69 protein-coding genes and 3 tRNA genes are annotated in these 82,235 nt (G+C 72.1%); 31 read left to right on the top strand and 41 right to left on the bottom strand.

Going from position 1 to position 82,235, the window contains the following annotated elements; translation table 11 throughout:
• The first annotated feature begins 17 nt into the window (after window positions 1–17).
• Complete coding sequence (locus ACFC1R_RS02390) at window positions 18–542, top strand: NUDIX domain-containing protein (RefSeq protein WP_375931654.1); 525 nt, start codon at window positions 18–20, stop codon at window positions 540–542.
• Between the two features lie 90 nt (window positions 543–632).
• Here the strand turns inward: ACFC1R_RS02390 and ACFC1R_RS02385 are convergent, their stop codons facing one another.
• From ACFC1R_RS02385 to pdhA, 4 genes are all read right to left on the bottom strand, one after another.
• Entirely contained in the window at window positions 633–2,099 is a 1,467-nt protein-coding gene (locus ACFC1R_RS02385; RefSeq protein WP_375931310.1) for a globin domain-containing protein, read from the bottom strand.
• A 564-nt stretch (window positions 2,100–2,663) separates the two neighbouring features.
• On the bottom strand, window positions 2,664–3,989 hold the full coding sequence (locus ACFC1R_RS02380) for a dihydrolipoamide acetyltransferase family protein (protein WP_375931307.1): 1,326 nt from the start codon (window positions 3,987–3,989) through the stop codon (window positions 2,664–2,666).
• Window positions 3,990–3,994: 5 nt separating this feature from the next.
• Window positions 3,995–4,957, bottom strand: a complete 963-nt coding sequence (locus tag ACFC1R_RS02375) for an alpha-ketoacid dehydrogenase subunit beta (protein ID WP_375931651.1) — start codon at window positions 4,955–4,957, stop codon at window positions 3,995–3,997.
• A gap of 86 nt (window positions 4,958–5,043) precedes the next feature.
• Window positions 5,044–6,216, bottom strand: a complete 1,173-nt coding sequence (gene pdhA, locus ACFC1R_RS02370) for a pyruvate dehydrogenase (acetyl-transferring) E1 component subunit alpha (protein WP_375931304.1) — start codon at window positions 6,214–6,216, stop codon at window positions 5,044–5,046.
• 189 nt (window positions 6,217–6,405) lie between these two features.
• Between pdhA and ACFC1R_RS02365 the strand changes: the two genes are divergently transcribed.
• Window positions 6,406–6,894 (top strand): Lrp/AsnC family transcriptional regulator, encoded by a 489-nt coding sequence (locus ACFC1R_RS02365; RefSeq protein WP_082119931.1) that lies wholly within the window; start codon window positions 6,406–6,408, stop codon window positions 6,892–6,894.
• A gap of 129 nt (window positions 6,895–7,023) precedes the next feature.
• Here ACFC1R_RS02365 and ACFC1R_RS02360 read toward each other — a convergent pair whose 3' ends face one another.
• Window positions 7,024–7,614: a TetR/AcrR family transcriptional regulator gene (locus ACFC1R_RS02360; RefSeq protein WP_375931301.1), complete on the bottom strand. Its 591-nt coding sequence runs from the start codon at window positions 7,612–7,614 to the stop codon at window positions 7,024–7,026.
• A 275-nt stretch (window positions 7,615–7,889) separates the two neighbouring features.
• Between ACFC1R_RS02360 and ACFC1R_RS02355 the strand changes: the two genes are divergently transcribed.
• Window positions 7,890–9,176, top strand: coding sequence for a hypothetical protein (locus tag ACFC1R_RS02355; protein ID WP_375931298.1), 1,287 nt, complete (start codon window positions 7,890–7,892; stop codon window positions 9,174–9,176).
• A gap of 262 nt (window positions 9,177–9,438) precedes the next feature.
• The gene (gene paaN, locus ACFC1R_RS02350) at window positions 9,439–11,139 is read left to right on the top strand and encodes a phenylacetic acid degradation protein PaaN (RefSeq protein WP_375931295.1); all 1,701 of its coding nucleotides are present in this window, start codon (window positions 9,439–9,441) and stop codon (window positions 11,137–11,139) included.
• A 135-nt stretch (window positions 11,140–11,274) separates the two neighbouring features.
• On the opposite strand, the gene ACFC1R_RS02345 is transcribed toward paaN, so the two are convergent.
• Window positions 11,275–12,510 (bottom strand): glycosyltransferase, encoded by a 1,236-nt coding sequence (locus ACFC1R_RS02345; RefSeq protein ID WP_375931292.1) that lies wholly within the window; start codon window positions 12,508–12,510, stop codon window positions 11,275–11,277.
• Between the two features lie 106 nt (window positions 12,511–12,616).
• On the opposite strand from ACFC1R_RS02345, the gene ACFC1R_RS02340 reads away from it, so the two are divergent.
• Window positions 12,617–14,098, top strand: coding sequence for an FAD-dependent oxidoreductase (locus ACFC1R_RS02340; protein WP_375931289.1), 1,482 nt, complete (start codon window positions 12,617–12,619; stop codon window positions 14,096–14,098).
• A gap of 43 nt (window positions 14,099–14,141) precedes the next feature.
• Here ACFC1R_RS02340 and ACFC1R_RS02335 read toward each other — a convergent pair whose 3' ends face one another.
• Window positions 14,142–14,690: a CGNR zinc finger domain-containing protein gene (locus ACFC1R_RS02335; protein WP_375931286.1), complete on the bottom strand. Its 549-nt coding sequence runs from the start codon at window positions 14,688–14,690 to the stop codon at window positions 14,142–14,144.
• Between the two features lie 198 nt (window positions 14,691–14,888).
• Between ACFC1R_RS02335 and ACFC1R_RS02330 the strand changes: the two genes are divergently transcribed.
• From ACFC1R_RS02330 to ACFC1R_RS02310, 5 genes are all read left to right on the top strand, one after another.
• Window positions 14,889–17,063 carry a protease pro-enzyme activation domain-containing protein gene (locus ACFC1R_RS02330; protein WP_375931283.1) on the top strand — a complete coding sequence of 725 codons (2,175 nt, stop codon included), beginning with the start codon at window positions 14,889–14,891 and terminating at the stop codon, window positions 17,061–17,063.
• A 190-nt stretch (window positions 17,064–17,253) separates the two neighbouring features.
• A complete protein-coding gene (locus tag ACFC1R_RS02325) occupies window positions 17,254–18,267 on the top strand; it encodes a hypothetical protein (protein ID WP_375931280.1) in 1,014 nt (337 codons plus the stop codon).
• Between the two features lie 116 nt (window positions 18,268–18,383).
• Entirely contained in the window at window positions 18,384–18,848 is a 465-nt protein-coding gene (locus ACFC1R_RS02320) for a VOC family protein (RefSeq protein WP_375931277.1), read from the top strand.
• A 98-nt stretch (window positions 18,849–18,946) separates the two neighbouring features.
• Complete coding sequence (locus ACFC1R_RS02315; protein WP_375931274.1) at window positions 18,947–19,882, top strand: pyridoxamine 5'-phosphate oxidase family protein; 936 nt, start codon at window positions 18,947–18,949, stop codon at window positions 19,880–19,882.
• 217 nt (window positions 19,883–20,099) lie between these two features.
• Complete coding sequence (locus ACFC1R_RS02310; RefSeq protein ID WP_375931271.1) at window positions 20,100–21,128, top strand: peptidoglycan-binding protein; 1,029 nt, start codon at window positions 20,100–20,102, stop codon at window positions 21,126–21,128.
• Window positions 21,129–21,203: 75 nt separating this feature from the next.
• On the opposite strand, the gene ACFC1R_RS02305 is transcribed toward ACFC1R_RS02310, so the two are convergent.
• Window positions 21,204–21,668 (bottom strand): helix-turn-helix transcriptional regulator, encoded by a 465-nt coding sequence (locus ACFC1R_RS02305; protein WP_375931268.1) that lies wholly within the window; start codon window positions 21,666–21,668, stop codon window positions 21,204–21,206.
• 91 nt (window positions 21,669–21,759) lie between these two features.
• Entirely contained in the window at window positions 21,760–21,963 is a 204-nt protein-coding gene (locus tag ACFC1R_RS02300) for a hypothetical protein (RefSeq protein ID WP_375931265.1), read from the bottom strand.
• A 406-nt stretch (window positions 21,964–22,369) separates the two neighbouring features.
• Between ACFC1R_RS02300 and ACFC1R_RS02295 the strand changes: the two genes are divergently transcribed.
• Window positions 22,370–22,894 (top strand): hypothetical protein, encoded by a 525-nt coding sequence (locus ACFC1R_RS02295; RefSeq protein ID WP_375931262.1) that lies wholly within the window; start codon window positions 22,370–22,372, stop codon window positions 22,892–22,894.
• A gap of 114 nt (window positions 22,895–23,008) precedes the next feature.
• On the opposite strand, the gene ACFC1R_RS02290 is transcribed toward ACFC1R_RS02295, so the two are convergent.
• The 5 genes from ACFC1R_RS02290 to ACFC1R_RS02270 form a co-directional block, all read right to left on the bottom strand.
• Window positions 23,009–23,698, bottom strand: coding sequence for a TrmH family RNA methyltransferase (locus tag ACFC1R_RS02290; protein WP_375931259.1), 690 nt, complete (start codon window positions 23,696–23,698; stop codon window positions 23,009–23,011).
• Entirely contained in the window at window positions 23,695–25,809 is a 2,115-nt protein-coding gene (locus ACFC1R_RS02285) for an FUSC family protein (protein ID WP_375931256.1), read from the bottom strand. Before ACFC1R_RS02285 ends, ACFC1R_RS02290 begins: the two co-directional genes overlap by 4 nt.
• A gap of 9 nt (window positions 25,810–25,818) precedes the next feature.
• Window positions 25,819–26,922 (bottom strand): HTTM domain-containing protein, encoded by a 1,104-nt coding sequence (locus ACFC1R_RS02280; RefSeq protein ID WP_375931648.1) that lies wholly within the window; start codon window positions 26,920–26,922, stop codon window positions 25,819–25,821.
• Between the two features lie 188 nt (window positions 26,923–27,110).
• Window positions 27,111–27,743, bottom strand: a complete 633-nt coding sequence (locus ACFC1R_RS02275) for a DUF5819 family protein (protein WP_375931253.1) — start codon at window positions 27,741–27,743, stop codon at window positions 27,111–27,113.
• Between the two features lie 305 nt (window positions 27,744–28,048).
• Window positions 28,049–29,203, bottom strand: coding sequence for a rhodanese-like domain-containing protein (locus tag ACFC1R_RS02270; RefSeq protein ID WP_375931250.1), 1,155 nt, complete (start codon window positions 29,201–29,203; stop codon window positions 28,049–28,051).
• A 317-nt stretch (window positions 29,204–29,520) separates the two neighbouring features.
• On the opposite strand from ACFC1R_RS02270, the gene ACFC1R_RS02265 reads away from it, so the two are divergent.
• Window positions 29,521–32,331: a SpoIIE family protein phosphatase gene (locus tag ACFC1R_RS02265; protein ID WP_375931247.1), complete on the top strand. Its 2,811-nt coding sequence runs from the start codon at window positions 29,521–29,523 to the stop codon at window positions 32,329–32,331.
• 108 nt (window positions 32,332–32,439) lie between these two features.
• Here the strand turns inward: ACFC1R_RS02265 and ACFC1R_RS02260 are convergent, their stop codons facing one another.
• Together ACFC1R_RS02260 and ACFC1R_RS02255 are read right to left on the bottom strand one after the other, a co-directional pair.
• Window positions 32,440–33,210: a hypothetical protein gene (locus tag ACFC1R_RS02260; protein ID WP_375931645.1), complete on the bottom strand. Its 771-nt coding sequence runs from the start codon at window positions 33,208–33,210 to the stop codon at window positions 32,440–32,442.
• Between the two features lie 330 nt (window positions 33,211–33,540).
• Window positions 33,541–35,259, bottom strand: a complete 1,719-nt coding sequence (locus ACFC1R_RS02255) for a phosphatidylglycerol lysyltransferase domain-containing protein (RefSeq protein WP_375931642.1) — start codon at window positions 35,257–35,259, stop codon at window positions 33,541–33,543.
• 393 nt (window positions 35,260–35,652) lie between these two features.
• On the opposite strand from ACFC1R_RS02255, the gene ACFC1R_RS02250 reads away from it, so the two are divergent.
• The gene (locus tag ACFC1R_RS02250; RefSeq protein ID WP_375931244.1) at window positions 35,653–36,324 is read left to right on the top strand and encodes a response regulator; all 672 of its coding nucleotides are present in this window, start codon (window positions 35,653–35,655) and stop codon (window positions 36,322–36,324) included.
• Window positions 36,321–37,511, top strand: a complete 1,191-nt coding sequence (locus ACFC1R_RS02245) for a sensor histidine kinase (protein WP_375931241.1) — start codon at window positions 36,321–36,323, stop codon at window positions 37,509–37,511. The genes ACFC1R_RS02250 and ACFC1R_RS02245 overlap by 4 nt, the downstream gene beginning before the upstream one ends.
• A 107-nt stretch (window positions 37,512–37,618) precedes the next feature.
• Here ACFC1R_RS02245 and ACFC1R_RS02240 read toward each other — a convergent pair.
• Window positions 37,619–37,702 (bottom strand) — tRNA-Leu (locus ACFC1R_RS02240).
• A 435-nt stretch (window positions 37,703–38,137) separates the two neighbouring features.
• On the opposite strand from ACFC1R_RS02240, the gene ACFC1R_RS02235 reads away from it, so the two are divergent.
• The 6 genes from ACFC1R_RS02235 to pknB all read left to right on the top strand — a co-directional run bounded on the left by ACFC1R_RS02235 (window position 38,138) and on the right by pknB (window position 46,692).
• A complete protein-coding gene (locus ACFC1R_RS02235; protein WP_375931238.1) occupies window positions 38,138–39,025 on the top strand; it encodes an FhaA domain-containing protein in 888 nt (295 codons plus the stop codon).
• Window positions 39,026–39,037: 12 nt separating this feature from the next.
• Window positions 39,038–39,556, top strand: a complete 519-nt coding sequence (locus ACFC1R_RS02230) for an FHA domain-containing protein (RefSeq protein ID WP_375931235.1) — start codon at window positions 39,038–39,040, stop codon at window positions 39,554–39,556.
• Window positions 39,557–39,722: 166 nt separating this feature from the next.
• Window positions 39,723–41,303 (top strand): protein phosphatase 2C domain-containing protein, encoded by a 1,581-nt coding sequence (locus ACFC1R_RS02225; RefSeq protein ID WP_375931232.1) that lies wholly within the window; start codon window positions 39,723–39,725, stop codon window positions 41,301–41,303.
• Between the two features lie 123 nt (window positions 41,304–41,426).
• Window positions 41,427–42,815, top strand: a complete 1,389-nt coding sequence (locus tag ACFC1R_RS02220) for an FtsW/RodA/SpoVE family cell cycle protein (RefSeq protein WP_375931639.1) — start codon at window positions 41,427–41,429, stop codon at window positions 42,813–42,815.
• 55 nt (window positions 42,816–42,870) lie between these two features.
• Window positions 42,871–44,334, top strand: a complete 1,464-nt coding sequence (locus ACFC1R_RS02215) for a peptidoglycan D,D-transpeptidase FtsI family protein (RefSeq protein ID WP_375931229.1) — start codon at window positions 42,871–42,873, stop codon at window positions 44,332–44,334.
• A gap of 273 nt (window positions 44,335–44,607) precedes the next feature.
• Window positions 44,608–46,692 (top strand): Stk1 family PASTA domain-containing Ser/Thr kinase, encoded by a 2,085-nt coding sequence (gene pknB / locus ACFC1R_RS02210; RefSeq protein ID WP_375931226.1) that lies wholly within the window; start codon window positions 44,608–44,610, stop codon window positions 46,690–46,692.
• A gap of 88 nt (window positions 46,693–46,780) precedes the next feature.
• Here the strand turns inward: pknB and ACFC1R_RS02205 are convergent, their stop codons facing one another.
• The 6 genes from ACFC1R_RS02205 to ACFC1R_RS02180 form a co-directional block, all read right to left on the bottom strand.
• Window positions 46,781–47,443: a hypothetical protein gene (locus tag ACFC1R_RS02205; protein WP_375931223.1), complete on the bottom strand. Its 663-nt coding sequence runs from the start codon at window positions 47,441–47,443 to the stop codon at window positions 46,781–46,783.
• Between the two features lie 129 nt (window positions 47,444–47,572).
• Window positions 47,573–48,325, bottom strand: coding sequence for a class E sortase (locus tag ACFC1R_RS02200; RefSeq protein WP_375931636.1), 753 nt, complete (start codon window positions 48,323–48,325; stop codon window positions 47,573–47,575).
• A gap of 36 nt (window positions 48,326–48,361) precedes the next feature.
• Window positions 48,362–49,039 (bottom strand): class E sortase, encoded by a 678-nt coding sequence (locus tag ACFC1R_RS02195; protein WP_375931220.1) that lies wholly within the window; start codon window positions 49,037–49,039, stop codon window positions 48,362–48,364.
• Window positions 49,040–49,352: 313 nt separating this feature from the next.
• Entirely contained in the window at window positions 49,353–50,015 is a 663-nt protein-coding gene (locus ACFC1R_RS02190; RefSeq protein WP_375931217.1) for an aminodeoxychorismate/anthranilate synthase component II, read from the bottom strand.
• Window positions 50,016–50,081: 66 nt separating this feature from the next.
• Complete coding sequence (locus ACFC1R_RS02185) at window positions 50,082–50,252, bottom strand: hypothetical protein (RefSeq protein WP_375931214.1); 171 nt, start codon at window positions 50,250–50,252, stop codon at window positions 50,082–50,084.
• Window positions 50,253–50,375: 123 nt separating this feature from the next.
• Window positions 50,376–51,125 (bottom strand): DUF881 domain-containing protein, encoded by a 750-nt coding sequence (locus tag ACFC1R_RS02180; RefSeq protein WP_375931633.1) that lies wholly within the window; start codon window positions 51,123–51,125, stop codon window positions 50,376–50,378.
• A gap of 215 nt (window positions 51,126–51,340) precedes the next feature.
• On the opposite strand from ACFC1R_RS02180, the gene crgA reads away from it, so the two are divergent.
• Window positions 51,341–51,589, top strand: coding sequence for a cell division protein CrgA (crgA, locus tag ACFC1R_RS02175; RefSeq protein ID WP_375931211.1), 249 nt, complete (start codon window positions 51,341–51,343; stop codon window positions 51,587–51,589).
• A gap of 309 nt (window positions 51,590–51,898) precedes the next feature.
• On the opposite strand, the gene ACFC1R_RS02170 is transcribed toward crgA, so the two are convergent.
• Window positions 51,899–52,792 carry a rhomboid family intramembrane serine protease gene (locus ACFC1R_RS02170; RefSeq protein WP_375931208.1) on the bottom strand — a complete coding sequence of 298 codons (894 nt, stop codon included), beginning with the start codon at window positions 52,790–52,792 and terminating at the stop codon, window positions 51,899–51,901.
• Window positions 52,793–52,906: 114 nt separating this feature from the next.
• Window positions 52,907–53,431, bottom strand: coding sequence for a peptidylprolyl isomerase (locus ACFC1R_RS02165; RefSeq protein WP_375931205.1), 525 nt, complete (start codon window positions 53,429–53,431; stop codon window positions 52,907–52,909).
• Window positions 53,432–53,644: 213 nt separating this feature from the next.
• On the opposite strand from ACFC1R_RS02165, the gene ACFC1R_RS02160 reads away from it, so the two are divergent.
• Window positions 53,645–54,541, top strand: a complete 897-nt coding sequence (locus tag ACFC1R_RS02160) for a DUF5324 family protein (protein WP_375931202.1) — start codon at window positions 53,645–53,647, stop codon at window positions 54,539–54,541.
• A gap of 59 nt (window positions 54,542–54,600) precedes the next feature.
• On the opposite strand, the gene ACFC1R_RS02155 is transcribed toward ACFC1R_RS02160, so the two are convergent.
• From ACFC1R_RS02155 to dnaA, 12 genes are all read right to left on the bottom strand, one after another.
• Window positions 54,601–54,673: transfer RNA gene (locus ACFC1R_RS02155), tRNA-Ala, on the bottom strand.
• 154 nt (window positions 54,674–54,827) lie between these two features.
• Window positions 54,828–54,959, bottom strand: coding sequence for a DLW-39 family protein (locus ACFC1R_RS02150; RefSeq protein WP_211785814.1), 132 nt, complete (start codon window positions 54,957–54,959; stop codon window positions 54,828–54,830).
• A gap of 1,285 nt (window positions 54,960–56,244) precedes the next feature.
• Window positions 56,245–56,318 (bottom strand) — tRNA-Ile (locus ACFC1R_RS02145).
• A gap of 16 nt (window positions 56,319–56,334) precedes the next feature.
• Window positions 56,335–57,681, bottom strand: coding sequence for a class I SAM-dependent methyltransferase (locus tag ACFC1R_RS02140; protein ID WP_375931198.1), 1,347 nt, complete (start codon window positions 57,679–57,681; stop codon window positions 56,335–56,337).
• Window positions 57,682–57,904: 223 nt separating this feature from the next.
• A complete protein-coding gene (locus ACFC1R_RS02135; RefSeq protein ID WP_375931195.1) occupies window positions 57,905–58,573 on the bottom strand; it encodes a DUF3566 domain-containing protein in 669 nt (222 codons plus the stop codon).
• A 136-nt stretch (window positions 58,574–58,709) separates the two neighbouring features.
• Complete coding sequence (gyrA, locus tag ACFC1R_RS02130; protein WP_375931192.1) at window positions 58,710–61,304, bottom strand: DNA gyrase subunit A; 2,595 nt, start codon at window positions 61,302–61,304, stop codon at window positions 58,710–58,712.
• Between the two features lie 53 nt (window positions 61,305–61,357).
• The gene (gyrB, locus tag ACFC1R_RS02125) at window positions 61,358–63,358 is read right to left on the bottom strand and encodes a DNA topoisomerase (ATP-hydrolyzing) subunit B (protein ID WP_375931189.1); all 2,001 of its coding nucleotides are present in this window, start codon (window positions 63,356–63,358) and stop codon (window positions 61,358–61,360) included.
• A gap of 460 nt (window positions 63,359–63,818) precedes the next feature.
• Window positions 63,819–64,343 carry a DUF721 domain-containing protein gene (locus ACFC1R_RS02120; protein WP_045303230.1) on the bottom strand — a complete coding sequence of 175 codons (525 nt, stop codon included), beginning with the start codon at window positions 64,341–64,343 and terminating at the stop codon, window positions 63,819–63,821.
• Window positions 64,344–64,615: 272 nt separating this feature from the next.
• Window positions 64,616–65,746, bottom strand: coding sequence for a DNA replication/repair protein RecF (recF, locus tag ACFC1R_RS02115; RefSeq protein ID WP_375931186.1), 1,131 nt, complete (start codon window positions 65,744–65,746; stop codon window positions 64,616–64,618).
• Between the two features lie 43 nt (window positions 65,747–65,789).
• Complete coding sequence (gene gnd, locus ACFC1R_RS02110) at window positions 65,790–66,665, bottom strand: phosphogluconate dehydrogenase (NAD(+)-dependent, decarboxylating) (protein WP_375931183.1); 876 nt, start codon at window positions 66,663–66,665, stop codon at window positions 65,790–65,792.
• A gap of 252 nt (window positions 66,666–66,917) precedes the next feature.
• Window positions 66,918–68,048 carry a DNA polymerase III subunit beta gene (gene dnaN / locus ACFC1R_RS02105; RefSeq protein WP_375931180.1) on the bottom strand — a complete coding sequence of 377 codons (1,131 nt, stop codon included), beginning with the start codon at window positions 68,046–68,048 and terminating at the stop codon, window positions 66,918–66,920.
• Window positions 68,049–69,095: 1,047 nt separating this feature from the next.
• The gene (gene dnaA, locus ACFC1R_RS02100) at window positions 69,096–71,075 is read right to left on the bottom strand and encodes a chromosomal replication initiator protein DnaA (protein WP_375931177.1); all 1,980 of its coding nucleotides are present in this window, start codon (window positions 71,073–71,075) and stop codon (window positions 69,096–69,098) included.
• 570 nt (window positions 71,076–71,645) lie between these two features.
• On the opposite strand from dnaA, the gene rpmH reads away from it, so the two are divergent.
• The 9 genes from rpmH to ACFC1R_RS02055 all read left to right on the top strand — a co-directional run bounded on the left by rpmH (window position 71,646) and on the right by ACFC1R_RS02055 (window position 78,519).
• Complete coding sequence (gene rpmH / locus ACFC1R_RS02095; RefSeq protein ID WP_030059672.1) at window positions 71,646–71,783, top strand: 50S ribosomal protein L34; 138 nt, start codon at window positions 71,646–71,648, stop codon at window positions 71,781–71,783.
• Window positions 71,784–71,802: 19 nt separating this feature from the next.
• Window positions 71,803–72,231 carry a ribonuclease P protein component gene (gene rnpA, locus ACFC1R_RS02090; RefSeq protein WP_082119594.1) on the top strand — a complete coding sequence of 143 codons (429 nt, stop codon included), beginning with the start codon at window positions 71,803–71,805 and terminating at the stop codon, window positions 72,229–72,231.
• Complete coding sequence (yidD, locus tag ACFC1R_RS02085; protein ID WP_045303235.1) at window positions 72,228–72,542, top strand: membrane protein insertion efficiency factor YidD; 315 nt, start codon at window positions 72,228–72,230, stop codon at window positions 72,540–72,542. Before rnpA ends, yidD begins: the two co-directional genes overlap by 4 nt.
• A 3-nt stretch (window positions 72,543–72,545) precedes the next feature.
• Complete coding sequence (yidC, locus tag ACFC1R_RS02080) at window positions 72,546–73,742, top strand: membrane protein insertase YidC (protein ID WP_375931173.1); 1,197 nt, start codon at window positions 72,546–72,548, stop codon at window positions 73,740–73,742.
• Between the two features lie 81 nt (window positions 73,743–73,823).
• On the top strand, window positions 73,824–74,360 hold the full coding sequence (locus tag ACFC1R_RS02075) for a protein jag (protein ID WP_375931170.1): 537 nt from the start codon (window positions 73,824–73,826) through the stop codon (window positions 74,358–74,360).
• Between the two features lie 202 nt (window positions 74,361–74,562).
• Entirely contained in the window at window positions 74,563–75,366 is an 804-nt protein-coding gene (gene rsmG, locus ACFC1R_RS02070; RefSeq protein ID WP_375931630.1) for a 16S rRNA (guanine(527)-N(7))-methyltransferase RsmG, read from the top strand.
• A 148-nt stretch (window positions 75,367–75,514) separates the two neighbouring features.
• Window positions 75,515–76,621: a ParA family protein gene (locus ACFC1R_RS02065; protein ID WP_375931167.1), complete on the top strand. Its 1,107-nt coding sequence runs from the start codon at window positions 75,515–75,517 to the stop codon at window positions 76,619–76,621.
• Window positions 76,618–77,787 (top strand): ParB/RepB/Spo0J family partition protein, encoded by a 1,170-nt coding sequence (locus tag ACFC1R_RS02060; RefSeq protein ID WP_375931164.1) that lies wholly within the window; start codon window positions 76,618–76,620, stop codon window positions 77,785–77,787. Before ACFC1R_RS02065 ends, ACFC1R_RS02060 begins: the two co-directional genes overlap by 4 nt.
• 114 nt (window positions 77,788–77,901) lie before the next feature.
• On the top strand, window positions 77,902–78,519 hold the full coding sequence (locus ACFC1R_RS02055; protein WP_375931161.1) for a GNAT family N-acetyltransferase: 618 nt from the start codon (window positions 77,902–77,904) through the stop codon (window positions 78,517–78,519).
• Window positions 78,520–78,646: 127 nt separating this feature from the next.
• Here ACFC1R_RS02055 and trxA read toward each other — a convergent pair whose 3' ends face one another.
• The 4 genes from trxA to sigM form a co-directional block, all read right to left on the bottom strand.
• On the bottom strand, window positions 78,647–78,973 hold the full coding sequence (trxA, locus tag ACFC1R_RS02050) for a thioredoxin (protein ID WP_045305505.1): 327 nt from the start codon (window positions 78,971–78,973) through the stop codon (window positions 78,647–78,649).
• A 223-nt stretch (window positions 78,974–79,196) separates the two neighbouring features.
• A complete protein-coding gene (gene trxB, locus ACFC1R_RS02045; protein ID WP_375931158.1) occupies window positions 79,197–80,165 on the bottom strand; it encodes a thioredoxin-disulfide reductase in 969 nt (322 codons plus the stop codon).
• A gap of 185 nt (window positions 80,166–80,350) precedes the next feature.
• The gene (locus tag ACFC1R_RS02040) at window positions 80,351–81,484 is read right to left on the bottom strand and encodes a hypothetical protein (protein ID WP_375931155.1); all 1,134 of its coding nucleotides are present in this window, start codon (window positions 81,482–81,484) and stop codon (window positions 80,351–80,353) included.
• Window positions 81,481–82,194: an RNA polymerase sigma factor SigM gene (sigM, locus tag ACFC1R_RS02035; RefSeq protein WP_375931152.1), complete on the bottom strand. Its 714-nt coding sequence runs from the start codon at window positions 82,192–82,194 to the stop codon at window positions 81,481–81,483. Before sigM ends, ACFC1R_RS02040 begins: the two co-directional genes overlap by 4 nt.
• Window positions 82,195–82,235: the final 41 nt, after the last annotated feature.

The raw sequence follows: 82,235 nt of genomic DNA, 5'->3' as shown, positions 1-82,235 counted from the left end.
GCGCCCCGGAGGTGGCCATGCCAGGCCCCGTCCGCCCGGTCGTCAAACGCACGGCTCGGGCCATCCTGCTGGAGCTGGACCCGGACGACCCGCACGCCCCGGCCTCGATCGTGCTGATCAAGCGCACCAGGCCCGGCAGCAATCCGTACTGGATCACGCCCGGCGGCGGCGTCGAGAGCACCGACCGCACCGTGGTGGACGCCCTGCACCGCGAGGTCGACGAGGAGCTCGGCGGCAAGGTCGTGGACGTGGTGCCCGCCTTCGTCGACACCGTCTCCCACGCGCACCACGACGACGGCACCCTCGCCCATCCGCACGGCGTCAAGGTCCAGCACTTCTTCGCCTGCCGGCTGGCCGGGATGGACCCGGCCCGACGGCACGGCCCCGAGGTGGACGAGCCGCACGGCGAGTACGAGATCGTCCGGCTGCCCTTCACCCGGGAGGGCGTGACCTCGGTGAACGTCGTACCGCCCAGCCTGCGCGCCTACCTGGCCGCCAACATCGAGGGCGTCCGGGCGCTGCTCGCCCACGACCTGGGCTGAACCCTCCCGCCGAGCCCCGACGCGTGCCCCCGGAGGCGCGCGGAGCGGCCGGACGGTGCCGCCTCTGTGCGGCGGCCGGACAGTACCGCCTCACCGGACCGTCGGCTCCCCCTCCAGGTCGTGGTGGACGCTCGCCTGCGGCACGCCGCAGCGCAGCAGCGCCGCCGCGGTCCGCCGCACCATGGTCGGCGGCCCGCTGACGAACGCCGCGCGGCCCGTCCAGGGCCCCCGGCGGACGACCGCCTCGGGGAGCTCCCCGCACTCGGCGCCGTCCACGCCGCCCGCCTCCGGCGGGAGGACCGGGTGGACGGTGAGCCAGGGGTTCCCCTGCGCCAGCCGCCGCAGCGCGTCCAGCCCGTACAGCCCGGTGTGCTGCCGGGCGCCGTAGAAGACGTCGACCGAACGGCCCCGGGAGCCGTACGCGGCCACCTCCTCGACCAGTGCGGTGATCGGCGCGATGCCGGTGCCGCCGCCCACGCAGAGCAGGTCGGCGCCGTCCGCGCGGTCCAGCACCATGCCGCCCGCCGCCGGTCCGAGCCGCAGCACGTCCCCGGGCGCGGCCCGGTGCACCAGTGCGTTGCTCACCCAGCCCGCCTGGACGGCCTTGACGTGGAAGGTCAGCAGCCCGTCGGAACGGGGTGCGGTGGCGAACGAGAAGTGCCGCCACACCCGGGGCCACCAGGGCGTCTCCAGGGTCGTGTACTGCCCGGCGCGGTAGGGGTACGCCTGGTCGGGACGCACCGTCAGCACCGCGACGTCCGGAGTGCCGAGCCGGTGCGCGACCACCTCCGCCTGCCACCAGGGCGGCGAGGTCTTCGCCGCCTGCTCGGCGGCGTCGATCATGACCTTCGCGACCAGCCCGTACGCCCGGCGCCAGGCCAGTTCGGCGTCGGCGTCCCAGCGGCTGCCGCAGTACCGCGCCAGTGCCGCGACCAGGCACTCGCCCACCGCGCCGTAATGGCCGGTCAGCGTCCCGTACTTGCGGTGTCCCCGGCCGAGCCCGGTCAGGTACTCGGTCAGCCCGGCGGGGTGGTCGGCGTTGCGGGCGGCCATCAGCAGGGACCGGAACAGCCGGTCGCGCTGCACGTCCATGGCGGCCGGGAAGAGCGCCCGGATCTCGGGGTGGTGGAGGAAGAGCAGGGCGTAGAAGTGTGCGGTGGCCCGGTCGGCGACCGGTTCCACGACCGCCAGGCAGGACCTGATCAGCTCGATGTCCCGTGCCGTGGGCAGCTGTTCGACCGCCTGCCCGGCCGGGGCGGCGGCCACCGGCTGCGGCAGCGCGGGGGAGCCCGGGAGGGCCGGGAGGGCGGCGAGGGCCGGAAGAGCGGGGAACGCCGAACCGCCGGGCAGCTCCGGCCGGGCCGGCGCGGCCGGGAGCGCCGACGGGCCCGGATCCCGGGGCGCGTCCACCGCCCATGCCCTGGTCCAACGATCGCCAGGTCCGGCCCAGTTGAGCCCTGGCGCCCGGGTGAACATCGGCTCGATCGGCGGCGCGAGCGGCAGTACGGGCAGTGCCGCGGCCGAGTTGGTCGCCGCCGCGCCGGGGGGCTCCGCCACGGGGGCCGGCAGCCCGGCCCACATCGGGACGGCGGGAACCGCGACTGCGGGCGCCGGGACGGCAGGGGCCGCGACGACGGGCAGTGGGAGTACGGGACTTGGGACCGCGGAGGCCAAGACCGCGGAGGCCGGGACCGCGGGCGCCGGGACCGCGGGCGCCGGGACCGCGGGCGCCGGGACCGCGGGCGCCGGGACCGCGGGCGGGCGGGTCGGCCGGGGCGGGATCACCAACCCGCTGCCGACCACCCGCCCGTACGGTTCCGCCGCCCCAGGATCCCGGACCGGAATCGGGTCCGGAGCCGCCTCCGGGACCCCGGGAGCGGTGTCCACCGCAGCCGATCCATGGCCCGCTCTCACGAGTAACGACGTCGAATCCACCGCAACTTGACGAGTGCCCAAGAGAATCGTTCCACTCCGGTCGTCCCTGCAACCACACCTGGCTCTGCTCCGCTGAAGCCTTCGGTAGCCTGGCACGCCTGGACAGCTCATCCGACAAATCAGGTAAAGCCTGGACACCCGGGCCGGACACCCGTTACCCTCACCGGCCCGACCCGGGACGGCCCGCTACAGCTGCCGCAGCAGCGTCCCCGGCTGCTCGACGCAGTCGGCCACGAAGCGCAGGAACCCGCCCGCGGTCCCGCCGTCGCAGACCCGGTGGTCGAACGTGAACGACAGCTGGGTGACCTGCCGGACGGCCAACTCGCCCTCGTGGACCCAGGGTTTGGGCACGATCCGGCCGACTCCGAGCATCGCCGCCTCGGGGTGGTTGAGGATCGGCGTGGAACCGTCCACCCCGAAGACGCCGTAGTTGTTGAGCGTGAACGTGCCGCCGGTGAGCTCGGCGGGGGTGAGCGACCCCGCGCGCGCCGACTCCGTCAACCTGGCCAGCTCGGCGCCGAGTTGCTCGGTGTTCAGCAGGTGTGCGTCCCGGACCACCGGGACCACCAGCCCCCGTTCGCTCTGCGCCGCGAAGCCCAGATGCACGGCGGCGTGCCGACGGATTCCCGAACCATCGCTCTCCACACTGGAGTTGAGCTCGGGGAAGCGGGCCAGCCCGGCCGTGCAGATCCGTGCCAGCAGGGCCAGCACGCTCACCTTGGGACCGGTCGCCCGGTTCAACTGGGCTCGCATCGCCATGAGTTCGGTGGCGTCGGCGTCCACCCAGCAGGTCGCGGCGGGGATCTCCCGATGGCTGCGGGTGAGCTTCTCGGCGATCGTCCGCCGCAGCCCGCGCAGCGGGACGACGTCCGCGGCCGGTTCGGCCGGCACCTCGGCCCGGGAGGCCTCCGACACCGCTCGCTGCACATCGGCCCGCATGATCAGCCCGTCCGGGCCGCTCCCGGTGACCCGGGCCAGGTCGAGACCGTGGTCCCGGGCCATCCGCCGCACCAGGGGCGAGATCACCGCGACCACGGCGGACGCCACGACCGGCGGTGCGGCGGCAACCGGGCCGACAGGTACCGCGTCGGCAACCGGGCCGGCGGGCACGGCGGCCGCAACAGGGCGTTCGGGTACGGACGTTGCGGACACCGCCCGCACCCGGGCCCGGCGTCCGCCCTTGTCACTCGCCATGACCCCGTAGCCGACCAGCGGACGCTCGTCGGCCACCGGCGCCGCAGGCATCTCGTCCGCACCGGACCCCGACGGCGCCACCGCGACCGTCACCAGCGGCGAGCCGACCGGGATCTCCTCGCCGACCTCGCCGAACCGTGCGGTGACCACCCCGCCGTAGGGGCAGGGGACCTCGACCACCGCCTTGGCCGTCTCGACCTCCACCACCGGCTGGTCGACCGCGATCACGTCGCCGACCTCGACCATCCAGCGGACCACCTCGGCACCGGTGAGTCCCTCACCGAGGTCCGGCAGGGGGAACTCTCGCACCACGGGCATCATCGTCACTCCTCCCACTGCAGCCGGGCGACCGCGTCCAGGATCCGGTCCACCCCGGGGAGGTGGTGGTGCTCCAACATCGGCGGCGGGTAGGGGATGTCGAAGCCGGTGACCCGCAGCACGGGCGCGGCCAGGTGGTGGAAGCAGCGTTCGGTCACCCGGGCGGCGATCTCCGCGCCGACCCCGCCGAAGCCGGTCGACTCGTGGACCACCACGGCCCGGCCGACCGAACGGACCACCTCGGCCACGGTCCGGTCGTCGAAGGGCACCAGGCTGCGCAGGTCCAGCACCGCCAGGTCCCAGCCCTCGGCCCGCGCCGCCTCGGCCGCCTCCAGGCAGACCGGCAGCGAGGGACCGTAGGTGATCAGCACCGCCGAGCGGCCGGTCCGCCGCAGCACGGCCCGGCCGATCGGCTCGACCGGTGCGGACGGGTCCCACTCCTGCTTGCCCCAGTAGAGCCGCTTGGGCTCCAGGAAGACCACCGGGTCGTCCGAGGCGATCGAGGCCCGCAGCAGGCCGTACGCGTCGGCGACGGTGGCGGGGGTGACCACGTGCAGGCCGGGGGTGGCGGTGTAGTACGCCTCGGACGCGTCGCTGTGGTGCTCGACGCCGCCGATGCCGCCGCCGTACGGGATGCGGACGGTGATCGGCAGCGGGAGCTTCCCGGCCGTGCGGTTGCGCATCTTGGCGACGTGCGAGAAGAGCTGTTCCAGCGCGGGGTACGCGAAGGCGTCGAACTGCATCTCCACCACGGGCCGCAGGCCGTACATCGCCATGCCGATGGCGGTGCCCAGGATGCCGGCCTCGGCGAGCGGGGTGTCCAGGCAGCGGTCGGGACCGAACTCGGCGGTGAGACCGTCGGTGATCCGGAAGACGCCGCCGAGGGTGCCGACGTCCTCGCCCATCACGTGGACGGTCGGATCGGCCTGCATGGCGTCCCGCAGCGCGGAGTTGAGCGCCTGGGCCATGCTGCCGGTCCGCACCGAGGCGGCAGTCTGCGGCACGGCGCCGCGACCGGGGACGGGCGTGGGGGTGGGCGACGGCTGGACCGTACTCATCGGGTGTGCACCTCGGCCTCCGCAGCCAGTTCGGCTGCCAACTGGGCCGACTGCTCGCGCAGTTGCGGCGTGGGTTCGGCGTAGACGTGGTCGAAGAGGGACATCGGGTCGAGCTCGGCGTCGGCGTGGAACTCGGCGCGCATCCGGGCCGCGAGTTCCTCGGCCTCGTCGGCGGCCTCCTGCACCAGGGTGTCCTCCAGCAGGCCCGCGGCCCGCAGGTGGAGCTCCATCCGCAGGATCGGGTCGTGCTCGCGCCAGGCGGCGACCTCCTCCTCCTGCCGGTAGCGGGTGGCGTCGTCGGCGTTGGTGTGCGCCTCGATCCGGTAGGTGAGCGCCTCGACCAGGGTCGGTCCGCCACCCGCACGGGCCCGCTCCATCGCCTCGGTGAGGACGGCGTGCACGGCGGGGGCGTCGTTGCCGTCCACCAGGCGGCCGGGTATGCCGTACCCGACCGCCTTGTGGGCCAGGGTCGGCGCGGCCGACTGCTGGGTGAGCGGGACGGAGATGGCGTACCCGTTGTTCTGCACCAGGAAGACCACCGGGGCGTGCAGCACGGCGGCGAAGTTCAGCGCCTCGTGGAAGTCGCCCTCACTGGTGCCGCCGTCGCCGAGCATGGCCAGCGCGACCACCGGCTCACCGCGCAGCCGGGCCGCGTGGGCCAGCCCGACGGCGTGCGGCGCCTGGGTGGCCAGCGGGGTGCAGAGCGGCGCGGTGCGGGTGGCGCGCGGGTCGTAGCCGGTGTGGGCGGAACCGCGCAGCAGGGTGAGCGCCTCCAGCGGGTCCACCCCCCGGGCGACCACGGCGAGGGTGTCGCGGTAGCTGGGGAAGAGCCAGTCCTGCTCGTGCAGCGCGAGCGCGGCGGCGACCTGGCACGCCTCCTGGCCGGTGGAGGCCGGGTAGACGGCGAGCCGCCCCTGCTTGGTCAGGGTGGTGGCCTGCTGGTTGTAGCGGCGGCCGACCACCAGCCGGCGGTACAGCTCGCGCAGCAGCGCCGGGTCGGTCTTCTCCAGCAGCGGAGTGCCGAGCACCCGGACCGGGGACGGGTCGGGCAGCAGCGGGGCGGGATCGCTGCGGGGGCCGGTCGCGCCCGGCAGCCACCCCGGGACGGAGGCTGCGGCTGGGTGGGGGTCCCCCCGGAGGAAGTCGGGGGAAGGGTCGAGAACGGTCATCTCGGGCACCTCCGAAGGGTGGGGAGGGGGTGCGACAGGGGCAGTGGTGATGCCGTGGTGAGCGAGTGGCGGCGGAGCGGCCGCCGGGCCTCTTTCTCCCTACCGATTGTTCGGTTGTCTGTTCATTCTGGCCACAGCTGCGCCAAGGTGGTGGACAATCGGCCCGACCAGCGGTCTGCTGGTGGCAGCATGTCCATTCCGGGAGGGCGGGGGACTGTGTCCGCTGAACAGATGTCCAGGCTCGATCGAGTCGATCGTTCGATCCTCCGCCTGCTCCAGCAGGACGGACGGGCCTCGATACGTTCGGTCGCCGAACGGGTGCACGTGTCCCGGGCCAACGCCTACGCCCGGATATCCAGGATGGTCGAGGACGGGGTGATCCGCGGCTTCACCGCCCGGGTGGACCACGAGAAGGCCGGGCAGGGGGCCTCGGCCTACATCACGCTGAAGATCGTGCAGAACTCCTGGCGGACCGTCCGCGAGCAGCTGCTGGAACTGCCGGGGGTGGCGCACATCGCGCTGGTCGGCGGCGAGTTCGACGTCCTGCTGCTGGTGCACACCGCCGACAACCGCGCCCTGCGCGAGCTGGTGCTGACCAGGATCCAGGGCATCCCCCAGGTCCTCGCCACCCAGACCCTGCTGGTCTTCGAGGAGACCGACCAGGTCCCCCCGGACTAGGGCCCGTCCGAGGGCCCGCCTTCGGACTCCCGCCTGCCGGGCCGGGCGGGTCGAATCGGGGCGAACCGACCGGGCCGGGTCGGGGCGGGCCGGGTCCGGGCGAGCGGGTCAGGCCGGGGACGGCCCGGTTCACGCCGTCGGTGCGCGCAGCCCGTCGAAGGCCAGGTGCACGATCGCCTCGGCGACGCCGTCGGCGCTCCTGGTACCGGGGCGGTACCACTCCACAATCGAGTTGATCATGCCGAAGAGCAGTCGGGTGGCCAGTCGCGGCTCCACGTCCGACCGGAGCTCACCCTCGGCGACGGCCGCCCGGAGCAGCTCCGCCACCCGGTGGTCGAACTCCCGACGCCGCTCCAGCGCCCACTGCTCGGTGGGCGTGTTGCCGCGCACCCGCAGCAGCAGCGTCACGTACGGCAGCTCGTCGAGCAGCACCTCGGCCGTGCGGCGGACGACGTGTTCGAGCCGGTCGACCGAGCGGCCGGCCTGGGCGGCGGGCTCGTCGAGGATCGCGAAGAGGCCGTCCAGGGCCCGGCCGACGGCGAGTCTGAGCAGCTCCTCCTTGCCCCGCACATGGTGGTAGATCGAGGACTTGGAGATCCCGGCCGCCTTCGAGAGGTCCTCCATGGAGGTCCCGTCGTACCCGCGCTCGTTGAAGACCTCGACGGTCACGGCCAGCAGTGACTCGACGGTGTACGTGGTGCGGGTGGTGTTCTCGGCCATGGGATCGAGTATCCTCGCCGCCCCGACCGCGCGTCAGCCTGGGGTCGGAAACCGCCGCCGCCCGCAGACCGTCCGCCGCCGAATTCCGCCCCTTTCCCGCCGAATACGGGATTCCGGTGCCTGAACTCGGCCAAAACTCCGCGAAAGCGAATTCCGCCGTCGCCCCCCACCCGGGCCGCGAGCCCCGGGGGTTTCCAAGGGGGCCGGATAGACTCCCCGTCCACCGCTGGATGTCCCGGCGGAGTGGTGACGGCGACCGGTGGAGGGGCCCCACAGTGAGCGCGATACAGGAGACGGTGGCATCGGACCGCCGTCCGCTCCCCGGCGAGTCCCCGGCGCCACCGTCCGCGCCACCGTCCTTCCCCGAGTCCGACGCGTTCCGCCACCGCCTCCGCCGGCGGGCCGCCGAGTTCGGCCCCGCCCTGGCACTGTTCGGGGCGGTGAAGCTGATCGGCTTCTCGGTCTTCATGCTGCTGCTGGATTCCTCCGGCCGCTTCCACGACCTGGATCCGCGATTCGGCGGCGGTGCCCACCCGTGGGATGTCCTGGGCAGCTGGGACGGCTGGTGGTACCAGCAGGTCGCGCAATTCGGCTACCACCCCCAGCTGATAGCCGACCACGGCGGATTCTTCACCGTCCAGCAGAATTCCTCGGCGTTCTTCCCGCTCTATCCGGGCCTGATACGCCTGGTCTCGGACTGCACCGGCATCGGCCTCTACGGCGCCGGAATGCTGGTCTCGGTCACCGCCTCGTTCGCCGCCGCCGCCGGGATCTACGCGGTCACCGCGCAGCTGGCCGGCGCGCGGGCGGGCGTGATCGCGGCAGCGGTCTGGGGCGCCTTCCCGGGTGCGGGCGTCGAGTGGGCGGTCTACACCGAGTCGCTGTTCGTCGCGCTGACCGTCTGGTCCTGCTACTTCGTGATCACCCGGCAGTGGGTGAACGCGGCGCTGATCACCTTCATCGCCGGCCTGAGCCGCCCCACCTCGATGACCCTGATCGCGGGCGTCGCGCTCTCCGCCGCCGTCGCCCTGTTCCGCCGCAGGGACGGCGTGCTCGGCCCGCTGTCCGCGATCCTGCTGCCGCCGCTGAGCTTCTTCGGCTACATCGGCTGGGTCGGCTACCGGATGGGCCACTGGGACGGCTACCTCACCCTCCAGCGCGGCGCCTGGCTGCACTTCTTCGACTTCGGGAAGTACACCTCCGACGCCGTCGCGCACATCCTCACCGGCGACAACAACTACCTCTTCGCGTACCCGACCGAGGACCTGGTCGCCGTCCTGGTGCTGTTCGCACTGCCCTGCCTGCTGGTCCCGCTGCTAAGGCTGCGTCCGCCGCTGGTGATCACCGTCTACACCCTGGGCACCCTGGTGCTGGCCCTCGGCAGCCAGCAGATGTTCGGCACGCTGTCCCGCTTCGTGCTGCCGGTCTTCCCGCTCACCATCCCGGTCGCCATCGCGCTGCGCCGCCTCTCGCTGCCCTCGCTGGCCACCGTCCTGGGCATGGGCGCCATCGCCTCCGGCTGGTTCGCCGGCTACGTCGTCTTCGAGCTCGGCATCCCGTAACGAGCGCGCGCGGCAACGGACACCGGCGCCGCACCGGCCTCCGCCGGCGGGGTGCACCTCCCGATCCCCATCGGGCGGTGCACCCCGCCGATCGCGGGTCGGTGCGGCGCCGCCGTCTTCCGTCCGGAGCGGTCGTGCACACCCCCCGGCGGGCGACCGGTTCGGTACCCGCCCGGCGATTGCCCTCCTGCACCCTCTTGCCCCGACCGATCGTTCGGTTACTCTGAGGGGTGTCCCGTCCGCCCCTTTGGAGGAGCGCACCATGGCCGCTGCGACCCCTGCCCCCTCGGTCGCCGAACTGATCGAACGCCACCAGGACACGCTCGACCGCGCGATCGCGGCGATCCGTAGCCGCGACTACTGGTCGCCCTACCCCGAGTTCCCGAAGGCGTACGGCGAGAACGGGGCGGAGGCCGGCAAGGCGGCCTTCGACGCGCTACTCGGCGGCGTCTTCGCGCTCGACGGCCAGCCGACCGACGGCGAGCTGGTCGGCGGCGAGACCTCGCCGTACGGCATCGAACTGGGCGTCAGCTACCCGCACGCCACGCCCGACGCGCTGATCGGCGCGCTGCAGGCGGCCCGCCCGGCCTGGGCGGCGGCGAGCCCGGCCGCCCGTGCGGCGGTCTGCCTGGAGATCCTGGCCCGGATCAACGCCCGCTCGCACGAGTTCGGGCACGCGGTGATGCACACCACCGGCCAGGCGTACGGGATGGCCTTCCAGGCCGGCGGCCCGCACGCCCAGGACCGCGGGCTGGAGGCGGTGGCGTACGCCTTCGCCGAGCAGACCCGGCTGCCCGAGCGCGCTGACTGGACCAAGCCGCAGGGCAAGCGCGACCCGCTGACCATGGTCAAGGAGTTCACCGTGGTGCCGCGCGGGCTCGCGCTGCTGATCGGCTGCAACACCTTCCCGACCTGGAACGGCTACCCGGGGCTGTTCGCCTCGCTGGCCACCGGCAACCCGGTCCTGGTCAAGCCGCACCCGCGCGCCACCCTGCCGCTCGCGCTCACCGTCCGGGTGGCCCGCGAGGTGCTCACCGAGGCCGGGTTCGACCCCAACGTGGTCTGTCTGGCCGCCGAGCACGAGGGCTCCACCATCGCCCAGGTGCTGGCCGTCCGGCCCGAGGTGAAGGTCATCGACTACACCGGCTCGACCGCCTTCGGCGAGTGGCTGGAGGCCAACGCCCGGCAGGCCCAGGTCTACACCGAGAAGGCCGGCGTCAACACGGCGGTGGTCGAGTCCACCGACAACTACCGCGGCATGCTGGCCAACCTCGCCTTCGCGCTCTCGCTCTACAGCGGCCAGATGTGCACCACCCCGCAGAACATCCTGATCCCGCGCGCCGGCATCACCACCGACGAGGGCGGCAAGTCCTACGACGAGGTGGTCACCGACCTGGCCGACGCGATCACCGGCCTGCTGCGCGACGACGCCCGCGCCGCCGCGATCCTCGGCGCCGTGGTCAACCCGGGCGTGCTCCAGCGCACGGTGCAGGCGGCCGGCGGCGAGTTCGGCGAACTCGCGCTCACCCCGCGGGTGGTGACCTCGGACGAGTTCCCGGGCGCGACCATCAGGACGCCCGCACTGGTCAAGGTGGACGCCGACAAGCCGGACGACCGGGCCACCTTCCTCGGCGAGTGCTTCGGCCCGGTCTCCTTCGCGGTGGCCGTGGAGTCCGCCGAGGCGGCGGTCGAGATGCTCCGCCGCACCACCGTCGAGCAGGGTGCGATGACCGCCACCGGCTGGACGGTCGACGACCAGGTCGAGGCCGCCCTGGTCGAGGCCGCCCTGGACTCCGGCGTCTCGCTCTCCCTCAACCTCACCGGCGGCGTGTACCCGAACCAGACCGCCGCCTTCTCCGACCTGCACGGCACCGGCGCCAACCCGGCCGCCAACTCCGCCTACTGCGACGCCGCCTTCGTCGCCAACCGGTTCCGCGTCGTCGAGGTCCGCCGCCACAGCTGACCCCGCCGCGGTCGGTACGCCCTCAGGGGCGCGGGGACCGCCCGGGACGGAAGGCACCGGAGCTCGTCGGCCTCCCGTCCCGCGCGGTTCCCCGCGCCCCTGTACCGCTCTCCGCCGCTCCTCGACGACCCGGCGTCAGCGGGTCCGCCTCGGGCTGAACACCCACACCCGCATCAGCAGGAACCGCACCACCGTCGCCAGCGCGTTGGCGCCCACCAGCACCGCCAGCTCCCCGCCGTGCCTGGCGGTCGGCCACACCAGCCCCAGCAACCCGATCGCCGCGCTGCTCAGCACCAGGCCGATCACGAACGCGATCCCGCCCTCCGCCTGGGCCCGGAACGCACCCCGCCGCCCCGTCACCCCGAAGGTGAACCGCCGGTTGGCCGCCGTGTTGAACACCGCCGTGACCACCTGCGCCACCGCGTTGGCCAGCAGCGCGGGCGCCACCTGCCGCAGCAGCAGGTACAGCAGCACGTACGCGGCCGTACTGACCGTCCCGACCACCGCGAAGCTCGCCAACTGCCAGGACAGGCCCGGCGGCAGCTGCGCCTCGCGGACCCGGGTCGGCAGGTGGTCGAGCCGCCCGGCACCGGTCAGCGAGCGCCGGGTGACCCGGGCCATGCCCTTGAGGTCGTCGATCACCGTGCGGACGATGTCCACCCGGCTGTCCGGATCGTCCACCCAGTCCACCGGCACCTCGTGGATCCGCAGTCCGGACCGCTCGGCCAGCAGCAGCAACTCGGTGTCGAAGAACCAGGCGTTGTCCTCGACCTCCGCCAGCAGCTGCTTGACCACCTCGGTCCGCGCCGCCTTGAACCCGCACTGCGCGTCCGAGAACTTGGCCGCCATGGTGGCCCGCAGCAGCACGTTGTAGGTGCGCGAGATGAACTCCCGCTTGGGACCGCGCACCACCGCCGAACCCCGGTGCAGCCGGCTGCCGATCGCCAGGTCGCTGTGGCCCGAGAGCAGCGGCGCGACCAGCGGCAGGAAGGCCTCCAGCCCGGTGGAGAGGTCCACGTCCATGTAGGCGACCACGTCGGCCTCGCTGGCGCCCCAGACCTGCCGCAGCGCCCGGCCGCGCCCCTTGAGGTCCAGGTGCACCGCCTCGACCTGCGCAATCTCCTCCGCCAGCGCGGTCGCCAGCTGCCAGGTGCCGTCGGTGCTGGCGTTGTCCGCGATGGTGATCCGATACGGGTAGGGGAAGGTCTCACCGAGGTAGGCGTGCAGTCGGCGGACGCATCGCTCGACCGTGTGCTCCTCGTTGTAGACCGGGACGACCACCTCGACCAGACGGGTACGGGTCCGCATGCTCGCACCGCCGGCGGGCAGCGGATCGACGGTGGTGGTTCCGCGGCGCACGGGCTCTGTCATGTCTGCGAGATTCACAGCCCCGGATGGGGCCGCGATGATGGAAGGCTGAGAGCGAGCTGAGAACCGGCTCGCCGGCAACGCCGGTCCGACCACCAGGAGATGGCAGATGTCCGACAAGCAGCAGACCTCGGATGTCGTGATCGTCGGCGCGGGGCCCACCGGGCTCCTGCTCGCCGGGGATCTGGCGACCGCGGGACTGCGGGTGACCGTGCTGGAGAAGCGCGAGGCGGAGTCCAACCTCACCCGCGCCTTCGCCGTGCACGCCCGCACCCTGGAGCAGTTCGACGACCGCGGGCTGGCCGACGAACTGATCTCCACCGGCCGGGTGATCAGTTCGCTGCGTCTGTTCGGCAACCTCGCGGTGGACCTGCGCCGGCTGCCGACCCGCTTCCCGTTCGTCCTGATCACCCCGCAGTCCAACACCGAACGCCTGCTCAGGGAACGGGCGTTGAAGGCGGGAGCGACCGTCGTCCGGGGCGCCGAACTGCTCGCCCTGCACCAGGACGGCCGCGGCGTCGGCCTGGACGTCCGCGTCGGAGGCGAGAGCGCCACCCACACCGCGACGTACGCGGTCGGCGCGGACGGCGTCCGCAGCACCGTCCGCGACCTGCTCGGCATCCCGTTCCCGGGGGAGTCGGTGATCAGCTCGGTGCTGCTGGCCGACGTCCGGCTGAAGCGGGAGCCCGAAGAGGTGATCACGGTGGGCGCGAACGCCCAGGGCTTCGCCTTCATGGTCCCGTTCGGCGACGGCTGGTACCGGGTGATCGCCTGGGACCGCAGCCGCCAGTGCCCGGAGAGCGAACCGGTCTCGCTCGCGGAGATCGTGGACGTCACCCGCACCGTCCTCGGCGTGGACCACGGCCTGCACGACCCGCGCTGGATGTCCCGCTTCCACAGCGACGAGCGCCAGGTGCCCAACTACCGCTCCGGACGGTTCTTCCTGGCCGGTGACGCGGCGCACTGTCACACCCCGGCCGGCGGCCAGGGCATGAACACCGGCCTGCAGGACGCCGCCAACCTGAGCTGGAAGCTGGTCGCGGCCGTCCGGGGCTGGTCGCCCGACGCCCTGTTGGACACCTACCAGACCGAGCGCCATCCGGTCGGCCGCACGGTGCTGCGCAGCTCCGGAGCGCTGATCCGGCTCGCGCTGGCGCACTCCGCCCCGACCCGGGTCCTGCGCTCCGCCCTGGCCGCGGCCGCCGGGCACCTCGGCCCGCTGGCCGAGCGCGGCGCACGGCAGGTCTCCGGGATCGGGTTCAGCTACCCGGCGCCCACGGGCTCCCACCACCTGGTGGGCCGCCGGATCCCCGACCTGCGCCTCGCGGTGGAGCGGCCGGACGGCCCGTCCCGGCTCCACGAGGCGCTGCGCGCCGGCCGGGCCGTACTGATCAGCAACGACGAGCTGTCGGTGGCCGATCCGTGGGCGGACCGGGTGGTGACGGCCGCACCGGCCGATCCGCACGGCAAGCTGCGGGACACCGTCCTGCTGGTCCGCCCGGACGGCTACGCGGCCTGGGCCGGTGTCGACCCGAGCCGGGGCGAGCTGCGCGCGGTGCTCACCCGGTGGCTCGGCACCCCGGCCGACTGACCTCGGGTCCCGGGTCGCGGGCGCTCGGCCAACACGCCCGCAGTCAGCCGCCGTTGACCTTCACGTAGTGCCGGGCCGCCTTGGCCCGGTTCCCGCAGACGGCCATCGAACACCAGCGGCGGCGGCCGTTCTGCGAGACGTCGTGGAAGTGCAGCACGCAGGACGGATGGGCGCAGCGCTTGATGCGCTGCGCCCCTTGGTTCAGCAGGGCGAGATAGTCGTCGGCGGCCAGCCAGCCGGCCAGCCACTCGGGACCGTCCACCTCGACGGTCTCCTCGGGGCCGGCCTGGGTGAGCCGGCGGATCAGCCTGCCGTGCCCCAACACCTCGTTGAGCGGCGCGAGTTCGGCCTCGCGCTGCTCCTCGGCGGCCAGCACGGCCTCGGCCAGGGCGGAGCGGGCGGCCAGGGTCGCCCCGAGCCCGGCCGCGTCGGCGGTGCAGCGATCGGCGAGGCCGACGGAGGAGAGCCAGATCCGGTACCCGGCCAGGGTGTCGAGCAGGTCCTCGGCGACGGGGCTGCGCCAGCGGGTGTTGAGCAGATCGAGCGAGAGCGGTTCACCGGTCAGCGGGCGCGGGTCGCGGGGGTCTGCCATGGCCCGAGTCTAACTCCGGGCTTCTCCGCGGCTATTCACTGTATGGAGATTTCGTTGTTCTGTTGATGAGGGGATGTTCCACACTTGACTGTTTTTTAGCTACCAATTGCCAGTCCATGGGTCCAATGCTGAGAGTTTTCTGGGAAGTTCTGACCAGCGTTTTCGAACCGGAACGCCCCCCACCTTCCGGAGGAGCCCGTGCGACCCCGCTCGCTCGCCCTTGCCTCGGCACTCGCCGTACTGCCACTGACCGTGGCCTCCCTGGGCGCCACGGCCGCGTACGCCGCGCCGACGTCCAACGCCTCGGCGGCCCGTGTGGCCCTGCCCAACACCGTGACCCCGGCGGTGGCACATTCCCAGAAGTCGGGTGACGTTCCCGCCGCCCAGCAGATATCCGTGGCCGTCAGCCTCAAGCTGCGCAACACCGCGGAACTGGACCGTCTGCTGTCCGCCCTGAGCACCAAGGGCTCGCCGGAGTACGGGCACTACCTGACGCCGGCCCAGTTCACCGAGCGCTTCGGCCCGACCCAGGCCGACGTCGACCAGGTCCGCTCGTACCTGGCGGACCAGGGCCTGAAGGTCACCTCGGTCAGCGCCAACCGCCAGGTGGTCAACGCCACCGGCAGCAACGCGCAGATCGCCAAGGCCTTCGGCACCCACGAGAGCCGCTACGTCGACCAGCAGGAGAACAAGACGTTCTTCGCCAACGACGCCGCCGCCTCGGTGCCGGCCTCGCTGGCCCAGGTGGTCCAGGGCGTCACCGGTCTGAACAACAAGACCGTGCGCACCACCCGCCTCGCCAAGCCGAACGGGTCGACCCCGCACGCGACCCCCAACGGCTTCGGTCCGGCCCAGTACGACGGCGCGTACAACCTGAACAAGATCAGCGCCGACGGCACCGGCTCCACGGTCGCCCTCTGGGAGTTCGACGGCTACTCCTCCGGCAACCTGAAGACGTACGACAGCCAGTTCGGCCTCTCCGGCCCGGCCGTCAGCACCGTCTCGGTGGACGGCGCCAACTACGACAGCAAGCCCGGCGAGGGTCAGGGCGAGGTCGAGCTGGACTCCGAGATCGTGCGCGGTGTCGCCCCCAAGGCCCAGCAGCTGGTCTACGAGGCCCCCAACACCGACCAGGGCGAGCTGGACATGGCCGCCCAGATCGTGTCGGAGAACAAGGTCTCGGTCATCTCCATCTCGTGGGGCTCCTGCGAGCCGGACACCACGGCCGCCTCGATGACCGCGGTGGACAACTCCTTCAAGCAGGCCGCCGCCCAGGGCATCAGCATCTTCTCCGCCTCCGGTGACGACGGCTCGCGCGACTGCACCCGCTCCACCAGCGGCTCCTCGGTCAAGGCGGTCGACTTCCCCGCCTCCAGCCCGCACAACACCGGTGTCGGCGGCACCAACCTGAGCGTGACCGGCAGCAACGGCTACTCCTCGGAGAGCGCCTGGAGCACCGCCGGCGGCGGCGTCTCCACCCAGTTCGCCCAGCCGAGCTGGCAGACCGGCACCGGCATCAGCGGCAGCATGCGCACCGTGCCGGACGTCTCCTCCAACGCCGACCCGAACAGCGGCTTCGCCATCTACACCCAGGGCACCAGCTCCCCCGGCTGGCAGGTCTACGGCGGCACCTCCGCCGCGGCCCCGCTCTGGTCCGGCTACGCCGCGCTGTTCAACCAGAAGGCCAAGGCGGCCGGCCAGTCGGCGCTCGGCGAGGCCAACCCCAAGCTGTACTCGATCGCCAACGGCAGCGGCTACGGCTCGGCCTTCCACGACGTCACCTCCGGCAAGAACCAGGACTACTCCACCAAGTCCGGCTACGACCAGGTCACCGGCTGGGGCTCCCCGGCCGCCGACGGCCTGTCCACCGCCCTGCTCGGTGGCGGTAGCGGTGGCGGCACCACCCCGCCGCCGTCCGGTGGCTGCACCTCGGCGCAGCTGCTCGGCAACGCGGGCTTCGAGAGCGGTTCCTCGACCTGGACCTCGTCCAGCGGCGTGATCACCAACGACTCCGGTGAGGCCGCCCACTCCGGCTCGTACAAGGCGTGGCTGGACGGCTACGGCTCGGCCCACACCGACACCCTCTCGCAGACCGTGAGCATCCCGGCGGGCTGCAAGGCCAGCTTCAGCTTCTGGCTGCACATCGACACCGCCGAGACCGGCAGCACCGCCTACGACAAGCTCACCGTCCAGGCGAACTCCACCACGGTGGCGACCTACTCCAACGCCAACGCGGCCGCGGGCTACGTCCAGAAGACCATCGACCTGTCGGCCTTCGCCGGCAAGACGGTGACCCTCAAGTTCACCGGTGTCGAGGACTCCTCGCAGCAGACCAGCTTCGTCATCGACGACACCGCGCTCAGCATTTCCTGAACCTAATTCAGGAGAGGTTGCCGGTACGGGGTACGCCCCCGTACCGGCAACTGTGTTTCCGCAATGTTTCGGTATTCGAAAACTCCAGGATTCTTTTGCGTGACCACTGTCATACGCGTGAGTGGATGACGTAGTCTCTCGACCGTGCGTAGGGTTCCCACCGAACTCGCCGGGTGGGGAAGGTGTCCGCATGGCCTCACAGCAACCGCAGTACGCCGGACGGCTCAGGCTGGTCGGCGAGCACCGGGCCGCCCCGGACAGCGGGTTCGCGCCCGCGCCCGTCCAACCCGCGGGCAGGGCACGACCGGTGGCGTCCGCCAACTTCGCCGAGGCACTGCACACCGCCATCGAGGGCAGCGGCCTCAGCCTGGACCGGATCCGCACCGCACTCGGCCAACAGGGCGTCAGAATCAGTGTCACGACGCTCAGTTACTGGCGTCGCGGACGCAGCCAGCCCGAGCGCGCCACCTCACTGCGCGCCGTGCACCTCCTGGAGGAGCTGCTCGGCCTGCCGCACGCCGCCCTCTCCACCCTGCTCGGCCCGCCCCGCCCGCGTGGGCGCTGGGTCACCCCGGCCGCCACCGACAGCCTCCGGGTCGAGGACGTCTGGCCCGGCCAGCAGGAGATCTCCGGCGTCTTCGCCGAGCTGGACGCCCCGCCGGTCGGCGAGCTGGAGCGGCTCAGCATCCACGACGCCTACTACGTCGACGAACACCGGCGCGGCTCGATGCTCCGGCTGCGCCAGGTGGTCCGGGCCACGGTCAGCGGGGTGTCCCGCTGCCTGGTGGTGCACATGGCGGACGAGGGGGCCACCGGCTGCCCGGAGATCACCTCGGTCCGGCACGCCAGACTCGGCCGGGTCCGCCGCCGGCCCCAGAGCGGCCTGCTGGTGGCCGAGTTGATGCTGGACCGGCCGCTCGGCGTCGGCGACAGCACGGTCATCGAGTACGAGGTCGAGATCCCGCCCGGCAGTCCGACCACCACCTACGCGCGGCGCTTCGCGGTCCCGGTGCGCGAGTACGTCCTCCAGGTGCACTTCGACCCGGCGGCGATACCGGCGCACTGCGAACGCTTCGACCGCGACCCCGGCGAGGACTCCGACCGGGAGCGCAGACAGCTGTGGATCGGCGCCTCGGCCAGCGTCCACGTCCTCGCACCGGACCAGGCACCGGGCCAGCTCGGCATCCGCTGGGAGTGGGAGTAGGCGACTAACCTCTTCAGCCTTCCGTACTGGTTGACGCCCCATCAGACTAACCCTTACTGTCACTTGTAACGGTTAGCCCATTCGGGCCGACCACCCGGCAGAGGAGTTGACCCGGCATGTCCAGCGCCACCGCCCCGACCTCGCTCCGGACCGGCCACGTCGGCCTCAACGTCACCGACCTGGACCGCTCCACCGCCTTCTACCGCACCCTGCTCGGCCTCGACCTGGCCGCCGAGGGCACGGAGACCGGGCGCCGCTACGCCTTCCTGGCCCGCGACGGCAGGCTGGTCCTGACCCTCTGGCAGCAGAGCACCGGCGCCTTCGCCACCGCCGCGCCCGGCCTGCACCACCTCTCCTTCCAGGTCGACTCCCTCGACGAGGTCCGCGCCGCCGAGGCCGTCCTGCGCGACCTGGGCGCCGAGTTCACGCACGAGGGCGTGGTCCCGCACGGCGAGGGCACCGCCTCCGGCGGCATCTTCTTCACCGACCCGGACGGCATCCGCCTGGAGATCTACACCCCCGCCGGCCTCACCGGCACCGCCGCCCCCGACGCCACCGCGCCCACCTGCGGCTTCTTCTAGCGCACGGTCCGCCGACCCTGCCGGGCACGCACCGCCGGGCCCGCGCGCCGCCTCGCGCGCCGCCCGCGCCCGGTGTCCGCGAGAACAGGAGCACCCTCGTGCAGGCCACCCCGTACCACCCCGGCGAACGCGCCGTACAGCTCCGCGCGGGCGCCCTCGACCGGGCCGACCACTCCGGCCGCGCCATCGGCGCCACCATCCCCCCGGTGGCCGCCCGCTTCCTGACCGAGCGCCACACCCTGGTAATCGCCGCCGCCGACCCGCGGGGGCGCCTGTGGGCCACCCAGCTGAGCGGCCCGCAGGGCTTCCTGCGCGCAGCCGACAACCACACCCTCGCCGTGGCCGCCCGCCCCGCCCCCGACGACCCGCTCGCCGCGGTCCTCGACGCTCCCGCCGAGGTCGGCACCATCGCCCTGGACCCGGCCGGCCGGCGGCGGATGCGGCTCAACGGCCGGGCCACCCCCGACGGCCGCGGCGGGCTGACGATCGCGGCCGCCCAGGTGTACGCCAACTGTCCCAAGTACATCCAGCGGCGCAGCCCCCGTGACGCGCCGGGCCCGCCCGGCACCGCCGCCCAGGCACGGCCGGCCGCCCGGGGCACCGGGCTGACCGCCCTCCAGCAGCTCACCGCCGCGACCGCCGACACCTTCTTCGTCGCCACCAGGGGCCCCGACGGCCGGGTGGACGCCTCCCACCGGGGCGGCAACCCCGGCTTCCTCGCCGTCCTCGGCCCGGACCGCCTGCGCTGGCCGGACTACCCGGGCAACAGCATGTTCATGACCCTGGGCAATCTGGAGCTCGACCCCTCGGCCGGCCTGCTCCTCCCGGACTGGGAGACCGGCGCCGCCCTCCTGCTGACCGGCCGGGCCCGGACCGACTGGACCGGCACCACCCGCACCGTCGACTTCACCGTCACCGAGACGGTCGAGCTCTTCCCCGCCGCTCCGCTGACCTGGACCGCCCCGGAGTACTCCGCCGCCAACCCCCCGGTCACGCTCCCGGTCCCGGTCCCGGCCGACCGCCCATCGGACTGACCGCCCGGCCCGGGGAGCCGGCCCGGCGCGGGCGGCCCGCAGCCGGTCGGCGAGGTCCCCGACCGGGCCACCTCCTCCGTGCGGCGGCGCCGCCGGCCCCTCACCCAGCGCTCCACCTTCCGTCTGATTCGTAACCTTCATACCGATATTTCACCCTCCGGCGGGGAACGTATGGCGCTTTCCGCACCCTGCTGGAGAGGCTGGAACGACCGTGCTGATGGAGTTCACCGAGATAGCACCCGCCGCCGACTGCGCCTGCCCGGGCTGCGCCGCCCGCCGCCGGACCGACGGGCCCCCGGGCCACCCGGGCCACCCGGAACGAGGTCGCCACCGCCGCCGGACCGCCCGGGCGGCCCGCCGGGCCGCCGCCCTGCTCGCCGCGGCCGGCACGGTGATCGGCGGCGCGTCGAGCGCCCTGGCCGAGTCGGCCCCGTGGCCCGGCGGCGGCACCAGCGCCTCCGACAGCCCCGACGCACCCGAAGCCGCGGCCGCGCCCGACACCCCGCAGGGTGAGGCGGCCGGACTCTTCGGTGCCGCGCTCCTCGGGCCGCACCCGCGCTCCACACCCGCCACCAGCCGCTCCGCGATCCTCGACCGCGCCCAGAGCTGGGTGGACCAGCAGGTGCCGTACAGCATGAGCGGCTTCTGGTCGGACGGCTACCGCCAGGACTGCTCCGGGTTCGTCTCGATGGCCTGGGGCCTGGGCAGCAGCCAGACCACCTGGACCCTGCCCGACTTCGCCGACCGAATAGCCAAGAACGACCTCCAACCCGGCGACGCCCTGATCTTCAACGACCCGGACCACCCGCAGGGCGGCTCCCACATCGCCCTCTTCGCCGGCTGGGCGGACTCCTCCCGCACCACGTACCTCGCCTTCGAGCAGACCAGACCGAACACCCGCAAGCGGTCCACCCCGTACGCGTACTGGAGCCACGCCGACGGCTACCTGCCCTACCGCTACCGGGGGTTGTCGGGCAGCTCCGACTCCTTCCCCGGCGCCGACAAGTTCGGGCCCGGCGCCCGCAACGAGTACGTCGGACGGCTCGGCCAGCTGCTGGTCGGACGCGGCGGCGGACGCTTCTACGCCGAAGGACCGGACGACAGCTGGGACGACGCCGACCACCGGGCCACCGAAGCCTTCCAACTCGCCCAGGGCTGGACCGGCACCGAGGCCGACGGCTACCCGGGCAAGGACACCTGGGACTACCTCACCCACCACAGGGGCAGCGACATCCCACCCGCCTGAACTCCTGCGGCCTGCGGGCGGGCCGGTCCCGGCGGGCCGGGATCCGTCCCCAGGGCGGGCGTTCAGGACCGGCGTTCAGGACGGGCGCGGTGCGGTCCTCGCGGTGCCGTACCCGCCCGCCACCGGAATCCGGTTCACCTCGGCGCCCTGGGTCCGCGGCCCCCGGTCGAGGGCCCTGCCCTGATGCCCGGCGCCACGGCACCCGCCGCCCGCCTCGATGCGCGACTTCCCTGCGGCGAGCCGCAGTTGGGAGCCCAGCGCCACGCCGAGCTGGAACCGGTTGTCGACCCCGAGCCGGTCCATCAGCGACCGCAGGATGTTGGTCACGGTCCGCGGGCTGACGCCCAGCCGGTTGGCCGCGCTGGAGTCGGTGTGGCCGGCCATGAGCAGCGAGATGAGCTTGCGCTGCCGCTCGTCCAGGGCCACCGGACCGGGGGGCGTGGCCGAGCGGTCCGGCTCACCGGCCGACGCCTGCCGCGTCCCGCTCACCGTGCTGACGCCGTGCCGCAGCGACGGCCGTAGGTTGGTCGAAGCGTCCATCGCGCTCTCCCTCTGGTCGTTGTGGTGCATGGGCGCCCCCTGGGGCGAACGGGCGCCGCGGCTGCGGTACGAGGCGGTCGGACGCTCGCGCTCAGCCGCCCCACGAGGTGTCGCGGCACCGGCCGATGGGCGGGCAGAAGTGCTTGCCGTGCTGGCTGCCGGCCGCCGGCGAGGAGGTCTGCGGCGAGCCGGGAGCGGCTGCGACGGCGTTGGCGGCCGGAGCGGCCCCGACGAGCAGTACGGCGGTCACCGCCATGACGTCGACGAGCCGCTTGAGCGAGGTGGGCCGCTTCATGAGATCTCCCGGGTCGGTGCGCGAACCCCCGGCTCCACGGGGGTTCTTCGGTCACGGGAGAAGCGTTGCCCGCCGCCCGTCCCGGCTGCCATGGGCAGGACGTCTCACCAAAGTGCCAATCACCAAAGTGACAGGTGGGCAGAAGTGGACGAAGCGGATGTCAAGGGCGCTTTCTCCCCCGCCGCACGCCTGCGGGAGGCGGATCCGGTCGTCTACCGTCGGCCCCGGTGGTCGGCGGTCGGCCCCGGACGGGCGAGCCCGACCCGGTACCGTGAACACGTGACTACCGACCGTGTTGCACGGTGTGCCATGGTTCCCGTACCGCCCAAACCCGTTCGACAGTTCCGGGTGTGTCGGCCATCTTGGGTGCGGCCGGAAACGGGAACGACACGGGGAGAAGCTCAGCATGCCGGAGAAACAGGGTGCGGCCGCCGAGGCGGCGGAACTCCACCACCGGGAGCTGGCCCTCTTCCTGGACGTGCACCACGACCGCTCGCCGGGCGTCTTCTGGCCCGACCACGAGCACCCCGCCTACCGACCCGCAGCCGGGGCAGCCGAGTTGGAACTGCTGGCGGACCGTCTCGGAGTCCTCACCGGCTACGCCGTCCGCACCGTGCGCGGCGTCGGCAGGGACGGTCAGGTGCGCTACGAGGCCGTCGACTCCCACGTGATGGTCCATCAGATCGCCGGCGCCGGTGAGTGGTACGTCGCCGGATCCGTGAACGCCGCCCCGGTCACCCTCCGCTGCCGGCTGCGGGCCGGTGAGATCCTCTACATCCCGCCGCGGTGCACCTGGCGCGCCGATCTCTCCCCGACCTCACAGCACCTCCTCTCCTACCTGGGCCCCACCGCCTCACCCGGCACGACGGCCGAAACCCCCGGGGGCTCTCCGGATCCGGGCGGCCCCGACCGCCCGGCCCGCCGCCGGTAGCCCCTCCTTCGCAGATCCGCCCGGGCCGGGAGCGGCGACCTGCCGGTCGGGTCGGTCACAAGCGGAGCCCACGGTCCCGGGACGGACCGCTCCGGGCCGGCGGCCGGCCCGGCCCTAGGTCGCGGCCCGCCCGACCTCACCGTGCGCGCGCACCCACGCGTGCATGGCGACCGCCGCGGCCGCCCCGGCGTTGATCGACCGCGTCGAGCCGAACTGCGCGATCGAGCAGACCGCCGTCGAGTGCGCCCACGCCTCCTCGGTGAGCCCGGGACCCTCCTGCCCGAACAGCAGTACGCACCGCTCGGGCAGTTCGTAGGTCTCCAGCGGCACCGCGCCCGGCAGGTTGTCGATCCCGATGATCGGCAGGCCCCGCTCGGCGGCGAAGGCGGCCAGCGTCGCGACGCTGTCGTGGTGCCGCACGTGCTGGTACCGGTCGGTGACCATGGCACCGCGCCGGTTCCACCGCCGCCGCCCGACGATGTGCACCTCGCCCGCCAGGAAGGCGTTGGCGGTGCGCACCACCGAGCCGATGTTGAAGTCGTGCTGCCAGTTCTCCACCGCGACGTGGAAGCCGTGCCGCCGGGTGTCCAGGTCCGCGACGATCGCCTCCCTGGTCCAGTAGCGGTACCGGTCCACGACGTTGCGCCGGTCGCCGCCAGCGAGCAGCTCGGGGTCGTACTGCGGGCCGAGGGGCCAGGGTTCGGGGTGTGGCCCGAGGCCGACCTCGCGGTCCTCGGGGACGAAGGCGTCGTCGTACTGCTCGCCCTCGTGGGGCACACCGGTGCTGCTGTTGCCGCTGCTCACGCCCCCGAGGGTACGGGGCGCCGGGTCCTGACCGCCCGGTCGAGGTCCGCGACGGCGGCCATCACCAGCCGGGCGCCCGCTCTGGCCACCTCGGTGCGGTCCTCCCCGGGCAGCCCGGCCAGCCTGCCGTCCCAGCGCTCGTGGGCCGACCGCAGCCCGCCGAAGTCCACCTGCTCCCCGACCAGCAGGGCCGCCGCCGCGATGGAGGTCGCGTAGCGCAGCTCCTCGGCGAACTCGGCCGCGCCGGGCACCGGCGCAGCGTCGGGGCCGGGCAGGTGCGCCTCCATCAGCACGGTCGAGCGGCCGAGCAGCCCGACCGCGGCCCGCGCCCGGTCGAGCTGTCTGCGCGAGAGGTCCGGCAGCTTGGCGGCGTGCGAGACCGGCTCGGCGTCCGCCCGTTCCATCGCCAGCAGCAGCTCGGAACGCGCCTCCCGGAAGTCCAGCAGCGCGGCACGGACCCGGCCGCTGCCCTGGGCCGGGTCCCCGTACACGGTCAGGACGGCCGCCGAGTAGCGCCCGGCGGCGGCCAGCCACTCGGCCAGGCGCTCGGCGAGCCTGGCGGTCTGCCAGGTGGGGAAGAGCGCGTACGCGAGCAGCGCGATCGCCCCGCCGAGCAGGGTCAGGGCGACCCGTACCAGCGCGGTGTGCACGGGATCGCCGGGTTGCAGCCCGAGCAGGAAGACGACGTAGGAGGAGACGCAGGCGGTCATCACCGCGTACCCGGTGCGCAGGGTGAGGTAGGCGCCGCCGATACACCCGACGGCGAGCCCGGCGGACAGCCACGGCCCGGGGTGCAGCAGTTGCACGACCGTGGTGGAGACGGCCACCCCGGCCACCGTGCCGGCCAGCCGGGCGACACCCCGGCTGTAGGTCTGGGCGAAGTCCGGCCGCATCACCATCGCGGCGGTGAGCGGCGCCCAGTAGCCGTGCTCCAGGCCGAGCAGCCGCGCCGCCAGGTAGGCGACGGTGACCACCCCGGAGAGCCGGACGGCGTGCTGGAAGACCGCCGAGCGCGGCTGGAGCTGGCGGCGGACGGCCTGCAGGGCGACCGGAAGCAGCCGGACCATCGAGGGCCGGTGCAGGCCGGTGCCGATCGCGGGGCTGCTGATGGTGTCCTGGTCGTGCCTGTCGAGGGTGTCGGCGGCGGTGCGCAGCAGCGAGGCGAGCCGGCGGGCCGAGCGGCGGGCGGCGCCGATGAGCCGGGGTCCCTCCGGGTCGGACCCGGCCAGCGTCAGGGCGGGGGTGGTCCGGGGCGAGCGCAGGGGTTCGCCGGTGCGGATCGCGCGGGCCACGGCGTCCATGGACTCGGCGGCGGCGGCCAGCACCTCGCGGGCCCGGTCGCGTTCCGGGCCTTCGGCGGGTGCGCCGACCTTGGGGTCGGCGAGGGCGGCCAGGGCGGGGCGGATCCGTTCGGCGATGCCGCGCAGGCCGCGCAGTTCGGGCGGGCGGCGCCTGGCCTGCCAGGGGGTCAGCGTGGCGGCCTCCCGGGCGAGGACGAAGGGGGCCGGGTCGACCCGGGCGACCGGGTCCTGGCGCAGCCGTCGGGCGTAGTCGGCGAGCGAGGCGTAGGTGTCGGCGAGGGCGTCGCGCTGGGCCCGCCAGCTCTCGATCGGCCACAGGGCGACGGCCAGCGCCTGGGCCGCGCCGCCCAGGGCGCAGATCAGTCCGTGTCCCAGCGCGGCGGGCACGCTGACGGGCAGTTGGACCACGACCAGCATCACCGAGACGGTGGTGGAGGCGACCACGCCCCCGCTCGGCCCGACCGACCAGGCCATCCCGGCGGCGAAGGACCAGAGCGCGAGCAGCACCGGGAAGGCGCCGGGTACGCCGGCGGCCAGGTACCCGAGGAAGGTGCTGACACCCAGTCCGACGCCCGCGGCGACGGCGAGCGAGACCCGTGGGCGGAAGCTGCGCTGGAAGGTGGCGGTGCCCGCGATGAAGGCGCCCATCGCCCCTGAGGTGGCGAGTCGGGGCCCGCCGAGCGCGAGCGTCGGGAAGACCACCAGAGCGGCGCCCAGGGCTCCACGCACCGCCCGCCGCGGGTTGCTGAGCGTACGGTCCACGGTCAGCCCGGTGCGTACGGTGTCGCGCAACGCCGCAAACCAGGACATAACCGAAGTCTAGGGCAGGGCCCTACGCCGCCACCGGCGCCGGAGGACGCGGCCGGCCCGCCCCACCCGCAGCAGCGCGGAGGTCGGCAGGAAGACCGCGTCCGCCGCGATCATCGTCAGCGAGAAGAACGGCAGTCCGAGGGTGACCGCGATCCCCGCGTGCTCGACCATCATCAGCGCCAGCAGCACGTTCTTCACCCGCCGGTTGGCCAGCGTGAAGGGGAAGGCGACCTGCACGATCACCGTCCCGTACGAGAGCAGGAAGACCGCCGGCAGGCCGGCGTCGAGCACCCCGGACAGCCAGGGCCAGGGCGTGAAGTAGTCCAGGTGCAGCGGGTAGTGCAGCGCGGTGCCGTCCTGCCAGCGCGAGCCCTGCACCTTGTACCAGCCGGCGGTGGAGTAGATCAGCACCACCTGACCGGCGATCACCAGCATCGCGCAGTTGTGCAGCATGTTCGCCAGCGCGTCCAGCACGTCGCGCCACTCACTGTGCGGGTACCGGCGGTTGACGGCCCACCAGACGGCGGCGACCGCCCACGGCACCCACAGCAGGCCCGGCGGCCCCGTCAGCAGCGCGAGCCCCAGCAGTGCCCAGAGCCAGACCCCGCCGCCGGATCCCCGCCGGCGGGAGTCCAGCGACCAGACCTGGGCGCAGCGGGTGAACACCAGGTACACGGCCATCAGGTGGATCACGTTGTCGCCGCCGTCGCCGACGAGGACGTTGCGGTTCTGCAGCGACAGCACGGTGACCAGGAAGAGCACCCCGCTCGCCCTGGTCCGCCAGCCCAGCGTGAACAGTACCGCGGCGACGATCGCCAGGTGGTAGACCAGCTCGAACCAGAGCCGGCCGTGGTGCCAGGAGAGCACCGTGAAGGCGTGGTTCTCGGCCAGCAGCCGGGCCGCCAGCCCGTCCGACCAGGGCGAGCGGTCGCCGTACAGCACCCGCCGGTTGGGCCACTCCCGCAGCAGGAACCCGGTCCAGGCCAGGCCGAAGCCGATCCGCACCACCGCCGCCTGGTACGGACCGGCGGCCCGGCCGGTGAAGAGCTCGAAGGCCCGCGCGAAACGGCCCGGCGGGGGAGCGGCGGGCGGTGTCCCGGGCTGCCGGGGGATACCGGACAGCAACGGCGCTCCGCTCCGCGGGCCGGCCGTCCTACGGGTGTCCGCCGGACGGAGCTCCGACCCGTCGTCCCGCGCCCGGCCGTCCTGCGCCCGATCCTCCTGTGCCCGGCCGTCCTGCGCCCAGCCGCCCTGCGCCCGATCCTCCTGCGCCCGGCCGTCCTGCGCCCGGTGGGCCTCGGTCACAGCAGACCCCGGTAGTCGTCCTCGTCGACCGGCCACCAGGCCAGCTCCCGGTAGCTGGTCCCGGTGGGGGCCTGCTCCCGGCTCCAGGCCGGCGGCGCGATGGTCGCCGTCCCCTCCCGGAACTGGATCTGCAGAATCCGCTCGCCCCCGGCGGTCCGCCCGAACCGCTGCAGCGCGACCCGCTTGAGGTACTCCTCCGCCTCCTTGCCGCGCTCGCCGACCGCGACGCCGTCCTGGGCGGGGTGGGTGGAGTCGTAGAAGTCCCAGGCCCGGCGCAGCAGGTTCTGGTCCACATGGCTGGGGGCCGGGTTGTGCCGGATCACCGCGATGTCCTGCGCGGTCAGGCCGACCCAGTCGCGGGTGTGCACCCGGCCGCCGTCGGAGATGGTCTGCACCCGGGCGTCCACGCTGATGTTCTGCTGCAGCGGGTTCGGCGCGAACAGCTTCCAGTTCTGCTCGAACTCCGGGTACACGATGTCGTTCAGCTGCGCCTGGTACCGCTGGGAGAGCACGTTGGACGGCGCGGACTGCAGAAAGAGCGCCGCCAGGAAGACCCCGCTGCCGCCGAGCAGCAGCGCCGCCGCCGCACAGAGCACGGCCAGCGCCGGAAGCGACCAGGTGCGCACCACGCTGCGCTCTCCTCCAACTGCCTCGGGGCGACGGGTGACCGATCAGGGGCACGGGGGCAGGGGAAGCGACCCCGCACCTCCACGGAGCGTTCTCGGCCTCCACCGCCCGGGGCGCCGGTCCCGTGCTCCCCGGGGGTGCCCGGTCGGGGGGACGGCTCCGCCCGGGCAGGGCCCGACCGTCCCGCGGCCCCCGCGGCCCCGAGGACGTACCCGGGTGCCCGCTGTGGCAGGACGGGCCGACGGGCTGCCGGGGCCGACTCCGGACTCCCGCCCGCCGGTCGACGCCGGGAGCCCGGGGACGGACCCTAGAGCACGAACGGATCCCGGTCGCCGCCGCCCACCATCGGACGGCCCGCCGCCGCCCAGGCGAACATCCCGCCGTCCACGTTGACCGCGTCCCGGCCCTGGGCCACCAGGTACTGCACGACCTGCGCCGACCGCCCGCCGACCCGGCAGAGCACGTACAGCCTGCGGTCCGGCTCGGGCAACTCGCCGATCCGGGCGATCACCTCACCGATCGGGATGTGCAGCGCGCCGTCCACGTGGCCGGCGTCCCACTCGTCCTGCTCGCGGACATCGAGCAGCAGCGCGTCGGCGGGTACCGAGGCGGCGTCCGTGGTGGGGAGCTGGGTGAACATCGTCGGGTTCTCCTGGGGTTCGCGGTGGTCTCCACCATTGTCCGGCACGGGGGCGAGCAACCGGTCCAGCTCGGCCTGCCGCTCGGCGGCCTTGGCCAGCAGCTGCTCGGCGAGTTCCGTGAGCAGCCCGTCCGGGTCCTGCGGGGCCAGCAGCAGCAGCTCGCCCATCGCGCTGCGCTCCAGCCTGACCTGCTCGGCGGCGAGCTGGCCGATCTTGGCCTTCAGCCAGTCGAGGCGCTGGCGCAGCCAGTCCAGCCGGTCCGGGGCGTCGGGCGCGGGTGCGGCCTCCGGCGCGGTGGACCACTCCTCGGCCAGCTCCTCCAGCGCTCCGGCGTCGCCGTGCGCGTACGCCTCGTTGACCCGGGCGATGAAGGCCGACCGGCGCTGCTGCTCGGCCGGATCGGTGCTCAGGTCGGGGTGCGCACGGCGGGCCAGGTCGCGGTAGATCCGCTGCGCCTCCTTGCCGGGGCGGACCCGGCGCGGCGGCTCCGGCTCGGCCAGCTCGGGCGGCAGGTCGGCGAGCAGCGCGTCCAGGTCGGGCAGTTCGTCGACCCGGCTGCGCGCGTCGGCGGCCCGGCGGATGTCCTCGGGGTGCCCGGTGCGGGCCGCCACGGTCTCCGCGACCAGGGCGTCCAGCTCGTCCAGCCGGGCGTACAGCGGGCCGAGCAGCTGATGGTGGATCAGCGCGAAGTTGTCGATCTCGACCCGCAGGGTCTCGACGTCGACCTCCAGGGTCAGCCAGGCCAGCTCGGTGGCGGCCACCAGCTCCTCCAGCCGCTGCCGCTCGGGATCGGTCCACTGGACGGGGCTCTCTGCGGTCACCTGCTCGCCTTCATCCGCTCCGGAGGTACGGCCTGCCACCCTACCCGGGCGCCGACACCCGAAACCGCTGGTCCGATCGGATGAACCGGAAGTACGGGCCCGGCGCACGCCACGAGACACGCAACTGATACTGACGAATCTCCCCGATTCGCTATCAGCGGCGGGCCTCCCCGTGCTTCGCTGGAAGGCGCACAACCGGCAGCACCGGCACGCACACCGCGGGTGCGCAGCGCGACGCCGGCCACGACAGCACAGGCACACAGGAGCTCACAACGGCCGCCCTCCGCACGACGGCCAGGCGGGAGCAGACCGAATCCATGGTGGACGAGCCCAACTCCACACCGAGCCCGGCCGACACCCCCGGCGACCAGCACCCCGGGGTGGTCGCCTTACTGCGCCTCGCCTCCGTGCTGATCGATCCGGACGGCCGGATCGCCCAGTGGAACCGGGCGGCGGAGGAGCTCTTCGGGCACCGGGCGGAAGTGGCCTGCGGCCGGACGGCCTCCGGCCTGCTCCCCGCCGTCGAGCCGCGCGCCGAGACCGCCGCCCCCCGCCCGCCCGGGACGGCCCGGCGCTGCGACGCCTTCGACACCCTGGACGACCTCACCCAGCTCGACCGCACCGCCTGGGCCGGGTCGATGACGGTGACCGACCGCGAGGACCGGCTCCGCGACATCCTCTGGTGGGCCTACCCGCTGACCGAACCGGCCGGCCGCAGCCTGCTCGCGCTGGCCGCCGACGCCCGTCCGCTGCGGGCCGCCGGCCCCAGGATCGCCCTCGGCACCCGGCTGCTGCCGTACGCGGCCGCCCAGGGCACCACGGGCGGCTTCCACCGGGTCTCCGCCACCCTGGCCCCCGCCCCGGTCTCCCCCGCCGGGACGGGCGGGGCCGGCGCGCTGGCCGCCCTGCTCCCGGGCGGCTCGCCCGAGCGGCGGCACCGGCTGCTCACCCAGCTCGCCGCCGCCGGACTGCCCGCGCTCTGGGTGGACGCGACCACCCGGCTGCCGGTCCTCCCGTACGAACCGGTCGGCTCCGGGGTGGCGCACATCGCCGCCGGGCTCGGCCGCCGCTACCCGACCGCACAGCAGCGGGCGGTGCAGCCCAGGGCCACCCGGCGCCCGCCGGAGGCCGGCCGCCCCGGCACCGGGCCGGTGGCGATCGGCCTGCAGCTGCTGCCGGCCGACGGCGCCGAGGGCTCCCGCACGCCCGGCGGTGCCGTCCCCGGCCCGCGCGAGGCCGCCGCCGCGCTCAGATCCGGTGCGAACGGCAACCAGAGCAGCGCTGCACCCACCGATACGGACGGTCCCCGGCTCGACCGGCCGAACGGCACGTCCCCCGGCCCGTCCGGCCCGATCCCGAAAGGCCCCGCCATCGAGTCCGCCGCCAACGGCCGCACCCCCCTGCGCGATGCCGATCTCCCCGTCCAGCCGGCCTCCCCCTCCTCCGTGGAGGTGCTGACCAGCAGCCAGGCCGGCGAGCAGCTGGCCCTGCTGAGCGACGTCGGCAGCAGCGTCGGCACCACGCTCGACCTGGACACCACCGCCCGCGAGCTCTGCCAGGTCCTGGTTCCGCGAGTCGCCGACTTCGCCTGCGTGGACCTGCTGGATGGGCTGATCTCCGACTCCGAACTGCCCGAGAACCGGCCGGACGACCGGACCATGCTGCGCCGGGTGGCCCGCGCCTTCAACGCCTCCTCGGGCCGCTGGGAGCACGTGCTGGACGAGGGCTCGCTGCTGGCCATGCCCCGCTCCACACCGCCGGGGCTGGCCCTGCAGGAGAACCAGCCGGTCCTGGTCCCGGTGATCAATCCGGATGTCGCGGTGGACTACGCCGCCTCGCTCGGCGGCCCCGACCTGGTCCCGGTGGTGGTCGGCCGCTCCATGCTGGTGCTGCCGCTGTCCGCCCGGGGCACCGTGCTGGGCATCCTCAAGCTGCTGCGGCTGCCCGACCGGGCCGCCTTCGACAAGAGCGACGCCGCGACGCTGCGCGAGCTGGCCGCCCGGGCCGCCCTCTCGCTGGACAACGCCCGGCTGCACCGGGCCGAGGCCAAGGTCGCCACCACGCTCCAGCGCTCGATGATCCCGACCCGGCCGCCGAAGATCCCCGGGGTGCAGATCGCCCACCGCTACATGCCGGGCGACCGTCGGGCCGAGGTCGGCGGCGACTGGTTCGACGCGATCCAGCTGCCGGGCAGCCGGGTCGCCCTGGTGGTCGGCGACGTGATGGGCCACGGCCTGCACTCGGCCGCCGCGATGGGCCGCTTCCGCACCGCCATGCAGACCCTGGCCGCGCTCGACCTGCCGCCGGGGCAGCTGCTGCGGCACCTGGACAACCTGGCCCAGAAGCTCGGTGACGACCACCTGGCGACCTGCCTGTACGCGGTCTACGACCCGATCAACCGCACCTGCGAGCTGGCCAGTGCCGGCCACGTCCCGCCGGTGCTGGTGCACCCGGACGGCCGGGGCGAGCTGCTGGAGATCCCCGCGGGCGCGCCGATCGGCGTGGGCGGGGTGCCGTTCGTGGCGAAGAAGATCGACGTGAGCGACGGCTCGATGCTCGTGCTCTGCACCGACGGGCTGGTCGAGGTGCGGGGCGGGGACATAGGAGCAGGTCTCGCCGCCCTCTGCGGAAATCTGATCGACCCGAAGCAGACCCCGGAGGAGGCCTGCGACGTCGTCCTGGACCGGTTGCACTCGGAGGACAGGCAGGACGACATCGCCCTGCTGGTGGCCCGTTTCGACGGGGTGGCCCCGACCGAGGTGGCCACCTGGGAGCTGTCGGTGGGCGACGCGGAGGTCCACCGGGCCCGCACCCTGGTCCGCGAGCAGCTGGCCGCCTGGCGGTTGACGGCCCTCGCCGACACGGTCGAACTGCTGGTCAGCGAACTGGTCACCAACGCGGTCCGGGTGGCCAGGGACCACGTCCAGCTCCAGCTGATCCGGGTCGACAAACTGCTGGTCGAGGTCAGCGACGACAACCACAACCTGCCCTCGCTGGAGCCGGCCGAATCGATGGACGAGTGCGGCCGGGGGCTGCACCTGGTGAGCAAGCTGTCCGAGCGCTGGGGCACCGCCCGCAAGGCCGTCGGCAAGGTCGTCTGGTTCGAACTCGCCCTGCCCCGCCGCTGAACGCCGGGCACCGGTGGGCCGGGTGCCGCCTCGGGGCGGTGCCCTGCCCCGCCGGATGCCCCGGTCCCGCCCGGCCCGGGACGCCCCGGGCCGCCCCCGAGCGGCGCCTCAGGGAGTGAGCGCGCCGGCCGCCGGCCGACGGGTGGCCTCGGTGGCGACCGAGGCCGCCGCGCCGACACCGCCGAGGACGCGCGGCCAGAAGTCCCCGAAGACCTCCGCCGAGACGGCGATCAGCATCGCCGTCACCAGCGCCACCAGGTGCTCGAGCCCCGCCAGGTTGGGCAGCAGGACCGCCTCCACGACCATCACCAGCGCCACCGTGCCACCTGTCCACCAGGCCCGGCAGCGGAACGCGACACAGACCGCGAGCGCCACCACGGCCGCCGAGGGCCCGGTGTCCCGGACGTAGGCGTCCAGGTGGTGCAGGCCCAGGAGGTGGCCGGGGCCGAGCGCCACCCCGATCCGGGCGAACAGCGTGCCCGCCAGGGTGCAGGTGTACGCGACGACCAGCGTCATCCGGCGGCCGAGCACGATCTCGGCGATCCCGAACACGAAGAAGACCTGCGCCAGTGCGCCCCAGACCGGCAGGTCCAGCGCGGGCACGTAGAGCGAGAGCGGGGTGCGCAGTAGCGAGGTGTCCAGCGGGAGGGCCGCCTTGACCACCCCGATGTGGGTGACGAAGCGCTCCCCGCCGGGCAGGTGCTGGACGATGCTGAACAGCATCACCAGTGCCGTTGCCGTGCAGGCCAGCGGAACGGCCGCGAGGCGCTTGGCCACCACCGTCTCCCGCACGGCGGTGAACAGCACGCCCCACTCGGCGGCAGCGGCGCGCCTGGCATGCGCCAGTGCCCCGGTCTGCCCGCCGCCCGCCCGGGTCATCTGCTTCACGGCTGCGCTCCCCATTGCTCCCTGAGAAAAGGACCTCGGCTGTGTGCTCACGATTCCGTGAGCCACTACATCCACAGTAGGCAGCGGATAAACGCTCTGCCTCAGCTTCCAAGGGGAATCGCGGGTCATCCTGTAGGGGGAGACAAACTGCCCGACTACCGCCGCTCGACCGGTAGCTTGTACCCGACCCTGAGTATTCGACCGTTCTCTGTCAGGTATTCGAGCAGGTCAGCGAGGTATGACCGGGGACTGTCCGGCTGGGTGCCCTCCGCCCCCCGGCGGAGGGACTCCCTCTTCCCACTCCGCTCCGCCGCCGACGGGTCAGGAGCCGTCCGCCGGAGCGGCCGCCCTCACGTGTCGGCGACGGAACAGAGCGGGGAGGCTCGGTACGGTGATGAAGCCCTCGGCGCGGGCGCTGGCGATGCCGATCCGGGGGATCTCGCTGCTCTTCTCGAACAGCAGATAACGCGGTTCCCAGATCGGGCGGTACTTCGCATTGGCCCGGTAGAGGGATTCGATCTGCCACCAACGGGAGAAGAAACCGAGGACCGAACGCCAGAGTCGGAGTACCGGCCCGGCACCCAGCTTGGAACCTCGTTCGAAAACGGATCGGAACATCGCGAAGTTCAGCGAGACCCGTTCGAGGTCGACCTCCTTCGCGCGCTGCAGGAGTTCGATCACCATGAATTCCATCAGACCGTTCTCGGTCTCCCGGTCCCGGCGCATCAGGTCCAGCGAAAGGCCCTTCTCGCCCCACGGCACAAAGCTCAGCAACGCGCTCAGATCGCCGTTCGCGTCATGGCATTCCAGCATCACGCAGCGGCCGTCGTCCGGGTCGCCGAGGCGGCCCAGCGCCATCGAGAAACCGCGCTCGGTGGCGCCGTCCCGCCAGTGGTCCGCCTTCCCGACCAGCTCCGCCATCTCGCTCTCGGGGATGTCCTCGTGCCGGCGGATCCGCACGGTGTACCCGGCCCGCTTCACCCGGTTGTACGCCTGCCTGACCACCCGCATCGCCCGGCCGTCCAGCGAGAACTCGTCCAGCTCGACGATCGCCTCGTCACCCAGCTCCAGCGCGTCCAGACCGTGCCGGGCGTAGATCACCCCGGCCTCCTCCGAGGCACCCATCACGGCCGGCGCCCAGGCGTGCTCCCTGGCCTCGGCCAGCCAGGCGTCGATCGCCCCCGGCCAGGCCTCCGGGTCGCCGATCGGGTCGCCCGAGGCCAGCGACACACCGCCGACCACCCGGTAGGCCACGGCCGCCTTGCCGCTCGGCGAGAAGATCACCGCCTTGTCCCGGCGCAGCGCGAAGTACCCCAGCGAGTCCCGCTCGCCCTGCTTGTCCAGCAGCACCCGCAGCTTCTGCTCGTCCTCGTGGGTGAGCAGCTCCTGCCCGCGCGGGCTGCGGAAGGCCAGGTAGACCACCAGCAGGAAGAGCAGCGCGCTCATCGCGTTGATGAAGGCGTTCACCCAGGTCGGCACGTTGATCACGTCGACCACGTGGGACGAGGGCTCGATGGTGACCATCCGGGCGATCGAGTAGCCGAAGCGGTCCCAGAAGGTGGCGCCCGAGATGGTGTTGGTGAGCTGGACCAGCACCGAGCCGACCGAACCGCCCACGACCAGGCCGCCGACCACCGCGGCCAGCCCGGTCTTCGGGTTGGAGCGGTCCCCCTTGGAGGTGAACTCCCGGCGCCCGACCAGCAGCGCCACCAGGAACAGCCCGGTGATGATCATGGAGAACCAGTTGAACCCGTGCCGGACGTAGTCCTCGCCCTGGTCGGACAGGGTCATCAGCAGCACGAAGACCAGGAAGGTCAGCCCGCCCACGACGACGTTGAAGATCCAGGCGGCCCGCTTGCGCCGCCGCATCGCCACCGCCAGGAACAGCGACAGCACCGCGGAGGTCAGACCGGCGGTCACCAGGTACGGGGTGAAGAACTCACCCTCGTTGTGCGACTCCACCTGGTTGCGGAACGGCACGGCCAGCACCGCCACCAGGTTCAGCACCGCCACCAGCCGCAGGTACCAGACGGTTGCCATGGCGGCCCTCGGCCGCCAGCGGGCCAGCAGGCTCGCCGATGCGCCGGAGCGCTCGGTGGGAACGGCAGACGGCTCCGGCTTCACTGTGGAGGACACGGCTCAATTCCAAACGATCAGTTGTGGGGGCGCATCCGCACCGCGCCCACGGCACCGATCCGGGCCGGTGGGGCCGGGTTCCGATCGGCTCGGTCCAGCAGGGGGCGCCGCAATCCATGGTTGCTCACCGAAGATGAGAATGACGTGAACCAGGTAGCCGATTCGGGCCCCCGCCGATCGGCGGGGGTCGCCTCCCTCCGATCAGGGCGCCACCCGCTCCCACCTGCCCCTAGGCTCGAACCCGGCAGAACTTCGGCCGCCACCCGCGCACCCGCCCAACCCGAGGAGAAGAAGACCATGACGCCGATCCGCGTACTCATCGTGGACGACGAGATCCTGGTCCGCTCCGGCCTCGGCCTGATCGTCGGATCCGCCCCCGACCTGGAAGTCGTCGGCGACTGCTCCGGGAGCCAGGCCGAGGACCGGGTCACCGCACTGCGCCCGCACGTCGTGCTGCTGGACATCCGGATGCCCGACCTGGACGGCATCTCGGTGCTCCGCCGGCTGCGCACCCTGCCCAGCCCCCCGGCCGTGGCCATGCTCACCACCTTCGACACCGACGAGTACATCGGCACCGCGCTGCGCGGCGGAGCCGCCGGGTTCCTGCTCAAGGACACCGCCCCCGACCAGCTGGTGCACGCCGTACGGGTGCTCGCGGCCGGCGGCAGCGTGCTCTCCCCGACCGTCACCCGCACCGTGATCAGCGGCTACGTCGAGGGCGGCGGCCCGGACGCCGAGGCGGCCGCCCTCACCCGCGGGCTCACCGGCCGCGAGCTGGACGTCCTCGCCCTGCTCGGCGAGGGCCTGTCCAACGCCGAGATCGCCGACCGGCTCTTCCTGGGCACCGGCACCGTCAAGGACCACATCAGCGCCATCCTCGGCAAGCTGGGCGCCGCCAACCGGGTCCAGGCCGCCGTGGTCGCCAACCGGGCCGGCCTGGTCCGCGCTCCCGAGCAAAACGGCGAATGACCACCACCGCACCCACCGGTCCCGACGGCGGACCCGCCGCCACCCGCCCGGCACCGGCGCCGCGCCGCACCCGTCCCGGGTGGCTCACCGCCCCCTGGCTGATGCTGCTGGTGCCGGTGCTGGCCTCCGCGGTGGACTCCGTCCTGGTCACCCTGGACAACCCGTGGTGGCAGCGCCTCCTGGCCGCGCTGGCCACCCTGGCGCTGCTGCTGCGCCGCCGCTACCCGGTCCTGGTGCTGCTGCTCACGCTGCCCGCCGCCTTCGTCACCTACATCTGGATCGCCCCGATAACCGCCGTCTACTCGGTGGCCTCCCGGCGGCCCCGGCCGTGGGTCGCGGTGCTCTGCGCCTCCGTCTTCGCCCTGGTCGAGTTCTTCCACTGGCCGTTCGCCGACCACCCGCTCGCGTTCGACCGCGACAACGCGCTGTACGCCATCCAGTGCGCGATGCTCGGGGCCGGGCCCACCGCGCTCGGCCTGCTCTCCCGCACCCGGCGCGAGCTGGCCGTCCGGCTGGACGAACTGACCAAGGGCCAGCGCCGCGAGAGCCGGCTGCTCGCCGAGCGGGTGCTCTCCACCGAGCGGGCCCGGCTGGCCCGTGAGATGCACGACGTGGTCTCGCACCAGGTCAGCCTGATCAGCATCCAGGCCGGCGCGCTCCAGGTGAGCACCGGCGACCCGGCGGCCAAGGCCACCGCCGTCACCATCAGGGAGCTCTCCGTCCGCACCCTGGTGGAGCTGCGGCAGATGGTGGGCGTCCTGCGCGCCGCCGGCGTACCGCCGCACGAACCGCTCGCCCCGCAGCCCAGGCTGGCCGACCTGCCCCGGCTGATCGAGGGCAGCGGGCTGAGCGTGAGCAGCGAACTCAGCCCCGGCGACCGGCCCTGGCCGGAAGCGGTCGAGCGGGCCGCCTACCGCACCGTCCAGGAGGCCCTGACCAACATCACCAAGCACGCCCCCGGCGCCCCCGTCGAGGTCCGCCTCGCCGCCCGGGGCGCCCGGCTGCTGGTCGAGGTCCACAACGAGCGCCCGCCCCGGCGGCCGGGGCCGATGCCGCTGCCCGGCGGCGGCCACGGCCTGGTCGGCCTGCGCGAGCGCGCCCAGCTCCTCGGCGGCTCCTTCAGCGCCACCGCCACCGCCGACGGCGGCTTCACCGTCCACGCCGAACTCCCCGCCGCGGGCGAGTAGCCGAGGCGGCCCCCGGGACGCCCGGCACCGGCCTGCGGAGGCGGAGGGGGTTCCGCTTCGGACGACAAAAAAACCCCGCAGATCCGAAGATCTGCGGGGTTTCGCTGTGCGCGAGGGGGGAGTTGAACCCCCACGCCCTTTCGGGCACTGGAACCTGAATCCAGCGCGTCTGCCTATTCCGCCACCCGCGCATGGGTGTTGTCGTTGGATGCTTACCGCTCTTCCGACCTGCCGAGAAGCTTACCGCATCTCCGCTGGTCTTCCGTCCGGCTCCCTTGCGGGCGCCCCTTCCGACATGGAAAACATTAGCACGGCTGGCGGGCTGCCTACGAATCCGTTCCCGCAGGCCCCGCAACCGGAGCCGGCGGAGTGCCCCCGAGTACCTCCGGACGGCGTGCGGGGAAAGCGGGCCAGGGGTGAGGCGGCCCGTCTCCGGGTAGCCCTGGCTTGCCACTCCCGAACACCGTCCCGAAACCGCCCGCCGACCGCTGTGCGAGGGCTCACGACGGGGAGCCACATCCCCGGGGAACCGTACGGATGGGCCGGGCGTGGATACGATCAGTACGGAAGTACCGCAAGTAGGCCGAGCACCTGGCCCGACCGAAGCCCTTGGAAGGGGGTGCCCCGTGGGAGTCCTGAAGAAGTTCGAACAGCGGCTCGAGGGTCTTGTGAACGGCACCTTCGCCAAGGTGTTCAAGTCCGAGGTCCAGCCGGTGGAGATCGCCGGAGCGCTGCAGCGGGAGTGCGACAACAACGCCACCATCTGGAACCGGGACCGCACCGTGGTCCCGAACGACTTCATCGTCGAGCTCAGCCCGCACGACCACGAGCGCCTCAGCCCCTACTCGGGACAGCTGGGCAGCGAGCTGGCCGGCATGGTGCGCGAGTACGCCGAGGCCCAGCGCTACAGCTTCATGGGCCCGCTCCAGGTCGCCCTGGAGAAGGCGGACGACCTCGACACCGGCCTGTACCGGGTGCGCAGCCGCACCCTGGCCTCCGAGGAGCCGCCGCAGCCCACCCAGCCGCCGGCCCAGGCCGGGTACGGGCGCCAGCCCACCCCGCCCGCGCCCGGCGCGCCCTGGCAGCAGCAGAGCGCGGCCACCTACGGTGCGCCGCCCCCGCCGGCCGCACCTCCGGTGGTGCCCCCGGCACCTTCGACACCCCCGGCCGCACCGCCCGCAGCGGGCGGCGGCAACGTGCGCCCGTTCCCGGGCTCGGGCGGCGGCGGCGCGGCCACCCGCCGCTGGATCGAGGTCAACGGAGCCCGCCACCAGGTGACCGGGAACGGCGTCGTGCTCGGCCGGTCCACCGAGGCGGACATCCGCATCGACGACCCCGGGGTCTCCCGCAAGCACGCCGAGATCCGCCCCGGAACACCCGCGATGGTGCTCGACCTGGGGTCCACCAACGGCATCGTGGTGGACGGACAGCACTGCCAGCGCGCTACGCTCCGCGACGGCTCCAGGATCGTCCTGGGGAGCACCACCATCGTCTACCGACAGGTCGAAGGGTAGAGCGGGTCACCTATGTCAGATCTGACCCTGACGGTCATGCGGCTTGGATTCCTCGCCGTGCTGTGGCTGTTCGTCATCGTCGCGGTGCAGGTGATCCGCAGCGACCTGTTCGGCACCAAGGTGAACCCGCGGTCCTCGCGGCGGGCCGCCGGCACCCCCGTCCAGACCGCCGCCGGCACCGGCCGGGCGGCCCAGCCGACGCAGACCGCGCCGGCCCAGCCGCGGCAGCGCCGCGGTGCGCCCACCCAGCTGGTGGTGGTGCAGGGCTCACTGGCCGGCACCACGGTGGCCCTGCAGGGCCAGACCATCACGCTCGGCCGGGCGCACGACTCGACCATCGTGCTGGACGACGACTACGCCTCCTCCAGGCATGCCAGGATCTACCCGGATCAGACTGGGCAGTGGACGGTCGAGGATCTAGGCTCCACCAACGGCACCTATCTCGACCGGCAACGGCTCACCGTGCCCACCCCGCTCCAGCCGGGCATGCCGATCCGTATCGGCAGGACCGTCATCGAACTGCGGAAGTAGTAGCGCATGAGGGACAGCATCCCGTTCACGCCCGGCCGGGCAGGCGGCTGCAACGCTGCCGCCCTGGTGCGCACCGACGCCCTGAAGGGGGTTCGTTCCGCATGACCGAGCGAATCGTCAGCTCCGCGCCCGGCGAAGCCGCCCTGAGGCGAATCGAGGCAGAGGCATGAGTCTGGTGCTGCGCTTCGCCGCCGGTTCCCACAAGGGGCTGATCCGGGAGGGCAACGAGGACTCCGGCTACGCCGGGCCGCGGCTGCTCGCGGTGGCCGACGGCATGGGCGGCGCGGCGGCCGGCGAGGTCGCCTCCTCCGAGGTGCTCGGCTCGATCGTCCGCCTGGACGAGGACATCCCGGGCGCCGACCTGCTCACCCTGCTGAAGGACGCGGTCCAGGGCGCCAACGACCGGCTGCGCCAGATGGTCGAGGAGGACCCGCAGCTCGAAGGCATGGGCTGCACCCTCACCGCCATGCTCTGGACCGGCCAGCGGATGGGCCTGGTCCACATCGGCGACTCCCGCGCCTACCTGCTGCGCGACGGCACCCTGAGCCAGATCACCCAGGACCACACCTGGGTGCAGCGGCTGGTGGACGAGGGCCGGATCACGCCGGAGGAGGCCGAGACCCACCCGCAGCGCTCCCTGCTGATGCGCGCCCTGGACGGCCGCGGCCAGGTCGAGCCTGACCTGTCGATCCGCGACGTCCGGGCCGGCGACCGCTACATGATCTGCTCGGACGGCCTGTCCGGACCGGTCAGCCACCAGACCCTGGAGGAGACGCTCGGGAGCTTCTACGCCCCGGAGCAGACCGTCCAGGAGCTGATCCAGCTGGCCCTGCGCGGCGGCGGCCCGGACAACATCACCTGCATCGTCGCGGACGTGATCGACGTCGGCGCGACCGACACCCTCAGCGGCCGGCTCGCCGACATCCCGGTGGTGGTCGGCGCGGTCGCCGACGCGCCGCCGTCCAGCGTGCACGACCAGGCCCTGCTGAACACCCCGGCCGGCCGCGCCGCCGGTCTCGGCCGGCCTCCGCAGGGCCCGCAGGGCGCCTTCGGCCCAGCCAGCGGCTACGAGCAGCCGGGCTTCGGCCCCGCCGAGGGCTACGGCTACGGCGACGGCGAGGCCCAGGGCGGCTACGGCGAGGCGTACGGCGCGGCCGAGCAGCAGCCGTACCAGGACGACTTCGAGGACGACGAGGACGGCCCGCGCCGCAAGGGCCGCTGGCTGAAGGTCTCGCTGGCCGTGGCGCTCGCGCTCGGCGTGCTCGGCGGCGGCGGCTGGTTCGGCTGGCAGTGGACCCAGGGGCAGTACTACGTCGGGGCCGACGGCGAGCACGTCGCGGTCTACCGCGGCGTCAACCAGAACCTGGCCGGACTCAACCTCTCCTCGGTGTACGAACAGCACGACGACATCGAACTCAAGTTCCTGCCGGCGTACCAGCGCACCCAGGTGAGCAACACCATCCAGGCCAAGAGCCTGGACGACGCCCGCGACCAGGTGAAGCGCCTCGGCGCCCAGGCGGCGGTCTGCAAGAAGGTCTCCGAGGGCGCCAAACCCGCCGCCCAGGCCCCGACCGCCTCGCCGAGCCCCAGCCCCGCCGTCGGCAGCGCCATCGGCGGCGCGCCCACCCCGGCCCAGGACGCCGCCCACCCCGCCACGACCGGCACCCCGGCCGCCGGCAGCCCCGGGGGCGCGCCGACCCTCACCGAGCAGGAACAGCAGCTGGCCAACTCCTGCGCGACCCAGTGATCCGGCCCCCGCGGGCCCACTCAGCCGTCAGGGAGCGGCCACTACGTGAGCACCTTTGACCTGAGCAGCACTCACTCCGACAGCAGTCGGCGCAGCAGCGGCAACCCCCGCGGGCGGTCCGGCATGCGCCCCCGGCGCCGCGAGAACACCACGATCACCCCGCAGGGGACGCCCAACCGGCGCAACACCGAGCTGGCCATGCTGGCCTTCGCGGTGCTGCTGCCGATCCTCGCGTACGCCAACGTCGGCCTCGCCATGGACAAGAAGCTGCCCGGCGGCATGCTGGCCTACGGCGCCGGAATGGGCACGCTCGCCCTGGTCGCGCACCTGGCGATGCGCCGCTTCGCACCGTACGCCGACCCGCTGCTGCTGCCGCTCGGCACCCTGCTCAACGGGCTCGGCCTGGTGATGATCTGGCGGCTCGACAAGGCCGGCAAGCTGCTGCGCGGCAACTTCCCGGCGGCGGCCAACCAGCTGATGTGGTCCGGACTGGGGATCGCCCTCTTCATCGGGGTGATCGTGCTGCTGAAGGACCACCGGATCCTCCAGCGCTACACCTACATCTCGATGGCCGTCGCGCTGGTGCTGCTCGCCGCACCCGCGTTCTTCCCCTCCCGCGCGGAGGACTTCGGCGCCAAGATCTGGATCCGCTTCGGCAGCTTCTCGTTCCAGCCCGGCGAGTTCGCCAAGATCATCCTGACCGTCTTCTTCTCCGGGTACCTGATGGTCAAGCGGGACGCCCTGGCGCTCGCCAGCCGCCGCTTCATGGGCCTGTACCTGCCGCGCGGGCGCGACCTCGGCCCGATCATCGTGGTCTGGCTGCTCTCCATCCTGATCCTGGTCTTCGAGACCGACCTCGGCACCTCGTTCCTGTTCTTCGGCCTCTTCGTGGTGATGCTCTACGTCGCCACCGAGCGCACCAGCTGGATCGTCTTCGGCCTGCTGATGTCCATCGGCGGCGCGGCCGTGGTCGCCACCTCCGAGCCGCACGTCAAGACCCGGATCGACGCCTGGCTGGACCCGATGGCCGCCTTCGCGCCCAAGCCGCCGCCGGGCTCCACCGAGCAGATCGGCCAGACCCTGATGGCCTTCGGCTCCGGCGGGGTCACCGGCTCCGGACTCGGCCAGGGCCGCTCCTGGCTGATCCAGTTCGCCGCGAAGAGCGACTTCATCCTCGGCTCCTTCGGCGAGGAACTCGGCCTCACCGGCATGATGGCGCTCTTCCTGCTGTACGCCCTGATCGTGCAGCGCGGTCTGCGCACCGCCGTCGCCGCCCGCGACCCGTTCGGCAAGCTGCTCGCCGTCGGCCTCTCCTCGGCCTTCGCGCTCCAGGTCTTCGTGGTGGCCGGCGGTGTCACCGGACTGATCCCGCTCACCGGTATGACCATGCCGTTCCTGGCCCAGGGCGGATCGTCCGTGGTCGCCAACTGGGCACTGATCGCCCTGCTGCTGAAGATAAGCGACAGCGCCCGGCGCCCCTCCGCGGAACCGACCCAGGCCTCACCGTCGTGAAGAGACATGCGATTGAATCTGACCCGGTGACCGTACGAAGGAGGCGAGGAGCCAAGTGAACAAGCCCATCCGCAGGGTCTCGATCTTCTGCCTGGTGCTGATCCTCGCCCTGCTGCTCCGGACCAACTGGGTGCAGGGCGTCCAGGCCGACGCCTGGGCGAGCAACAGCCACAACGAGCGCAACGAGTACGACCGCTACGCCTACCCGCGCGGCAACATCATCGTGGGCGGGAACCCCGTCACCAAGTCCGACTTCGTCAACGGGCTGCGCTACAAGTACAAGCGCGCCTGGATCGACGGGCCGATGTACGCCCCGGTCACCGGCTACTCCTCCCAGGCGTACAAGAGCAGCCAGCTGGAGAACCTGGAGGACGGCATCCTCTCCGGCACCGACTCCCGGCTGTTCTTCCGCAACACCCTCGACATGCTGACGGGCAAGCAGAAGCAGGGCGGCGACGTCGTCACCACGATCAACCCCAAGGCGCAGAAGGCGGCCTTCGACGGTCTGGGCAACAAGAAGGGCGCCGCCGTCGCCCTCGACCCGAAGACCGGCGCCATCCTGGCCCTGGTCTCCACCCCCTCGTACGACCCGTCGACCTTCGCGGGCGGCGACCCGGCCACCGACGGCAAGGCGTGGACGGCGCTGCTGAACGACCCGAACAAGCCGATGCTGAACCGGGCGCTGAAGGAAACCTATCCGCCCGGCTCCACCTTCAAGCTGGTCACGGCCACCGCCGCCTTCGAGAACGGCATGTTCCAGGGCCCGGACGACAAGACCTCCACCCCGGACCCGTACGTCCTGCCCGGCACCAAGACCGAGCTGAAGAACGACAGCGACACCGAGCCCTGCCAGGACGCCACCCTGCGGGTTGCCATGGAGTACTCCTGCAACACCGTCTACGGCAAGATCGGCGCCGACCTCGGCAAGGACAAGCTGCGGGCCGAGGCCGAGAAGTTCGGCTTCAACAACGACAAGATCGACACCCCGATCCGCGCCGTCCCCAGCTACTTCCCCAAGAACTCCACCCCCGACGGCACCGCGATGGACGCCATCGGACAGCACGACACCCGCGCCACCCCGCTGCAGATGGCCATGGTCGCCTCCGCGATCGCCAACAACGGCACCCTGATGCAGCCGTACCTGGTCGACGAGGAGCGCGCGGCCAACCTCACCACCATCTCCAAGCACACCGAGCACCAGTTCAGCCAGCCGATGAAGCCCGAGACCGCGCAGAAGCTCCAGCAGCTGATGGAGAGCGTCGTCCAGAACGGCACCGGCACGAAGGCGCAGATCGACGGCGTCACGGTCGGCGGCAAGACCGGTACCGCCCAGCACGGCCAGGACAACTCCGGACTGCCGTTCGCCTGGTTCATCTCCTACGCCAAGGGCACCAACGGCCAGCAGGTCGCGGTCGCCGTGGTGGTCGAGGACGGCGCCGCGTCGAGCAACGAGATCAGCGGCGGAAGCATCGCCGCACCGATCGCCAAGTCGGTGATGCAGGCGGTGCTCGACAAGTAGGACCCGACGAGTGGCCCCGGTACGGGTGGCAGGCTTGTCACAATGGGACCCGGCCGGTCGATACCGGTCTGGTCTCAGCTGGCTGCCTGCTCCGGCGGGCTCTGGTAGGACCGGTAGCGTATCCGCAGCAGCGGGTGTGCCCGCCGCTCGCCCGCGGCCCGTGCCGTGGGGCGGTCGTCACAGAACCACCGTGACGGCCGGCAGCGTCCAACAGAGCGTGCGGGGACACCTACGTCACATCCTCACCGGCAGGTGAGGGAGAGGGTCGGAACTATGGAAGAGCCTCGTCGCCTCGGCGGCAGGTACGAGCTCGGCGGCGTCCTCGGGCGCGGCGGCATGGCCGAGGTGTACCTCGCCCATGACACCCGGCTCGGCCGCTCCGTCGCAGTGAAGACGCTCCGGGCCGACATGGCCCGGGATCCGTCGTTCCAGGCCCGCTTCCGCCGCGAAGCCCAGTCCGCGGCCTCCCTGAACCACCCCGCCATCGTCGCCGTCTACGACACGGGCGAGGACTACATCGACGGCATCTCCATCCCGTACATCGTGATGGAGTACGTCGAGGGTTCCACCCTGCGCGAGCTGCTGCACTCCGGCCGCCGGCTGCTGCCCGAGCGCGCGCTGGAGATGACCATCGGGATCCTCCAGGCGCTGGAGTACTCCCACCGGGCCGGCATCGTCCACCGCGACATCAAGCCCGCCAACGTCATGCTCACCAAGCAGGGCAACGTCAAGGTCATGGACTTCGGCATCGCCCGCGCCATGGGTGACGCCGGCATGACGATGACCCAGACCTCCGCCGTCATCGGCACCGCCCAGTACCTCTCCCCGGAGCAGGCCAAGGGCGAGACCGTCGACGCCCGCTCCGACCTCTACTCCACCGGCTGCCTGCTCTACGAGCTGCTCACCGTGCGCCCGCCGTTCATCGGCGACTCGCCGGTCGCCGTGGCGTACCAGCACGTCCGCGAGGAGGCCATGCCGCCCTCCTCCTACGACCCCGAGGTCCGTCCCGAGATCGACGCGATCGTGCTCAAGGCCCTGGCCAAGGAGCGCGACTACCGCTACCAGAGTGCCGACGAGATGCGCGACGACATCGAGCGCTTCCTCGACGGCCTCCCGGTCGCCGCCGCCCAGCAGGCCGCCGCGTACGGCATGGGCGGCCCCGGTTACGGCTACGACCAGCACGGCTACCCCGCGCAGCACGACCCGTACGGCCAGACCAACATGCTCCCGCAGCAGGGCGGCGGCCCGACCGCCATGATGTCGCCGGTCGGCGGCCAGCAGCCCGGCTACGGCTACCAGGACGGCTCCGGCGGCGCCGACGGCGGCTACGACGACACCTACGAGCGGGGCGGCCGCCGCCAGGACCAGCCGAAGAAGAGCAACACCTCCTGGATCGTCCTGGCCATCGCGGCCGTCCTGGTGCTGGTCGGCGCCTACTTCGTGGTGGACGCCATGACCCAGACGGGCGGCGCCACCACCGGCAGCACCGGCAAGGTGGCCGTGCCCAACCTGGTCGGCAAGTCCCTGAAGGACGCCCAGGCCGCCGCGGCCGCCGTGAACGACAAGCTCCAGGTCACCGCGGCCGACCCGGTCGCCTGCCCGGACACCACCATCCAGAAGGACCAGGTCTGCACCCAGGAGCCGGGCGTCGGCATCCAGGTCGAGGTGAGCACCCCGATCAAGGTGCACCTCTCCAGCGGCCCGGCCGCCACCGCCGTGCCGGACGTCACCGGCCAGTCCTCGGACGCCGCGAAGGCCGCGCTGACCAAGGCGGGCTTCACGGTCGGCAACGTCACCTACAAGAACGACGACAACACGCCGCAGGACAAGGTCCTCTCCCAGTCGGTCACCGGCAACGCCGCCCCGGGCACCTCGGTCGACCTGGTGCTCTCCCAGGGCAAGACCAAGACGGCCGTCCCCGGGGTGATCGGCCAGCAGACCGACGCCGCCCGGCAGGCCCTCCAGCAGGCGGGCTTCGTGGTGGAGGTCAAGACCACACCGGCCACCGACCCCACCAAGGTCGACATCGTCGCCGACCAGAACCCCCCGGCCAACAGCAAGGCGGCCCAGGGCTCCACGGTCACCCTGACCGTCTACAAGACGCCGGACAAGGTGCCCGTCCCGGACGTGAAGGGCAAGACCGTCAAGGACGCCATGGGCATCCTGAAGTCGGCCGGCCTGCAGTGGACCTTCGGCGGCGCTGGCGGCGACAGCAACAACATCGTCGTCAACACCAACCCCGGCACGAACAACCTGGTGGACTCCGGTTCCAGCGTCCAGCTGATCACCATGCCGGGTGACCCGCGGGGAAACGGCGGCAACGGCGGCACCAGCCCCAACCCCCCGACCAACCACTGATCACGGACAGCTGAACACCGCAGGGACACCGGAGGGGGCCGCATCCGCGGCCCCCTCCGCGCTGCCCGCCGCACCGTCGGCCGGGACCTCACCGCCTGCCGTGGCCGGAGCGCCGCCGCCTGCCGGGCCCCGGGGCGGCGCCCAGGGTGCAGAGCATGTCCACCCGGCCGCCCAGGGTGGGCACCTCGCAGGCGGTGTCCGCGACCCGGACGCTCATCGCGGCCACCACCGCCCGCTCCACCTCCAGCTGCCGGACCAGCCGGGCGTACGCCTCCCTGAGCTCGGCCAGCTCCTCCCGCGGCCCCGCCACCGCCCGCTGGGCGATCTCGGCCGCCATCGCCTCCGGCCAGGAGACCGGCGCCTGCGCCAGGTCGAGCAGGTGCCGCCGGACCTGCCGCGCCACCTCACTGTCCCGCAGCAGCATCGCCACGTTCAGCACCGCCCGGCGGGGGAAGACCAGCAGGCCGCGGCCCGGGGATCTTCCAGGGGCCGGGTCGACCCCCGGAAGATCCCGCAGCCCGGCGCCCTTCAGCAGGGCCATACCGCTGCCCGCGAGCTCCTCGCGGTGGCGTCGGACCAAGGTCCGGACGGCCTCCTCGTCCACGTCGAAGTAGGCGGCCACCATGGACCGCGTCAGATGCGGCCCGTCCGGCAGCGGCCCGGGCGCCCTGACCCGGTCGAGGGCCTCGGTGCGGTCCACCAGGCTGCCGCGCATGGTGCGGGATTCGAGAAGTACGGCTTCGTGGTCCATCGGCGCTCGCCTCACCCGTCGTCAGACACCTGTTCCGGCGAACTTCCAACGACGGCGGTTGACGCCGCGTCACCTCTCCGGCCGAGCGCACCGCATCACGCGCCCCGCGTGCACCGGCCGCCGCACGCCTCAGCGCAGCTCGGGCGGCGGGGTCCGCTTCGCGTCCATCCGATCGACCCTCAACAGGCTCCCCCAGACCGCCATCCGGTACGTGGAGGTGTACACCGGCGTGCAGGTGGTCAGGGTGATGTACCGGCCGGGATCGGTGTAGCCGGAGCCGGTGGGGACCGGGGCGACGACGCCGGTGTCGTACTTCGAGGTCTGGGGCAGCGTGTTGTCGACCCGGTAGACGTACCAGCTGTCCCGGGTCTCGACCACGATCGCGTCGCCCCTGCCGACCCGGTCGAGGTCGTGGAACTTGGCGCCGTGGCCGTCCCGGTGCGCGGCGAGGGCGAAGTTGCCCTCGCCGTCCCAGGGCATCGCGGCCCGGTACGGCTCCTCGTAGACCCCGGCCACGCCCTCGTCGAGGACCTCGCTGCCGGTGCCCATCCTGATCAGCACCTGGTAGCCCCGGCCGAGCGCGGGGACGTGCAGGAAGCCCACGCCGTCCCCGGCCGCGTAGACGGGGGGCGGGGCCTGGGCCGCCGCACCGGACGGGCCCGGGACGGCCGGGGCGGACCAGCTGTCGCGCAGCCGGTCCGCCTGGACACCGGCGCGCCGGTCGGCGACCACGTCCGTCCACCACAGCGAGTACCCGACGAACAGGGCCAGCACCAGCCCGGCGGTGATGAGCAGCTCGCCGACCAGGCCCAGCACCGAGGCCCGTCGGCCCCGGCGGCGACGCCGCCGCTGCTCGGCTCGTGAGGGTCCGTCCAGAACGATCTCCACGCCGCCGCCTCGTCCCTCGGGTACGGGTGCCTAGCCGCCGGTCAGGGCAGGAGGCTGCCCCTGACTCCTCGGCCGTTCCTCGACCATCTTGCCAAAGACGATCAGCCTTCCCCGGGCACTGAACTCCGGCGTGCACGTCGTCATGGTGATGTAACGACCCGGTTGGCCGAACGGTGATCCCTTCGGCACCGGTTGGAGCACCGAGACGTTGGACGGCGGCGTCTCCGGGATGCCGCCCGCCACCTCGTAGGTGTAGTAGGAGGTCGCGGTCTCCACCACGATCTTGTCCCCCGGGACCAGCTGCCCGATCTTGCGGAAGGGCTGGCCGTGCGTGGTCCGGTGGGCGGCCACGGCGAAGTTGCCGGTCTTGTCGGAGGGCATCGCGGTGCCGATGTAGTGCCCGACCAGGCCCTTGTCGAGCACCTGCTGCTTCCCGGTGCCCTCGGCGATCGGGTACGTCAGACCGAGCTTGGGGATGTGGATGATGGCGAAGCCCTTGCCCGGTTCGAACGCCCCGGCGGGCTTGTCTGCGCTGCCCGGGGCCGGTGCGGGCTGCGGCTTGGCCCACTGCTGTTCCAGCTGGCTGCGGGTGCCGTCGGCGGAGGCGTCCGCCTGCACGTTGGTCCACCACAGCTGGTACGCGACGAAGAGCAGCATCACCAGGCCGAGGGTGATGAACAGTTCGCCGACCAGCCGGGCGGCGACCACCCGCTTGGACTCCTTCGGGCGCGGCCTCGGCCCGGTGGGCCGCCCGGCCGCCCGGCGTCTGCCGCTGCCGGAGCGCACCGCCGTCCCGCCGGCGGCCCGCCGCCGCCCCGACCGGCCGTTCGGCACGGCGGGACCGGCGTCCGGGTCCGCCGGGTCCGCACCGGGTATCGGTCGCAGCTGCAGCGTCTGCTCGGCCGGCGCCCCGGGGTGCCCGCCGGCCGGCTCGTGGCCGCCCCACCCTCCCGGGTCCGTACCCGGTCCCGCTCCGGAGCCGGTGTGCGCGCCCCCCTCCGGGCTCAGTGCCGTCACCCTCTCAGCCCCGGCCGATCACCGGGGCGAGCCCGGCCGAACGGCCGACCGCCTCCGGGTAGCCGCACTCCGCCAGCCAGTTGGCCAGCATCCGGTGACCGCCTTCGGTGAGCACCGACTCGGGGTGGAACTGCACGCCCTCGACCAGGAGTTCACGGTGCCGCAGCCCCATGATGACGCCGCTGTCGGTCTGCGCGGTGACCACCAGGGTGTCCGGGACGGTCGCCGGTTCGACCGCGAGCGAGTGGTACCTGGTCGCGGTCATCGGCGAGGGCAGGCCCGCGAAGACCCCGCCGTCCTCGTGCGTCACCTGCGAGACCTTGCCGTGCAGCAGCTCGGGCGCCCGGTCGACCACCGCGCCGTACGCCACCGCGATCGACTGCAGCCCGAGGCAGACGCCGAACAGCGGCAGCCCGGCTGACGCGCAGTGGTGCACCATCTCGATGCACACCCCGGCCTCCTCCGGCGCTCCCGGTCCGGGGGAGAGCAGCACGCCGTCGAAGCCGCGCTCGCCGTCGCGGCGCACCGCGTGCTCGACCGTCACCTCGTCGTTGCGCACCACCTCGCAGGTGGCGCCCAGCTGGTACAGGTACTGGACGAGGTTGAAGACGAAGCTGTCGTAGTTGTCCACCACGAGGATCCGGGGCGAACTTCCGGCGGAGGTCATACGCGCGCTACTCCTGAAGTGCGGTTCCTGCCGACCGGCAGGGGAAGAGCGGGGGAGCGGAACCGGTCAGCCGGCCCCGCCTTGGTCCACCGTGACGTTCCCGAAGGGCAGCAGCGGTTCGGCCCACGGGAAGACGTACTGGAACAGGACGTAGACCACCCCGAGCACGAGCAGCACCGCGAGGATCATCCGGACCAGGGTGTTCCCCGGCAGATGCCGCCAGATCCAGCCGTACATGCCGCTCCTCAGGGTTCAGGTCGGTGTCAAGACTAGACCGCACCGTCTGCCGGACAGGCCACATCACCGGAGTTGTCCGGTCCTGCTCCCCCGCACCCACCGGCCGTTGCCGCCGTTCGCGTTCTAACCGTTCGCCGAGTGCAGATCGACGCTGCCCGTGTACCCGGGCACGGTCAGGTTGGCGCTCTCCTGCACCTTCCAGCCGAGCCCGTACGCGGCGACGTACTGAAGGTAGTTGTTGATCGTCGGATCGCCGTTGACCGCCGCCCGCAGCGCGTCGGTGCGGCCGACCGCCTTGATGACGTACGGCGGGGAGTAGACCCGGCCCTGGAGCAGCAGGGTGTTGCCGACGCAGCGGACCGCGCTGGTGGCGATCAGCCGCTGGTCCATCACCTGGATCCCCTCGGCACCGCCGCGCCAGAGCGCGTTCACCACGGCCTGGATGTCCTGCTGGTGGATCACCAGGTCGTTGACGCCCGGGTCGGGGACGCCCGGGATGCGCGCGGTGGCGTCCGGCGGTGCGTCGTTCAGGGTGACGGTCAGACCGGGGCCCTTCAGCGGGTCGAGTCCGGCGGACCGGCGCAGCGGGTCCAGCTGGGCCGTGTCGGAGGGGGCGACCCGCTGCCTGGTGAGGGCGTCGGCGCGGTGCTGGAGATCGGTGAGCTGCGCCTGGGTCTGCTGGTTCTGGGTGCTGCGCTGGGTTATCACGTCGCTGAGCCGCAGCAGGGAGTTGTCGGTGCGCAGATCGGTGCCGCGGGCGGTCTCCGCGCTGATGTAGAAGAGCAGCCCGGCGAGGGAGAATACTGTGCAGGTAAGGGCACGTCCGACAATTCGGGCACCAGGGCGGCGGCCGTCGGCGGAACCCCGGGGAATCGTGAAATTCGGCACCGTACCCTTATCTCCTTCAGACCCGGCGAGCCACTACGCTAACGGACGCCGGTGGCATGTGCGGAGCGCCCTGTCCGGTACGTCCCCAGGTTCCCCTGGCGGAGGTCCGGACCGGTCGCTCCCCCGTACAGACCGGTCCCCACCGCCGCCCGCCCCGCTGCACCCTGCGCGGTCACAGCGCATCGACAGGAGAACCCCTCGTGCCGAAGTCTCGACTCCGCAAGAAGTCCGACTACACCCCGCCGACGACGACGGCGGTGAAGATCAGTTCCGGGCGCAGCTGGGTGGCACCGCTGATGCTGGCACTGTTCCTGATCGGCCTGGTGTGGATCGTCACCTACTACGTGACCAACGGCAGCTGGCCGGTCCAGGCCTGGGGCAACTGGAACATCCTGGCCGGCTTCGGCTTCATCGCCGCGGGTTTCGGCGTCTCCACCCAGTGGAAGTAAGCCCCGTCTGACCCGTCCTTCCGCACCGCTTCCGGCCCGGGCCGGGAGCGGTGCTTCTGCCTGTCCACAGCCGGTTCGGGTCATCGAACCGTACGTTTATCCACACGGTTATCCACACTGGGGAAAAGTCGACCCAGCCTGTGGATAACTTGTTCTCCACAGCCCTGGAAAAGGGTGTCGGAGGGCTGACAAAAGCACAGCTGGACGCGCGTAGAGAGGGTATCCCCAGCCGGTCCTCCACACGGGCTGTGCACAGCCCCGTGCACGCTGTGGACAACCGGGCGCCGCACCTCGGTGCGGCACCGCGCCTCACACCCCGATCCGGGCCGTCCCGACCAGGACCAGCGCGACGACCAGAGCGAGCATCCCGGCCAGCGTCAACCCCTGCACCAGGCTGCGGTGCGCCCGGGGGGCGTACATCAGGCCCACGCCGGTGACGGCACCGGCCACCAGGCCGCCGACGTGCGCGCGCCAGTCGATGTACGGCACCGAGAAGGTGATCACCAGGTTGAAGACCAGCAGCGCCATCAACGGCGCCAGCGGCGTCCGGGTGACCCGGAACAGCACCGCGGTGGCGCCCAGCAGGCCGAAGATCGCCCCGGAGGCCCCCATCGAGTACAACCGGTCTCCGGAGACCAGGTAGGCGAAGGCGTTGCCCGCCAGCCCCGAGACCGCGTACAGCCCCACGAAGCGGAGCCGGCCCAGCATCCGTTCGAGGTTGGGGCCGATCACCCAGAGCGAGACCATGTTCATCACCAGGTGCAGCAGACCGGTGTGCACGAACGCGGCGGTCACCAGCCGGTACCACTGGTCGGGCCCGGCGGCGACGCCGTAGGGCTGGTACCAGTACGGCGGGACCAGGCTGTGCAGGGAGAGCATCTCCTTGAGCTCCGGGCGCAGGTACTCGGTCAGCAGGAAGACCGCGACGTTGATCCCGATCAGGCCCTTGGTGACCAGCGCACCGTCCTGGGTGTGCGTACCGCCGAAGCGGGTGCGGGCCCCGGTCTGCGCGGCCTCCTGGCGGGTGCTGCGCACGCACTCGGGGCAGTGGAAGCCCACCGAGGCGTTCACCATGCACTCCGGGCAGATCGCCCGCCCGCAGCGGGTGCAGGCGATGCCGGTCTCCCGCTCGGCGTGCCGGTAGCAGCGGGAAAGACCCGAGGCCGCCTCGGGCTGTGGTCGGGCCGACTCGTCCGGGAGCATCCGGGGTTCCCTCCTCAGGGGCGGTCCCGGCGGCACCACCGCGCACGGGGTACCGCCGGGACCGTCAAGGCTACTGCCGGGGCAGGGCCCCTCCCAGCGTTTCGGCCGGTCGACTCAGCGGCGGGTGATCTCCACCGACTCGATGACGACGTCCTCGACCGGGCGGTCGCCGCGGCCGGTGCGGGTGACCGAGATCTCCGAAACCACCTTGCGGCTGAGCTCGTCCTCGACCTCGCCGAAGATGGTGTGCTTGTTGGTCAGCCAGGCGGTCGGCGTCACGGTGACGAAGAACTGCGAGCCGTTGGTCCCCGGGCCGGCGTTGGCCATGGCCAGCAGGAACGGACGGTCGAAGGCCAGGTCCGGGTGGAACTCGTCGGCGAAGCGGTAGCCGGGACCGCCGGTGCCGGTGCCCAGCGGGTCACCGCCCTGGATCATGAAGTCGCTGATCACACGGTGGAACACGGTGCCGTTGTACAGCGGGGCGTTGGACTTCACGCCGGTACGGGGGTGCGTCCACTCGCGGCTGCCCTCGGCCAGCTCCACGAAGTTCGCCACCGTCTTCGGAGCGTGGTTCGGGAAGAGCTTGATGACGATGTCGCCGCGGTTGGTCTTCAGGGTGGCGAAAAGTTCCTCGGCCACGATGTGCCTTCCTAATCTGTGCAACTGATCTTCAGATCATCCCATGTGCGGTGCGGCCGCCTCCCACGCGCCCGTCCACCACTCCGGCGCACCACTCCCCGACCACCATCGGCGACCGCCACCGAATCGCCACCGGTGACCCGCGTACGGCCCAACCCGGCGCGCCAGTGGGACAAACCAGCATGCATGATCTCCAATCAGGTGGAAACGTGCATGCAGGACGCCATCCAGGAGGAGAAGCTCGTGACCCACTCAGCTCGTGAGACAGCCGGCCGGACCAGGGACACACTGGCGCCCTATGCCACCACCGCCAAGGAAACGGCACTGCACTACGCGGACGAGGCCAAGCACCGGCTCGGCCCCGCGCTGGAGGCCCTGGGCCCCAAGGTCGGCGCGGCGGGCGTCCAGGCCAGGAGCGGCGCCGCGCACGCCTCCCAGGCCGCCCGCGTCCAGTACGTCAAGCACGTCGCCCCCCAGCTGGAACAGGCGTTCTCCGCCCTTCCACCGCAGGCCCAGCAGAACACCCTCAAGGCCGTCCACCTGGCCCAGGAGGCCGCCCTGGCCGCCCGGCACTCCGCCGGCCGGGCCGCCGACCACGCCAGGACGAACGTCGGCCCCCGGGTCTTCGACGCCGTCGACGGCGCCCGCACCGCCATCGTCCCGGTCGCCCAGGAGGCACAGACCCGCACCGCCGCCGCGCTGGCCGCGCTGCAGGGCAACGTCAGCTCCGCCGAGATCGCCGACCTCGCCGCCAGGAACGCCAAGCGCTCCGCCAGGTGCCGACGCGGCTGGGCCACCGGCCTCGCCGTCACGGGCACCCTGGCGATCGGCGCGGGCGTGCTCGCCTGGCAGTGGTGGCGCCGCCAGAGCAACCCGGAGTGGCTGGTCGAGCCCCCCGGCAGCACCCGCGGTCCCGCCTCCGGCTCCACCACCACCGGCACCGCGGCCGCCGAACCGCAGCTCAACGGCTCGGGCCCCCGGGAGCAGTCAGCCGACCAGCCGAACGGCCACCCCACCGACCAGACCCCCGACCCCAAGCCGGGACCCCCGCCCGGCAAGCCGGCCCCCGGCGACCCCCCCAAGCCGCACGACCCGCGCAAGCCGCACTGAGCGGCCGGGAAAACAGTTCGGCCGCTGACCTGATCCCAGGTCAGCGGCCGAACGCACGGTGGAGCTTAGGAGATTCGAACTCCTGACATCTGCCTTGCAAAGGCAGCGCTCTACCAACTGAGCTAAAGCCCCGTGCGGTGTGCTGCGCACTAGCGTACCCGGTCCCGCCGAGAATCTTCAGCAGGTATCCGCACTGCGGCAGCAGACCACGGGTGGGCTCCCCGGCCGTCGGACCGGGGGCCACCCAGCGGAGGACCGTGCAGGGCCTCCGAAAGATCGTCCGGTGTCAGCGGGCGCCGGCCGGGACCGGGTCGGTGGCCTCGGTCCACAGGTCCTGCTCGGCGCGGTCCGCCTGGACCTGACGGTAGACAAAGAAGCCGCCGAGGGCGACCAGGGCGACCAGGAGAAGCTTCTTCACCGCGGGACCTCGTCCTTCTTGCTTGCTTGGGGCGGGCTCAGCAGGGCTCCCCCTCACGGAGGGATCGCTCGCGAGTCCTCTGATGTACGAGCACGAACCAGCGGCTGGGGTCGCAGACCGCCTTGCGGCCGATGATACACACCGGTAACCGCTCACCGAGCGGCCCCCGTCAGGTCCAACCGCCCGGTCCGCACGCCTGATTGACGCCGTACCCCGGGCCGGAACGCCGACCTGCGACACGCCCGGCCGCAGGTGCCCCGTCCGGGGACTCGACGGGTCGCCCGCCACCCTGGCCGCGGTCTCAGAACCGTGCGGCCCCGGACGCGTACGGCCCTGGCCCGCGGTCGCGCAGCCCGGGGGTGTGCACCCGCCCAGAAGACCGGCCACGACGCCCCTGTGCGCCTCCCTGCGCCTCCGTCCGCCCGACGCCCCACCCGGGCTGCTTCCGGGCCGGATGGGCCCGGACAGGGCCTCTCAGGGACGCCGGGGGTCGGTCCCGGGCCGCCGACCGGGCCGCCGGGTGCCGAGCCGGCCCAGCCCGCTCCGCAACTCCGCCAGATCGCGCCGCAGTTCGCCGACGTCCTCGCCGACCCGGCACAGCCGCACACTCATCGCCCCCCAGCAGCTCCCGGTCCGCGAGCACCATCCCCTCGCACCCGGCCACCCGCTGCTCGACTGCGGCGACCCGCCCGGAAAAGCACTCGGCGCCCTGCTCCACGACCCGCTGCACAGCCCGTTCCACGGCCGGCTCCACGCCCCGCGAGCACCAGCAGCCACCCGACTCCGCGCACGACGCCCCCGGGCGGTCCACCGCCAGGTCCAGCAGGGACCGCCGGACCCTCCCGGCGACCTCGCCGTCCCGCAGCAGCATCGCCGCGTTCAGCACCGCCCGCCGGGCAGCAGCGCCAGCGCCTTGACCTCATCGAGGACCTCGGTACGCCCGCTCAGGTTCCTGCGCAGGGTCCTGGACTCGAGCAGGGCGGCTTCCACGGACATGGGGATGCCTCCATGGTCGGAGTGAAGTGTCGACCGCCCCTCACCGGGGCGCGGGGCCGGAGCATCCGCCAGCAGGGAGCAGAGGTCGCGCTACGTCCACGGACCGATGACCGGTTCTGACGCCCGGCAATCCCCAACTTCACAGCAGCTTCGAGTCGTCCCACCCAAGTTGCCTCTGCGCACCCGGTGCAACGAGCCCGCGGCCGACCGGTCACGCCCAGAGGACGGCCCGGCCCCGGGAACGTCAGAAGGCCCGGAGTGGATGTCCACTCCGGGCCTTCTGCGCCGGTGGGCCTAACAGGACTTGAACCTGTGGCCTCTTCCTTATCAGGGAAGCGCTCTAACCGTCTGAGCTATAGGCCCTTGCCGCACTGAAAGATTAGCGGACCGATGGCCGATCTCCCAAATCCGCGTCGGCGGGCACCCTGGCGAGCCATTCCTCGCGGGTCGCGGGCAGGTGGCTGAGGCCCCCGGGGGCGGTGCGGACGGCGAGCACCTGGTTGATCCCGATGCGGTTCTCCTCGAAGGCGAGGGCCGAGGCGGCCATGTACAGACGCCAGACCCGGGCACGGCCGCGGCCGACCAGCTGGACCGCCTCCGGCCAGTTGGCCTCCAGGTTCGCCACCCACTCGCGCAGGGTGAGCGCGTAGTGCTCGCGCAGGGACTCGACGTCCCGGACCTCGAAGCCGGCCTCCTCCAGCAGGGAGACGGTGCTGCCGACCGGAGCGAGCTCGCCGTCCGGGAAGACGTACGAGGAGATGAAGGGGCTCGGCACGTACGGCTCGCCGGGGCGGCCGGGGCGGCGGGCGATCTGGTGGTTGAGGAGGCGGCCGCCGGGGGTGAGCAGCCCGTAGAGGCCGCTCGCGTAGCGCAGGTACTGGGCGGCGCCGACGTGCTCGGCCATGCCGACGCTGGAGATGGCGTCGAAGGGGCCGTCGGGGATCTCCCGGTAGTCCTGGAGGCGCACCTCGACCCGGTCGGACAGACCGGCCGCCGCGACCCGCTCACGCGCCAGCGCGACCTGCTCCTTGGAGATCGAGACGCCGACGGCGGTGACGCCGTACTTCCTGGCCGCGTGCAGCAGCAGCGAGCCCCAGCCGCAGCCGACGTCCAGCAGACGCATCCCGGGCCGCAGGCCCAGCTTCCGGCAGATCAGGTCGAGCTTGGCCTCCTGGGCGTCCTCCAGGCTCTTGCCGTCCGGCGTCCAGTACGCGCAGGAGTAGACCATCGAGGAGCCCAGCACCAGGCGGTAGAAGTCGTTGCCGACGTCGTAGTGGTGGCTGATCGCGGCGCGGTCCCGGCTGCGGCTGTGCACCCGGCCCTGCTGGCGGGCCTCCTCCGGCGGCGGGGCGGGCTGGAGGCCGAGCGAGCCGGTGCGGACGGCCACGCTCAGCAGGCGGCGGCCCTCGGGGCCCAGCAGGTCCCTCGGGCCCAGCGCGAGGGCGCGGATCCGCGGCTGCTCGACGAAGTGCGCGACCGCGCGCATCACGTCGTAGAGATCGGTGCCGGGGGCGAGGTCGAGATCGCCCGAGACGAACGCACGGGCCAGCCCGAGCTCACCCGGCTGCCAGATCAGCCGGCGCACCGCTCGCCGGTTGCGGAGCACCACCACGGGCGCCTCCGACGGGCCGGCCACGCTGCCGTCCCACGCCTGCACCCGGAGTGGGAGTCCGGCCCCCAGCAGCCCCTCCAGTGCCCCTACGAGTTGCGTTGCCACCTCAGCCATCGAGCGCCTCCGACCAGCCGTAACTGCCCACCCTGTCGCCTACGACACCCGCCCCCGGGACACGGCCGCCAGCTAACCCACAGCGGCTGTCACGGGTTCGGACGGCACGCCGGGGTCGCCGGGGCTGTCACTCGAACGCCAGCGGGCCCTGAAGATTGCAACAGACTTCAGGGCCCACTGATTCCGGTCGGGCTCAACCCGACGAGGTATGTCCGACGGTGCGTCAGTCCTCTTCCGCAAGCGTCAGTTCGATGCCGCCGGTGAAGCCCGCGGCGGTGTTGTAGATGAAGGCCGAGAGGGTGGCCAGCGCCGTCATCAGGACCACGTCCACCACCGCGATCAGGGTGGTGAAGATCATCACGCGGCCGAAGCCGACGTAGTCCATCAGGTTGAAGCCGCCCGAGGTGTCCGCACCGGTGGCCTCCTTCAGCGTGCTGCCCAGGGAGTCGAAGACCCCGAGGCCGTCCAGGGTCATCCACAGCACGGCGGTCGCCACGATGATGATCACGCCGACCGCGAGGGAGAGCAGGAAGCTCACCTTCATGACCGACCACGGGTCCGCCTTGGTGATCCGCAGCCGGGCCTTGCGCACCCGGCCGGCGACCGAACCGGCCGCCTGACCCGCCGGAGAGGCGGTCGGCGGAGTACCGGGCCGGCGCGGGGCGGAGGTCCCCCGGCCCGAGCTCGGCTGGCCCTTGGCGTACGTGGTCGGCGTCGAGAACCCGCTGGACCCGGCCGCGCCCTGGGCCCCGCCGACCGACGGCATCACCGAGGTGGACGAGGCCGGGGGAACGGCCGACGACTGTGGCACACCACTGAACGGCGCTCCGCCCTGTGCGGCGCCCGGCAGGCCGCTCGCGGCACCTCCCGCAGCACCTGTGGCTCCACTCACCCTGGTCCTCCCAGTCAACCGCCAGGCCGGCGGTCCGCCCTGGTCACGTCGTGTCCGGTGCCCGGCCAGGGTGGCCGGGCACCGCTCGACCGGCGCCCACCCCCGAGGGGCGGGCGCCGGTCAGCAGGGCGTGCGGTCAGGCCTGCTCGGCCGGTCCACCCGCCGTGGTCCCGTCAGCGATCTCCGTCGAGGTCTCCACAGAGTCCTCGTCCTCCGAGATCTCCTCGTCCTCGGCCTCCGCGTTGCGGGCCATGCCCACCACCGCGTCGCGCTTCCCGAGGTTGATCAGTTGGACGCCCATCGTGTCACGTCCGGTTTCACGAACCTCCGAAACCCTGGTCCGGATCACACCGCCCGAGAGGGTGATGGCCATGATCTCGTCGGTCTCCTCGACCACCAGCGCTCCGACCAGCGAGCCGCGGCCCTCGACGATCTTCGCCGCCTTGATGCCGAACCCGCCACGCCCCTGGACACGGTACTCGTCCACCGAAGTCCGCTTCGCGTAGCCGCCGTCGGTGGCTGTGAAGACGAAAGTCCCCGGACGGATGACGTTCATCGACAGCAGCTCGTCGTCCTCGCGGAAGGACATGCCCTTCACCCCGGAGGTCGCCCGGCTCATCGGCCGCAGCGCCTCGTCGGTGGCGGTGAACCGGATCGACTGCGCCTTCTTGGAGACCAGCAGCAGGTCGTCCTCGGCGGAGACCAGCTCGGCGCCGATCAGCTCGTCGTCCCGGCCCTCCTCGTCCTGCCGCAGGTTGATCGCGATCAGACCGCCGGAGCGCGGCGAGTCGTAGTCCTTCAGCGGGGTCTTCTTCGCCAGCCCGGCCCGGGTCGCCAGGACCAGGTACGGCTTGTCCTCGTAGGTGCGCACCGCCATCACCTGGGCGATGTGCTCCTCCGGCTGGAAGGCCAGCAGGTTGGCGACGTGCTGACCGCGGGCGTCCCGGCCGGCGTCGGGCAGCTCGTAGCCCTTGGCGCGGTAGACCCGGCCCTTGTTGGTGAAGAAGAGGATCCAGTTGTGGGTCGTCGTCACGAAGAAGTGGTCGACGATGTCGTCCTGCTTCAGCTGCGCGCCGCGCACGCCCTTGCCGCCGCGCTTCTGCGAGCGGTACAGGTCGCTGCGGGTGCGCTTGACGTAGCCGCCACGGGTGATGGTGACGACGATGTCCTCCTCGGCGATCAGGTCCTCGATCGAGAGGTCGCCGTCGGAGGGGATCAGGGTGGAGCGCCGCTCGTCGCCGTACTTCTCGACGATCGCGGTCAGCTCCTCGGAGATGATCTCGCGCTGGCGGGCCGGGGAGCCGAGGATCGCGTTGTACTCGTCGATCTTGCGCTGCAGCTCGTCGTGCTCGTCGGTGATCCGCTGGCGCTCCAGGGCGGCCAGGCGGCGCAGCTGCATCTCCAGGATCGCGTTGGCCTGGAGCTCGTCGATCGACAGCAGGCCCATCAGGCCGGTACGGGCGGCGTCGGCGCTCGCCGAGGCCCGGATCAGCGCGATGACCTCGTCGATCATGTCCAGCGCCCGCAGCAGGGCGCGCAGGATGTGCGCCCGCTCCTCGGCCTTGCGCAGCCGGAAGGTGGTGCGGCGGACGATGACCTCGACCTGGTGGTTGACCCAGTGCCGGATGAAGGCGTCGAGCGACAGCGTGCGCGGCACCCCGTCGACCAGGGCCAGCATGTTGGCGCCGAAGTTGGTCTGCAGGTCGGTGTGCTTGTACAGGTTGTTGAGCACGACCTTGGCGACCGCGTCGCGCTTGAGCACGATCACCAGGCGCTGGCCGGTCCGCGAGGAGGACTCGTCGCGGACGTCGGCGATGCCCGCGACCCGGCCGTCCTTGACCAGGTCGGCGATCTTCAGCGCGAGGTTGTCCGGGTTGACCTGGTACGGCAGCTCGGTGATCACCAGGCACTGGCGGCCCTGGATCTCCTCGACCTCGACCACCGCGCGCATGGTGATCGAGCCGCGCCCGGTGCGGTAGGCGTCCTCGATGCCGCGGCGGCCGACGATCAGCGCGCCGGTCGGGAAGTCCGGGCCCTTGATCCGCTCGATCAGGGCTTCCAGCAGCTCCTCGTTGGTGGCGTCCGGGTGCTCCAGTGCCCAGAGCGCGCCGGAGGCGACCTCGCGCAGGTTGTGCGGCGGGATGTTGGTGGCCATGCCGACCGCGATGCCGGTGGCACCGTTGATCAGCAGGTTGGGGATGCGCGCGGGCAGGACGGTGGGCTCCTGCGAGCGGCCGTCGTAGTTGGCGGCGAAGTCGACGGTCTCCTCGTCGATGTCGCGCATCATCTCCATGGCCAGCGGCATCATCTTGCACTCGGTGTAGCGCATGGCCGCCGCCGGGTCGTTGCCCGGGGAGCCGAAGTTGCCGTTGCCGTCGACCAGCGGCATCCGCAGCGACCACGGCTGGGCCAGCCGGACCACGGTGTCGTAGATCGAGGTGTCGCCGTGCGGGTGGTAGTTGCCCATCACGTCGCCGACGACGCGGGCGCACTTGTAGTAGCCCTTCTCGGGCCGGTACCCGCCGTCGTACATCGCGTAGAGCACGCGGCGGTGCACCGGCTTGAGGCCGTCGCGGACCTCGGGCAGCGCACGGCTCACGATCACGCTCATCGCGTAGTCGAGGTAGGAGCGCTGCATCTCCGTCTCGAGCTCGATCGGCTCGACCCGCAGGGTGCCCTGGGTGGTGTTCTCCGGCTGCTCGTCGCCGTCCGGACGGTTGTCGTCGACCACTGGTGGTCAGTTTCCTTTCACGCGTGACTGGTTCGTGGGATCCCGCTCGGGGGTCACACGTCCAGGAAGCGGACGTCCTTGGCGTTGCGCTGGATGAAGGAGCGGCGGGCCTCCACGTCCTCGCCCATCAGGACGGAGAACAGGTCATCGGCGCGGGCCGCGTCCTCCAGGGTGACCTGGAGCAGCAGACGGTGCGCGGCGTCCATGGTGGTGACCCGCAGCTCCTCGGCGTTCATCTCGCCCAGACCCTTGAAGCGCTGGATCGCGTCGTCCTTCGGCAGCCGGCGCCCGGCCTCCACGCCGGCCGCGATGACCGCGTCGCGCTCCTTGTCGGAGTAGACGTACTCGAAGTCGTCCTTGCCCCACTTGATCTTGTACAGCGGGGGCATGGCCAGGTAGACGTACCCGGACTCGACCAGCGGCCGCATGAAGCGGAACAGCAGGGTCAGCAGCAGGGTGCGGATGTGCTGTCCGTCGACGTCGGCGTCCGCCATCAGGACGATCTTGTGATAGCGGAGCTTGGACTCGTCGTAGTCCTCCTGGATGCCGCAGCCGAAGGCCGAGATCAGCGCCTGGACCTCGGTGTTCTGCAGCACCTTGTCGATCCGGGCCTTCTCGACGTTCAGGATCTTGCCGCGGATCGGGAGGATGGCCTGGGTGCGCGGGTCGCGGCCCTGCTTGGCCGAACCGCCTGCGGAGTCACCCTCGACGATGAAGATCTCGCACTCGGCCGGGTCCTTGGACTGGCAGTCGCTCAGCTTGCCGGGCAGCGAGGCGCTCTCCAGCAGGCCCTTGCGACGGGTCAGATCGCGGGCCTTGCGGGCGGCGACGCGGGCGGTGGCGGCCTGGATCGACTTGCGGATGATGTCCGCAGCGTCGGTCGGGTTGCGGTCCAGCCAGTCGTTCAGCTGCTCGTGGACCACCTTCTGGACGAAGGTCTTGGCCTCGGTGTTGCCCAGCTTGTCCTTGGTCTGGCCCTCGAACTGCGGCTCGCCCAGCTTGACCGAGATGATCGCGGTCAGACCCTCGCGGATGTCCTCGCCGGAGAGGTTGTCGTCCTTCTCGCGGAGCAGCTTCTTGTCCCGCGCGTAACGGTTGACCAGGCCGGTCAGCGCCGCGCGAAAGCCCTCCTCGTGGGTACCGCCGCCGTGGGTGTGGATGGTGTTGGCGAAGGAGTAGACGCCCTCGGTGTACGAGGCGTTCCACTGCATCGCGATCTCCACCGAGATCGACTTGTCCTTGTCCTCCGCCTCGAAGTCGATCACCGTGGGGTGGACCGGCTCGCCCTTGCGGGAGTTGAGGTGGGCGACGAAGTCGGCGATGCCGCCGTCGTACTTGTACGTGACGGAGAGCGGCTTGCCCTCCTCGTCCAGGTGCTCGGGGCGCTCGTCGGTCAGCGAGATGGTCAGGCCCTTGTTGAGGAAGGCCATCTCCTGGAAGCGGCGGGAGAGCGTCTCGAAGGAGTAGACGGTGGTCTCGAAGATGTCGCCGTCGGCCCAGAAGGTCACGCTGGTGCCGGTGCGCTCGGTGGCATCGTGCTTGACCAGCGCGGCGGTCGGGGCGCCCATCTTGTAGTCCTGCGACCAGCGGTGGCCGTCGCGGCAGATCTCGACCGCGAGGCGGGTGGAGAGCGCGTTCACCACCGAGACGCCGACGCCGTGCAGACCGCCGGAGACCGAGTACCCGCCGCCGCCGAACTTGCCGCCCGCGTGCAGCACGGTGAGCACGACCTCGACGGCCGGCTTCTCCTGGCCGGGGACGATGTCCACCGGGATACCGCGGCCGTTGTCCACGACCCGGACCGCGCCGTCGGCCAGGATGGTCACGTCGATGGTGTCGGCGAACCCGGCCAGCGCCTCGTCGACGGAGTTGTCCACGACCTCGTACACCAGGTGGTGCAGGCCGCGCTCGCCCGTCGAGCCGATGTACATGCCGGGACGCTTGCGGACGGCGTCGAGGCCTTCCAGCACCTGGATGTTGCTACCGGTGTACGAGCCCTCGGCGGCCTGGTCGATGGATTCTGGGGTCTGGCTGGAGTTGCCGGAATCGGCCACGAAGCGCCCTCTCTGGCACAGCGCGGGCCGCACCCCCACCCGGTTCCGGGCGGGCCTGCGACCACGGCGTTTCGACTCGGTTGCTACGAGCAACAGTGTTTGGCTCTTAGTCTACCGGTAGGACTGACAGAGATGGGCGTTTGGCAGCCCCTGAGGGCAGATGTGCCGCCCTGAATCCCCTCTGCACATGTCCCGATACTCGCCAGGGGGGCTCAGACGCCCTACGCGGGCCGCCAGCGGTTCCGGAATGCGGCCGTCCGATCACTGCGCCGAGCCAGCGGGCCCGCCACTGCCGAGCGGCTCGATCGACGGCTCCGCCGCCGGGCCCGGAGCGGGTCCGCAGCAGGCCCGGAGCAGATCCGGAGCAGGCCCGGAGCAGATCCGGAGCAGATCCGAGCGCCCGGCGAGTGGAGAGACGGCGGGAAGACGGCGAAGGTTGCCGAAGGCCGGGGCGGGACCGCTACCCCCAGGTGTCACCCGGCCCCCGACTGCCCGGGGCCCGCAGCCGGCCGTAGCCGCGCTTGGGTGCATCGGGACCGAGCACCTTGATCACCCGGACCGTGCCGTGCCCCAGCTCGTGATTCAGGCGGGCGACCAACTGCCTTGCCAGCAAGCGGAGTTGAGTCGCCCACGCGGTGGAGTCGCACTGCACCGTGAGCACCGCCTCGGCCTCCGCGTACTGCTTGGGCACACAGTGCGCCGCGATGTCAGGACCCACGATCTGCGGCCAACGGCCCATCACCCCGCCCACCGCGGCCGGGGCCTCCCAGCCCCGCTCGGTGATCAGCCGGTTCAGCGCCGCCCCCAGTGGCACCGGGTCGCGGCCGTCCGCGCGCGCCCCGCTGCGCAGTCCGTGCCGCTTCGCCTCCCGCTTCTCCCGCACCTGCTCACCGCGCTTGCGGGCCTGCTCCTTCGCCGCCCGCAGCGCCACCCGGGCCAGATCGACGCCCGACGGCTCCGGGGACCTCGGATCCTGATCGCTCATCGCGCGATCTCCTTTCCCCAGGCTGTGGACAACGAAGTCCTCCAGCTTACGGGGCCGCCGAGGTGACCGACGTCTCAGGAGTCGCGGGCAGTCCCGGGGCACGGCCGAACCGGGAGCGGCTCGGGTCGGAGAGTGGCCAGGGGCGGACAGCGGCTGCGGGCATCCGGGCCGCGGGCGGACGCCGCTGCCCCGGTCCTCCCGTCCCGAGCGGGGAGAACGGCGCGGTCCGGTGCCCGTTCCGCGGGCCCCGCCCCGCCTGCTCCCGCCACGGCTCAGTCGAGGCGGGTGACCGTCCCGTCGGCGACGGCGTAGCGGGCGCCGGACAGCGCCTTCGGCACGTCCTCGGGGACGGCGGCGGTCACCAGCACCTGCTCTCCCCCGGCGACCAGTTCGGCCAGCCGGTCTCGGCGGCGCGCGTCCAGCTCGGCGAAGACGTCGTCCAGGATCAGCACCGGCTCGCCGCCGTCGGCCTTGAGCAGCTCGTACGAGGCCAGCCGCAGCGCCAGCGCGTACGACCAGGACTCACCGTGGCTGGCGTAGCCCTTGGCGGGCAGCGGGCCCAGCTTCAGACCGAGCTCGTCGCGGTGCGGACCGACCAGGGTCAGCCCGCGGGCCACCTCCTGCGGGCGGGCCTCCTGCAGGGCGGCCAGCAGCTGCTGCTCGGCCTCCTCTCGGCTGGTCGGCAGGGTGCCCTCGAAGGAGCTGCGGTACTCCAGCACGGTCTCCCCGCCGCCCGGGGCCAGCTGCTCGTACGCCTGCGCCACCAGGGGCTGGAGCGCGGCCACCAGGTGGATCCGGAAGGCCGTCAGCTCGGCCCCGGCCCGCGCGAGGTGGCCGTCCCAGACCTCCAGGGTGGAGAGGTCGGCGCCCTTGCCGCCGCCGGAACGGCGGGCCGCGGCGGCGGTCTTGAGCAGGGCGTTGCGCTGCTTGAGCACCCGTTCGTAGTCCTGCCGGACCCCCGCCAGCCGGGGAGCACGGGCGGTCAGCAGCTCGTCCAGGAAGCGTCGGCGCTCACCCGGGTCACCCTTCACCAGGGCGAGGTCCTCGGGGGCGAACAGCACCGTGCGCAGCAGGCCCAGGACGTCGCGCGGGCGGACGTTGTCGGAGCGGTTGATCCGGGCCCGGTTCGCCCGGCCCGGGTTGATCTCCAGCTCCACCAGGGTGGTGCGGCCGCCCTGGACGATGCCGGTGCGGACCACCGCCCGTTCCGCGCCGAGCCTGATCAGCGGGGTGTCGGTGGCCACCCGGTGGCTGCCCAGGGTGGCGACGTACCCGATCGCCTCGACCAGGTTGGTCTTCCCCTGGCCGTTCGGCCCCACGAAGGCCGTCACGCCCGGGTCGAGGGGCACCTCGACCCGGGCGTAGGACCGGAAGTCGGCGAGCGACAGATGCGCGACATGCATGGGTGTGGACTGCGCTCGCCTTCCGGGAACGTCGAACTGCTGCTTACTTCGACTCGACCGCGTGACCACCGAACTGGTTGCGCAGCGCGGCGATCATCTTCATCTGCGGCGAGTCGTCCTGACGGGAGGCGAACCGGGCGAAGAGCGAGGCGGTGATGGCCGGCAGCGGCACCGCGTGGTCGATCGCGGCCTCGACCGTCCAGCGGCCCTCGCCGGAGTCCGCGGCCCAGCCCTTGAGCTTGGCCAGGTGCTCGTCGTCGTCCAGCGCCCGGACGGCCAGGTCGAGCAGCCAGGAGCGGATGACCGTGCCCTCCTGCCAGCTGCGGAAGACCTCGCGGACGTCGGTGACCTCGGGCGCCGCCTCCAGCAGCTCCCAGCCCTCGGCGAAGGCCTGCATCATCGCGTACTCGATGCCGTTGTGGACCATCTTCGCGAAGTGGCCGGCGCCGACCTTGCCCGCGTGCACCGAGCCGAACTCGCCCTCGGGCTTCAGCGCGTCGAAGATCGGCTGCACCTTGGCGACGTGCTCGGCGTCGCCGCCGTACATCAGCGCGTAGCCGTTCTCCAGGCCCCAGACGCCGCCGGAGACGCCGCAGTCGACGAAGCCGATGCCCTTGGCCGCCAGCGTCTCGGCGTGCTTGATGTCGTCGGTCCAGCGCGAGTTGCCGCCGTCGACCACCACGTCGCCGGGGGAGAGCAGCTCGGCGAGCTGGTCGACGGTGTCCTGGGTCGGGCCGCCGGCCGGAACCATCACCCACACCACTCGCGGGCCCGCGAGCTTGGTGACCAGCTGCTCGAGGCTGTCGACGTCGGCGAGGTCCGGGTTGCGGTCGTAGCCGATGACGGTGTGGCCGGCGCGGCGGATGCGCTCGCGCATGTTGCCGCCCATCTTGCCGAGACCGATGAGGCCGAGCTCCATGACAACTGTCCTTCACTGTGGTGTTGTGCCTGGCAGCGGCGCCGTTGCCGCACAGCCTGAGCCTACGCCGGGACGCACAGCGCCTCCCCCGGTCGGGGCTGACCAGGGGAGGCTGTGTCGGGTTCTGCCGCGGGGCGCCCACAGGCTGTGGACCGGGCAGTGGGCCGGCCGGAGTCGTCCCGACCGGATCCACAGCCGGTGTCCACAACCTGTGGGGAACGCCCCCACACCCCCGGCCGGGGGAGCCGACCGTCAGCCGGAGAGGCGCACCGGCATGATCAGGTACTGGTACGCGGCGTCCGCCTCGGCGTCCACCGCAGCCTTGCCGCTGAGCAGGGCCGGCTTGGTCGAGGTGGTGAAGCTCAGCTGGGCGTACGCGGAGTCGATGGCCTTGAGGCCCTCCTCCAGGTAGCCGGGGTTGAAGGCGATCGAGATGTCGTCGCCCTCGAGGTCGGCGTCGATCCGCTCGGTGGCCTGGGCGTCGTCGCCGGAGCCGGCCTCCAGGGTGAGCACGCCCTGCTCGAAGTTGAGCCGGACCGGCGTGTTGCGCTCGGCGACCAGCGAGACGCGCTTGAGCGCCTCCAGGAAGGGCTGGGTCTGGATCGCCGCGATCGCGTTGAACTCGGTCGGGAACAGCGTGCGGAACTTCGGGAACTCACCCTCCAGCAGGCGGGTGGTGGTCCGGCGCCCGGCGCCCTCGAAGCCGATCAGGCCCTCGCCCGCGCCACCGGACGACAGCGCGATGGAGACGTTGTCGCCGCTGCCCAGGGACTTGGCGATGTCCTGCAGGGTCTTGGCCGGGACCAGGGCGACCGCCGAGATGTCCGACTGCTCGGGCTTCCACAGCAGCTCGCGGACGGCGAAGCGGTACCGGTCGGTGGCGGCCAGGGTGATCCGGTCGCCCTCGATCTCGACCCGGACACCGGTCAGCACCGGCAGGGTGTCGTCCCGCCCGGCGGCCACGGCGGCCTGGCTGACGGCCGAGGCGAAGACGTCACCGGGGACGGTGCCGGTCGCGGTCGGCATCTGCGGCAGCGCCGGGTAGTCCTCCACGGACATGCTGGGGAGGGTGAACCGCGAGCTGCCGCAGACCACGGTGACCCGCATGCCGTCGGTGGAGATCTCCACCGGCCGGTTCGGCAGGTTGCGCGAGATGTCGTTCAGCAGGCGGCCGGAGACCAGGACGGTGCCGGCCTCCTCCACGTCAGCCTCCAGCTCGACCCGGGCCGAGACCTCGTAGTCGAACCCGGACAGCGCCAGGCTGCCCTCCTGCGCCGTCAGCAGCAGGCCGGCCAGCACCGGCACCGGCGGCCGCGCCGGGAGGCTGCGGGCAGCCCAGGCCACCGCCTCCGCGAGGACGTCACGCTCCACCCGGAACTTCACCGGTAACCGCCTCCTGGACTTCGCTGTCGCTTTGCGCTCTTGATCGTCTACTGGCACCTGACCGCCGGGCCCGAGCCCTCCGGTTTCCGGTTGCCGGAGAACAGTCTGACGTACTCCACCGACAGACGAGGCAATCGGGCCAAGTCAAGTCCGAACAGCTGTCGGGTTCGGAGTATCCACAGATTTCGGCCCACCCCACTGTTGATCAAGGCGATGGGTCTATAGGTGTAGTGGTAGTAGTAGGGCCTGTGGATACCGTGGATAACCCCGTTTCCGCAGGTCAGCACCGCTTTTTTGTCCACAGGCGGTGTGGATGGAGCCTGTGGACAACCAGGGTCCGCTGTGGACGACGGAGGGTTACCCACAGGGCACTCTGAGTATCCACAGGTTATCCCCAGCGCTGTCCCCAGATCATGGACCAGTTATCCACCGGGCGCTGTCAACTTCTCGTGACGCCTTTCACACCGGCAGATGAACAGCTGCTGCACGTTGTCGAACTGTGGACGGCCCTGTGGACAACCTGGGGATAACCGCCCCTTCCCTGGGGACAGCCGGTGGATAACCCGTCCGGCCCACTGATGGCCCGCCAACTGTCCACAGCCTGTGGATAACTGTTGTGCACAAGTCCACAGGGGTCTGACCTGCGTCGAAGAGCGTAGCGGTGACGGCCCTGTGGAAGAATTCTGGATAACTCGGGGCTCCCCAGCCTGTGGACGGGGGAAAACCACCCGGTCCTGTGGATTACTGCTCTGCGGCTCCGACCTGTTCGAATTGGTGGTCAGATGTTCGTCGCGGCAGTCCACCTGGCGAAGCGTCGACTGGTGGAATCCTGCCCCACGATCGCGGCCGTTACACCTGTCTGTGCACACCGGTCGCCCGCTTCGCCGCCCCGCCGCCGTCCCGCGTCCCCGCCCGCACCCCCGTTGCGCGGCTCTGCCCGGGCTCTGACGGCCCACCCCGCCCGTGGGCACGCGAAAGGGGAGCCAGGTGGTCCTGACTCCCCTTCAAGCCGGCCGTGGCGGGCCCGTACCGGCCCGCGCGCCGCCGCTAGCTCTTGATGCGGTTGGTCAGCTCGGTGACCTGGTTGTAGATGGAGCGCCGCTCGGCCATCAGCGAGCGGATCTTGCGGTCGGCGTGCATCACCGTGGTGTGGTCCCGGCCGCCGAACTGGGCGCCGATCTTCGGCAGTGACAGGTCGGTGAGCTCCCGGCACAGGTACATCGCGATCTGCCTGGCCGTCACCAGGACGCGGCTGCGCGAGGATCCGCAGAGGTCGTCCACGCCCAGGCCGAAGTAGGCGGCGGTCTGCTGCATGATGACCTGCGCGGTGATCTCGGGACCCGCGTCCTCGTCGCCGCCGGGGATCAGGTCCTTGAGGACGATTCCCGCCAACTCCAGGTCCACCGGCGCCCTGTTGAGGTTGGCGAAGGCGGTGACCCGGATCAGCGCACCCTCCAACTCCCGGATGTTGCGGGTGATTCGGGAGGCGATGAACTCCAACACGTCTGCGGGAGCGTTGAGTTGCTCCTGGATCGCCTTCTTGCGCAGGATCGCGATCCGGGTCTCCAGCTCCGGCGGGGTGACGTCGGTGATCAGTCCCCACTCGAAGCGGTTCCGCAGTCGGTCCTCCAGGGTGATCAGCTGCTTGGGCGGCCGGTCCGAGGAGAGCACGATCTGCTTGTTGGCGTTGTGCAGGGTGTTGAAGGTGTGGAAGAACTCCTCCTGCGTGGACTCCTTGCTCGCCAGGAACTGCACGTCGTCCACCAGCAGGATGTCCATGTCCCGGTACCGCTTGCGGAACGCGTCCGCCTTGCCGTCCCGGATCGAGTTGATGAACTCGTTGGTGAACTCCTCCGAGCTCACGTAGCGCACCCGGGTGCCCGGGAAGAGGCTGCGCGAGTAGTGCCCGATGGCGTGCAGCAGGTGGGTCTTGCCCAGCCCCGACTCGCCGTAGATGAAGAGCGGATTGTACGCCTTGGCGGGTGCCTCGGCGACCGCCACCGCCGCGGCGTGCGCGAACCGGTTGCTGGCGCCGATCACGAAGGTGTCGAAGAGGTACTTGGGGTTCAGCCGGGCCGCGGGCTCGTCCTTGCGCGAGCCGCCGGCCGGAGGCGCGCCGGGCGGCGCGGGCACACCGGGGCTCGGGGTGCGCTCGGGCACCCCGCCGCCGGTGGTGGCCGGCGGTCCCGCCTGTGGGCGGCCGTCCGGAAGCAGCAGGCCGGGATCGGTCGGGACGGCCGACGGCCGCTGGGGACCGGGCGGCACGCGCCGGGAGGCGGCGGACGGGCGCGGGCGCTCGCCGGGGCCGGTTCCGTACGCGCCGCCGAAGAGGTCGCCCTGCGCGGCGGTGCCCTGCTCCCGGGAGGGGGTCTCGCCGTGCCGTTCGGCCGGGCGGCCGCCGTAGCCGTTGTCCCAGCCGGGGCGCTGGTCGGAGCTCTCCGACCACTCGGACCGGTCGCCGCCGTAGGGGGCGGGGCGCTGGTCGTAGCCGGCGGTGTCGTACCGGCCGGTGCGCTCGTAGCCCTGCGGGGCCTCGGTGGCCGGGGAGTCGTACCGGCCGGTGTAGTCGGGGGTGGGGAAGCTCTCGGGGGTGGGCCAGCGGCCGGCCTCGGCCTCCTGGTCGCGGTACGGCTGCTGCCACTCCTGGGCCGGAGCGCCCTGGCCGGACTGGGTGCTCTGCGCCGGGTGCGCGGGCTGCTGGCCGAGGGAGGTTTCGGCGGACTGGGGCTCGGCCGGTGCGGGGGTGGCGGCCGGTGGGACGGCGTTGGCGTCGACCATCACGGCGATCCGCACGGGGCGGGCGAACTCGCGGCTGAGCTCCTCGGTGAGCGGCGGCAGCAGCCGGCCCTCCAGCACCTGCTTGGCGCGTTCGTTGGGCGCGGCCAGCAGGGCGGTGTCGTGCATCATCCACATCGGCTGGGTGCGGCGCAGCCACATCTTGTCGCTGTCCCCGACGCCGGAGTCGTTGACCAGCCGCTCGACGACTCTCGCCCAGACCACGACGAGATCGCTGTTGACATCAGCCACTGGTGCACGCTTTCTCGTTCCCCGGGTCGGGGGTGTCAAAGGACTTCGGGTGTCGGTCCGATCCGATGAACAAACCCGACAAGTCCTGCAACGGTAGTCAGCCGACAGGGCTGATTCAAGTTGTTGTCCACAGGCTGTGGGTGGACGTACTCCGGGTGCGCGGACGGCCGCTCAAAGTCGTGGCCGCCGTCGTGCCGGACGGGCGGAGCGGGCCCGCGACAGTGTGGACGGGGGGTCGGCGGGCGGCCGTCGAAGGTGTTCCGCCATCATGATCAGCAGGACTCGCGGGGCGGGTCACAGGGTGTGGACGCGGGTGGGGCCGGAGCGGCCGGTTTGACCCTCCGCCCTCGTGCCGCGTACCGTAACCAGGTCGAGTTGTCGATGGCCGCTGCCGCATGTCCGCGGGTCTTCCCGCTTCCATAAGGCGCGCAGCACGGGCGCCGTGGATTGTCGCAACCCCAGCCGACCTGGGACGTTGCGGGCAGATTTCTCATAGGAGAGATCGCGCGGACGCACGGTGACGGCCAAGCGACCTCCCGTCGCCCTACGATTCATCTCAGGAGCCCCCGAGTGAGCAAGCGCACCTTCCAGCCGAACAACCGTCGTCGCGCGAAGACCCACGGCTTCCGGCTGCGGATGCGTACCCGCGCCGGCCGCGCCATCCTGGCTGCCCGCCGTGGCAAGGGCCGCGCCAGCCTGTCCGCCTGATCCGAATCCGAGGTCTGCAGTGCTGCCCTCCGAGAATCGGCTGCGGCGGCGCCAGGACTTCGCGACCGCAGTGAAACGCGGTCGTCGGGCCGGTCGGCCCCTGTTGGTCGTCCATCTCAACAGAGATGCGGCGGTCGCGGGGCGAACCGACCGGAACAGCGACTCCCACCCGCACGTCGCCGAGGGGTTTCCTTCGGCGCGTGCGGGTTTCGTCGTGAGCAAGGCCGTCGGTCCCGCGGTCGTCCGCAATCTTGTGAAGCGGCGACTGCGTCATCTGGTCCGAGAGCGTCTGTCCCGGTTTCCCGCAGGTAGCCTGATAGTGGTACGTGCGCTGCCCCCGGCCGGGACGGCCTCGTATCTGGATCTGGAACACGACCTGGACGCGGCGTTGCGGCGGCTGCTCCGGGCTGAGCCGGCCGATGCCGTGCCGACGGGAGCAGGGCGATGAAGTACCTGCTGATGGGGCTGATCAGGCTCTACCAGTGGACGATCAGTCCACTGCTCGGCCCGGTCTGCCGGTACTACCCCTCGTGTTCGCACTACGGGTACGAAGCGGTGCGGGTGCACGGCGCGGTCAAGGGCAGTGGCCTGACCGCGTGGCGCATCCTGCGCTGCAACCCATGGTCGCCCGGTGGGGTCGACCATGTACCGCCGCGCAAGCACCCGGTCTGGCACCGTCGGTTGCGCGATCTGCTGAGCCCGAAGAGCGGGACCGCCGGGCCTGAGCCGGTGGCCAAGCCCGATGTCCAAGGAGTCTGACCGGTGACCTGGTCCTTCCTCAACCCTCTGTACACCGCGGTGTCCTGGATCATCGTCCAGTTCCACTCGCTGTACAGCCACGTCTTCGACCCCAACGGCGGGTGGGCGTGGGGCCTGTCGATCGCCTCCATGGTGGTCGTCATCCGAATCTGTCTGATTCCGCTCTTCGTGAAGCAGATCAAGGCGACTCGGGCCATGCAGGCCATCCAGCCGAAGATGAAGGCCATCCAGGAGCGCTACAAGAACGACAAGCAGCGCCAGTCCGAAGAGATGATGAAGCTCTACAAGGAGGCGGGTACCAACCCCTTCTCGAGCTGCCTTCCGATTCTGGTGCAGGCGCCGTTCTTCACCGCCCTGTACGGGGTGCTGGCCTCGGTCGCGGCGGGCAAGACGATCGGCGTCATCAACGCCGACCTGCTGGCCAGCGCCAAGCAGGCACACATCTTCGGTGCCCCGCTGTCGGCGAAGTTCGTCGGCTCCGAGACCCTGAACGTGCAGATCGTCACCGCGATCATGATCGTCCTGATGTCGCTGTCGCAGTTCATCACCCAGCGCCAGCTGATGACGAAGAACATGGACCTCACGGTCAAGACGCCGTTCATGCAGCAGCAGAAGATGCTGATGTACGTCTTCCCGATCATGTTCGCCGTGATGGGCATCAACTTCCCGGTTGGTGTGCTGGTCTACTGGCTGACCACCAACGTCTGGTCCATGGGCCAGCAGCTGATCGTCATCCGCAACAACCCGACGCCGGGCAGCAAGGCCTTCCAGGAGCGCCAGGAGCGGCTGAAGAAGGCCGGACGGCTCAACCCGGACGGCTCGGTGAAGAAGGCCGGTCTGTCCGCACTGCTCTCGGGCGGGGCCGGCAAGGGCGCCGCTTCGGCCGAGGAGGCCGTCGAGGACGCGGTGCAGGTGCGTCGGCAGCAGCCGCGCAAGCAGACCAAGGCACAGCGCCAGCAGACCGGGACGCAGCAGGCCGGTACCGCCGCGCAGACCAGCCTGACCAAGGAGCCGGAGACCGAGGACGAGGTGAGGGCCGAGTCGGCCGCCGCCTCCGAGCCCGCCGCCTCCGAGCCCGCTGCGGCCAAGTCGGTCCCGGCGAAGGCGGCTACCGGCAAGCCGGGGGCGGGCAAGCAGGGCCCGCGGCAGCAGCCGAAGCGGGGCGGACAGGGCGGCCAGCGGCCGAGGAAGAAGTCCTGACGGCCCCCTAGGGCCTCGGACACGGCTCAAGATCTTCGTTTCTCGGCCCACCCGAGGGCCCATTCCTGAAGGAGTCCATCAGTGACGGAAGGCACCACCTCTGCTGTCGAGGCCGAGGCTGCGACCGGTGCGGGCGCTGCTGACAGCCTCGTTGCCCGCCTGGAGCAGGAGGGTGACATCGCGGCCGACTACCTGGAGGGTCTGCTCGACATCGCAGACCTCGACGGCGACATCGACATGGATGTCGAGGGCGACCGTGCTCTGGTGTCCATCGTCGGCGACGGCAACGACCGCTCCCTGCAGCGTCTGGTCGGCCACGACGGCGAGGTGCTGGAGGCTCTGCAGGAGCTGACCCGGCTGGCGGTGCACCGGGAGACCGGTGAGCGCAGCCGCCTCATGCTGGACATTGCCGGGTTCCGGGCGCGCAAGCGGGCCGAGCTGGCGACGCTGGGCAGCAAGGCGGCCGAGCAGGTCAAGAGCTCGGGCGAGCAGGTGAAGCTCCGCCCGATGACCCCGTTCGAGCGCAAGGTGGTCCACGACGCGGTGGCCGCGGCGGGGCTGCGCAGCGAGTCGGAGGGCGAGGAGCCCCAGCGCTGCGTCGTCGTCCTGCCGGGCTGACGTCGCAGGCGGCCTGTCGACCGACCCCGTCCGCCTCGTGCGGGCGGGGTCGTCGTCCCTTCGGGGTCGGCACGCGCACACGAGGGCAGGTGTGCCGTGGCTGGCACAGGTCGGGTTTCACGCGCTGTGTTTCACGTGAAACGAAGCCCACATGGAACATTGGGAGTGCGGGTCGGTGGAGACGGTGAGCGGAGAAGCTGAGATGGCGACGGACGGCGTGGCGGCCGAGGGTACCCCGGTAGAGGACGGCCAGGACGGCCAGGACGGTCGGCAGGAGCTGCCCCAGGCGCCGGCCGCAGCGCAGCAGATCTTCGGCGAGCGGTTCCCGGTGGCCCTGCGCTACACCGAGCTGCTGGCGACGGCGGGGGTGCAGCGCGGGCTGATCGGCCCGCGCGAGGTGCCCCGGTTGTGGGACCGCCACGTGCTGAACTGCGCGGTGCTGGCCGAGCTGCTGCCGGCCAACGCCTCGCTCTGCGACGTCGGCTCGGGTGCCGGACTGCCGGGCATCCCGGTGGCGATGGCCCGGCCGGACGTCTCGGTGACGCTGCTGGAGCCGCTGCTGCGGCGCACCACCTTCCTGGAGGAGGTGGTCCGGGAGCTCGGTCTGGACAACGTGACGGTGCTGCGCGGCCGGGCCGAGGAGATGGTCGGCAAGCTCTCGGTGGACATCGTCACCGCGCGCGCGGTGGCCCCGATGGACCGGCTGGCCGGCTGGGGGCTCCCGCTGCTGCGTCCGTACGGGCAGATGCTGGCGCTCAAGGGCGACACGGCGGAGCAGGAGCTGGCGGACTCGCGGGCGGCGCTGACCCGGCTGGGCGCGGTCAAGTGGTCGGTGATCTCGGTCGGTGAGGGCACCCTGGAGACCTCGACCCGGGTGGTCCGGGTGGAGGCGGGGGAGAGCCCCGGCGGTGTGAAGGCGGCGACCCGCAGGGCCAAGGCGGCCCGGGCCGGACGCGCTGCCAAGCCCGGCGACGCTGCCCGCGGGGCAGGGCGTCGGCGGCGCTGACGTCGGTCGGCCCGGAGACCTTCTCCGGCGTGGTGGTACGGAGCGGGTGGCCCCGACGGGCCGCCCGCTCTGCTGCTTCCGGGTGCCCTCCGTGGCGTCACTGTCACCAATCGGAGTGTCGCACCGTCAGATTTCCGACATTGCGGGCATGGTGTTTCACGTGAAACGTCGCTCCCTGCTTTCTGGAATCCTCGGTCGCAGCCGGGCGGCGACTGTTGCCGCTCCGGTTTCACGTGAAACACTGATCCCCATGCAGGACTCGGAGACCATCGACCAGATCGATGACACGCCCATCGCGCGCGCAGCCCGGGCCGCAGTACGAGCCGCCGGGCGGGCCGGTGAGGGCCTGCCCAGACCGGCGGCGACCCGGGTGATCGTGGTGGCCAACCAGAAGGGCGGGGTGGGGAAGACCACCACCACCGTCAACCTGGCAGCGGCACTGGCGCTGCACGGCCTGCGCGTGCTGGTCGTCGATCTCGACCCGCAGGGCAACGCCTCCACGGCGCTGGGCATCGACCACCATGCCGAGGTGCCGTCGATCTACGACGTCCTGGTGGAGGGCAAGCCACTGGCCGACGTGGTGCAGCCGGTGGTGGACGTCGAGGGGCTGTTCTGCGTCCCGGCGACCATCGACCTGGCCGGCGCCGAGATCGAGCTGGTCTCGCTGGTGGCCCGGGAGAGCCGGCTGCAGCGCGCCATCGCCGCCTACGAGCAGCCGCTGGACTACATCCTGATCGACTGCCCGCCCTCGCTCGGACTGCTGACGGTCAATGCGCTGGTGGCGGGCCAGGAGGTGCTGATCCCGATCCAGTGCGAGTACTACGCACTGGAGGGTCTCGGCCAGCTGCTGCGGAACGTCGAACTGGTCCGCGCGCACCTGAACCCGACGCTGCACGTCTCCACCATCCTGCTCACCATGTACGACGCCCGCACCAGGCTGGCGGCCCAGGTGGCGGAGGAGGTCCGGACGCACTTCCAGCAGGAGGTGCTGCAGACGGCGATCCCCCGCTCGGTCCGGGTCTCCGAGGCCCCGAGCTACGGGCAGACGGTCCTCACCTACGATCCGGGCTCCACCGGGGCGCTGTCCTACCTGGAGGCGGCCCGTGAGCTCGCCCTCAGAGCGGTCGGTGCGGCGGAACCCGACGGCGTGGGGCACGGCGCGGTGGAGCACGGCGCGGTGGGACAGCAGCGGAGCGCGAGCGATCCGCCGGCTGTTCCGATGGCACAGCACGGCACGATGGAGGACAACCGGTGAGTGGTGGGCGCAGGGGGCTGGGACGAGGGCTCGGGGCACTGATCCCGGCGGCGGTACCGGCCGCGGGGCCGGCCGCGGGGCCGGCCGCCGTTCCGGCCGAGGGTTCGCCCGCGGCGGCACCGGTGGTGGCCCCGGCCCGGACGGGCGAGCCGGCTGCGGCGGCGTCCGCCGGTACGGTCTCCCCCACCGCGGTGCCGTTGCTGCCGACCGGACGGGGTACGGCCGCGGCGAAGGCCGCGGCCGGGGGCGCCCGGGAGCAGGCCGGGGCGGTGCACCGCAGCGTGCTGGAGACCGTGCTGAGCGAGGCGGTGCTCGGTCCGGTCACGGGGGCCAGGTTCGCCGAGCTCCCGTTGGACGCGATCCGTCCCAACCCGCGCCAGCCGCGCGAGATCTTCGACGAGGACAAGCTGGCCGAGCTGGTCGCCTCCATCAAGGAGGTGGGCCTGCTGCAGCCGGTGGTGGTCCGTCAGGTCGAGGACGGCCGGTATGAGCTGATCATGGGTGAGCGGCGGCTGCGGGCCTCCCGGCAGGCCGGCCTGGAGCTGATCCCGGCCATCGTCCGGGCCACCGAGGACGACAAGCTGCTGCTGGACGCGCTGCTGGAGAACCTGCACCGGGCGGAGCTCAACCCGCTGGAGGAGGCAGCCGCGTACGACCAGCTGCTGCAGGACTTCTCCTGCACCCACGACGAGCTGGCCGACCGGATCGGCCGCTCGCGTTCGCACGTCTCCAACACCCTGCGGCTGCTGAAGCTCACCCCGGCCGTCCAGGCCCGGGTGGCCGCGGGTGTGCTGACGGCCGGCCACGCCCGGGCGCTGTTGGGTGTCCCGGACGCCGAGCGGCAGGACCAGCTGGCCCGGCGGATCGTCGCCGAGGGGCTCTCGGTGCGCACCACCGAGGAGATCGTCGCGGTGATGGACCGGGAGGAGAAGCCGCAGCGCCCGCTCGGCCCCAAGGCGGGGAAGCTCTTCTCGCCCGCCTTCGAGGACCTCTCCGAGCGGCTCTCGGACCGGTTCGAGACCCGGGTGAAGGTCGAGGTCTCGCAGCGGAACGGGAAGCTCGGCAAGGGCAAGGTGGTGCTGGAGTTCGGCTCCGTCGAGGACCTCAACCGGATCCTCGACAGCCTGGCACCCGGTGAGGACGGCCTGCGGTTGTCGCAGGGCTGAGGGTTCCGGTTGTGGGTTCGGGTGCATGTTTCACGTGAAACGTGCACCCGTTCCGTTTCAGGGGGAAGCTCGTCGATGTGATGTCGGCCCGGGGTGGATGAGGAGGTGTGGGGCGTGGGACGGAGGATTGCTCCGCTGACGCTGGACAACCTTGCGGATCTCCCAACGACCTGTCGGTCCTGCGTGTTCTGGGAGCTCGACCCGGTGAGCGCCAAGGCCGCGGTGGAGGCGGGCAAGGCGGAGTCGGAGAAGGAGAGCTGGATCTCCGCGGTGCTGCTGGAGTGGGGGTCCTGCGGCCGGATCGTCTACGTGGACGAGATCCCGGTCGGGTACGTGCTGTACGCGCCGCCTGCGTACGTACCGCGCTCGCTGGCGTTCCCGACCAGCCCGGTGTCGCCGGATGCCGTACAGCTGATGATCAGTCGGGTGCTGCCCGGCTACCAGCGGCAGGGGCTCGGCCGGGTGCTGGTGCAGACGGTGGCCAAGGACCTGGTCGGCCGGGGCTTCAAGGCGATCGAGGCGTTCGGCGCGGTGGGCCGGGAGATCCCGAGCTGTGTGCTGCCGGCCGAGCACCTGCTGGCGGTGGGGTTCAAGACGGTACGGCCGCACCACCGCTACCCCCGGCTGAGGCTGGAGGCGCGGACCACGCTCTCCTGGAAGGGGGACGTGGAGGTCGCACTGGAGCGGCTGCTGGGCGGTGCCCGGAAGGAACCGGCCCTGCGGCCGTTCTGAGCGGCGCCCGTCGGCCGCTGGACGGGGTCCTACGGCCGTGGCGGGGAGAACGGCGAGGGCGGGCCACCGGAACTCCGGTGGCCCGCCCTCGGCCTGCTGTACGGCTGCGGCCCGGCCGCCGCGTCGATCAGATGAAGTCGGCCAGCTCGCGGAGCAGCGCGGCCTTCGGGCGGGCGCCGGTGATGGTCTTCACCAGCTCGCCGTTCTGGTAGACGTTCAGCGTCGGGATCGAGATCACGTTGTACGCGGTCGCGGTCTCGGTGTTGTTGTCGACGTCGAGCTTGGCGATGGTGAGCTTGTCGCCGTGCTCCTTCGCGATCTCCTCCAGGATCGGGGCGACCTGGCGGCACGGGCCGCACCAGGTGGCCCAGAAGTCGACCAGGACGGGCTTGTCGCTCTTGAGGACCTCGGCGTCGAAGGTCGCGTCGGTCACGGTGATGGTGGCGCCGGCCACGGGAACTCCTCTGGGTCACGGACGAGATGGTGCTTCGGCCCGGATGATCCGGTCGGCACCCTTGGGGTGAAGAACAGCCTGTAGGTCACAACAACCTGCGCGGCCGTTCTGTTTCGGCGGAGTCCCGCCGTCGGGCTGTCCTCGTGCCACGCTCCACAGGGGGCGTTTCACGTGAAACAACGGTACGGCCCGATGACGGGACCCTCGCCGGGCGGGGTTCGGGTCAGACCGCGACGGTGGCGGCCTGGGCCTCCAGGTCGGCCAGCGAGGCGAGGTAGCGCTCGGCGTCCAGGGCGGCGGAGCAGCCGGTGCCGGCGGCGGTGATGGCCTGGCGGTAGGTGTGGTCGACCACGTCGCCGGCACCGAAGACGCCGGGGATGTTGGTGCGGGTGGAGGGGGCCTCGACCTTGAGGTAGCCCTCGGCATCGAGGTCGAGCTGGCCCTTGAAGAGCTCGGTGCGCGGGTCGTGGCCGATCGCGATGAACAGGCCGGTGACGGGCAGCTCGCGCATCTCGCCGGTGGTGGTGTCGCGCAGCGTCAGGCCGGTCAGCTTCGGGTCGCCGTGGATCTCCTCGACCGCGCTGTCCCAGGCGAAGGTGATCTTCTCGTCGGCGAAGGCGCGCTCCTGCATGGCCTTGGAGGCACGCAGGCTGTCGCGGCGGTGGACCACCGTGACGCTGCGGGCGAAGCGGGAGAGGAAGGTCGCCTCCTCCAGCGCGGTGTCGCCGCCGCCGACCACGGCGATGTCCTGGTTGCGGAAGAAGAAGCCGTCGCAGGTGGCGCACCAGGAGACCCCTCGGCCGGACAGGGCGTCCTCGCGGGGCAGACCGAGCTTGCGGTGCTGGGAACCGGTGGTGACGATCACGGCACGGGCCCGGTGGACGTTGCCCTCGGAGTCGGTGACGGTCTTGACGTCACCCGTGAGGTCCACCGAGACGATGTCGTCCGGGATCAGCTCGGCGCCGAACTTCTCGGCCTGCGCCCGCATGTTGTCCATCAGCTCCGGGCCCATGATGCCGTCACGGAAGCCGGGGAAGTTCTCGACCTCGGTGGTGTTCATGAGCGCACCGCCGGCGGTGACGGCGCCCTCGAAGACCAGCGGCTTGAGGGAGGCTCGGGCGGTGTAGAGCGCGGCGGTGTACCCGGCGGGGCCGGAACCGATGATGATCACGTTACGGACGTCGTCGCTCACTGCATCTCCTGGTTCGCATCGCGACCCGCGCATTAGCGGGGAGGGCGGTCCTGCTCCGCCGCCCGGGACAACGACTCACCAGTGTCCCGCATTCCCGGGGCTCCGTGCAGCAGGTGCCCGAGGTGTGGGCGGGGCGCGCCCGTGTTCGGGTGCCTGCCGCTCCGGCAGCTCGGCCGGGTGGCGGTTCAGTTGGCGGGCACGACGCGGTGCAGCAGGACGGTGGCGCCGGGGCAGGAGGGTGTGACGAGGTACACGTCGAGGCGGTCGGGTCGGTCGGGGACCGGGTAGACCAGGGCGGTCACCTCGGCGGTGCCGTAGCGGCCGTGGCCGACGGCGAGCGGAGTGCCGGTGATGCCGCCGGTGGTGCCGGAGAGGCAGCTGGGGACGGCAGTGGGGAGGCCGCCGCCGAGCTGCTGGGTCTCGGCGGACTCCGGCTGTGCGGCTGCGGAGGAGGCCCCGGGCGCCCCCTGGGTGGCAATCAACTGGTGGATCTGTTCGGTGAGTTGGTCGTCCTGGAAGACCTGGGTCCGGTCCTTGGGGGCGACGGCGGGGCGTTCGGCGCCGGTGCCGTGAGTGGTGGGCCGGGTGGCGGGTCGCTGGACCGTTCCGGACGGGGCTGCCGCGGAGGCACCGTCCGCTCGGACGCTCTGGTGGTTCTGCTGCAGGACCAGTCCGCCGAGCCCGAGCACGGCGATGACGGCCGCGGCTCCCAGCAGGAGCCGGCCCCGGCGCCGGCGGCGGCCTCCCGGGGTGGCGCGGCCCGGGCCGCCGGGCCCTGTCGCGGCCGGGGCGGGGGTGCCCGGCCGGGTGCGGCCCGCAGGACGGCTGGGCGGAGCCGGGGGCGTTCCGGTGGGCTTGGCGGTGCGCTCGGCGGCCGTGACCGGTGCGGAGAGCCGATCGGACTCTGTCACTCGCGGGTGGGTCGGGAGCGGTTCGGACGGCCGGGGCCGGGCCGGGAGCGGTTCTGCGGAGCCCGGCTCGGCCGATTGCGGTTCGGCCGGTTGTGACTCGGAGGACTGCGGTCCGGCCGGGAGCGGTGGTGTCAGCGGGCGGCGGGCGGCCTCGGCGGCCAGAGCCGTGTCGATGCGCTCGGCGATGTCGGCGGGCATCGGCGGAGCCTCGACCGCACCGAGCAGGTCCCGGACCTCGGCGAGGGCGGCGAAGGTCTCCGCGCACTCCGGGCAGTCGGCGAGGTGCAGGCGCAGCGCCGGGGCCTGGCCCGGGTCGCTGAGGCCCTCGGCGAGGTCGGCGAGCAGGTCGATGTCGGGGTGCGGGTCGGTGCCGCCGGCGGCGGGCCAGGAGGGGGTGCGAGACGTCATCGCGAGGTCACATCTCCTTCCAGGACCTGCTCGGGCAGTCGAGGGCCCGCTGCTCTGACGGGGCCGGGGGCCGCCGGGTTCCCGTCCGTGCGGGGCGGTGTTTCACGTGAAACGGCTGCGGGAGCCGGCGGATCGGCCTCGGGGGAGGCGGTCCGCAGGTGGCGGACGAGCGGCAGCAGCCTGGCGCGGCCACGGGCACAGCGGCTCTTGACGGTGCCCACCGGCACCCCGAGGACCTCGGCCGCCTCGGCGACGCCGTACCCCTGCATGTCCACCAGGACGAGTGCGGCGCGCTGGTCGACCGGGAGGGTGGCCAGTGAGGCGGTGACCTCGCGCTGGAGTTCCGCCCGGACGACCGCGGCCTCGGCCGGTTCGGCGCTGCCCAGCAGGGTGTCCAGCCGCTGCGGCTCCTCGTCCAGCGACCCGGCCCGCCGGGAGGCGGCGCGCCGGGCCCGGTCCAGGCAGGCGTTGACCACGATCCGGTGCAGCCAGGTGGTGACGGCGGACCGGCCCTGGAAGGTGTGCGCGGCACGGAACGCGGAGACCAGGGCGTCCTGGAGGGCGTCGGCCGCCTCCTCACGGTCGCCCAGGGTGCGCAGCGCAACGGCCCAGAGCCGGTCCCGGTGACGCTGGACGAGGGCCCCGAAGGCGTCCGGGTCGCCGGCGCAGTGCCGCGCCAGCAGCTCGGAGTCGGAGGGCTCCTCGCTCATGTGTCCCCCCTCTGGGCCGGCCGCCCCCGCCGTTCGGCCCG

The organism is Kitasatospora sp. NPDC056138, assembly GCF_042264695.1.
In the GTDB taxonomy this organism is placed as follows: domain Bacteria; phylum Actinomycetota; class Actinomycetes; order Streptomycetales; family Streptomycetaceae; genus Kitasatospora.
This window is presented reverse-complemented; position numbering and strand designations above follow the sequence as displayed.

Bases quoted from the DNA above. Each gene is read 5' to 3' on its own strand.
- ACFC1R_RS02265 (WP_375931247.1), top strand. From the start codon at position 29,521: ATGGTGGACGAGCCCAACTCCACACCGAGCCCGGCCGACACCCCCGGC.
- pknB (WP_375931226.1), top strand. From the start codon at position 44,608: ATGGAAGAGCCTCGTCGCCTCGGCGGCAGGTACGAGCTCGGCGGCGTC.
- ACFC1R_RS02160 (WP_375931202.1), top strand. From the start codon at position 53,645: ATGCAGGACGCCATCCAGGAGGAGAAGCTCGTGACCCACTCAGCTCGT.
- ACFC1R_RS02225 (WP_375931232.1), top strand. From the start codon at position 39,723: ATGAGTCTGGTGCTGCGCTTCGCCGCCGGTTCCCACAAGGGGCTGATC.
- ACFC1R_RS02245 (WP_375931241.1), top strand. From the start codon at position 36,321: ATGACCACCACCGCACCCACCGGTCCCGACGGCGGACCCGCCGCCACC.
- ACFC1R_RS02295 (WP_375931262.1), top strand. From the start codon at position 22,370: ATGCCGGAGAAACAGGGTGCGGCCGCCGAGGCGGCGGAACTCCACCAC.
- ACFC1R_RS02325 (WP_375931280.1), top strand. From the start codon at position 17,254: ATGGCCTCACAGCAACCGCAGTACGCCGGACGGCTCAGGCTGGTCGGC.
- ACFC1R_RS02310 (WP_375931271.1), top strand. From the start codon at position 20,100: ATGGAGTTCACCGAGATAGCACCCGCCGCCGACTGCGCCTGCCCGGGC.
- ACFC1R_RS02285 (WP_375931256.1), bottom strand. From the start codon at position 25,809: ATGTCCTGGTTTGCGGCGTTGCGCGACACCGTACGCACCGGGCTGACC.
- ACFC1R_RS02170 (WP_375931208.1), bottom strand. From the start codon at position 52,792: ATGCTCCCGGACGAGTCGGCCCGACCACAGCCCGAGGCGGCCTCGGGT.
- ACFC1R_RS02260 (WP_375931645.1), bottom strand. From the start codon at position 33,210: ATGACCCGGGCGGGCGGCGGGCAGACCGGGGCACTGGCGCATGCCAGG.
- ACFC1R_RS02205 (WP_375931223.1), bottom strand. From the start codon at position 47,443: ATGGACCACGAAGCCGTACTTCTCGAATCCCGCACCATGCGCGGCAGC.
- ACFC1R_RS02250 (WP_375931244.1), top strand. From the start codon at position 35,653: ATGACGCCGATCCGCGTACTCATCGTGGACGACGAGATCCTGGTCCGC.
- ACFC1R_RS02185 (WP_375931214.1), bottom strand. From the start codon at position 50,252: ATGTACGGCTGGATCTGGCGGCATCTGCCGGGGAACACCCTGGTCCGG.
- ACFC1R_RS02040 (WP_375931155.1), bottom strand. From the start codon at position 81,484: ATGACGTCTCGCACCCCCTCCTGGCCCGCCGCCGGCGGCACCGACCCG.
- ACFC1R_RS02230 (WP_375931235.1), top strand. From the start codon at position 39,038: ATGTCAGATCTGACCCTGACGGTCATGCGGCTTGGATTCCTCGCCGTG.
- ACFC1R_RS02380 (WP_375931307.1), bottom strand. From the start codon at position 3,989: ATGCCCGTGGTGCGAGAGTTCCCCCTGCCGGACCTCGGTGAGGGACTC.
- ACFC1R_RS02345 (WP_375931292.1), bottom strand. From the start codon at position 12,510: ATGACAGAGCCCGTGCGCCGCGGAACCACCACCGTCGATCCGCTGCCC.
- ACFC1R_RS02300 (WP_375931265.1), bottom strand. From the start codon at position 21,963: ATGAAGCGGCCCACCTCGCTCAAGCGGCTCGTCGACGTCATGGCGGTG.
- ACFC1R_RS02320 (WP_375931277.1), top strand. From the start codon at position 18,384: ATGTCCAGCGCCACCGCCCCGACCTCGCTCCGGACCGGCCACGTCGGC.
- ACFC1R_RS02190 (WP_375931217.1), bottom strand. From the start codon at position 50,015: ATGACCTCCGCCGGAAGTTCGCCCCGGATCCTCGTGGTGGACAACTAC.
- ACFC1R_RS02365 (WP_082119931.1), top strand. From the start codon at position 6,406: ATGTCCATTCCGGGAGGGCGGGGGACTGTGTCCGCTGAACAGATGTCC.
- sigM (WP_375931152.1), bottom strand. From the start codon at position 82,194: ATGAGCGAGGAGCCCTCCGACTCCGAGCTGCTGGCGCGGCACTGCGCC.
- pdhA (WP_375931304.1), bottom strand. From the start codon at position 6,216: ATGACCGTTCTCGACCCTTCCCCCGACTTCCTCCGGGGGGACCCCCAC.
- ACFC1R_RS02120 (WP_045303230.1), bottom strand. From the start codon at position 64,343: ATGAGCGATCAGGATCCGAGGTCCCCGGAGCCGTCGGGCGTCGATCTG.
- ACFC1R_RS02255 (WP_375931642.1), bottom strand. From the start codon at position 35,259: ATGGCAACCGTCTGGTACCTGCGGCTGGTGGCGGTGCTGAACCTGGTG.
- ACFC1R_RS02305 (WP_375931268.1), bottom strand. From the start codon at position 21,668: ATGGACGCTTCGACCAACCTACGGCCGTCGCTGCGGCACGGCGTCAGC.
- ACFC1R_RS02335 (WP_375931286.1), bottom strand. From the start codon at position 14,690: ATGGCAGACCCCCGCGACCCGCGCCCGCTGACCGGTGAACCGCTCTCG.
- ACFC1R_RS02140 (WP_375931198.1), bottom strand. From the start codon at position 57,681: ATGGCTGAGGTGGCAACGCAACTCGTAGGGGCACTGGAGGGGCTGCTG.
- rsmG (WP_375931630.1), top strand. From the start codon at position 74,563: ATGGCGACGGACGGCGTGGCGGCCGAGGGTACCCCGGTAGAGGACGGC.
- yidD (WP_045303235.1), top strand. From the start codon at position 72,228: ATGAAGTACCTGCTGATGGGGCTGATCAGGCTCTACCAGTGGACGATC.
- recF (WP_375931186.1), bottom strand. From the start codon at position 65,746: ATGCATGTCGCGCATCTGTCGCTCGCCGACTTCCGGTCCTACGCCCGG.
- ACFC1R_RS02220 (WP_375931639.1), top strand. From the start codon at position 41,427: ATGCGCCCCCGGCGCCGCGAGAACACCACGATCACCCCGCAGGGGACG.
- paaN (WP_375931295.1), top strand. From the start codon at position 9,439: ATGGCCGCTGCGACCCCTGCCCCCTCGGTCGCCGAACTGATCGAACGC.
- ACFC1R_RS02360 (WP_375931301.1), bottom strand. From the start codon at position 7,614: ATGGCCGAGAACACCACCCGCACCACGTACACCGTCGAGTCACTGCTG.
- ACFC1R_RS02065 (WP_375931167.1), top strand. From the start codon at position 75,515: ATGGTGTTTCACGTGAAACGTCGCTCCCTGCTTTCTGGAATCCTCGGT.
- ACFC1R_RS02340 (WP_375931289.1), top strand. From the start codon at position 12,617: ATGTCCGACAAGCAGCAGACCTCGGATGTCGTGATCGTCGGCGCGGGG.
- ACFC1R_RS02375 (WP_375931651.1), bottom strand. From the start codon at position 4,957: ATGGCCCAGGCGCTCAACTCCGCGCTGCGGGACGCCATGCAGGCCGAT.
- gnd (WP_375931183.1), bottom strand. From the start codon at position 66,665: ATGGAGCTCGGCCTCATCGGTCTCGGCAAGATGGGCGGCAACATGCGC.
- ACFC1R_RS02390 (WP_375931654.1), top strand. From the start codon at position 18: ATGCCAGGCCCCGTCCGCCCGGTCGTCAAACGCACGGCTCGGGCCATC.